The organism is Nocardia callitridis (assembly GCF_039543305.1).
Taxonomy (GTDB): Bacteria; Actinomycetota; Actinomycetes; order Mycobacteriales; family Mycobacteriaceae; genus Nocardia; species Nocardia callitridis.
On sequence record NZ_BAABJM010000002.1, the window covers coordinates 1,415,289 to 1,530,631 of the forward strand.

Annotated in this window: 109 protein-coding genes, 4 tRNA genes and 3 pseudogenes; 67 read left to right on the forward strand and 49 right to left on the reverse strand. The window is 66.4% G+C overall.

From position 1 onward, the window contains the following. Positions 1-321 precede the first annotated feature (321 nt). Together ABEA50_RS15220 and ABEA50_RS15225 are read right to left on the reverse strand one after the other, a co-directional pair. Positions 322-642: a hypothetical protein gene (locus tag ABEA50_RS15220; protein ID WP_345496014.1), complete on the reverse strand. Its 321-nt coding sequence runs from the start codon at positions 640-642 to the stop codon at positions 322-324. Between the two features lie 92 nt (positions 643-734). Beyond that, complete coding sequence (locus ABEA50_RS15225; protein ID WP_345496630.1) at positions 735-1,061, reverse strand: hypothetical protein; 327 nt, start codon at positions 1,059-1,061, stop codon at positions 735-737. 15 nt (positions 1,062-1,076) lie between these two features. Here ABEA50_RS15225 and ABEA50_RS15230 point away from each other — a divergent pair, with 15 nt between their 5' ends. The 5 genes and pseudogenes from ABEA50_RS15230 (at position 1,077) to ABEA50_RS15250 (ending at position 5,792) form a co-directional block, all read left to right on the forward strand. Then, complete coding sequence (locus tag ABEA50_RS15230; RefSeq protein ID WP_345496579.1) at positions 1,077-1,931, forward strand: catalase family peroxidase; 855 nt, start codon at positions 1,077-1,079, stop codon at positions 1,929-1,931. A 17-nt stretch (positions 1,932-1,948) separates the two neighbouring features. After that, positions 1,949-2,482, forward strand: a pseudogene (locus ABEA50_RS15235) (cytochrome b); the annotation flags it as partial. A 439-nt stretch (positions 2,483-2,921) separates the two neighbouring features. Continuing rightward, positions 2,922-4,082 carry an iron-containing alcohol dehydrogenase gene (locus ABEA50_RS15240; RefSeq protein ID WP_345496015.1) on the forward strand — a complete coding sequence of 387 codons (1,161 nt, stop codon included), beginning with the start codon at positions 2,922-2,924 and terminating at the stop codon, positions 4,080-4,082. A gap of 133 nt (positions 4,083-4,215) precedes the next feature. Further along, the gene (locus ABEA50_RS15245) at positions 4,216-5,109 is read left to right on the forward strand and encodes a D-alanyl-D-alanine carboxypeptidase family protein (RefSeq protein ID WP_345496016.1); all 894 of its coding nucleotides are present in this window, start codon (positions 4,216-4,218) and stop codon (positions 5,107-5,109) included. Positions 5,110-5,231: 122 nt separating this feature from the next. Continuing rightward, positions 5,232-5,792: a TetR/AcrR family transcriptional regulator gene (locus ABEA50_RS15250; protein WP_345496017.1), complete on the forward strand. Its 561-nt coding sequence runs from the start codon at positions 5,232-5,234 to the stop codon at positions 5,790-5,792. Between the two features lie 34 nt (positions 5,793-5,826). Here the strand turns inward: ABEA50_RS15250 and ABEA50_RS15255 are convergent, their stop codons facing one another. Continuing rightward, positions 5,827-6,942: an alpha/beta hydrolase gene (locus ABEA50_RS15255; protein ID WP_345496019.1), complete on the reverse strand. Its 1,116-nt coding sequence runs from the start codon at positions 6,940-6,942 to the stop codon at positions 5,827-5,829. A gap of 223 nt (positions 6,943-7,165) precedes the next feature. Between ABEA50_RS15255 and ABEA50_RS15260 the strand changes: the two genes are divergently transcribed. Both ABEA50_RS15260 and ABEA50_RS15265 read left to right on the forward strand, forming a co-directional pair. Next, positions 7,166-7,333 carry a hypothetical protein gene (locus tag ABEA50_RS15260; RefSeq protein ID WP_345496020.1) on the forward strand — a complete coding sequence of 56 codons (168 nt, stop codon included), beginning with the start codon at positions 7,166-7,168 and terminating at the stop codon, positions 7,331-7,333. A gap of 319 nt (positions 7,334-7,652) precedes the next feature. Continuing rightward, a complete protein-coding gene (locus ABEA50_RS15265) occupies positions 7,653-8,819 on the forward strand; it encodes a CynX/NimT family MFS transporter (RefSeq protein ID WP_345496580.1) in 1,167 nt (388 codons plus the stop codon). Positions 8,820-8,872: 53 nt separating this feature from the next. Here the strand turns inward: ABEA50_RS15265 and ABEA50_RS15270 are convergent. Together ABEA50_RS15270 and ABEA50_RS15275 are read right to left on the reverse strand one after the other, a co-directional pair. Next, positions 8,873-9,065 (reverse strand): annotated as a pseudogene (locus ABEA50_RS15270) (IS3 family transposase); the annotation flags it as partial. Positions 9,066-9,362: 297 nt separating this feature from the next. Next, a complete protein-coding gene (locus ABEA50_RS15275) occupies positions 9,363-10,775 on the reverse strand; it encodes an MFS transporter (RefSeq protein WP_345496021.1) in 1,413 nt (470 codons plus the stop codon). An 82-nt stretch (positions 10,776-10,857) separates the two neighbouring features. Between ABEA50_RS15275 and ABEA50_RS15280 the strand changes: the two genes are divergently transcribed. Continuing rightward, positions 10,858-11,535, forward strand: a complete 678-nt coding sequence (locus ABEA50_RS15280) for a TetR/AcrR family transcriptional regulator (protein ID WP_345496022.1) — start codon at positions 10,858-10,860, stop codon at positions 11,533-11,535. Positions 11,536-11,676: 141 nt separating this feature from the next. Here the strand turns inward: ABEA50_RS15280 and ABEA50_RS15285 are convergent, their stop codons facing one another. The 3 genes from ABEA50_RS15285 to ABEA50_RS15295 all read right to left on the reverse strand — a co-directional run bounded on the left by ABEA50_RS15285 (position 11,677) and on the right by ABEA50_RS15295 (position 14,073). Continuing rightward, positions 11,677-12,489 (reverse strand): PIG-L family deacetylase, encoded by an 813-nt coding sequence (locus ABEA50_RS15285; RefSeq protein ID WP_345496023.1) that lies wholly within the window; start codon positions 12,487-12,489, stop codon positions 11,677-11,679. A gap of 337 nt (positions 12,490-12,826) precedes the next feature. Next, positions 12,827-13,297, reverse strand: coding sequence for a nitroreductase/quinone reductase family protein (locus ABEA50_RS15290; protein ID WP_345496024.1), 471 nt, complete (start codon positions 13,295-13,297; stop codon positions 12,827-12,829). Further along, positions 13,294-14,073 (reverse strand): SDR family oxidoreductase, encoded by a 780-nt coding sequence (locus tag ABEA50_RS15295; protein ID WP_345496025.1) that lies wholly within the window; start codon positions 14,071-14,073, stop codon positions 13,294-13,296. The genes ABEA50_RS15290 and ABEA50_RS15295 overlap by 4 nt, the downstream gene beginning before the upstream one ends. Before the next feature lie 150 nt (positions 14,074-14,223). Between ABEA50_RS15295 and ABEA50_RS15300 the strand changes: the two genes are divergently transcribed. After that, positions 14,224-14,868 carry a TetR/AcrR family transcriptional regulator gene (locus ABEA50_RS15300; RefSeq protein ID WP_345496026.1) on the forward strand — a complete coding sequence of 215 codons (645 nt, stop codon included), beginning with the start codon at positions 14,224-14,226 and terminating at the stop codon, positions 14,866-14,868. A 790-nt stretch (positions 14,869-15,658) separates the two neighbouring features. Here the strand turns inward: ABEA50_RS15300 and ABEA50_RS15305 are convergent. Both ABEA50_RS15305 and ABEA50_RS15310 read right to left on the reverse strand, forming a co-directional pair. Further along, positions 15,659-16,036, reverse strand: a complete 378-nt coding sequence (locus ABEA50_RS15305) for a hypothetical protein (RefSeq protein ID WP_345496027.1) — start codon at positions 16,034-16,036, stop codon at positions 15,659-15,661. Next, positions 16,033-16,416, reverse strand: coding sequence for a nuclear transport factor 2 family protein (locus ABEA50_RS15310; RefSeq protein ID WP_345496028.1), 384 nt, complete (start codon positions 16,414-16,416; stop codon positions 16,033-16,035). The genes ABEA50_RS15305 and ABEA50_RS15310 overlap by 4 nt, the downstream gene beginning before the upstream one ends. A 92-nt stretch (positions 16,417-16,508) precedes the next feature. On the opposite strand from ABEA50_RS15310, the gene ABEA50_RS15315 reads away from it, so the two are divergent. The 14 genes from ABEA50_RS15315 (at position 16,509) to ABEA50_RS15380 (ending at position 29,829) form a co-directional block, all read left to right on the forward strand. Further along, positions 16,509-17,648 carry an acyl-CoA dehydrogenase family protein gene (locus ABEA50_RS15315; protein ID WP_345496029.1) on the forward strand — a complete coding sequence of 380 codons (1,140 nt, stop codon included), beginning with the start codon at positions 16,509-16,511 and terminating at the stop codon, positions 17,646-17,648. A gap of 123 nt (positions 17,649-17,771) precedes the next feature. Continuing rightward, positions 17,772-18,560: an enoyl-CoA hydratase/isomerase family protein gene (locus ABEA50_RS15320; RefSeq protein ID WP_345496030.1), complete on the forward strand. Its 789-nt coding sequence runs from the start codon at positions 17,772-17,774 to the stop codon at positions 18,558-18,560. 61 nt (positions 18,561-18,621) lie between these two features. After that, complete coding sequence (locus ABEA50_RS15325; RefSeq protein WP_345496031.1) at positions 18,622-18,999, forward strand: Zn-ribbon domain-containing OB-fold protein; 378 nt, start codon at positions 18,622-18,624, stop codon at positions 18,997-18,999. Next, the gene (locus ABEA50_RS15330; protein ID WP_345496033.1) at positions 18,996-20,150 is read left to right on the forward strand and encodes a thiolase family protein; all 1,155 of its coding nucleotides are present in this window, start codon (positions 18,996-18,998) and stop codon (positions 20,148-20,150) included. The genes ABEA50_RS15325 and ABEA50_RS15330 overlap by 4 nt, the downstream gene beginning before the upstream one ends. Positions 20,151-20,170: 20 nt before the next feature. Then, positions 20,171-21,379: an acyl-CoA dehydrogenase family protein gene (locus ABEA50_RS15335; RefSeq protein ID WP_345496035.1), complete on the forward strand. Its 1,209-nt coding sequence runs from the start codon at positions 20,171-20,173 to the stop codon at positions 21,377-21,379. Further along, positions 21,376-22,332: a phosphotransferase family protein gene (locus tag ABEA50_RS15340; protein WP_345496037.1), complete on the forward strand. Its 957-nt coding sequence runs from the start codon at positions 21,376-21,378 to the stop codon at positions 22,330-22,332. Before ABEA50_RS15335 ends, ABEA50_RS15340 begins: the two co-directional genes overlap by 4 nt. A 28-nt stretch (positions 22,333-22,360) precedes the next feature. Next, positions 22,361-23,563: an acyl-CoA dehydrogenase family protein gene (locus ABEA50_RS15345; RefSeq protein WP_345496038.1), complete on the forward strand. Its 1,203-nt coding sequence runs from the start codon at positions 22,361-22,363 to the stop codon at positions 23,561-23,563. Then, positions 23,560-24,318, forward strand: a complete 759-nt coding sequence (locus ABEA50_RS15350; protein WP_345496039.1) for an SDR family NAD(P)-dependent oxidoreductase — start codon at positions 23,560-23,562, stop codon at positions 24,316-24,318. Before ABEA50_RS15345 ends, ABEA50_RS15350 begins: the two co-directional genes overlap by 4 nt. A gap of 12 nt (positions 24,319-24,330) precedes the next feature. Next, the gene (locus ABEA50_RS15355) at positions 24,331-25,116 is read left to right on the forward strand and encodes an SDR family NAD(P)-dependent oxidoreductase (protein WP_345496040.1); all 786 of its coding nucleotides are present in this window, start codon (positions 24,331-24,333) and stop codon (positions 25,114-25,116) included. Continuing rightward, positions 25,101-26,168 (forward strand): NAD(P)-dependent alcohol dehydrogenase, encoded by a 1,068-nt coding sequence (locus ABEA50_RS15360; protein WP_345496041.1) that lies wholly within the window; start codon positions 25,101-25,103, stop codon positions 26,166-26,168. The genes ABEA50_RS15355 and ABEA50_RS15360 overlap by 16 nt, the downstream gene beginning before the upstream one ends. 57 nt (positions 26,169-26,225) lie before the next feature. Then, positions 26,226-27,734, forward strand: coding sequence for a class I adenylate-forming enzyme family protein (locus tag ABEA50_RS15365; RefSeq protein WP_345496042.1), 1,509 nt, complete (start codon positions 26,226-26,228; stop codon positions 27,732-27,734). Positions 27,735-27,785: 51 nt separating this feature from the next. Beyond that, positions 27,786-28,409 (forward strand): TetR family transcriptional regulator, encoded by a 624-nt coding sequence (locus tag ABEA50_RS15370; protein ID WP_345496043.1) that lies wholly within the window; start codon positions 27,786-27,788, stop codon positions 28,407-28,409. 71 nt (positions 28,410-28,480) lie between these two features. Then, on the forward strand, positions 28,481-28,816 hold the full coding sequence (locus ABEA50_RS15375; RefSeq protein WP_345496044.1) for an EthD domain-containing protein: 336 nt from the start codon (positions 28,481-28,483) through the stop codon (positions 28,814-28,816). Then, complete coding sequence (locus tag ABEA50_RS15380; RefSeq protein WP_345496045.1) at positions 28,813-29,829, forward strand: MBL fold metallo-hydrolase; 1,017 nt, start codon at positions 28,813-28,815, stop codon at positions 29,827-29,829. The genes ABEA50_RS15375 and ABEA50_RS15380 overlap by 4 nt, the downstream gene beginning before the upstream one ends. A 31-nt stretch (positions 29,830-29,860) precedes the next feature. Here the strand turns inward: ABEA50_RS15380 and ABEA50_RS15385 are convergent, their stop codons facing one another. The 5 genes from ABEA50_RS15385 to ABEA50_RS15405 are packed head-to-tail and all read right to left on the reverse strand — an operon-like array spanning position 29,861 to position 35,387. Then, the gene (locus ABEA50_RS15385; protein ID WP_345496581.1) at positions 29,861-30,625 is read right to left on the reverse strand and encodes an SDR family NAD(P)-dependent oxidoreductase; all 765 of its coding nucleotides are present in this window, start codon (positions 30,623-30,625) and stop codon (positions 29,861-29,863) included. A 40-nt stretch (positions 30,626-30,665) separates the two neighbouring features. After that, the gene (locus tag ABEA50_RS15390) at positions 30,666-32,363 is read right to left on the reverse strand and encodes an ABC transporter permease (RefSeq protein WP_345496046.1); all 1,698 of its coding nucleotides are present in this window, start codon (positions 32,361-32,363) and stop codon (positions 30,666-30,668) included. Further along, positions 32,363-33,526 (reverse strand): ABC transporter ATP-binding protein, encoded by a 1,164-nt coding sequence (locus ABEA50_RS15395; RefSeq protein WP_345496047.1) that lies wholly within the window; start codon positions 33,524-33,526, stop codon positions 32,363-32,365. The genes ABEA50_RS15390 and ABEA50_RS15395 overlap by 1 nt, the downstream gene beginning before the upstream one ends. Before the next feature lies 1 nt (position 33,527). Further along, complete coding sequence (locus tag ABEA50_RS15400; RefSeq protein WP_345496049.1) at positions 33,528-34,310, reverse strand: SDR family NAD(P)-dependent oxidoreductase; 783 nt, start codon at positions 34,308-34,310, stop codon at positions 33,528-33,530. Positions 34,311-34,349: 39 nt separating this feature from the next. Then, positions 34,350-35,387, reverse strand: a complete 1,038-nt coding sequence (locus ABEA50_RS15405; protein ID WP_345496050.1) for an ABC transporter substrate-binding protein — start codon at positions 35,385-35,387, stop codon at positions 34,350-34,352. Positions 35,388-35,525: 138 nt separating this feature from the next. On the opposite strand from ABEA50_RS15405, the gene ABEA50_RS15410 reads away from it, so the two are divergent. From ABEA50_RS15410 to ABEA50_RS30960, 5 genes are all read left to right on the forward strand, one after another. Then, positions 35,526-37,475 carry an oxidoreductase gene (locus ABEA50_RS15410; protein WP_425577615.1) on the forward strand — a complete coding sequence of 650 codons (1,950 nt, stop codon included), beginning with the start codon at positions 35,526-35,528 and terminating at the stop codon, positions 37,473-37,475. A gap of 169 nt (positions 37,476-37,644) precedes the next feature. Next, positions 37,645-38,973, forward strand: a complete 1,329-nt coding sequence (locus tag ABEA50_RS15415; protein WP_345496051.1) for an FAD-binding protein — start codon at positions 37,645-37,647, stop codon at positions 38,971-38,973. A 43-nt stretch (positions 38,974-39,016) separates the two neighbouring features. Continuing rightward, positions 39,017-39,718, forward strand: coding sequence for a hypothetical protein (locus ABEA50_RS15420; protein WP_345496052.1), 702 nt, complete (start codon positions 39,017-39,019; stop codon positions 39,716-39,718). 56 nt (positions 39,719-39,774) lie between these two features. Further along, positions 39,775-40,809 carry an NADP-dependent oxidoreductase gene (locus ABEA50_RS15425; protein WP_345496053.1) on the forward strand — a complete coding sequence of 345 codons (1,035 nt, stop codon included), beginning with the start codon at positions 39,775-39,777 and terminating at the stop codon, positions 40,807-40,809. A 160-nt stretch (positions 40,810-40,969) separates the two neighbouring features. Beyond that, entirely contained in the window at positions 40,970-41,122 is a 153-nt protein-coding gene (locus ABEA50_RS30960; RefSeq protein WP_425577616.1) for an Abi family protein, read from the forward strand. 526 nt (positions 41,123-41,648) lie between these two features. Here ABEA50_RS30960 and ABEA50_RS15430 read toward each other — a convergent pair. Together ABEA50_RS15430 and ABEA50_RS15435 are read right to left on the reverse strand one after the other, a co-directional pair. Continuing rightward, positions 41,649-42,440, reverse strand: coding sequence for a GIY-YIG nuclease family protein (locus ABEA50_RS15430; RefSeq protein WP_345496054.1), 792 nt, complete (start codon positions 42,438-42,440; stop codon positions 41,649-41,651). 1,583 nt (positions 42,441-44,023) lie between these two features. Further along, complete coding sequence (locus ABEA50_RS15435) at positions 44,024-44,539, reverse strand: hypothetical protein (protein ID WP_345496055.1); 516 nt, start codon at positions 44,537-44,539, stop codon at positions 44,024-44,026. 161 nt (positions 44,540-44,700) lie between these two features. Here ABEA50_RS15435 and ABEA50_RS15440 point away from each other — a divergent pair, with 161 nt between their 5' ends. After that, positions 44,701-45,006 (forward strand): integrase core domain-containing protein, encoded by a 306-nt coding sequence (locus tag ABEA50_RS15440; RefSeq protein WP_345496056.1) that lies wholly within the window; start codon positions 44,701-44,703, stop codon positions 45,004-45,006. Positions 45,007-45,613: 607 nt separating this feature from the next. Here ABEA50_RS15440 and ABEA50_RS15445 read toward each other — a convergent pair. The 4 genes from ABEA50_RS15445 to ABEA50_RS15460 form a co-directional block, all read right to left on the reverse strand. After that, positions 45,614-46,189 (reverse strand): hypothetical protein, encoded by a 576-nt coding sequence (locus tag ABEA50_RS15445; protein WP_345496057.1) that lies wholly within the window; start codon positions 46,187-46,189, stop codon positions 45,614-45,616. Between the two features lie 294 nt (positions 46,190-46,483). After that, positions 46,484-47,692: an FAD-dependent oxidoreductase gene (locus ABEA50_RS15450; RefSeq protein WP_345496058.1), complete on the reverse strand. Its 1,209-nt coding sequence runs from the start codon at positions 47,690-47,692 to the stop codon at positions 46,484-46,486. Between the two features lie 664 nt (positions 47,693-48,356). Further along, entirely contained in the window at positions 48,357-48,857 is a 501-nt protein-coding gene (locus ABEA50_RS15455) for a DUF4365 domain-containing protein (RefSeq protein ID WP_345496059.1), read from the reverse strand. Between the two features lie 384 nt (positions 48,858-49,241). Next, positions 49,242-49,313, reverse strand: a tRNA-Val gene (locus ABEA50_RS15460). Between the two features lie 290 nt (positions 49,314-49,603). On the opposite strand from ABEA50_RS15460, the gene ABEA50_RS15465 reads away from it, so the two are divergent. The 4 genes from ABEA50_RS15465 to ABEA50_RS15480 all read left to right on the forward strand — a co-directional run bounded on the left by ABEA50_RS15465 (position 49,604) and on the right by ABEA50_RS15480 (position 51,378). Then, positions 49,604-49,675 (forward strand) — tRNA-Gly (locus tag ABEA50_RS15465). Positions 49,676-49,722: 47 nt separating this feature from the next. Then, positions 49,723-49,793 (forward strand) — tRNA-Cys (locus ABEA50_RS15470). Between the two features lies 1 nt (position 49,794). After that, positions 49,795-49,869: transfer RNA gene (locus ABEA50_RS15475), tRNA-Val, on the forward strand. Positions 49,870-50,157: 288 nt separating this feature from the next. Beyond that, complete coding sequence (locus ABEA50_RS15480) at positions 50,158-51,378, forward strand: sigma factor-like helix-turn-helix DNA-binding protein (protein WP_345496060.1); 1,221 nt, start codon at positions 50,158-50,160, stop codon at positions 51,376-51,378. On the opposite strand, the gene ABEA50_RS15485 is transcribed toward ABEA50_RS15480, so the two are convergent. Further along, entirely contained in the window at positions 51,350-52,312 is a 963-nt protein-coding gene (locus ABEA50_RS15485; protein ID WP_345496061.1) for a hypothetical protein, read from the reverse strand. The genes ABEA50_RS15480 and ABEA50_RS15485 overlap by 29 nt on opposite strands. 801 nt (positions 52,313-53,113) lie before the next feature. On the opposite strand from ABEA50_RS15485, the gene ABEA50_RS15490 reads away from it, so the two are divergent. Beyond that, the gene (locus tag ABEA50_RS15490; protein WP_345496062.1) at positions 53,114-54,475 is read left to right on the forward strand and encodes a PspA/IM30 family protein; all 1,362 of its coding nucleotides are present in this window, start codon (positions 53,114-53,116) and stop codon (positions 54,473-54,475) included. On the opposite strand, the gene ABEA50_RS15495 is transcribed toward ABEA50_RS15490, so the two are convergent. From ABEA50_RS15495 to ABEA50_RS15505, 3 genes are all read right to left on the reverse strand, one after another. Next, entirely contained in the window at positions 54,442-55,413 is a 972-nt protein-coding gene (locus ABEA50_RS15495; RefSeq protein WP_345496063.1) for a LysR family transcriptional regulator, read from the reverse strand. The two genes, ABEA50_RS15490 and ABEA50_RS15495, sit on opposite strands and share 34 nt — an antisense overlap. Positions 55,414-55,601: 188 nt before the next feature. Next, positions 55,602-57,539 (reverse strand): flavin-containing monooxygenase, encoded by a 1,938-nt coding sequence (locus ABEA50_RS15500; RefSeq protein WP_345496065.1) that lies wholly within the window; start codon positions 57,537-57,539, stop codon positions 55,602-55,604. A 58-nt stretch (positions 57,540-57,597) separates the two neighbouring features. Beyond that, entirely contained in the window at positions 57,598-58,824 is a 1,227-nt protein-coding gene (locus tag ABEA50_RS15505) for a cytochrome P450 family protein (RefSeq protein ID WP_345496067.1), read from the reverse strand. Between the two features lie 175 nt (positions 58,825-58,999). Here ABEA50_RS15505 and ABEA50_RS15510 point away from each other — a divergent pair, with 175 nt between their 5' ends. Then, a complete protein-coding gene (locus tag ABEA50_RS15510; RefSeq protein WP_345496069.1) occupies positions 59,000-60,256 on the forward strand; it encodes an MFS transporter in 1,257 nt (418 codons plus the stop codon). After that, entirely contained in the window at positions 60,253-60,807 is a 555-nt protein-coding gene (locus ABEA50_RS15515) for a GNAT family N-acetyltransferase (RefSeq protein WP_345496071.1), read from the forward strand. The genes ABEA50_RS15510 and ABEA50_RS15515 overlap by 4 nt, the downstream gene beginning before the upstream one ends. A gap of 52 nt (positions 60,808-60,859) precedes the next feature. On the opposite strand, the gene zapE is transcribed toward ABEA50_RS15515, so the two are convergent. After that, positions 60,860-61,924, reverse strand: a complete 1,065-nt coding sequence (zapE, locus tag ABEA50_RS15520; RefSeq protein ID WP_345496073.1) for a cell division protein ZapE — start codon at positions 61,922-61,924, stop codon at positions 60,860-60,862. Between the two features lie 53 nt (positions 61,925-61,977). Here zapE and ABEA50_RS15525 point away from each other — a divergent pair, with 53 nt between their 5' ends. The 4 genes from ABEA50_RS15525 to msrB all read left to right on the forward strand — a co-directional run bounded on the left by ABEA50_RS15525 (position 61,978) and on the right by msrB (position 66,250). After that, the gene (locus tag ABEA50_RS15525) at positions 61,978-62,739 is read left to right on the forward strand and encodes a pyrimidine reductase family protein (RefSeq protein WP_345496075.1); all 762 of its coding nucleotides are present in this window, start codon (positions 61,978-61,980) and stop codon (positions 62,737-62,739) included. A 32-nt stretch (positions 62,740-62,771) separates the two neighbouring features. Then, a complete protein-coding gene (locus tag ABEA50_RS15530) occupies positions 62,772-64,325 on the forward strand; it encodes an alpha/beta hydrolase (RefSeq protein WP_345496076.1) in 1,554 nt (517 codons plus the stop codon). A gap of 81 nt (positions 64,326-64,406) precedes the next feature. Beyond that, positions 64,407-65,807: a glycosyltransferase family 87 protein gene (locus ABEA50_RS15535; RefSeq protein ID WP_345496078.1), complete on the forward strand. Its 1,401-nt coding sequence runs from the start codon at positions 64,407-64,409 to the stop codon at positions 65,805-65,807. Next, positions 65,807-66,250 (forward strand): peptide-methionine (R)-S-oxide reductase MsrB, encoded by a 444-nt coding sequence (gene msrB, locus ABEA50_RS15540; RefSeq protein WP_345496079.1) that lies wholly within the window; start codon positions 65,807-65,809, stop codon positions 66,248-66,250. The genes ABEA50_RS15535 and msrB overlap by 1 nt, the downstream gene beginning before the upstream one ends. Before the next feature lie 174 nt (positions 66,251-66,424). On the opposite strand, the gene hemQ is transcribed toward msrB, so the two are convergent. The 3 genes from hemQ to hemE form a co-directional block, all read right to left on the reverse strand. Next, positions 66,425-67,120 (reverse strand): hydrogen peroxide-dependent heme synthase, encoded by a 696-nt coding sequence (gene hemQ, locus ABEA50_RS15545; protein WP_345496080.1) that lies wholly within the window; start codon positions 67,118-67,120, stop codon positions 66,425-66,427. A 513-nt stretch (positions 67,121-67,633) separates the two neighbouring features. Further along, positions 67,634-68,980 (reverse strand): protoporphyrinogen oxidase, encoded by a 1,347-nt coding sequence (locus ABEA50_RS15550; RefSeq protein ID WP_345496081.1) that lies wholly within the window; start codon positions 68,978-68,980, stop codon positions 67,634-67,636. Positions 68,981-69,691: 711 nt separating this feature from the next. Then, positions 69,692-70,756: a uroporphyrinogen decarboxylase gene (gene hemE, locus ABEA50_RS15555; protein WP_345496082.1), complete on the reverse strand. Its 1,065-nt coding sequence runs from the start codon at positions 70,754-70,756 to the stop codon at positions 69,692-69,694. Positions 70,757-70,834: 78 nt separating this feature from the next. On the opposite strand from hemE, the gene ABEA50_RS15560 reads away from it, so the two are divergent. The 3 genes from ABEA50_RS15560 to ABEA50_RS15570 all read left to right on the forward strand — a co-directional run bounded on the left by ABEA50_RS15560 (position 70,835) and on the right by ABEA50_RS15570 (position 73,510). Further along, positions 70,835-71,470, forward strand: coding sequence for a DUF3000 domain-containing protein (locus ABEA50_RS15560; RefSeq protein ID WP_345496083.1), 636 nt, complete (start codon positions 70,835-70,837; stop codon positions 71,468-71,470). A gap of 152 nt (positions 71,471-71,622) precedes the next feature. Further along, positions 71,623-72,903, forward strand: a complete 1,281-nt coding sequence (locus ABEA50_RS15565) for a ribonuclease D (RefSeq protein ID WP_345496084.1) — start codon at positions 71,623-71,625, stop codon at positions 72,901-72,903. A 154-nt stretch (positions 72,904-73,057) separates the two neighbouring features. Beyond that, positions 73,058-73,510, forward strand: coding sequence for a hypothetical protein (locus ABEA50_RS15570; RefSeq protein ID WP_345496085.1), 453 nt, complete (start codon positions 73,058-73,060; stop codon positions 73,508-73,510). On the opposite strand, the gene mraY is transcribed toward ABEA50_RS15570, so the two are convergent. Together mraY and dxs are read right to left on the reverse strand one after the other, a co-directional pair. Continuing rightward, entirely contained in the window at positions 73,439-74,515 is a 1,077-nt protein-coding gene (gene mraY, locus ABEA50_RS15575; RefSeq protein ID WP_345496086.1) for a phospho-N-acetylmuramoyl-pentapeptide-transferase, read from the reverse strand. The two genes, ABEA50_RS15570 and mraY, sit on opposite strands and share 72 nt — an antisense overlap. Positions 74,516-74,796: 281 nt before the next feature. Continuing rightward, positions 74,797-76,695 carry a 1-deoxy-D-xylulose-5-phosphate synthase gene (dxs, locus tag ABEA50_RS15580; RefSeq protein WP_345496087.1) on the reverse strand — a complete coding sequence of 633 codons (1,899 nt, stop codon included), beginning with the start codon at positions 76,693-76,695 and terminating at the stop codon, positions 74,797-74,799. Positions 76,696-76,867: 172 nt separating this feature from the next. On the opposite strand from dxs, the gene ABEA50_RS15585 reads away from it, so the two are divergent. Further along, positions 76,868-77,536, forward strand: a complete 669-nt coding sequence (locus ABEA50_RS15585) for an SIMPL domain-containing protein (RefSeq protein ID WP_345496088.1) — start codon at positions 76,868-76,870, stop codon at positions 77,534-77,536. 26 nt (positions 77,537-77,562) lie between these two features. On the opposite strand, the gene ABEA50_RS15590 is transcribed toward ABEA50_RS15585, so the two are convergent. Together ABEA50_RS15590 and ABEA50_RS15595 are read right to left on the reverse strand one after the other, a co-directional pair. Further along, entirely contained in the window at positions 77,563-78,858 is a 1,296-nt protein-coding gene (locus ABEA50_RS15590; protein ID WP_345496583.1) for a class I SAM-dependent RNA methyltransferase, read from the reverse strand. Between the two features lie 19 nt (positions 78,859-78,877). After that, a complete protein-coding gene (locus ABEA50_RS15595; protein WP_345496089.1) occupies positions 78,878-80,866 on the reverse strand; it encodes an APC family permease in 1,989 nt (662 codons plus the stop codon). Between the two features lie 165 nt (positions 80,867-81,031). Here ABEA50_RS15595 and ABEA50_RS15600 point away from each other — a divergent pair, with 165 nt between their 5' ends. Both ABEA50_RS15600 and ABEA50_RS15605 read left to right on the forward strand, forming a co-directional pair. Continuing rightward, entirely contained in the window at positions 81,032-81,697 is a 666-nt protein-coding gene (locus tag ABEA50_RS15600) for a potassium channel family protein (RefSeq protein WP_345496090.1), read from the forward strand. 2 nt (positions 81,698-81,699) lie between these two features. After that, positions 81,700-82,371 (forward strand): potassium channel family protein, encoded by a 672-nt coding sequence (locus ABEA50_RS15605; RefSeq protein WP_345496091.1) that lies wholly within the window; start codon positions 81,700-81,702, stop codon positions 82,369-82,371. A gap of 27 nt (positions 82,372-82,398) precedes the next feature. Here the strand turns inward: ABEA50_RS15605 and ABEA50_RS15610 are convergent, their stop codons facing one another. From ABEA50_RS15610 to ABEA50_RS15620, 3 genes are all read right to left on the reverse strand, one after another. Next, entirely contained in the window at positions 82,399-83,031 is a 633-nt protein-coding gene (locus tag ABEA50_RS15610; protein WP_345496092.1) for a sigma-70 family RNA polymerase sigma factor, read from the reverse strand. A gap of 203 nt (positions 83,032-83,234) precedes the next feature. Next, positions 83,235-83,993 (reverse strand): DUF3159 domain-containing protein, encoded by a 759-nt coding sequence (locus tag ABEA50_RS15615; RefSeq protein ID WP_345496093.1) that lies wholly within the window; start codon positions 83,991-83,993, stop codon positions 83,235-83,237. A 3-nt stretch (positions 83,994-83,996) separates the two neighbouring features. Further along, complete coding sequence (locus ABEA50_RS15620; protein ID WP_345496094.1) at positions 83,997-84,374, reverse strand: OB-fold nucleic acid binding domain-containing protein; 378 nt, start codon at positions 84,372-84,374, stop codon at positions 83,997-83,999. 139 nt (positions 84,375-84,513) lie between these two features. Here ABEA50_RS15620 and ABEA50_RS15625 point away from each other — a divergent pair, with 139 nt between their 5' ends. Then, the gene (locus ABEA50_RS15625; RefSeq protein WP_345496095.1) at positions 84,514-85,293 is read left to right on the forward strand and encodes an alpha/beta hydrolase; all 780 of its coding nucleotides are present in this window, start codon (positions 84,514-84,516) and stop codon (positions 85,291-85,293) included. Between the two features lie 7 nt (positions 85,294-85,300). On the opposite strand, the gene ABEA50_RS15630 is transcribed toward ABEA50_RS15625, so the two are convergent. Both ABEA50_RS15630 and dut read right to left on the reverse strand, forming a co-directional pair. Continuing rightward, a complete protein-coding gene (locus ABEA50_RS15630; protein ID WP_345496584.1) occupies positions 85,301-86,086 on the reverse strand; it encodes a DUF3710 domain-containing protein in 786 nt (261 codons plus the stop codon). Positions 86,087-86,529: 443 nt separating this feature from the next. Then, complete coding sequence (dut, locus tag ABEA50_RS15635; protein ID WP_345496097.1) at positions 86,530-87,012, reverse strand: dUTP diphosphatase; 483 nt, start codon at positions 87,010-87,012, stop codon at positions 86,530-86,532. 90 nt (positions 87,013-87,102) lie between these two features. Between dut and ABEA50_RS15640 the strand changes: the two genes are divergently transcribed. After that, entirely contained in the window at positions 87,103-87,675 is a 573-nt protein-coding gene (locus tag ABEA50_RS15640; protein WP_345496098.1) for a DUF3093 domain-containing protein, read from the forward strand. Between the two features lie 66 nt (positions 87,676-87,741). Here ABEA50_RS15640 and ABEA50_RS15645 read toward each other — a convergent pair whose 3' ends face one another. Next, positions 87,742-88,044 (reverse strand): DUF4193 domain-containing protein, encoded by a 303-nt coding sequence (locus ABEA50_RS15645; protein ID WP_345496099.1) that lies wholly within the window; start codon positions 88,042-88,044, stop codon positions 87,742-87,744. A 376-nt stretch (positions 88,045-88,420) separates the two neighbouring features. Between ABEA50_RS15645 and cei the strand changes: the two genes are divergently transcribed. Beyond that, positions 88,421-89,098 (forward strand): envelope integrity protein Cei, encoded by a 678-nt coding sequence (gene cei / locus ABEA50_RS15650; protein ID WP_345496100.1) that lies wholly within the window; start codon positions 88,421-88,423, stop codon positions 89,096-89,098. A 52-nt stretch (positions 89,099-89,150) separates the two neighbouring features. On the opposite strand, the gene ABEA50_RS15655 is transcribed toward cei, so the two are convergent. Beyond that, entirely contained in the window at positions 89,151-90,068 is a 918-nt protein-coding gene (locus ABEA50_RS15655) for an inositol monophosphatase family protein (RefSeq protein WP_425577617.1), read from the reverse strand. A gap of 226 nt (positions 90,069-90,294) precedes the next feature. Here ABEA50_RS15655 and ppgK point away from each other — a divergent pair, with 226 nt between their 5' ends. The 3 genes from ppgK to ABEA50_RS15670 all read left to right on the forward strand — a co-directional run bounded on the left by ppgK (position 90,295) and on the right by ABEA50_RS15670 (position 93,028). Continuing rightward, entirely contained in the window at positions 90,295-91,053 is a 759-nt protein-coding gene (gene ppgK / locus ABEA50_RS15660; RefSeq protein ID WP_345496102.1) for a polyphosphate--glucose phosphotransferase, read from the forward strand. Between the two features lie 185 nt (positions 91,054-91,238). Further along, a complete protein-coding gene (locus ABEA50_RS15665) occupies positions 91,239-92,600 on the forward strand; it encodes an RNA polymerase sigma factor (protein WP_345496103.1) in 1,362 nt (453 codons plus the stop codon). A 65-nt stretch (positions 92,601-92,665) separates the two neighbouring features. Continuing rightward, the gene (locus ABEA50_RS15670) at positions 92,666-93,028 is read left to right on the forward strand and encodes a hypothetical protein (RefSeq protein ID WP_345496104.1); all 363 of its coding nucleotides are present in this window, start codon (positions 92,666-92,668) and stop codon (positions 93,026-93,028) included. 33 nt (positions 93,029-93,061) lie between these two features. Here ABEA50_RS15670 and ABEA50_RS15675 read toward each other — a convergent pair whose 3' ends face one another. Then, positions 93,062-93,448, reverse strand: a complete 387-nt coding sequence (locus ABEA50_RS15675; protein WP_345496105.1) for a VOC family protein — start codon at positions 93,446-93,448, stop codon at positions 93,062-93,064. A 143-nt stretch (positions 93,449-93,591) separates the two neighbouring features. Between ABEA50_RS15675 and ABEA50_RS15680 the strand changes: the two genes are divergently transcribed. Then, positions 93,592-94,350 (forward strand): rhomboid-like protein, encoded by a 759-nt coding sequence (locus ABEA50_RS15680; protein WP_345496106.1) that lies wholly within the window; start codon positions 93,592-93,594, stop codon positions 94,348-94,350. 170 nt (positions 94,351-94,520) lie between these two features. On the opposite strand, the gene ABEA50_RS15685 is transcribed toward ABEA50_RS15680, so the two are convergent. Both ABEA50_RS15685 and ABEA50_RS15690 read right to left on the reverse strand, forming a co-directional pair. Next, entirely contained in the window at positions 94,521-95,702 is a 1,182-nt protein-coding gene (locus ABEA50_RS15685) for a cation:proton antiporter (protein WP_345496107.1), read from the reverse strand. Positions 95,703-95,705: 3 nt separating this feature from the next. Continuing rightward, entirely contained in the window at positions 95,706-96,188 is a 483-nt protein-coding gene (locus ABEA50_RS15690) for a cation:proton antiporter regulatory subunit (RefSeq protein WP_345496108.1), read from the reverse strand. 191 nt (positions 96,189-96,379) lie between these two features. On the opposite strand from ABEA50_RS15690, the gene ABEA50_RS15695 reads away from it, so the two are divergent. Together ABEA50_RS15695 and ABEA50_RS15700 are read left to right on the forward strand one after the other, a co-directional pair. Continuing rightward, on the forward strand, positions 96,380-97,549 hold the full coding sequence (locus ABEA50_RS15695) for a sensor histidine kinase (protein WP_345496109.1): 1,170 nt from the start codon (positions 96,380-96,382) through the stop codon (positions 97,547-97,549). Next, the gene (locus ABEA50_RS15700; protein WP_345496110.1) at positions 97,546-98,193 is read left to right on the forward strand and encodes a response regulator transcription factor; all 648 of its coding nucleotides are present in this window, start codon (positions 97,546-97,548) and stop codon (positions 98,191-98,193) included. Before ABEA50_RS15695 ends, ABEA50_RS15700 begins: the two co-directional genes overlap by 4 nt. A gap of 13 nt (positions 98,194-98,206) precedes the next feature. Here ABEA50_RS15700 and ABEA50_RS15705 read toward each other — a convergent pair whose 3' ends face one another. Next, positions 98,207-98,566, reverse strand: coding sequence for a DUF952 domain-containing protein (locus ABEA50_RS15705; protein ID WP_345496111.1), 360 nt, complete (start codon positions 98,564-98,566; stop codon positions 98,207-98,209). 276 nt (positions 98,567-98,842) lie between these two features. On the opposite strand from ABEA50_RS15705, the gene ABEA50_RS15710 reads away from it, so the two are divergent. Both ABEA50_RS15710 and ABEA50_RS15715 read left to right on the forward strand, forming a co-directional pair. Then, positions 98,843-99,037, forward strand: a complete 195-nt coding sequence (locus ABEA50_RS15710) for a DUF7455 domain-containing protein (RefSeq protein WP_345496112.1) — start codon at positions 98,843-98,845, stop codon at positions 99,035-99,037. Between the two features lie 89 nt (positions 99,038-99,126). Then, positions 99,127-99,327 (forward strand): SNF2-related protein, encoded by a 201-nt coding sequence (locus ABEA50_RS15715; protein WP_345496113.1) that lies wholly within the window; start codon positions 99,127-99,129, stop codon positions 99,325-99,327. 74 nt (positions 99,328-99,401) lie between these two features. Here ABEA50_RS15715 and ABEA50_RS15720 read toward each other — a convergent pair whose 3' ends face one another. Continuing rightward, positions 99,402-100,160 (reverse strand): TetR/AcrR family transcriptional regulator, encoded by a 759-nt coding sequence (locus ABEA50_RS15720; RefSeq protein ID WP_345496114.1) that lies wholly within the window; start codon positions 100,158-100,160, stop codon positions 99,402-99,404. 252 nt (positions 100,161-100,412) lie between these two features. Between ABEA50_RS15720 and ABEA50_RS15725 the strand changes: the two genes are divergently transcribed. Both ABEA50_RS15725 and ABEA50_RS15730 read left to right on the forward strand, forming a co-directional pair. Then, entirely contained in the window at positions 100,413-102,173 is a 1,761-nt protein-coding gene (locus ABEA50_RS15725; protein WP_345496585.1) for a DEAD/DEAH box helicase, read from the forward strand. Then, positions 102,173-102,730 carry a hypothetical protein gene (locus ABEA50_RS15730; protein WP_345496115.1) on the forward strand — a complete coding sequence of 186 codons (558 nt, stop codon included), beginning with the start codon at positions 102,173-102,175 and terminating at the stop codon, positions 102,728-102,730. Before ABEA50_RS15725 ends, ABEA50_RS15730 begins: the two co-directional genes overlap by 1 nt. A 145-nt stretch (positions 102,731-102,875) precedes the next feature. Here the strand turns inward: ABEA50_RS15730 and ABEA50_RS15735 are convergent, their stop codons facing one another. Beyond that, positions 102,876-103,445, reverse strand: coding sequence for a class I SAM-dependent methyltransferase (locus ABEA50_RS15735; RefSeq protein WP_345496116.1), 570 nt, complete (start codon positions 103,443-103,445; stop codon positions 102,876-102,878). 108 nt (positions 103,446-103,553) lie between these two features. Here ABEA50_RS15735 and ABEA50_RS15740 point away from each other — a divergent pair, with 108 nt between their 5' ends. Beyond that, complete coding sequence (locus tag ABEA50_RS15740) at positions 103,554-104,342, forward strand: AraC family transcriptional regulator (protein WP_345496118.1); 789 nt, start codon at positions 103,554-103,556, stop codon at positions 104,340-104,342. Positions 104,343-104,560: 218 nt separating this feature from the next. Next, complete coding sequence (locus tag ABEA50_RS15745) at positions 104,561-104,809, forward strand: hypothetical protein (protein ID WP_345496120.1); 249 nt, start codon at positions 104,561-104,563, stop codon at positions 104,807-104,809. A 16-nt stretch (positions 104,810-104,825) separates the two neighbouring features. Here the strand turns inward: ABEA50_RS15745 and ABEA50_RS15750 are convergent, their stop codons facing one another. Next, entirely contained in the window at positions 104,826-106,595 is a 1,770-nt protein-coding gene (locus ABEA50_RS15750; RefSeq protein WP_425577618.1) for a DEAD/DEAH box helicase, read from the reverse strand. 194 nt (positions 106,596-106,789) lie between these two features. On the opposite strand from ABEA50_RS15750, the gene ABEA50_RS15755 reads away from it, so the two are divergent. After that, positions 106,790-108,100 carry a YihY/virulence factor BrkB family protein gene (locus ABEA50_RS15755; RefSeq protein WP_345496122.1) on the forward strand — a complete coding sequence of 437 codons (1,311 nt, stop codon included), beginning with the start codon at positions 106,790-106,792 and terminating at the stop codon, positions 108,098-108,100. On the opposite strand, the gene ABEA50_RS15760 is transcribed toward ABEA50_RS15755, so the two are convergent. Further along, on the reverse strand, positions 108,073-108,321 hold the full coding sequence (locus ABEA50_RS15760; RefSeq protein ID WP_345496587.1) for a DUF3039 domain-containing protein: 249 nt from the start codon (positions 108,319-108,321) through the stop codon (positions 108,073-108,075). The two genes, ABEA50_RS15755 and ABEA50_RS15760, sit on opposite strands and share 28 nt — an antisense overlap. Positions 108,322-108,395: 74 nt before the next feature. Between ABEA50_RS15760 and ABEA50_RS15765 the strand changes: the two genes are divergently transcribed. Further along, positions 108,396-108,833, forward strand: coding sequence for a DUF3099 domain-containing protein (locus ABEA50_RS15765; protein ID WP_345496124.1), 438 nt, complete (start codon positions 108,396-108,398; stop codon positions 108,831-108,833). Positions 108,834-108,905: 72 nt separating this feature from the next. On the opposite strand, the pseudogene ABEA50_RS15770 reads toward ABEA50_RS15765, so the two are convergent. Further along, a pseudogene (locus tag ABEA50_RS15770) lies at positions 108,906-110,157 on the reverse strand (MFS transporter). 202 nt (positions 110,158-110,359) lie between these two features. Between ABEA50_RS15770 and ABEA50_RS15775 the strand changes: the two are divergent. From ABEA50_RS15775 to ABEA50_RS15790, 4 genes are all read left to right on the forward strand, one after another. Further along, positions 110,360-110,701: a VOC family protein gene (locus ABEA50_RS15775; protein ID WP_345496125.1), complete on the forward strand. Its 342-nt coding sequence runs from the start codon at positions 110,360-110,362 to the stop codon at positions 110,699-110,701. Positions 110,702-110,769: 68 nt separating this feature from the next. Then, positions 110,770-111,111 (forward strand): VOC family protein, encoded by a 342-nt coding sequence (locus tag ABEA50_RS15780; protein WP_345496588.1) that lies wholly within the window; start codon positions 110,770-110,772, stop codon positions 111,109-111,111. Positions 111,112-111,805: 694 nt separating this feature from the next. Next, positions 111,806-113,317, forward strand: a complete 1,512-nt coding sequence (locus ABEA50_RS15785) for a DUF7782 domain-containing protein (protein WP_345496589.1) — start codon at positions 111,806-111,808, stop codon at positions 113,315-113,317. A 195-nt stretch (positions 113,318-113,512) separates the two neighbouring features. Continuing rightward, the gene (locus ABEA50_RS15790) at positions 113,513-114,478 is read left to right on the forward strand and encodes a sigma-70 family RNA polymerase sigma factor (RefSeq protein WP_345496126.1); all 966 of its coding nucleotides are present in this window, start codon (positions 113,513-113,515) and stop codon (positions 114,476-114,478) included. The last annotated feature ends 865 nt before the right edge of the window (positions 114,479-115,343 follow it).

Below are 115,343 nucleotides of genomic sequence, written 5' to 3' on the forward strand. Positions count from 1 at the left end.
CCGACAGCACGTGCGGCGATCCAGAGCCCCCGACCCGCCCCCTGCCTGGCGTGCGACCTGTGCGGTTCCGCAGGTCGCGGCAGGCCGCCGTGCCACTCGTCGACGAGCCGGACACATCCGTGACACGACCGACCATCATCCAACGGCACGCCGTCGCAGGTCCGCTATCGCGAAGATCAGCGAGAGCACCACCATGACGAGGCGGACCGGAAGTGCCGCGGCGAGCGCGTGGTCGGTTCGTCCGGTTCCCGAATCGGAGGCCGCGAGATACGACCCGGAGACACCCGTCAACGCGACCGTCGCCGAAAGTCGCTGCGCCAGTTACGGAAACCCGGCCGCCACGCCATTCGCCCCGTTCAGCACGTATTCCAATGTCATCGCCCGGTTCGGCGCGTCCACGAACCCGCTCGCGGTCCCCGAGACCACCGACAGCGCTGCTACCACGCCGAAAACCACAGGCCAAGGGACAATTTCGAACGCGAGAAGGTACCCGGCCACCACACCGCACCGCACCATCAACGCGCAGACCACGGTCGCGCGCCCGAACCGTGTGACGACGGGCCGACCGGACCCCGAGGCCACCGCCATAGCCGCCGAACCACCGATCATCACCAGCGCGGCCTGGATCGCGCCGCGTCCCATCACAGCGAGGTCCTCGAACCGCAGAGCGTTGCTGGATATTCGTCTATTCGCGTGCGACGCGTAGTCGGGTACCTCCGAGCGTCACTGATCCGTCACAATTCGGGCGTCACTCGAGCCGACATCTCGACATAAGGTTGTGGACGAAAGAGATTCGGCCACCATTCTACTGATTTCACCGGGTACGAGACGCCGTTGTCGTTCCCGTAGACAGAGGACTCCGCATGCCCGATGACGGGAAAGTGACGCTGAACAGGCGCACGATATTCAGTGCACTGGCGATCGGCGGTGTGGGAGCGCTCGGCGTCGGTGGTTTTCTCGCCACCGAGAACAGGATCGGGCCGCACCGGCTCACCGCTCGGGCGATTATCGACCGGTTCCAGAACACGGCTGGGGTTTTTCCAGGTTTTCGCCGCAATCACGCCAAAGGCCTTGCGATCGAAGGATATTTCGAGAGCAATGGGACGGGTACCGAATTATCCCGAGCATCCGTATTCGAGCCGGGGCGATATCCGGTGCGCGGGCGATTCTCGCTGTCGGGTGGAAACCCGCACGTGGCAGACGATTCGAGCGTAGTCCGTGGCCTCGCCCTCCGCATCGATCTGCCAAACAGCGAACAGTGGCGACTGGCGACTATCAATCTGCCGGTTTTCCTCGACCCCACCCCGCAGGATTTCTACGACAGAATGCTGGCCTTCGCCGCGGATCCTGCCACAGGTAAACCGGATGCCGACCGAAAATCGCACTACCTCGCAACTCACCCACGTACCGCCGCCGCGATGGCGATCACGAAAACGGAGCCTGTAGCACCAACTTTCGCGTCGTCGACCTTCCGCGGTTTGAACGCGTTCGAGTTCACCGATACCACGGGTCGCACCATTCCGGTCCGGTGGACCTTGATCCCGGAAACCACCGCGACACCGGCACCTGGTCGCGGACCCGACTATTTATTCGACCAACTGAAAATGGATATCCGAGCAGCACCCTGCCGCTGGGCACTGACCATCGTCGTGGGCGTGCCGGGAACCGACCGCACCGACGACGCCACCGTGGCCTGGCCGGACTCCCGGCGAACGGTCACGGTCGGTACTCTCGTGTTGACCGGAATCGCTACGGCAACAGCGGATTCCGTTCGTGAGACCAATTTCGATCCACTGGTACTTCCCGACGGCATCGCGCCATCGGACGACCCTTTGCTCGCGGCGCGCTCGGCCGCGTACGCCGAATCGTTCCGTCGCCGTTCGGGTGAGGGTGACGGGCGCGGCGCGATCGAAGCGGGCGGCGCGGCATGACCGCCACAACGACTTCCGTGACCGAGCCCGCAACCTCGCCCGTCCCCCGTTTCGGGGTGGTGGCCCGCCTGCTGCACTGGACGATGGCCGTACTGGTCGTATTCATGCTGTTCCTCGGCGCGACCCTGGTCGGTGCGCTCGGCAATTACCCGCGTGCGTTGCTACTGCACGAGTCCGTCGGCATCGCGATCCTGGTGCTCGCCCTCATTCGCATCGGCAACCGATTGCGCCGCTCGCCACCCCCACCGCCCGCGTCGATCGCGAAACCGGAACGCATCGTGGCCACCGCCTCCGAATTCCTGATGTACGTGCTCTTCGTCACCCAACCGATCGTCGGCTGGGCACTGGTCTCCGCCTCCGGCATACCGATTCACGTGTTCGGCGGCCTACGCCTGCCCGCCATCACCCCGACGAACGCGTACCTTTACCACGTCCTGCGCGAGCTACACGCGGTGCTCGCCTTCGCTCTGCTCGCGGTCTTCGTCGCCCACATGTGCGCTGTCCTGGCCCACACCCTGATCCTGCACGACCGGCTACTGAGCCGCATGCTGTTCCCGCTGCGCCCCCGCGATCCTCGATCAGAGCGAACGAAGCTGGCCGCACAACAGCGACACGGCGCTGCCGCAGCCGACGAACCCACCGAGACGCCGCCCGCACCGTCCGCCGATATTGACGGATCTACCTGAGCAATCACGGTAGGCCGCAGTGTATTTCACATCGGGACGAGGCCGGATCGGTTGACCGAGGAATCACCCGTCCGCTGGGGTCCTGTCTCGTTCAGCGCGACGAGCGACCGAAGACCTGCCGCGCATGTTCGGTGTCTGCCCCGAAGACGCACACGGGATCTGCCGCCACCCGTTACCCTCGCTCGACGCGCTGCCACGGGTCGATTCCGCCGCCCGACCGAGCACAGCTCACCGAAAAGGGCCGACTCGACCCGCCACGGCGGCGCCGAACCCGGCTACGCGCGGCACAATGAAGGATTCCACGATGAGTACTCAGGTAGCACTCCCCCGCTTCACCCGCATCGGTGCGGGGGCCATCGAAGACATCGGCGGCGTCATCGACCAGTTGGGCGTGCGACGCCCACTACTGGTCACCGACAAATACCTGACCTCGACCGGTGTGGTGGATCGGGTACTCGAAATCCTGCGCGCGGCAGGCAAGGACCCCGCGGTGTTCGATGACACCGTCCCCGACCCCACCACCGATTCACTGACGCCCGGTCTACGTGCCGTGTCCGAGCACCGCGCCGACTCGGTGATCGGCTTCGGTGGCGGCAGCCCCATCGACACCGCCAAAGCGCTCGCCGTGTTGTCCATCCAGGGTGGCCACATGCGCGACTACAAGGCGCCGCGCGTGTACACCGGACCGGCACTGCCGATTATCGCCATTCCCACGACCGCCGGAAGTGGTTCCGAGGCAACGCAGTTCACGATTATCAGCGACAGCGCATCGGACGAGAAGATGCTGTGTATCGGGCTCTCATTTCTGCCGATCGCTACCGTCATCGACTACGAACTGACCGTGACGATGCCGCCGAGGCTCACCGCCGACACCGGGATCGACGCGCTCACGCATGCGATCGAAGCCTACGTGAGCAAGAAGGCCAATCCCCTTTCCGACGGCCTCGCCCTCGCCGCGATTCGCACCATCGGTCAGCAACTGCGCACCGCGTACGCCGACGGCACCGATACCGTCGCCCGCAATGCGATGATGACCGCCGCCACCCAGGCCGGGATGGCGTTCTCCAACTCCAGCGTCGCGCTCGTGCACGGCATGAGCAGACCGATCGGCGCGCACTTCCACGTCGCGCACGGCTTGTCGAACGCGATGCTGCTGCCAGCCATCACCACTTTCTCGGTGCCGGGCAACGAAATTCGGTACGCCGACTGCGCCCGCGCGTTCGGTGCGGCCACCGTGTCGACCGCCGACTCCGACGCAGCACAATCGTTGGTCGACGCATTGTCCGAGCTGTGCCGCGACCTGAAAGTGCCGACTCCGAGCGTATTCGGCATCGACCGTGCACGGTGGGACGCACTGACCCCGCTCATGGCCCGTCAGGCACTCGATTCGGGATCGCCCGCCAACAACCCGGTCGTGCCGACGGCCGCGCAAATCGAGGCCCTCTACGCCGAGGTCTTCGACTGACCAGCAAGTCACCACCGGCTCTTCGGCTCGAACAAGCGGGCAGCTCGGCCCGATGATCATTCGCCGCGCCGCAGAAACCCTCTGACCACCGCAAATCCCACCAAACGACGAATTCGGCCGACAGAATATGCCGATGCGAACCTATGCCCGCAGCGTGCTGGCAACCCTCACCGGAATACTCGTCGTCTGCACCCCTGTCGCCGCAGCCGCACCCCAGGCACCGTTTCCGCTGAGTCTGCAACCGGACGACGTGCGGGCGCCCGCAGCCGCACTGGCCGAAGCCAATACCGGGCTGATCGTGTGGTCGCGACAGCAGGATGCCCGCGTCCCGATCGCCAGTATCACCAAGGTCATGACCGCGGTGGTCGTCCTCGAATCGGGTGACCTCGATCGACCGATCACGGTGTCGCACAGCGCCGTCGACTACGCGGCCACCCACGGCGGAAGTACCGCGGGTCTCGCTCCCGGCGAAGTGCTCACCGCCCGCCAACTGCTCTACGCATTGATGCTGCCCTCGGCCTGCGACGCCGCCTACGCACTCGCCGAGGCCTACGGACCCGGCCAAGACGGCTTCCTCGCCAAGATGAACGCCACCGCGCAACGCCTCGGCATGTCGAACACGTATTTCAGCGACCCCAGCGGCCTCCCCGTCCCCGACGACTATTCCACCTACTCCACCCCCGCCGACCTGTTGAAACTCGGCCGACACGCGATGACCAACCCGATCTTCCGTGACATCGCGCAATCCCCGATCCACCACCAGCCCGCTGGGCCCGCCAATCGGCACCACGTCTGGGAGAGCACCAACGGCCTCCTCGGCGAATACCCCGGCGCCACCGGCATCAAGACCGGATCCACCGACGCCGCCGGGACCTGCCTACTGTTCGAAGCCACCCGTGGCGGACAACGATTGATCGGCGTGGTCCTCAACAGCTCCCCCAACGACCTGGGAGCCGCGACCGCCGACGCCTCGCGCATCATGGACTGGGGGTTCCTCCCGATCCTCAGCTCGCTGCCGATCGGCTGACCGAGACAACACCGCCGAACCGGCAATACGGGGCGTCTTGATTCGGCACCACCGTGCGACGAACCTTCTTGGGGATCACCCAAGATAGGCTGGTCAGCACAGACGATGAATCAGGATTGGTGATGCCTCGAAACAGACGCCCTCGAGATCGGGAGGAGAAACGAGCCGAGATCGTTGCCGCCGCCCGACGTTTGTTCACCGAGCAGGGATACGACGCGGCATCGATGACCAGGATCGCCGGGGATGCCGGGGTGGTCTCGAACACGCTGTACTGGTATTTCCGAGACAAGGACGCGGTATTGATCGCGGTGCTGGAAGAGGTACTCGCCGATTCGATGGCCCGCTACGGTGAGGTGATCGACACCGGGATGGTCGACCGGCTGGTGTGGGTCGTCACCGAATTGGAGCATCTGAGCCGACTGGTGACCACCGTGCACGCCCGAGCGAAGGAATCCGACGCCGTGCGGGACTGGCACGAACAATTCCACGCGTCGACCGAAGGGCTGTTCCGTGCCGAACTGGCCGAAATCGGGGTTCCCAACGACGAATTGGACGCGATGACCTCGATCGGCGTGTTCGTGATCGAGGGCATGCTGATGCACCCGGTCGACGACGCGCGCAAGCGGGCGGTGATGGAAACACTGTTCCACAGCGCGCGCGGGCTCGCGGTAGCCGCCCACTGATCGGCTACCGCGGGCGGCTACGCGCAGCGCGGCGCTAGCCCGCGCCGACGGCGAATTGTTTTGTCAGGAAATCGATCTGGTCACGAACAGTGTTCTCGAAGTGAGTGCCGAGATAAATGTCGAAGTGGTCACAGGGATAGCTTCGCACCTGGACGTGAGCGAGCCCCTCGGCGCGTCGCTTGGTGGTTTTCGCGGGAGCGGCAACGTCGTTGTCGCACACGCACAGCAGCGTCGGAATGCCGGAGCCCGCCATGGTACGACCGGGGCGATACAGCGGCAGCCGCAATGCCAAGCGCGCGGCCAAGGCGTTGGCGGCGGCGAATTCGTTGTGCGGGCCGCGCAACACTCCCCACACCGAGTCACGGCCCACCGTGGTGACCGGTTCGGGCGCACCCTCGCAGTCGGTCAACTCGATGTTCTTCGATACCTGCGCGCTGAGCGAACGCAACCGTCGCAGGTATGAACTGGTGCGTCGCGAGATGCGGGTACCCGGTGGCAGCAATGCCGACGAGCCCGCGACCGCGTCCGCCGAAGCCACGAACGCGGGCATCCACGACGCCCCGGCCATCGGGACGAGGATCGGTTTCGCGCCGAACCAGGAAGCGACGGTGTCCAGCAGACCCGCCACCGTCAGCACCGCGGCGCTCAGCGGTCCGACCCGAAATCGCGAGATCATGGACGCCGGGCCGTCGGTGAAAGGACACTGCGCCACGACCGCGGCGACCCGTTGATCGTCGGCCCCGGCCCGCAAGACATGCCCACCACCGAACGAACTGCCCCACAACGCGATCCGCTCGACATCGACTTCGGGCAAGGTGCGCGCGAATGTCAGCGCGGCACGCCAGTCCTCGAGTTGCTTACCGATATCGAGAAGCTGGCGCGGTTGTCCGCCGCTCGCCCCGAGATGACGGTAGTCGAACACCAACACCGACCAACCGAGAGCCGCGAACCGTTCGGCGAACGCGTCCAGCCGCATCTCACGCACCGCCCCCAACCCGTGCCCCATGATCACCACCGGACGAGGCCCGTTCTCCCCCTGCACGGTATACAACCACGCCGCGCACTCGTCACCACCCGAGGTGAACCGCACATCACGCCGCTGCACCGCGGCAACTTCCGCACCCAGATCGGCCGACTCACTGATCTCCACGACTCGTTCCCTTCCAGCTCCGCGATCCCCACACTTCTTGACTGCCGTCCAAGAAGTGGTCACGGCTACAGTAGGAGACTTCTTGGACGTCAGTCAAGAAATGAACGGTCCCGCACCCCGCGACGCTTGCTCCTCGCCATGGCCCACCACCGCCGGCGTGTCCACAGGTATCCACGGCGGGCACACGCGAAAGCCATCGGTACAAGTCAGCCCTCGAACAGCCATGCCGGACACCCTCACCGACCGAGACGACGCCGACGAGGTAGTCGAGGAACTGATGGCTCGCTACGACGGCGTGCTGCTTTCGGCGGCGCCGCGTCCGGGAGCGGGGTCGTTCGGCGCCACACGTCGGGCAGGACACGCGGTGCTGGCGGCAAGGACGGGATCGTGAATCGTCCACTACCCAACACCATTTATCAGACATTTTCACGGCTGACGTAGTATTCCTGGGTGTTAGCCAGTACCGTTTCGCCAACCGCTCGTCACGGGGAAGCCTCCACCCCTATCGAACTCGAAAAACACTGTGGCACAGATATTTTACTCCCAGCGAATGGCCGCGAGAACGTAGCACGGCTCCCCCGGGTAGACACCGAATCGAGCAATCGTTGACCGGCGGTGTGCGCGACAACATCGATTGCGTGCCGAGCACCGGTGATACCGATCGTTCGGACAACGGTCGCCTCTGGACCATCCTCACCGCCATCGGGATCATGTTGGTCGCCGCGAATCTCCGTCCCGCAGTGGTGTCGGTCGCACCGCTCATCGGCGACATCACGCGCGATACCGGATTCAGCAACGCGGGTGCCGGGTTGCTCACGACGCTGCCCGTTCTCCTGTTCGGCCTCGCGGCTCCGCTGGGACCTCGGTTGGCGACGCGGTACGGGATGGAGAAAACGATCTTCGCCTGTTCGGCGGTGCTCGTGGTGGCGACCATCCTGCGTTGTCTGCCGGGCGTCGGCACCCTGTTCCTCGGTTCGGCGCTCATCGGGGCTGCCATCGGCGTGCACAACGTTGTGCTTCCCTCTCTGATCAAACGCGACTTCGCGCACCGATCCGGGCTGATGACCGGCCTGTACTCCATGACACTTTCCGGTGGCGCCGCCGTCGCCGCCGGCCTGGTCGCACCGATCAATGACCATTTCGACGGGAACTGGCGCCTCACGCTCGGAACCTGCGCGGTGCCCGCCGTACTCGCGCTGCTGGTCTGGATCCCCCAGCTGCGACGCGTCCATCTGGAGACCACGGTCGCAGCGGTTTCGTCGGTGTGGCGCAACCGAATCGCCTGGGCGATCACCGTATTCATGGGCACCCAATCGATGATCTTCTTCACCTTCAGCGCGTGGTTGCCCCAGTACCTGATCGCACACGGCAGTTCCGCCGCCGAAGCGGGAACGGTCTTGGCGACGGGGCAGGTCGTCGCATTGACCGCCTCGCTCGTGATTCCGGTTGTCGCGGGACGATACCGTGGCCAACGCGCCATCACGCTGCTCTCGATCGCGGTGTGCGCGGTGGGTTTCCTCGGACTGGTCTGCACGGACCGGTTTCCCGCGCTCTGGGCGATCCTCATCATGTACTGGCCGGGCGCGGCCATCGGCTTGTCCCTGCTGTTCATGGTGCTGCGCAGCCCGACAGCAACGGTCACCACACAGGTTTCGGGCATGTCGCAATCCATCGGATACACCGTCGCCGCGATGGGTCCGATCGCCATCGGTGGCCTTCACGACGTGACCGGATCATGGAAGATCGCGATGGCTGCCTTGGCGGTGCTGCTCATACCGCAAGCGTTGTCCACCTTGGTGGCCGCTCGCGACGGCAAGATAGCCGCTGAGCAACACCGATCAGAAACATCGCACTGCTCGGACGACGTCGCACGATAGTCGTGTCGAACGCGGTGACCGGCTCTTCGGTCGCGATGGCTTCGAATTCGATGGGTCAACCGGCTGAGTCGGGATTGACGGCGTCGGACGGTGATAGGTGCGTTCGATCCAGGACACGATCGCGATCCGTAGTTCGTCGCGGGTGTCCCAACGCTGTCGGTCGAGCACGTTGTTCTGCAGCAGACCAACGCACGGCCGGAGCCCCAAATCGGCCGCGCCGCCATCGCCGACGGAGCCGGCGGTGCCGCCGAAAAACTGCTCACCGACAACATCTTGCGACGACACTGCTTGACCACTCTCGATATTCGGCTGGGATCCGACGGTGTCATCCTCGCCAGTAGTTACGCGATCATCGTGCGTACGCCGCCAGGCGGGCCCACTGCCGTCGAGTTTCTGTGCACCTGCGACGACGAGATCGTCCACCGCGACGGCCGTTTGTTGATTCGTCATCGCCGCGTTCAACGTGACGACTTGGCTTCCGCGCGCCGGTAACCCCCTGTCCAGCACACGATCGGGGATGTGGTCCAGGAATAGGTCTCACCCTCAATCCCGTCGAGCGGGCAATGCCAGTGCAACGATCGCAACGGCCACCATGATCACGGCGATCACGTAGAAGGCTCGATCGTAGGCGCCGATCAGCGCGACCGGACCCGTGTCGTTCGTCGCGGCGACAGTCACCAACGCAGCCAATCCCAACGCACCGCCAATCTGTTTCGTGGTGTTCATCAGTCCCGAAGCCGCGCCTGCGTCAGCGGTCGCCACACCGGACGTGACCGCCGTGGTGATCGGTGTGTTCAGCAGTCCGCTGCCGATGCTGAACACCACCGCGGGGCCGAAAATCCCTGCGAGGTAGCCACTGTCGACCGACAGCTGAGCCTGCCACCAGAAACCTACCGCCGCCAGTAGCGAACCGGCCGCGATGATTACCCGCCCGTCGGCGTAGCGCATCAGCCATGGCGTCACACGGGTGCCGATCACGATCGCCACCACCGTGTGCGGGATAAATGCCAAACCGGTCTCGACAGGGCTGTAACCGAGCACGTTCTGCATCGAGAGCGTGAGGAAGAACCACATCGGATTCAGACACGCCCCGGCCAGCAACATCGTCACGTTGCCCACCGAGACCGAACGAATCGTGAACAGTCCCAAGGGAATCAGTGGCATCGCCGCCCACCTGGCCTCGACCACCACGAATGCGGCCAGCAGAACAGTGCCGACAACGACGCCGGCAATGGTCGAACTCGAGGACCATCCCGAGTTGGCCGCTTCGGCAATCCCGAATGCCAGCACGCCCAACCCAGCAGTCGCCAGCACCGCCCCGGTCACGTCCAGGCGCGGGCGCTGCGGCCCCGGACGGTCACCATGCACGTATCGCATGGTCAGCAGGATCGCGGCCGCGCCGATCGGCACATTGATCAATAGCGTCGCCCGCCACGACAAGTACTCGGTCAATACACCACCGACAAGATTGCCCGCCGTGCCCCCGGCAATGCCGACCGCAGTCCACGTCGCCAACGCCCTCGTCCGAGCAGGCCCCTCAGCAAAAGTCGCCGTCAGAATCGTCAACGTCGCCGGTGCGAGTACAGCTGCACCCAGCCCTTGGACCGCACGAGCCACGACCAGCAACGTCGCCGAATTCGCCAGCCCACCAGCAAGGCTCGCGCCGGCGAACAGCGCGAGCCCAGTCACGAAGATTTTACGACGACCATACCAGTCGGCCAGCCGCCCACCCAGCAACAGGAGCCCGGCGAACGTCAGCGCATAAGCGTTGACCACCCACTGCTGACCGGCTTCGTCGAAACCCAATGCGTCGCGAATCGATGGCAGAGCAACGTTTACCACCGAGATGTCGAGCACCACCATGAACTGCGAGGCACACGCCACCGCCAGCACAATTGCCGACGCAGCTCCACCATGACCGGCGTCTACCTGTTCGGAAACCGCACGCTGCGTCACGCCCACCTCCATTTGATACACATGTACCTTATACCTTTGTATCACAGGTAGAGTTCAAGCAAAGGATCGAAAGGAGCCCCGGTTGCCAAGGACTGCCGACCATGCCGCGCGGCGCGCACAGATCGCCGACGCCCTGGTCCGGGTAGCCGCTCGCGACGGCCTGCACGCGGTGACCATGCGATCGGTCGCCGCGGCGGCCGACGTATCACTTCGTTTGGTGCAGTACTACTTCGAAAGCAAAGAACAGCTGCTGATCGGTGCGTTACAGCACCTGGAACAACAAAGCCACCAGCGCTGGGCGCAGCGCCTGGCGGGGCTGCCAGAACCGCCGCCTGCACGGGCGGTCATAGAAGCATTCCTCTTCGAAGCGCTGCCCACCGACGACGCCAGCCGCGTCTTCCACCTCGTGGGCACCTCCTATGCGGTCCTCGCAATGACCGACCCGCAACTCGCCGAACAACCGTTCATCAGCGGCGTCGACCGACTCGAGCAACGATTGAACGACGCCCTCACCCGCACTGACACCCAAAAGAGCCTGGCGGCCGGCGTAGACCCCGCTCTCGAGGCAACCCGACTTGTCGCGCTCACCAACGGTCTCGGCACCAGTCTGTTGGCAGGGCAACGCACACCGGACGAAGCCCACGCGGTACTGCGTTACCACCTCGACCAACTGTTCCCCGAGACAGCCAAATTCACCGCAGATACCAGGCCGCCACAAACATTAGCCACCACGGCAGCCACCAATATTCCTCCCCCGTAAAACGCCGCCCGTGGCGCCGGAGCTTCAGCTTCGAATCATTCCGTTCGATGCAGGCGGGTCGCTCACGAGCTTGAACTCCGCGACATTCCATCTACCGCGCATTACGGCAGTCGGCACCGCCGTTATGGGGTGTGGTGAGGGTCAGCGAAGTCCGGCGAAGAGGTCGGTTTCCTGTGCCGGTGCGGCCGTGACACGGTTGAAATGACGGATGAAGGTTTCCGTGCCGAAGATCGTTTGCCGCAGATCGGAGGGCATCCGCAGGAACGGCACACTGTCGCCCTGGCTGCCGTGAGCCTCCAGCGCCTTGACCTTGAGTTGGGCATGGGCGGCCACGTCCACGACCGCGGTGATCTGATCCATCGGCGTACCGAAGTCCTCCGGCGGCTCGAAATCGACAGCACCCTGCGCCCGGAGAGCCGCGAATACCTCGAGGGTGCTCTCGCGCGGAATCGCGGTGTAATAGAGCTTGTCCGGGATATCGCTTGCCGCAGCCGCGGCAAGCGCGATGCGGTTGGCCTGGATATGATCGGGATGGCCGTAGTTGCCATTTTCGTCATAGGTGACGACCACCTGGGGACGGTAGTACCGCATGAGGTCGGCCAGCCGTGCGGCCGCATCACCGACCGGAACGTTCCGGAAGGCTTCGGGGTCCTGGTTGCCGTCCCAGCCGTCCATCCCGGAATCGCGATAGCCGAGCAGTTCTACGTGCTCGATGCCGAGCAGTGCCGTCGACTCACGAAGTTCGGAAAGTCGTTGTTCCCGTACGGCATTCGCGTCATGACCCGGTTGTCCGGGTTTGATCCCGCCGGGCGCGTCACCCTGCTCACCGTTGGTACAGGTCACCAGGACCGTCCGGATCCCTTCGGCCGCGTACCGCGCGAAGACCCCACCCGTGCTGATAACTTCGTCGTCCGGATGGGCGTGTACAGCCATGATCGTCAGTCGGTCGGCCATGATTCCCTGTCTGTCTCTGCTCGGCGATTGCGTGCGTTCATCGTAGAAATGAACACCGACAACCGCGCCGTTGTTTCCGGTGCTGCGGAATCAACGGTCGACAGCGTGAAGCAGCGTCGGAGGCCTCGAAGGTGACGGCACGGAACCCGGTCTCGACCATACCGCCGATCACGCTACCGACTCGTTTTCAGATCCGGTCGGTGATCCAGAAGACGATAGTGGACGGCCGACCACTGGAACAGTCCGACGGAATCGCGCAGCGCCGCGCCGACCGCAGATCTGATGGTGGGGTCGCACAATTCCGCACCGAATCCAACGATGAACCCTGATCTCGACCTCACCTCGATCGCGTCATGATCCGCATCAGCCGACTGTCGGCCAGTCTTCGAGTCGGGTCGGCCGGATGGTGCCGGGGTCGGGGCTGATTGAGATCCGCGACGATCTCCGCCAGAACAGTATGACGTTCGGTCGGGTCGGTGACGGGGGTGGCCAGTGCGGGCAGATCTGCGCGGATCCCGTTGCCGAGGTGAAACGTGAAGTGGGGGTTGGCGAGCAGGTTCGCATGCCAGTCGGTCGCGGCACCGCCGGCTCCGCCGCACAGGTAGGTGGCGCCTGCAGCTCGATAGAAGAAGATCTCGATACGGCGTGGGCGACCGGTGCGGCGCGCCACCGTAGTGATGTTGATGATTCGTTCGTCGGTGCACGCCGTGGGAGTGATCTCGATGGAGCGTCGGATCCTGTCGGGTAGGTGTGACAGGGGCGCGTCCGGTTCGGAGTCGTTCCGGCCGGTCGTATCCGGAGTGTTCATGCGGCTTCGGATTGGAGGGCGCGACCGAGGAGGAGTCCGCCGTCGATGACGTACTCCGACCCCGTGATGAACGACGCGTCCGATGAGGTGAGGAACAGCAGGAGTGGGGTGACGTCGGTCGGCTCACCGAGGCGGGGGATGGCGAACGGCTCGGGGGAGTAGAAGTCGGCGATGGGCACGGTGGCGCCGGCTGCCGGTTCTTGGATGAAGGGGGTCGCGATCACGCCGGGGTGGATGGTGTTCACGCGGATGTGGTCGCGGCCGAGTTCGAGTGCCGCCGTTTGAGTGAGGCCGCGCAAGGCCCACTTGCTGGCGACGTACGGCGCGTAGTGGGCCGTGCCGCCCATACCCATGGTCGAGGCGATGTTGACGATCGTTCCCCCTGTCGCGCGGCGCAGCGCGGGAGCCGCGATCTTGATGCCGAGGAAAGTTCCGGTGAGGTTGACGTCGAGGATGCGTGACCACGTCGCAAGGTCTGTGTTCTCGATCGTCGCGGGCGGATTCTGCACGCCCGCGTTGTTGACGAGCACGTTCAGTGCGCCGAAGGCACTCTCGGCGGCCAGCACGGCGGCGGACCACGAGCGCTCGTCGGTGACGTCGAGTCGGGTGAAGCGAGCGCGAGGTCCGAGCTCATCAGCTAGGGCGGCACCGCGTTCCGCGTCGCGGCCGCCGATCACTACGTTGGCTCCCTCCGCGTGAAAGGCGCGCACGTGGCTCGAGCCCTGCCCGCCGGTTCCGCCGGTCACGAGCACAGTCTGGTTGTCGAAGCGGGGCATCGGATGTTCCTTCGGGTGTCCGGGTGAATGACCGGGATCGTCAGACGATGAACGGCGGCCACAGTGGTGAGCCGGTCGGCTCACCATCCCCGTCGACGCTAAGCCGGTAGACGAGGTGAGTCAAGCCACTCACCTCGTACACTCGGGCTCATGAGTCAGGCCGTGCCGACGTATCACCAGCGCGTCGCCCAGGAGAAACGCGCGCTGATCGTGACGGCCGCGACCGCACTGTTTCTCGAGTCGGGCTACGACCGGACGTCACTGGCGCGGATCGCAGAGCGCTCAGGCGTTTCGCGGGCCACCTTGTTCAAGCAGTTTCCGAGCAAAGCCGCCCTGTTCGACGCCATCGTGACCGAATCATGGTCGAGGGCCGACGAGAAAGATCCGCCGCCGGCGGGCAATGTCATCGGCGGGCTCGGCATCATCGGTCGCCGCTACGCCGAGCTGCTGAGCCGCCCGCAGATGACCGACCTGTTCCGGATCGTCATCGCCGAGCTGCCACGATTCCCCGAGCTGGCCCATGCGCAGTTCGCGCACGGGAAGATGCCCTACTTCGAGTCCGTGCGCGGCTACCTCATGGCCGAACACGAGGCGGGAACAGTGCGGATCGAGGACCCGGAACTCGCGGCCACCCAATTCCTTGGCATGATCTCCAACTACGTTTTCTGGCCGACCCTCCTGCTACCGGACTGGAAGGTGAGCACCGAACGCGTCACCCAGGTGGTCGACGAGGCCGCCCGCACCATGGCCGCCCGGTACGCCTCGACCGGACCGAGGTCATCCACCAACGACTGAGTCCCATCGACCGCGAAAACATCCCCGCCGCCACCATGTCCACCTACGAACACGGCCAGAAGTCGCCGACGCTGGTCACTGCCGCCCGGATCGTGGGCGAGGCAGGTTTCGAGCTCGCGCTTGTGCCCAAAATCGAGTTCACCGATACAGGTACACACGTGGCAAGCCGATCATGACCCCGCGCTGCCCTTCCTCGCGTTCCGCTGGACAAGGCATTGGCAACGATCGAACGTTCCCTGCATCTGAACTGGTCCGACCGAGGTCGCCGCTAAAATCTCCGAGATCGACGCCAGCGTGCGCGGGTGTACGAGATCGTGCACCGTGAAGGCTCTCCATCCGACATTCTCACGTATATCGATGGTGTTCTGCTGGTGGACATTTGGCGCGAACTCGTACTTCCTCACCCAGTACGAGCTGCCTGGGAACGAACTGTCCATGACCTCGGTGATCCCGGCCGGAGCGTGGCGTGACAAACGACACGCAGACAAGGCATATGACCACAGAGACCTGCGAGACCGGGTCCGAGATCGAGGTATCGCGGTGCGAATCGCCCGCACGGGCGTCGAATCCAGCCAGAACTCGGCAAACGCCGGTAGGCGATCGAACGATCGATCGCCTGGCTGTTCGGCTATCACCGGCTCAGCACCCGGTACGACCACAAGGCCACGCACTTCCGCATCTTCCTCACCCTCGGTGCCAGCTGACGTGCCGCAAGACACTAGCGAATCATCCATATGAGACACGCTCTAAGGCAACGCGATACCGATCGTTGATGAGGTGAGGTCGCGGATTATTGAGTGAACGCGACTTCTGGCGTGCGGGCGATGAGGAGACGGCGTACCTTGCTATCGACATTCAGTTGGGCGGAGGCGTTGAACGACGCTTCGAACTCTCCCGCGCGGGTGGTTCGTCCGAGTACCAGTTCATGCTCGGCCGCTACCGCGCCGACGTCGATGTGGTGCACCAGGGTGCTCTTCTCGCGCTGCGCCAGGTACCCGATCAGCCCGTCGCGGTCCCCGACGAATTCTGCGCAGCGGCCAGCACCCTGGGAGAACTGCACCGACATCACGAAGTCGTCAGAGATCATGCCGAGCACCCGATCCGGATCGTCGGAGTCCATGTAGTCGAACCAGCGCGCGAGTGTCGGCGGCACGGTTGTGGCGGTCATGCTTGCACCCTTTGGTCGGTGGATTCATTCGGAAGCAACGCGAACTCGGTGGAGAACGACACCTGGTAGCGATCGATGCGGCCCTCGGCGTCGATGTGCATGGCCGCGACGAAGTAACCGGTGGTGCCCTTACCACTTTCGGTGACCGCACCGTGGGCGAACTGCACGTCTCCGGCGGCGGCGATGCGCTGCAACACATGTTTGCGCCCGACCGGAGGGCGTCCGCTCAGGTACTCGTACATCGCCGCACGGCCACTGCCCGTGCGCACGCCGGTGGGCAGCAGCATGGCGAACTCGACCTGCTCGGCGAGCAGGTCCATGGCCGCGTGCAGCTCACCGGTGTCGACCACGGCGTAGTAATCCTCGATCGCGTAACTCATGAAATGAATTTAGTTCAACAAACCTCTTCTTGTCGATACCGCACGCGGTTAGGCTCACAATATCGAACTGAACTCAACTCGATTGGAGCGTCATGCCCACCCCCTCCACCGTGGTCGAACCGCCGTGGCCGCGCTCGGAACCCGCCGGTCTGGCCCCGAGTCCCGAACAAGCGGCCCTGCGTGAATCCCTGCGCGCGATCCTGGACAAACACGGCGGCATAGCTCAGGTGCGCGCCGATTCGGCGACCGAACAAGGATTCTCGATGCCGCTGTGGCGGACACTCGTCGACGACATGTCGGTGGCCACGCTCGCGGTGCCCGAGGAGCGCGGCGGCCTGGGATACAGCGTCGCCGAGTTGGCGACAGTGCTCGAGGAATGCGGGCGCGCGCTGGTCTGCGAACCGGTGTACAGCTCGGCGGTGCTCGGTACGCAAGCGCTGCTGCTGACCAGTCCCGACGATCAGGACCTGCTGACGGGCGTGCTGACCGGAGACCTCTTGGCCACCGTCAGTGCACTCGATGCCACCACCGACGACCTGCACGCGGAGCGCACGGCCAGCGGATGGACGGTCAGCGGTACGGTCACCCACCTGCCCTGCGGGGGCAGTGCCGAGGTGATCGTCGCGTCGGCGCACAGTGTGGACGGACGTCGATTATTCGCGCTGCGCCCAGGTCCGGACTGCGTCCGAACCGGACGTACCGTGCTGGACCCGACCCGTCGCCTGTCGGATGTGACACTGCGCGAGTGCCCGGCTGTCGCCCTCGTCGGGCCGGACGCGACCGACAGCGCCGCGACGCGCCTACGCGATCTGGCGACGCTGGCTCTGGCCTGCGAGAACACCGGAATCGTCGAGATAATGCTCGAACTCACCGTCGCCTACGTGTCGACCCGCCGCCAGTTCGACCGCGCGATCGGCTCCTTTCAAGCGGTCAAACATCGCTTGGCCGATCTCCTTGTGCTGCTCGAGCGTTCCCGATCCGCCTCGCGATACGCGGCCGCGTTGTACGCCGAAGACCCTGATTCGGCGAGACTCGCCGTCGCGGTAGCAGGCGCCGTGTGCACCGACTCGGCCGTCCGTGCGGCCGCGGAAGCCATCCAGTTGCACGGCGGCATCGGCTTCACCTGGGAGCACCCCGTCCATTCGTATTTCCGGAGGGCGCTGGGAAATGAAGCGGCCCAGGGCGATTCCCGGACACACCGGCAGCGGATCGGAACTCTCGTCGGCTTGTGAGCGCGTTCATGGCACGCCGAAATCGGCATGTCTTCGCGTATTGACGCCGGGCACCTCGTCCCGGTACAACTGAATTGAATCCAGTTCAGGAAACTGGTGAACGCATCGACGAAAGAGGCCAAGATGGTTGACACCGACCACATCGTGCTCGAGAAGGACGGCGACGTCGCACGTGTGTGGCTCAACCGCCCGCACAAGAAGAACGCCGTCACGGTCGAGCTGCTGCACCGGCTCGACGAGATCATCGTCGAGGTGGACAACGATCCCGAGCTCAAAGTGCTCGTCCTGCGTGGCCGGGGCAACACCTTCTGCTCAGGTTTCGACCTCGACGAGCTGCGCGCGAACTACGTCGGCAAAACCAACGCGATGGACGTGGCGGTGCTTTCGGCGAAGGTCTGCGATCGCCTCTACTCGATGAACACGCCGTCGGTGGCGGTGCTGGAGGGCTACGTCACCGCGGGTGGCTTCGAGTTGATGATCTCCTGCGACTTCGCCGTCGCGTCCGAAGACGCCAGGATCGGCGACTTCCACATCCGCCGTGCGCTGTTCGGTGGCGCGGGCCCGATCTACCGCCTGCCGCGCATGATCGGCATCCGCAAGACCAAAGAGCTCATGCTCACCGGAAAGCTCTTGAGCGGCAAGGAAGCCGAAGACTTCGATCTGATCAACGCCTCGGCTCCGGCCGAGAAGCTGGACGCGTTGGTCGCCGATTTCATCGCCCCCATCGTCGACAAGAGCCCGTTCGCGATGAAGCTCACCAAGATGACCATCGACCGCGGGCTGGATGCCGATATCCAGTCGCTCATGGTGATGGAGCACCTGGCCGTGGGCAACGCGCTCCAGTCCGAAGACGCGCGCGAAGGCGTGAACGCGTTCCTGGAGAAGCGCGAACCGAAATGGGTCGGTCGCTGAGTCGTCGACCGTAGGACCAGAAAGACCGGCGAGGCCGGACGGATTCGGAAAGGACGTCGACATGGGTGTGCCAGATCCCCCTGTGCTCGAAGGCAGTAGGTGCTCGGTCTGCGCGACCGTCGCCTATCCGGCGAGCACGACGTGCTCGCGGTGCGCCACACCCACCGCGAGCCCGATCGCACTGAGCGACACCGGTGTGGTCTGGGCGTACACCGTGCAACGGTTCGCACCCAAGTCGCCGCCGTATGTGGCTCCCCCAGCGGGCTTTTCGCCCTTCGCGGTGGGGTATGTCGAACTTCCCGAAGGCATCAGGATCGAGGCGATCCTCGACTGTGCCGATTTCGATGAACTCCACGCGGCGACGGTTCGTCTCGTGGCCGTCGCACCGGTACCCCGATTCGCGACCACGACGTCGCGCCCGGAAGGAGCAGGGCAGTGACACAGGGTGTTTCGATCATCGGCACCGGGCTGTCCGCGTTCGGCAGGCAGCCCGGCGTCACCGGTCGCCAGATGGCGGTCACCGCGATCGCCGCCGCACTCGCGGACGCCGGACTGACCTGGCCGGACGTCCAGGTGGCCTTCGGCGGCAGCGACAGCTCCGGCTTGGCCGACACCCTCGTGGCCGAATTGGGTTTCACCGGAATCCCGTTCACCAACGTCAAGAACGGCTGCGCCACCGGCGGTAGCGCACTGTTCGCGGCGGTCAACGCGGTCCGCTCGGGCGCGGCCGATGTCGCGCTCGCCGTCGGTTTCGACAAGCACCCGCGCGGGGCGTTCGACCCGACGCCGGGCGAATGGGGGCTGTCCGACGGCTACGGTGAGGCCGGGCTGATGGTCACCACCCAGTTCTTCGGCGCCAAGATCAATCGCTACATGCGCTTGCACGGCATCTCCGCAACGACCTTGGCGAAGATCGCCGAAAAGGCTTATCACAACGGCAGTCTCAACCCCAACGCCTGGCGGCGCGAGCCCATGACCATCGAGCAGATCGCCACGGCCCCGATGGTCAACGACCCGTTGACCAGATTCATGTTCTGTTCGCCCGGCGAGGGTGGTGCCGCGATCATCGTCGCGAACGAGTCCACCGTGCGCCGCCTCGGCGCCCGTGCCGTTCGATTGCGTGCGATCACCCACCGCACCCGTCGATTCGGTTCCTTCGAAGTGTTCAGTCCCTCGGTTCAAGGCACCGGCGAGCCCACGAGTGTGAGCGCCGACGCCGCCGCGGCGGCCTTCGAACAGGCGGGCATCGGCCCCGACGACATCGATGTCGCGCAGCTGCAAGACACCGAGAGCGGCGCGGAGATCATGCACATGGCCGAGTGCGGGTTCTGCGCACATGGTGACCAAGAGGCGATGATCGCCGCGGGCGTCACCGAGATCGGCGGCCGACTACCGGTCAACACCGACGGCGGTTGCCTCGCCAACGGTGAACCCATCGGCGCCTCCGGGCTGCGTCAGGTCCACGAGATCGTGACCCAGCTGCGCGGTTCGGCGGGTGCGCGGCAGGTGCCCGGCACGCCGAGGAACGGGTTCACCCACGTCTACGGCGCACCGGGAATCAGCGCCTGCACCGTGCTGTCGGTCGGATGAGTAGGGATCGAGGAAAACAGATGACCGCGCCCAGCCCCCAGGACCTCACCCAGTTCAGCGAAGCGGCCGTCGCCTGGCTCGCCACCGTGGCGGCACGGCGCACCGAAACCCCCTGGGGCAGTGGATCGGACTCGGTCGCGGTGTTCGAGAACTGGACCGCGGCGGAAGAACGCGCGAACACCGACCGGGTGCGCGCGTACGAGCGCGCCAAGTTCGACGCCGGGTGGGGTCCGTTGACCTGGCCGCGCGCCTACGGTGGTCGGGAACTGTCGCTGTCCTATCTGCTCGCCTTCCAGCGTGCGGAGGAAAGCTTCGACGTACCTAAACGTACCGAAATGTTCTCGGTGACACAGCAATTGGTGGCTCCGACGATCGAGCAATGGGGTACCGACGCCCAGCGGGAACGGTATGTGCGCGCCATGCTGCGCACCGATGTGATGGCCTGCCAGCTGTTCTCCGAGACCGAGGCGGGTTCGGATCTGGCCGCGGTACGCACCAAGGCGGTCCGCGACGCGGCCGGGACCTGGATTCTCAACGGCCATAAAGTGTGGACCTCGGGAGCACCGGTCTCCGAGATCGGTGTCGCGGTCTGCCGCACCGATCCCGCGGTGGCCAAACACGCGGGGTTGACGGTGTTCCTGGTTCCGATGGACGCCCCTGGCGTCACCATCCGGCCGATCCGACAGATGACCGGAGGAACGTCGTTCAACGAGGTCTATCTCGATGACGTTCGGCTCGATGACGAATACCGGCTCGGCCCCGTCGGCAAGGGCTGGTCGGTGGCGCTGACCGTGCTCGCGGCCGAACGCCTCGACGGCGGCAATCTAGGGCTGGCGAACGCCGACAGCGCGGTCGCGCGCGCCCAGCATCTCGAGCGTGACCTCACCGACCTCGAACGCGACAGGGTCGCCGATCTGATCACCCGCAGCTACGTCCAGCGCATCGCCAGCATGCGCGTGGCCCAAGCCGTGGTCGCGGGTCGTGATCCCGGACCGGAAGCTTCCATCGGCAAACTGTTGGCCACCGACACGATGGCCACGACCTCCGAGGTAGTCCGCCTGCTGCTCGGTCGCGATCTGGTATCCGATTCCGGCGAGTGGGGCACCTACGCGTGGTCGCAACACCTGCTCGGCGCGCCGGGGTACCGGATCGCGGGTGGCACCGACGAGATCCAGCACAACATCATCGCCGAGCGAGTGCTCGGCCTGCCGAAGGAGCCGCGCCCATGAGCCCGACGTTGCGCCAGCGCGTCGACACGCGATTGCGCGCCGATCTCGGCGTCGTGCCGACGTCGTTCGAGCGGCTGCCCGGCGGCCATTCCGGCCTCACCTACCGCGCCAGGACCGACGCCGGATCGTATGTCGTGAAGGCGGTTCCTGAAGGCAGTAAGCCGATCGGTCGCCACGACATGCTGCGCCAAGCCCACATCATCAGCACATTGGCGAAAACGTCGGTTCCGGTACCGCGCATCGTCGCGGTCGACCGCGACGAACCCGCCTGGTTCGCCATGGAATTCGTGGCGGGCGAGTCCTTGGAGCCGGTACTCGACGACCCCGAGGTGCAGCCACACACTGCTGCGGCGCGCATGCGCAGGGCCGCACAGGTGCTGCCCGAGTTGCACGCGCTGGACCCGGTCGACATTCCGGAGAGCGGGTCGCCGCTCACCCCTGCCGACGAACTCGCCCGCTGGGCACGCACTCTCGGCGCTGTACCACCGGCTCTCGTCGAGGGCGGGCAACGCCTGCTGACATTGCTGGAGCGCCGCATCCCCGAACCGATGACACCGACGCTCGTGCACGGGGATTACCGCCTCGGCAACATCATCTCCGTAGGAAACGAGCCGGTGGCACTGATCGACTGGGAGATCTGGAGCGCGGGAGACCCGCGCGTGGAACTCGGCTGGTTCCTGGTCTTCGCCGACGGAGACAACTTCCCTGGTGTCGGCAGGCAGGTACCCGGCCTGCCCAGTGCGCAGGAGTTGGTGGATCTCTACCGCGCGGGTGGTCCCGCGCTGACCGATCTGACCTGGTTCGACGCGCTCGGCAGGCTCAAGATGGCCGCGATCATGGGTCACAACCTGCGCAGACACCGGGAGGGCAGGCACGAGGACCCGGATCAGGAAAAACTGCCCGCCACCATCCATCGCCTCATCGAAACCGGGACCGCGCTACTCGCCGGTTGAGGTTCGCATCCGCCTCAGGAGCCACATCGTGGATTTTTCCTACTCCGCCCGCACGGAGGACCTGCTCGACAAGCTCGAATACTTCATGGACCACTACGTCTATCCCGCCGAACGGGTCTACGACGAGCAGATCGCCGCCAACGCCGATCCCCATGAGCAACCGCAGATCATGCGTGAGCTCCAGGCACAGGCTCGGCAGATGGGTCTGTGGAACCTGTTCATGACCCATGACGACCTTGGCGCGGGCCTCACCAACCTCGAGTACGCACCGCTGGCCGAGGTGGTCGGCCGCTCGGTGATCGGCAACGAGGCCATCAACTGTTCGGCGCCCGACACCGGCAACATGGAGATCCTGGCCATGTACGGCACCGATGAGCAGCAGCGGCAGTGGTTGAAACCATTGCTGGACTGTGAGATCCGCTCCGCCTTCGCGATGACCGAACCGGCAGTGGCCAGCTCCGACGCCACCAACATCACCTCGACCATCCACCGTGACGGTGACGAGTACGTGCTCAACGGCCGCAAGTGGTACATATCCGGAGTTCTCGACCCGGACTGCAAGCTCATTATTTTCATGGGCAAGTCCGATATGGCGGCCAAGACCTACCGCCAGCAGAGCATGATCCTCGTACCCGCCGACACCCCGGGCATCGAGGTGCTGCGCGATCTGCCGATGTTCGGTTTCCACGATCGTCTCGGCCACGGCGAGGTGCAGTTCACCGACGTCCGGGTGCCCGCGACGAACATGCTCGGGGCCGAAGGCGACGGGTTCGCCATCGCCCAGGGCAGGCTGGGTCCAGGCCGCATGCATTACGCGATGCGCGCCATCGGAATGGCCGAGCGGGCGATGGAATTGATGTGTCGGCGGGCGCTGGAACGCACCGCCTTCGGCGGCCCGCTCGCCGAACGCGGGGTGGTGCGCGAGTGGATCGCTCGCAGCCGCATCGAGATCGATCAGATCCGACTGCTGGTGTTGCAGTCATCCTGGCTGATGGACACCAAAGGCAACGCCGCGGTCCGTTCCCAGGTCGCCGCGATCAAGGTCGCGGCGATGGAGGTGGCGCACACCGTGGTCGATCGCGCGGTGCAGACCTTCGGCGCCGCCGGGGTCAGCGACGACACCGTCTTGGCCCGGATGCACGCCATCACCAGGGCATTGCAGATCGCCGATGGCCCCAACGAAGTGCATCTGCGCACGATCGCCCGACTCGAGGTGGGAAAGTACCGATGAGCACAACGGATCTGACCGGAAAGGTCGCGCTGGTCACCGGCGCGAGCCGCGGCCTCGGCCTGGCCATCGCCCGAGGCCTGCGCGACGCGGGCGCCACGGTGATCGTGTCGAGTCGCAAGTTTGCCGCCTGTGAACAGGCGGTGGCGGCCCTCGGTGCGGCGCCGGTGGGCAGCGTGCACCCGATGGAACTGCACGTCGGTCGGTGGGACAGCATCGAACCCGCCGTCGACCGGATCATCGCCCAGTTCGGCGGGCTGCACATCGTCGTCAACAACGCGGGCATCGCGCCGTCGGCACCGGACCTCGCGTCCGTGACCGAGGGCTTGTGGGACAAGACGATCGAGGTCAACCTCAAGGGGCCGTTCCGTCTGATGGCCGTCGCGGGTGCGCGCATGGCCGCCCGTGGTGGCGGTTCGATCATCAATATCTCGAGCATCGGCGCCGTGCGACCGAGTCCGCCCGAGGCGATGTACGCGGCGGCCAAGAACGGGCTCAACGCCTTGACCATGGCCTTCGCGCAGGAGTACGCGCCGACCGTGCGGGTGAACTGTGTGCTGCCCGGCGGCTTCGCGACGGATATGTCCGAGCATTGGGACGAGGAGTTCGTCGGCAAGATCATCGACCGATTGCCCGCGGGACGACTGGGCAGGCCGGAGGAGATCGCCGGACTCGTCACACATCTGGCCAGCGACGCGGCGGGTTACACGACCGGTGCGATCATCCCGGTCGACGGTGGCCGCACCGCGGTGTACTGAGCGGAGAGCACTGTGAACGAAAACAGCACTGCCCCTGACATATTGACCCGATTGTTCGGCCTGACCGACCGGGTCGCCGTCGTCACCGGGGCCTCGTCCGGACTCGGACTCGGGTTCGCCGAGGTCCTCGCGGAGGCAGGGGCCACCGTGTACGCGGCGGCACGCAGGCTCGACCGGCTCACCGCGCTCGCCGAGCGCCACCCCCGGATCGTCCCGGTCCGGTGCGATGTGACCGACGACGCCGACCGCAAAGCACTGGTGGACCGCTGCTACGGGCAATCCGGGCGGTTGGATGTCCTGGTCAACAACGCGGGGCGACCGGGCCCGCCGCACGCCGAGGAAGAGACGGCCGACGGTTTCGCCGATCTGCTCGCGGTGAATCTGACGGCCGGGTTCCACCTCGCGGTGCGCGCTGCCGAACGGCTGCCCGAGGGGCGCCACGCCTCGATCATCAATATTTCCTCGGTGATCGGTCTGGTCTCGACCGCACCGATCGGCGGGGCGAGCTACGCGGCGTCCAAGGCGGGTGTCCTCGGCCTGACCCGAGAATTGGCCGGTCAGTGGGGTCGCCGCGGCATTCGCGTGAACGCCGTCGTCCCAGGATGGTTCGATACGGAGATGACCGACGGTTTGTTCAGCAACGATAAATCGGCGGCCTGGGTGCGTCGTAACACCATGCTCGCCCGTGGCGGCGAGCCGGGCGAAATCGACGGCGCCGTACTGTTTTTGGCCTCGGACGCGTCGTCGTTTATGACCGGTCACACGATGGTGGTCGACGGCGGATGGACGGCACGCTGATGTTGGCCGTCCAGTTGACCGAGTGGGGCCGTCCCCCGGCGCTGCGCGAGGTGCCGGTCCCCCGCCCACGCGGCGCGGAACTGCTGCTGCAGATGACCGCTGCGGGACTGTGCCGATCCGATCTGCATGTCATGGATGGCAGCGCCGCGGCGTTCGACTACCCGTTGCCGCTCACCCTCGGACACGAGGTGGCCGGAACGGTGATCGAGGCTGGACCCGACGCCGAGGGCGGATGGCTGGGCGAAAACGTTGTGGTACACGGCATCTGGAGTTGTGGGCAGTGCCGAAACTGTGCGCGCGGGCGAGAGAACTATTGTCTGCGGCTGCGTCCTCGGCCCGACGGCCGACTGGCGCCGATCGGCAACGGCCTGGGCTATCACGGCGGACTGGCCCAGGCGATGATCGTGCCCTCGGCGCGTGTGCTGGTTCGCACCGGTGACTCGGACCCGGCGATGACCGCGCCGTTGGCAGACGCCGGTTCGACCGCCTATCACGCGGTACGCGCGCACCTGGATCTGCTCGATGAGCGCACGATCTGCCTGGTGATCGGCATCGGCGGTCTCGGTCACCTCGGTGTGCAGATGCTGCGCGAGCTGGGCGCGGGACGGATTCTCGCCGTCGACAACCGGGCGGACGCGCGCGAACTGGCCCTCCGACTCGGCGCGGACGCCGCCTTCCCCGATGTCGCCTCGGCGTACACGGATCTCGCCGACGGCGCCGATCTGATCTTCGACTTCGTCGGCGCGCCGGAGACCACCGAGTCGGCGGTACGGGCGCTTGCGCCGGGCGGGCGATTGACGCTGGTCGGCAGCGCCGGAGCCCGACTGGAGGTCGGCAAGAGCATCGGGCTCGCAGCGGGTTGGCGGGTGCAAGCCCCGTTCTGGGGTACGCGCGCCGACCTGTCCACGGTGGTCGAGCTCGCGCGACGCGGAACGGTACAGGTGACGGCGACGACCCACCCGCTCGACGAGGCCGTCGAGGTCTACCACCGCTTACGCGAGGGTGAGCTGACCGGGCGGGCGGTGCTGATTCCACCGACTCTGGTGCGGTGAGCCACCCGCACGTACGGCAAGGGTAAACACACAAGTGGCCTCACGAGAGAACGGGCGATGAAGGTACTGGCGAAGGAAATGCTCGACCGGGCACAACGTGCCCCGGAACAGATCGCGGTGGTCGACGAGCTCGGCGAACACACGCTCGGCGAGGTCGTCACGGCGGCACAGGGGGCGGCCGATCGCCTCGAGGCGATCGATGCGCATGCGCCCACGGTGCTGGTGCAGGCCGACAACACCTGGCACACGGTGGCGGCGGCGGTCGCGGTCGGGCTGCGTGGCGGCGTCGTCGCGGTGTTGAGTCCGCACGCCTCGGCCGCGGAGTTCGAGCTCGCCGTCGCGGACATCGACCCCGATCTCGTGCTGGCCGCACCCGATTCACTGGACCACTGGGCGGTCTCCGCGGACCAGTTCCCGATCCGGGAACCCGCGTTCGGCGATCATCTGGTGTGCGCACGATCGCGCCCGTTCGGTCCGGTGGAACGCTGGCGCGGCGGTACGGCGATCGCCATGACGTCCGGATCGACCGGTCGGGCGAAATGCGTTGTGCAGTCCGAGGAGGCCATTCGGTACGCCTGCGATCGCACCATCGAGACCGTCGGCCTGCGCTCCGGCGAGTCGGTGGGTGCCTTTGTCCCGCTGTCGTCGGTGGCCGCGTTCTGTTTCGGTATGTATCTGCCCGCTTATCTCGGCGCGAGCATGGTATCGATCGGCAGATGGGCACCGGCGGAGGCGTTGTCGGCCATGGCGACTCACCGAGTCGCCTGGACCATGTTGGTGCCGACGATGGCGTTGCAGTTGTCGGTGGTCGACGGCGCGGAGGGCACGCTGTCGGCGCTGCGCGCGATGACCGTGGGCGGTGGGCCGATGAACGAGCGCGCGTTGGCCGACGCCGAGAAGCTGCTCGATACGACGTTCCTGCGGGTGTTCGGGATGTCGGAGTGCTTGGGGCACACCACGCCTCGGCTCGACGATCCTTCCTCGATCAGGCTGGGTCGCGACGGGCGCCCTTTCGACGGCACGGTGGTGCGGGCGGTCGACACCGCAGGAGAACCCCTGGGACCGGGCGAGGTCGGCGATGCCCAGGTGCGCGGGCCTTCGTTGTTCGTCGGTTACGCGCGCGAAGGGGTCCCGGTGGCGCCCGACCTCACCTCCGATGGTTTCCTGCCCACCGGGGACCTGGTGGAGGTCGCCGTCGACGGGTCCATCCGCGTGATGGGTCGACAGAAACAGATCGTCATCCGTGGCGGGCGCAATATCGATATCAACGAGATGGAGACGGCGATCGCGAGCCTGCCTGGCATCGTGCAGGTCTGCGTGGTCCCGGTGCCCGACGACCTGTTGGGCGAGCGGGCGGCCGCACTGGTGGTCACCGGTGGTGCCGAGTTGGCATTGGAGCAAGTGACCGTGCAGCTCGCGGCGGCGGGGGTGCCCAAGTTCAAGTGGCCCGAGTATGTGTTCACCGTGGCGGACCTTCCGCAGAATCGGGTGGGTAAATTGGCGCGGCCCGAGGCGATACGGTTGGCGACGCACCTGGCATCAACTGACCCGAATTCACCTCAGTGAGTTAGGCTCTCTCTATCCGTACACGCGAGATGTCTGGGGGCACGTTCACTCATGACCGTTGATACCGCAGTGGGGCGCGAAAGTCCCCGCTCGAAGCGAAGCGGCATTCTCACCGCAGCCATCGAGAAATTCGGGCGAATCGGTTACGAACACACCAAGTGGGCCTCGATCGCCGACGAGGTCGGCATCGGCCAGACCGCGCTCTACCATTATTTCGAGTCGAAAGCCCACTGTCTGCTCACTATCATGCGGCTCGAATTGGCCGACTCGGTCGAACGATTCGTGGCGGCCACCGAGAAGGAGGACGACGCAGAGCGTGCCCTGCGCGCCGCGGTCGCCGCCGCCTTGGACGCGACCCCGACCGACGCTCTGCAACGTCGAATTCTGCAAAACCACATGGACCTCCTTGCCGCCCCGCGCCAATCCGAGAAGGAGGAGGCCGAGCGGCTCCGATCACGGGAACTCGTGCAGGAGATCGAGCAGCACTGGACCGGGCTCGTAGCCAGGAATATCGACTCCGACTTCGACTCCGACCGCGATCCGCGCATGCTCGGACGGCTGGTACTCGGCATGATCATCAGCGTGTGGCGGTGGTACCGCCCCGACGGCGATCTGAGCCTCTCGGCGATCACCGAAACGGTCAGTGACGCGGCGATTCGAGTCGTGCGCGAGTAGATCTCCACGAGACCCCGACACAGGGTTTCGCATACTTTCCAAAACCGAACAGAATTCAGTTAGGAGATGCGGTGTACAACCTCATCGTTCTGGCGGCCCGCCCCAGCGATTGGTCGCACGATCAGTTCATCGAGTGGTGGCGCGGCGAGCACGCCGAAGTGACCTATCCCCTGCCGGGGCTCCTGCGCTGGCAGCACACCGAGCTGCTCGAGACGCCCGACGAGAGATCCGAGGGCTGGGACGGGATGTCGATCCTGAGCTTCGCGTCGCGAGAAGCACTCGACACCGCACTGGCCAGCCCGGAGTGGAAAGCCGCCGTGCGACACGTCGGGGCGATGCGCGGACGACGGATGATCTGGTACGGCGACGAACGCACCATGGTACCGCTCGCCGACGCGACGGCATGAGCGCCAGCTGGGCCGAGCCCGGCTGCTATCCGGTGGCCGACAACATATTTCGCATCCCGCTCCAGCTACCACAGGACGGGCTTCGCGCGGTCAATGTCTACGCCCTGGAAACCGACGACGGCCTCGCGCTCATCGACGGCGGCTGGCACCAACCGGGAACCTATGCCGAGCTCACTGCGGGTCTAGCCCGAATAGGCCGCTCCCCCAGCGATATTCACGACATATTCGTCACCCACATTCATCGCGATCACTACACCTTCGCGGTCGAGCTGCGGCGTAGACACGGCTGCCGTGTGCACCTGGGCGTCGACGAATCACCGGGTATCGACGCGATCCGCGCACTCGGCAGCAACGTGCCCGAAAGCTCCCTGCGGGAATTGCGCCGCGCGGGCGCCGACGACCTCGCCGCCCGCGCCCGCACCGAGGCGGGGACCGAACCCTTCCATGCGCAGGATTGGGACCGGCCCGACAACTGGATGCGTCCCGGCCCCGTCCCGCTCGCGGGCTGTCAGCTGGATGCGCTGGCCACACCGGGACACACCAAGGGCCACCTGGTTTTTCGTGATCGCGACCGAAAAATGATCTTCACCGGCGACCACCTGCTGCCGACGATCACCCCCTCGATCGGGTTCGAACTCGGCGAGTGGGAGCTGCCGTTGGGGAACTTCCTGCATTCACTGACCCTGCTCGCCGACAACGACGATCAGACCATGCTGCCCGCCCACGGCGCGCCGGGCGGAAGTGTCGGCGATCGCGCACGCGCGCTGCTGACCCACCACGACCAACGGTTCGACCAGATCATGGCGGCGGTATGCGAAGCGGCACCCTGCACCGGTCTGACGATCGCGCGGGCACTTGGCTGGACCCGACGCGAGCGCAGGTTCGACACGCTCGACACTTTCAACCAAATGGTCGCGACCTGCGAGACAATGGCGCATCTCGATGTCCTAGTCGCTCGAAATAGCTTGGTGGCCAACGACAATGATGGTGTGGCAGTGTTCACTGTGTGCTGAACACTGCCACACCGTCCGCTGCGAAACCCGCTCAAGCGCAGGTCCACCCACCGTCCACGTACAGTTCGGATCCGGTGATGAAAGTCGAATCGTCACCGGCCAGGAAGGCGACCGCCGCGGCCACCTCCTCGGCGCGGCCGAGCCGCCCCATCGGGGTATTCGCGAGCATCGCCCGGTGCCGCTCGCTGCCCTCGTACCGGGCGAGCAGTTGGCTGGTCTCGATGAAACCCGGATGGATCGAGTTGACCCGGACTCCCGCCCTCGCCCAGTGCAAGGCAGCGTTCTTGGTCATGGTCCGCACCGCGCCCTTCGCCGCGGCGTAGGCGAGACTGTTGCCGAGTCCGCCGACCGTGCCCAGGATCGAACAGATATTGACCACAGACCCGCCGCCGCTGCGCTCGATGAGCGCACCGGCGTGTTTCATGCCCAGCCAGGTCCCGGTCTGACTCACCTTGATCACCCGGTTGTACCGGTCGAGATCCTCGTCGACGACCGTGGCGGCACTGCCGATCGCGCCGTTGTTCACCAGTGCGTCCAGACCCGAGAAGCGTTCGGCGACACCATCGATCACGTCCCGCCACTGCTGCTCGACACTGATGTCCAAGGCCAAGGGCTGGTGGCGTTCGAGATGCGGAAGCTCGGCGGCCAGCCGCGCACAGGCGTCACGATCCACATCCGTCAGCACGAGCGAGGCATCCTCCTCGGCCAGACGACGCGCGATCTCCACGCCGATGCCACCGGTCGAGCCGGTCAGCAACACCACCTTCCCGCGCAGTCTCCCCGCACCGCCTGTCATCGTCGCCACCTGCGCCGTCCTCTCTGAACATCGATCCGAATCACAGATTGCTCAACACATTTCGACCGCCAACGAGCATCGCCGCCGAGACGCCCACCGTCGTCACCGCCGTCATCAGCAGGGCCATCGCGGCGACCAGCGGATAGGACCCGTTCTGCCACAGATCAAACAGCAACGTGCCCATCACCTGCGTGGTCGAGGCGCGCACCAGCAGCGACGCGGCGAACTCGTGGGTCAGCAGAATGAACATCAGCGCGACAGCACTGAGAATGGTCGGACGCATCAGCGGAAGCATGATGCGCAGGTTCGTCACCAGTGGCCCCGCGCCGCTGGTGGCCGACGCCTCGGTGTAGGTGTTGCCCAACGAGAGCAGCGCGGTCATCTGCATCCTGGTCGCGAACGGCAGCATCAGCACGATGTAGACGAGGACGATCACGGTTCGGGTGCCATACAGGATCAACGGCGGCTCGGTGTAAGTGAGCAGGAACCCGACACCGAAGATCACCGCGGGGATGCCGAGAGGCAGTGCGGTGATGAAGTCCGCGATCAGGGCGAGTACTCGGAAGCGCCTGCCGCGCACCAGCAATGTCGCCATCACATATCCGATGGGCACGCAGATCGCCACCGCGATGAGCGAGGTGGACACGCTGGTCAGCACCGATTCCACAATCGAGGCGGTCGAGGCGAGAGTGCGGAAGTTGTCCAACGTCAGCAGATCCAGCGACAACGACCCCGACCAGTACGGCGTCAACGACACGATGACCAGCCCGACCAGCGGAATGACCAGCGCGAACAACGCGTAGATCACGAGCGTGGCCGCGGCCCAGGTCGAGCGGCGCGTAGTCGCCGCGAACGCCTTCCCGCCATGCGTGACGAACCGAGTCTGGTTGCCCAGCAAGACTTTCTGTACCAGCACGAGGGCGAGGCCGAACAGCACAAGGGGTGAACCCGCTGCGGCGGCCGCGGCGAAATCCGACGGCGACTCCGACACCCGGCGATAGATCTCGGTGGTGAGCACCTTCACGCCGTTGTTCTGCCCGAGCAACAACGGTCCGGTGAACTGCCCCAACCCCAGCAACAGCGCGATACCACCGCCGTAGATCAACGAAGGACGCAGCAGCGGAAGCACGACCCGAAAGAACACACCGACCGTCGAGGACCCGCTGATCTGGGCCGCCTCGAGATGTTCGGCATTGATGTTCTGCATGCCCGCGCTGACGAACAGATAGACGAACGACGTCAAACCGAAGCCGGTGAGGATGATGATCCACGGCACCGTGTACACGTCGATCGGACCGGTGTCTGAGCTACTCCACCAAGGCAATTCCCGCAACAGCACATTGAGGTAGCCGGGGCCTGGCGACAGCAGAAACGCCCACCCGACGATATTGGCGACCGCGGGCATCACGATCGGCAGGATCGGGACGATGCGCAGGAACGACAGCCGAGGCGGAAGTCGACTCGCGGCGAAGGCCAACAGTGTGCCGAGCACCATCGCGATCACCAGCGACCCGAGGGCGAGCGCGATCGTGGTCCGGATGGTCTCGGCGATGTCGTAGCGGGTGTACTGGCTGCGATAACCGCGTGCGCCGTCCGCGAATGCCAGCGACTGCAACTGGATCATCGGCAACACGACAAGATAGGCCAGCACCGCGAGCAGCGCGAGATATCCGATCCTGCTTCGCCACTGCGTCGGGATCGCGAAGGAGCGGGCGGAGGTGCTGCTCATCGTCGCCATCAGGCGTGTCCTCCTACCGTGGCAGGCGGTGCCGTCGGCTCCTGCGCGTGCGCAGCGCCGTCCGCGGCGAATACCCGAAGGCTCGCGGGCGAGAAACTAACGACCACTTCGGCGCCGGACGCGCTGGCGCGCAGGGCCGAACCGTGTTCGGCCGCGTCAGCGCGCAGGGCCAATTGTTCGGTGCCGGTCTTGACCGTCACATCGAAATGGCGGCCACCGTACTCGTAGGTGATCAGTTCGGCGTGCAGTGCGACATTGCCGGACGGCACCTCCTCGATCGAGCGGTGCAACGACACGTCGTCGGGTCGGAGCCGAGCAACCGCCGACGTCGTGCGGTCGGCCGCATCTCGCACCACCGCGTGCGTCAGATCGAGAGCGTCACCCGCCGACGTGCTCCAGCCGTCGTGGCCACGGTGCAATTCGAGTCGGTTACCCATGCCGATGAACGCGGCGACGTACTCCGAGATTGGGTTCTCGAAAACCTGCTCGGGCACGTCGTACTGCTCGATCTTGCCGGACTTCATGATCGCCAGGCGATCACCGAGCGCGAGCGCTTCGGCTTGATCGTGGGTCACGAACACGGCGGTGAAGCCCAGTCGCTGATGCAGCTGATGGATTTGCAGGCGGACCTGGTCGCGCAGTCGCGCGTCGAGATTGCTCAACGGTTCGTCGAACAGCACCAGATCCGGCTGTGCGACCAGGCCGCGGGCCACCGCGACGCGCTGCTGCTGACCGCCGCTGAGTTGCGCGGGATAGCGATCGAGCAGCGCACCACAGTCGACCGTCTCGGCCGCGGCTTCGACCGCCCCCTCGGCGATCGCCTGCTTGCGCTTGCGCACCTTCAGCGGATACCGGATGTTGTCGCGAACGGTCATGTGCGGCCAGAGCGCGTAGGACTGGAAGACCATGCCGATATTTCGCTTGTGCGGGGGCACGTTTCGCCGGGTTCGACCGTCGAAGACGAGGTGGTCCTTGAACGCGATCGACCCGCCCTGCGGTGTTTCCAGGCCGGCGAGGCAGCGCAGCGTCGTCGTCTTCCCGCATCCGCTGGGACCGAGCAGGACGAGGAATTCGCCCTCCTCGATCTCGAGATCGAGTTGATCGACGACGACGTTCGATCCGTAGGTCTTGGTGAGACCGGCGACTGTGAATGGCGACGTCATTTCATGCCTTCTGTGTCTGTTTTTTCGGGGTGTGTACGCCTGCGGAGATACCGCCGTCGACGAGCAGGTCGGCGCCGGTCATGTATGCGCTGTCCGCGCAGGCCAGGAACGCGATCACTCCGGCCACCTCGGCGGGTGTGCCGCGTCGTCGCATCGGAATACTGCGTACATAGGCGTCGATGTCGTCGTTCGCGAAACCCGCACTCGCGGTGATCTCGGTGGCGACGCTGCCTGGGCATACCGAATTGACTCGGATTCCGCGTTGGGCCAGTTCCAGCGCCGCCACCTTGGTCAGCGCGCGGACGCCGAACTTGGCGGCGCCGTAGGCACCCAACTCGGCCGTGGCCAGCACGCCGCGCAGTGAGGACACGGTCACGACAGCCCCACCCTCGCGCATGGCCGTCGCGGCAGTGCGCAATGCCAGGAAGGTGCCGACCAGATGCTGGTCGATCATCGTGCGGAACTGTTCCAGCGTGGTGTTCTCCAGTGCTGCCTTCATGGCCGTGCCCGCACTGTTGACCAGAACATTCGGCGGATGTCCCGCCCATCGCATCTCGGAAACGACTGCTGCCCAATCGGACTCGGCGGTGACATCGAGCCGCCGGTAGTGCGCGCCAGGACCGAGGCGCGCCGCACGCGCACGCCCGGCGTCGTCGTCCACATCGGTGAGGTAGACGGTCGCGCCCCGGTCGACGAGCAGTTCCGCCGTCGCGCCGCCGATCCCGCCCGACGCCCCTGTCACCAGCGCGTTGACACCGCGTAGCGGCTCAGCTATCTCATCCATTGCTGCCCTTCGTCGGTGAGGTGGTCGGATGGTCCGCGCTCAGTTCTGGAAACGCTTGGACCACTCTTGGGAGTACTGCGACACCTTTTCCGGCGACAGGTCCTTGGTGTCCGGGGAAGCAATCTGCTGGGCCCGCACGACCGCGCCGGGAATATTCGGCAGCGCTGCGGCATAGCCGGAGTTGAGCGCAGTCTGCCCCTCACGGGTGGCCATGAAATCGACCAGCACCTGCGCGGCGTTCGGATGCGGCGCCACGCTCAGTACGTGGCTGTACCAGGGTGTGCCCCATGGCGACTCCGGCAACGCCCAGTTCACCGGTGCGCCCGCGGCGACTTCGGTGACCAAGGGTTGCACCGAAGGGGTAACCGCGATCTCGCCGGAGGTCAGCGCCTGGGCAATACCGAGCGCGCTCGGATACACCCTGGGCTTCAACTCGGCGATTCGCTCCCAGTAGTCCTGGCCGTAAGTTTCGGCGTAGTACCGGTACATGTCGACGTAGGAGGCGATCCCCGTCGGGTTGACGATGCCGATCTTGCCCCGATATTTCGAATCGAGCAGGTCGCGTGGCGTACGCAGCCCCTGCGGAACGGCGGAGGTGTTCCAACCGAGCGCGAAGACGGCGGCGCTGCCGAGCGCGAACCGATTCGCGATCACGCTGGTGTCGGGCTGATACTCGGGGGCGCGCAGGTTCGGGCCGATCAGGTCGGTGGAGTAGACACCAGACTGTGCGGCGTTGTCCACCCATGTCGCGTCGGTCAGCATGTGCACGTCCGCCGTGCCTCTGCCGGTCTTGTGCTCGGTCTCCACGCGGGGGTTGATGTCGGAGTCGGTTCCCCGGATGAACTCGAGGTCGATGCGTGGGTACTTCGCCTCGAACGCCCGTTCCAGTACTTCGAGATTGGCTGGTTTCTGGCTGGAGTAGAGCAGGACCCTGCCCTCGTTCTCCGCGGCGGAGACCACCTCCGACCAGACGCCGGACACTGGTTTCGTCGTCCCCGGCGCCCCGCCACACGCGGTCAGCCCAGACACGACGGCCGCGACCGCACCTGCGGCCACAACCTTGAACAGCGATTTCATGATGCGACTTCCTTCTCGAGGATCACCGAAGTCCGCGTAACTGAACTGATGTCAGTTTGAAACGTAGGCGAGAAACCATTGTGGTGTCAATCACTCTGTGGCAATAATATGAAGTGAATCCAGTTCAAGGGAGAGTTCGTGACCGCTTCGCCGATGTCGGCACCGATGCAGATCGGACCGTTGCACCTGCGCAATCGCCTCGTCGCGACCGCACACGGGTCCGGGGCGGTCGCGGGCGGCCTACCCCAGCCGGGTGACGATGCCTACTGGAGACGATGCGCGAGCGGCGGCGCCGCGATGGTGATCGCGGGCGGGACCGTGGTGAGCCCGGAGTCGGCGAATCGAATCGGCAACACCACAGAGGCGTGGCGGCCCGACGCCGTCCCGGGTCTGCGCCGTCGCGCCGCGGCCGTCGCTGGCGAGGGCGCGGTGCCGGTATGTCAGCTGGTACACCTTGGGCGCGAAACACTGGGAGCGCAGATCTGGGGGCACCCGATCGCCCCGTCCGCCCTACGCTCACCACGAGAGCCGGTCGCGGCGAGAACCATGACCGAAGACGATATCGACCGAGTCGTGCGGGATTTCGTCGTCAGTGCCGAACACGCGCGTGCGGCAGGCTTTCCCGCGGTCGAACTACATGCCGCGCACGGCTACCTGCTGGCGCAGTTCCTGTCCCCCGCCTCGAACATCCGCGCCGACGCGAACACCCTCGACGGCCGTGGCCGTATCCTGCACCGGCTGCACAGCGCGATCACCTCGGCCTGCGCGGATCTGGTTGTCGGCGTGCGCGTCTCGCTCGACGGCGCCGAAGAAGCCGGGCTGGACATCGACGGGCTGTGCGCGGTGCTGTCGACGCTGGAAATGTTCGATTACGTCAGCGTGACGGCGGGCGTGCGCACCACCTACGTCCGCGATATGGCCACTACGGCGCCACCGCTGGCGCCACACATCCCACGCCTGCGCGCCGCGACGACCAAGCCTCTCCTGGTCGCACAGGCGATCCGCACCCGACGCCAGATCGAGGCCGCGTTGCGCGCGGGCGCCGACCTCGTCGGCATGGCCCGTCCGTTCATCGCCGACCCGATGTTCGCCGACAAGATGATCCGTGGCGACGACCACGCGATTCGGCCCTGCGTCTCGTGCAATGAAGACTGTCGCACCTTCACCCCGACGTTGCTGTGCTCGGTCGATCCGACCTTGGGGCCGCCGGGCACCGACGCACGCCCGGCGGCCCCGCTGCGGTTCGGCCCAAAAACGGTGCGCACCCGCCGCGTCGCCATCGTCGGCGCGGGACCGGCAGGGCTGGAATCCGCACTACGCCTCGCGCACAGCCACGACACCACCCTCTTCGAGGCGAGCCCGCACATCGGCGGGCAGCTGCGACTGGCCGCGCAAGCCCCACACCGGGCGGGATGGTCCCGACTGCTCCGCTTCTACGAAGACAACCTCGATGGCGTGACACTCCGACTCGGCCAACGGGTGACACCCGAACAGCTCGACGACTTCGACGAGGCGATCATCGCGACCGGGGCGAAGGAAACCGTCACGGCCGGGTCCTCGTCCTCGTCCTCGGCTATTCTCGACCGCCACCGGGTCTGGCCGGGAAATCGGGTAATCGTTGTCGACGACGGGTTCGGCTACTGGACCACGGTCGGCGCGATCGAGTCGGCGTTGGCGGTCGGCGCCGACGTCACCGTTCTGATCCCCGGGCCGTCGTTCGCGCCAACGATTCCCGACGAGAGTCGGGCGCAGTTGCTACGTCGCTTGGCGGGCGCACCGGTGGAGTTCATCGTCGAAGCTGCCCTCACCGACGTGCGTCGCGACGGCGCGAAAACGGTCGTCAGCTATCGACATCTGTTGTCCGGCCGCGAATCTCGCTTACACGGCGATCATGCGATCGTGGTGGGCCAGCGCGTGGCCAGTGAGTGGCGTCCGTTCGAGCGACGCGCTCGGCACGCCCGAATCCAAGTGATCGGCGACGCGCTCGTCCCACGCCGCGTCGCGCACGCCATCGCCGAGGGGCACGCCGCGGCACGAGCGATCATCACCGGATCCGCCGCCGAACAGCCCACGGCGCACACAACGTGATGCGGCGACCTCGCCGAATGATCACCGCTGAGGCCCGAGATCGACAGCCCCGAATTTCCCGGTAAGAGCACGAGCCGGTGACGGGCAGGCGGCACGCTCGCAATATGAATTGACTTCAGTTTATGCACGGTGCGACGCCCAGCCCGGCAATAGCGCAGAGGGAGTACGAATGCAGGAGATCCACACCGACGTGCTGATAATCGGCGCGGGCATGGCCGGGGCGACCGCGGCGGCACGATCGCTGGAACACGGCAACACCGTCGTAGTGGTCGAGCGAGCGCCGACCATCGGCGGTTCGGCGTTGTACGCGGGTTACGCGTGGACAGCGCCGAACCACGCGGTGATGGACGAAGTGAACCCGAACGGCGACCTCGCGCTGCGCCGAGAACTCGTCGACGGCTTCCCGGCGGCGATCGCCTGGGTTCGTTCGCTCGGCGTCGAATGCGGCGCGGCCATGACCGTTCTGCGCTACGGCATCGGGCATCAGTTCGACACCAACCAGTACGTCGATGAATGCCGACGCCGGATCAGCGCGCAGGGGCGACTGTTCACCGAAACCAACACCCTCGCACTGCGTACCCTCGACTCTGCCGTCGTCGGGGCCATGCTGCGGCTCGCCGATGGCTCCGAATGCGAGATACGCGCCACCGCAACGATTCTCGCGACCGGTGGCTTCCAAGCCGACCCCGAACTGGTCGCCGCGAAAATTCACCCCGCCGCGGGCGAGATGCCACTGCGCTCGAACCCGACCAGCTCCGGGGACGGTCTACGGCTGGCCGAATCCGTCGGGGCCGCGACGAGTCGGCCCCACTCCGGGTTCTACGGGCATCTCGTGCCCACCGAGATCACGTTCCGCGACCCCGGCGATTTCGTGGCGCTTTCGCTGTACTACAGCGAGCACGCCCTGCTGTTCGACGTGAACAATCGCCGATTCACCGACGAAACCCTCGGCGACCACCTGACGGCGATGCAGCTGCTCCAACAGCCAGGAGCGCGCGGGCTGTTGGTCGCGGACGACCGTGTCTATCGCGAATGGATCCGCGCCAGCTACGTCGAGGGCGCGGTCGCCATCGACAAGTTCGATCTCACCCAGCGGCGGGCCGGGCGCTGCGGCGTCGCCGAGACGCTCGACGACTTCACCTACCTCCCACAGGAATGGGGTTACGACGGTCCGGCGATCGCCGAACAGATCCGCCGCGTCAACAACGCGGGCGCGGCAGTGCAGCCGCCACGCACCCACGACTCGACGCCCCTCGACCAGGGGCCGTACTACGTCATCGAGGCGCGCCCCGCCCTGACCTTTCCCTTCCACGGCATCCGCATCGATGCGCACGGCCGAGTACTCGCCACCAACGGGCGCGCGATCGAGGGACTGTTCGCGGCCGGATCCGACATCGGCGGGCTCTACGACCACGCCTACGCGGGCGGCATCGCCCCGGCACTTGTCTTCGGCCTGGCCGCGGCCGACACCGCGAGCCTGCCCCGAACGTCTGTCTGACCCACCCGAATCCCCCGACTCCATGATGAGGAAGAGAGAAACAATGAAGTTCACCAAGTCCGTCATCGCGCTCGCGCTGGCCACCACCGCCACGATCCTCGGCGCCACCACTGCGGCGGCCGCGCCACCCACGCTCGACGTCGACCTGATGCCCGGAGTGAACTATCGGGCGTATCAGGACGGCGACACCGCGGTGATCAGCGTCGACTCGGGCAAACTCATCGTCGACCACGGCCGATTCCAGATCCGCTCGGACTCCGGCGACATCCTGGCCGGAGTGCCGCTGGAGTTCAACATCGATGACATCGCCTTCCCGATCGACGCCGAAATCGACGGCAACACAGCACGACTCACGCCGAGTGCCGATATGAGCCGCGCCAACTACAACCCGGTGGCCCTGCCCTTCGAGGACTCCGCACCGTGGAAGAGCCCGTACGACAGAGAGGTCGCGGCCTGGACCAGGATGACCTCCACCATCTCCACCAGCTCGATCATCGGCGCGGTCGTCGGTGCCGTCGGCGCGGGCACGATCGGTTGTCTACTCGGCGGCGCGGCGGGCACGGTCCTCACCGGACCCCTTGCCACCCTTTTCGGTGCCGGTCCGCTCGCCGGATGCCTGATCGGCGCCGCGGCGCTGGCCCCCATCGGGGTGCTCTCGGGTGCGGTCTTCGTCGGTGCGCCGGTGGCGATCGCCGCGTTCATCCAGTACCAGACCACGATCAACGCACCGTTCCCCGGAAACTGACCCGTAAATCGCCCTACCGCCGCCCAGCGCACGCTGGGCGGCTTCGGAGGTTAGCCATGCCCCGTACGAATCGACAGTGGTCGCTGGCGCGCACCCCGCGCGGCCGACTCACCACCGACGATCTGGCCCTGGTCGAATCGCCGATTCCCCAAATCGGCCCGAACGAGATCCTGGTACGCAACACCTGGCTGTCGATCGATCCCTCGATTCGAATCAGGCTCTCCTCGACAACTCCGCTCGGCTACCTCCCCCCGATCCGCCCCGGCGAACCACTGGTGGGTCTGGCGCTGGGCACGGTGATCGACACCCGCAACCCCGACTTCGCGGTCGGCGATCTCGTCTCGCACATCTTCGGTTTCCGCGACTACGCGGTGATCGGCACCAGAGCGGACACCATCGGCGGCTACGGCCTGCCGACCAGGATCGATACGCGGGGCATGCCACCACAGTGGTACCTCGGCCCACTCGGGAGCTCCGGTTTGACCGCATACGCCGCGCTGACCGAAGTCCTCCAACTACGTCAGGAGGACACGGTCTGGGTTTCCGCTGCCGCGGGCGGAGTCGGCGCCATCGCCGCCCAGATCGCCAAGTTGCGCGGGGCAACGGTCCTCGGCTCGGCGGGTCGTGCCGACAAGGTCGAGTTCCTCCGGCAGGAACTCGGCATCGCAGCCTTCGACTACCACGATCCGACACTGCACGAGTCGTTGGCCGAGCTCGCACCCGACGGAATCGACGCGTACTTCGACAATGTGGGCGGCGACCATCTCGCTGCGGCGATGGACAACCTACGACCACGCGGACGCATCGCCGTCTGTGGTGCGGTATCCGGATACGACGGCGCGCCCCACTCCGGCAATCCCGACCTCTTCCAGATCGTGTCGAAAGAACTACGCATACAGGGGTTTCGCGCAGGATCATACAACCACCTCGAAGGCTCGATGCGGCAAGAAGTGGGCGGCTACCTCACTGCGGGCGACATGGTCTATCACGAAACGATCTTCGACGATCTGACACAGGCGCCAACCGCACTGCTGGCCATGTTGGCCGGGAAAACCATCGGAAAGACGCTGTGTCGCCTAACTTCCGAATAGGGTCGGTGGATCTGGGCCTGGCCGATAGCCACTCTCGTCGAACTTCCCCACCTGTCCTCGCCGAAATTCCCCACCCGTGAGCGGTGTCGTTTATAGGGGCTCGCGGTTGCCGGTGGTCGCCCGGCGGCGGGTGTCGGCGGTGGCTTGTGGTCACGGAGCAGTGACCCGATCGTGCACCAGCCCCGCTGGCCTCGGCGGTGCCCTGGTGAGTTGGATGAGGAACCTCAACTACATCCGCAACTGCTGCGCTCACCACTCACGACTGTGGAATCGAGGTATCGACGTCCAGCTCTCCCCCGTCACCTATTGCTGATACCTGATCTGAGCCACGCCGCCTCGCCAGCCCTGACGAAGCGGGTGTACGCATCGCTGGCCGTCCTCGCCTACCTCCTTGAGCAGATCTGCCCGGGTTCGAGCTGGCGCCCAGACCTCGTAGCTCATATCCAAACCGGGCTCGCTGCGTTGAGCCGCAATGACTCCGAGATGGGTTTCCCTCTCGGGTGGACAACCGAACCTCTTTGGCAGTGACAGCTGGAGCACTCCCTGTCGATGTAAGGAATCAAGACATCCCTGACTCCCTGTTATCAAGTGACGCTTGACGGATCCGATGGCTTGACGCCAGCCCCGGTGACGTATAAGCGAGTGATGGGCTCGAGGTTGTATCCAGGCAGAAGTACTGTGGCACAACCGGTGTCGAAATCGATATTGACCAGCTGTGCCGCAAGGAGATTAGTAGACGCGCCGCTCGGTTGCCCGGCGACGGATCTCCGCGCGCCAGCCCGGTCGGCTAGATCCCCGTCGGTACACGATCATCCGAGGATGCGGCCTTGGGCAGCGTGCTATTCGGCGATTGTGAGCCGACGGGCGTGCTTGATCTCCTGGAACGTTTCGTAGTCCTTCTCCCGACCCAAGGACTTCAGCAGTGCCTTCAGCTTGTCGGAACTCAGCGACGGCACGACACACTGGGCGAACAGTTCCGGCTCGTTCGCTTCGACCATCGCAGCGCTGATTCGGCGGCTCTTGACCACTCGATCCCAGGTCGCGACTCCCTTGATACCGACACTGGTGCCGATAGCGAGTTTGAGTTCGGTCTCCACCCTCTCCCGAGCCGCGACCGCCTCCCCGTATTCCTGCTGGATCCGCACTTCCTCGTCGCGCAGCTTGAGTTCGGCCTCGATCTTCTGCCGAGCTTCGACCGCTTGCCCGTACTCCTGATGGATCCGCACTTCCTCGTCGCGCAGCTTGATCCACTGGGTCCGCAACTGTTTGGCGGCGTCGTCGCAAGTCCTCAAATCCATGTCTGGTTCGATGGTTTCAAGCTGTTCGATTCGGCGCTGCTTAGGCAGTTCCTCGGTGACCCAGATCCGGCAGTGTGCGAACAGTTCGGCGGCCTCATCCTCGGTCAGGCTGTAGATCTCCGAGCCGCCGTCCACACTGCGGCGGTCTGCCCAGGTGATCTTGATGTACTTCTCGAGCGCGCTGTGCTCGTCGGTCTCGATCGCGTCAAACAACGACAACGGGTGGGCACAGTTGGTTTGCAGTGTGGACCGCCGCTTGGCCGGTGTGGCTGTGGTTTGGCCGATCTTGAACAAATCCTCCGTGCCGTGACGAAACCCGTAGATGTAGCCCATCGTGAACTCCCCTGTGCTGGTTGCCTTTCGGGCCAACCCCTGCGCCCGATCCGATGTTGGGGATGCTCCCACGACCCACCGACAACAATCTCCGTTACTGCTGAACTCAAGTACTCCGCGCGGACCCGCGCCGGATCGCAAAACGCCTGCGCGCCGACGCTGCCGACTGCGGCGAGTACGCAAACCGACCGAGGCAACGCCGATCCCTCGCGCACGATCGCCAGCCACCGCCAGGTGGACGCAAACGCTGTCATACGCGAGTTGCCCCCACACCCAGCCCAGTCGCCGGTCGTTGCCACTCCACAGAAGCTGCTCACCGCCCGCGCCGCGACCCGACACGGGTCCCTGGCAAGAGCATAGAGTTTTCTTGCAACGGCATCGGCGTGGAACGCTCTCCAACGGTATCGTCCAAGCGCGGTCGGTGGTCCGGGAGCTAGCTTGGGCGGGCGGCGGTCGACCTACTGACGGCGGTAGCCGCGGTCACGGAACCCTGCTGGCAGAAAGCCGAATTTCCCAGCTACACCGCACGGTCAGGCAAGAGCGCTCACTCGTTGCAGGTATAACCAGCGCGTGAGCGCGAGCATGTCCGGCCGGACTCCCCCGACGGCGCGGTTTCACCAGCCCCTCTACGGCGTTGCGCCGACACCGACACGATATCAAGTTGACCTGCCAGCATCTGGACTTGCAACGAGAGCGGTTGTCCAGGGCCTATCGCGGAGCGCGTTGTCACAGTCGCTCCCGAAGCAACAGCAACGGCCTCCGCCGCAGAAACATCGACCCGAGCATCGCGACGAAGGCGGGGAAGACTTTGGCTGTCCAGTGTTTCGCCTTGTTACCGATATAGTCGGCGGTCCGGGCTATGAACTCTCCCAGCCTGCGGTTCGAGTCCTGTTCCAGGCGAACCAGAGCCCGTACAATGTGACGAACGTTCCGACCAGCTCGAGCCAGTCTCCGACTGTCTCCATCGCGATACCGTAGTGCCACCCGCGCAGTTGTGTTCCGCAGGGTCGGGTACGCGCCACACGTGAGGCATCGAAACTTGCCCGCGGTCCTGGCCGACGGTATGGCGAACCTTCGGAGCACTCGGATCGAGCGACTGGGTTGCCGGCTGTCGTGGGCGCCGGGGCCAAGCTTGATGGGATTACGCCACCAGTGGACAGCCCGGGAACCGGATCACGATGTGCGACAGGACGAATCGCGATCCGGTCGGATTCGACGGGCGGATCGACGAGGCTGCGCAGCGGCACCGGGAACGGGTCGAGCAGGGCCGTACGTGGGCGGGGCGCGAGCCCGCGCTGTCGGTGCTGCTGTTCGGACCGGGTGGTCATCGCATCGCTGAATTCCACTGGCAGCGGTCCGCCGATCGAATGGGCGATCCACGACGCGAACACCTGCGAACAGTTCCGCGGCGCCTGCACCTGGGTGTCACGCGAGAGTTCCTCGAGGCTCACTCCGGCGGGCAGCAGCGTCCTGCCATACAGGGGTAGGCGGTTTCGGGAAGCAAGCGTCGAACGGAATGATTCGAAGATCGAGCGTATGCGGATGTGCCGGACACGTTCCTGGAGATGCCGAAGCCGTGCGCATCAGTCTTCGTCGAAAACGAGGATCGTGACAACAATCCCGCTGCCTACGCCGACCACCACCGCGTCGAACACATACCGTGTCACCGGATTCCAGCTGCTATCGCTGTAGGTGTTACTCCACCAATGACTTCCATGACCGAGAAGGCGGACCAGCGAACCGAACACCTCAGCTGCCTTGACCCGGTCATAGCGTCCGCGTGAGCCGTAGGCGAGCGTGGTCGAGGCGATGCGGATCAGCCGGTGTACAGCCCCGGCTACGTCAACCTCGAGGAGGCGGTCGGCCAATTCCGCAGAGGAGTCCGGAACATCTACGGGCACCTTGGGATACCACCGCTCGAGAACACCGAGGCCTTCGATCAGTGCGAACACTTCACGTGGCATCCGCGCCGCATCGCCGAGATTTGCCCACGCATGCATCTCCCCATTGCCGTGCGGTCCGCTCGAGCCGGACAGCAGAGCGCGGATGCGGTCAAGGCGATCGCCGACCGGCAGAACGTCGGAAGTCACGCCGCCCACCTTCGCACGGCTGGTCTTTCGACGCCCAGCCGCACAGGACGCGCAACGCCGCTCGCCGACTCAACTGCCAACCGCCGGATTTCCGAAGGTGGTGTGGGCGCTGGGCTTCAAGTTCGGCTCCACCGTCGACGGCAAGGCGGTGATGATCGCGTCGATGGTCGATGAACACCACCCGCGAGTCGCTACTGCGCCTGGTGGAACGCTCGATCACCGCCGAGCGGCTCGTCGCCGAGCTCGCGAAGGTGTTCACCGCACGCGGCGCGCCACCGCGAGTGCTGCGCACGGACAACGGTCCGGAGATGATTTCGCACGTGCCGCAACAGCTGTTCGGTAATCGGGTGGGGATTGTCCACATCCCGCCGGGGACGCCGTGGAACAACGGGTACGTCGAATCGTTCAACCGGCGGCTACGAGCCGAGTGCCTCAACCGCAACCACTGGGCGAGCTGCTCGAGGCCCGGGGAGTGATCGGCGATTTCAAGGACTAACACAACCGGCGGCATCGGCATTCGGCGCTGGGCTATCTGACCCCGGCCGAGTACGCAGCGGCCTGCAACCACGCCCACCACCCGGTGGCGTGCAGCATCACCTGAAACTGGATCGAAAACAACCCGGATTCAAACACCGAGTGGTCGCACCATCGGGGACCGGCCAATAGGACGTGCCGTGCCTCGTTGTGGATCACCGCCCCACCACGTGAGACGCTGACACACAGCAGATGTGGCATGAATCACATGACTGAGGGCAGCATGCCCAACCTGCGCACATACATCCCTGACAGAGGTGCCGCTATTACGCGTATATTGCGCGCCAGGATCACACACTTCAAAAAAACCATCTGACCTGCGAACTACTGGTGGGCCTAACGCTGATCAATCCGAACCATCCCACGGCCGAAGGGCCCCGGTTGCGCATCAAGCCGGTAGGCGCTCGGTAGGTCATATCCAAGACATGACCTGCCGGTTCAGCGAATCGTTGATGATCGGCACGCGTCACGCGCCGATTGTTCGGCGGCTGGCCCCCCGCGTTGTCCTGCTGCCGCCGCAACCATTCGGAACCCGCTCGATATGTGGCACTACACAATGTCGGTTGGGCCGGGTTGGGCTCGTCGGAATGCTTTGCGTTCGGATCTTGCGATGACCAGGTCAGGGTTTCGTCTGTGTAGTTCAGCGACGATGTCGTCCAGCGAGATCGGGCGCAGCCAACGCTCCGAGATGGTGAGCGGGAAGCCGACCGTGATCTTGCCCACCGGGCTGTAGATCCATCTGGACCAACGGCTTTCGGCAAGCCTTGGGTTGGAGTCGACCAGTTCGACGGCCAGGTACCTCATGCCGTGGGCTGTGATCAGATGGATGCGCGATATAACAGCCCATGGGATTCGACCGAATGGGCTGAACGTCACCCCATTATCGTCGACTGTCAGGTCGGGTACGGGACGGATGATGTGTCGTAGTCCGAGGAGGAGGGCAGCGATTCCCACAGCGATCGGCGCCACCACAGGGAATGTCAGCGGCGAGTCTGTGGTGGTGGTTACGAGCAGCAACAAGCCGACTGCGATCCCGATCAGACCCAACGCCGTTATCTCTACCCAACGGACCCACGAAGATTGAAAGATACTCGGTGGTGTTCGTATGTCCTGAGGCTGGTCCACACCCTGGACTGTAGCGGTCGTTCGGACAGGCCGACACAGCATTGACGTCGAATGGTCGCCCGGGAGCGTATGGATGCGCTCAATTCGGCATGAGCGCTCGAAACCATGGGTGCCGCCACCAGTGCCGCTGCGCACCAACACTTTCCGCCCGACCGGTAACGACATAGACTTACGCACCGAGAAGGTGCTCCAACACCCTCGAAATTTGTTCCTAGACAGTCGAATTATCGCAGGCAGGAGCACTTTTTTACTAATTCCGGCACGCAATATCCGAATTGGCATGAACGCGCGAGGCTAATTATTGGCGCGTTGGATAGAGCGCCGGACCAGGCCACGGATGCCGGGGAGCTGGATGGCGCGGAGCATTAGTTCACCGGCCCACACATGTGTGCGTGACGGCGGGGCGAATCGGCTGATTCCTTTGCGGGCCAGTGCCTGTCGTTTGTGTACTTCCGGACGCAACGTGTTCTCCCAGGTGCCGAGAGCGATGGGAATGTCGTCGCCGTGTGCCGCTAGCGCGGCGCCGAGCTGGTCGGCGCCGTCGAGAGCAAGGGCGGCGCCGTAGCCGGCGAATACCGTTACGCACCATGCTGCGTCCCCGAGCAGGACGACCCGGTCGTGACTCCAGCGGTCCATCACGATTTGGCCGACCGAGTCGAAGTAGGCGGTGGCTGGGTCGGCCTCGAGTTGGTGGAGGGCGTCGGCGACACCGCCTCCGAGGTCCCCGAACGCTCGTGTGAGCGCGGGTGCGGTGCCGAGAGCCAGTTCGGCACCCGGGTCGGGGCTGCGGTAGGTGAAGAACGCCGAGGACCGTTGCGGTCCCAGGTTCATCACCGCAGCTGTGCGTCCGGGGCCGATAAAGGTGGTGCCGACGCCTTCCGGTACGTGCTCGGGAACTGTTTTCAGCGGAAACGCGCCGACCATGTGGCCCAGGTCCACGAAATATTCGGACTCGGCGCCGAATACGAGCTCGCGGACTCCGGAGTGCGCGCCGTCGGCGCCGACGAGGAGTTCGGTATGCAGGTGGGTGTCGTCACTGAGGGTGACCACGACTTCCCCGGCGGTCTGGGCGACGGCCTGCACGGTGGTACCGAAACGGATGTCGACGAGGTGGGCCACGGCGTCGTACAGCGCCGACTCCAAGTCGCCGCGGAACAAGCTCAGCGCCTGGTTCCCGACAGCAGCCTCGGTGACAGCGGCCGGAATTTTGAACTTCTCCCGGCCGTCCGCGTGGACGAGGACCGAGGTGAAGAACCCGATATCGCGCGGAGTCAGCGCCGGTATCAGCCCGAGCCGCTCGGCGGCGGCATATCCGGGCCCGTGCAGGTTCACCAGGTAACCGCTACTGCGACGACTCGGCGCGCGTTCGACCACGACAACGTCCCAACCTTGCTGATGCAGCCGCAACGCGGCGGCCAAACCAGCGATACCGGCGCCGACGACCAATGCTCGCCTACCCGATGTCTTGGCGCGATGGCGTGCGGCATTCTCGTGAGCTTCCATGTGAGACTCCTGTATCGATCCGTTGTCGGCGAAAGCCGTCCGAGCTGTCGCCATGCCGTCAACTAATAGTTGACGGCAACTGGATCGTCAACCTATGGTTGACGAATGGATCGACAGGTGCCGGCCCACGACGTGATCGTCGCGATCGAGCGGGCCCGCCCCGCTGGATCAGTTGGCAGCAGCAGTGATTCACGCTGCGCACCGGTTGCGGCTGGCCGATCAACTACTGGACCATTTCGCGGACCAAGCCCGGCACGCACTCCTCGCCGACGAGCTTTCCGAGCGTGAGGCAAAAGCGCTCGTGGAAGCCACAGGGCCACAGCGTCGAACAAGCTCGACAAGATGCACCCGGCTGGCCGGAGTGATCACGCAGAATTTTCTCAGTGGTGCTCCACCATCCGGCCTTGGCGCCTTTGTTCAGTGGATCTGCAATGAGGTAGACGACGCGCCCAACCGCATGGTTAGCCGCATACCGCAGGAGATACTGACCCGCATGCAATTTGAAGAGATCACCCCCGAGACCTACCGATGGGCACTTCGGGAGCTTGCCGATCGTACGACCGCCTCCAGGCATTCGTTGGTAAACACCGTCACCAGCACGCCCTCTGGGCGCGGGCTGCTACGAACTGCGGTACCGGGACCGGGCCGGTGCCTACCGCATGTTCTATGTAGTGAAGTTCGGGGACGCCGTGTACGTGCTGCACACGTTCACCACACGGTGGGCATGGGCCTGAAGTCCAGTGGGGTTTGCCCGGTCTGCACGCGGTGCAGCCTTCTCAACCGTCGACTCCGCCACTAGTTGCCAATGACACTGCCCGCTGTCCAGGTCGACCAGCACGACAACCACAGGAATCGAAAAGTCCAACCAGTATTCGAAGTGTGCTGCCATGTCGCGGAACCACCAGCCACCCTCGGCGGCAGGTGAATCGAAGTAGCTCCCGCCGGTCTTGATCTGAAGCGCGATCAACCTACCGAGAACCGCTTCGTCGTCGACCACCTCTATGTGTGCGTCGATCCCATAGTCCTCGAACGGCTGCTCCCGGAACACCCAGCGCATACCGCTCTCGATCGCGTGCCTGGCTTGCGTTACCCCGGCACTAGCGGTCCACGCGGAAGCGGTACGACGCATCATCCGGCCATCTTCGCGCATGAGCAGCTCACCCACCCACCCGAATCGGAGCCGACCGGCCCGTGGCTGCTGTCGAACGGCGCCCCCGGCTCCGGGCGGCATCAACCACCGCGACACCCACGGCCGACCACAAGCTGGCGTCAAGCAACGCATCGTTTCCCTCCGCGCAGCCCTCAGGGCCGAGGAGGAGGGCCGTAGCGTACTCACAGAAGCACTGGTCACGGGCGTTGTCGGAGTGTACGGGAGGTAGTCAGCGGGTTCCTTCAGTGCCCGTTTACCGCATCCCGCCAACCCGCCGCCGACCACAACACCACCGGCGCGAACGCCAGTAAGTCCCACACAAACGCCATCGGGGCCCCAACCGGCGGTCATCTGCCGGTTGGGGCCCCGACGGACCCGGTTCGGGTTACTACTAGTTTGTGGTCCCAGCTGGTTTCGAACCAGCGACCTTCCGCGTGTGAGGCGGACGCTCTCCCGCTGAGCTATGGGACCTCGGGGTGTCCGGTGGGCTGAGGTAGCCGGTGGGACGAGACGGAACATTAGCATGTGGGGTCGGGGGTTCACCAAATCGCTGCACGGGCAAGGGGTGCCGTAGGTCGAGAAGGGTGGGGGTGATCGCGAAGGGAGGGGCGGGAGGGGTTATTGGGGTTGACGGGGACCGATTGTTCACCTGTGTGAACTTCGGGCTTTCTACCAGCGGATTTGTACCTTTCGCCGAGCGTGGGCTAATGTTCTGTCTCGCACCACGGAGGGCCAAACGGGGTCACAACGGAGTGCGAAATGCGGATGTGGCGCAGTGGTAGCGCATCACCTTGCCAAGGTGAGGGTCGCGGGTTCGAATCCCGTCATCCGCTCGAGAGGTAGGGCCAGGCAAAAGAGATTTAGCCGTCCCCCTTTGCGCGGTGGAGTGGCCGAGTGGTGAGGCAACGGCCTGCAAAGCCGTGCACACGGGTTCGATTCCCGTCTCCACCTCGCGCGATTAGCTCAGCGGGAGAGCGCTTCCCTGACACGGAAGAGGTCACTGGTTCAATCCCAGTATCGCGCACCACCAGGTTAAAGGCACTTTCCGAGGATGCTCGGAGGGTGCCTTTTTCTTGTCGTCATAGGCCTGACCACCTATCCGGACACGCACGGTCGCGGCACCTGGAAGGCACCGGCGGAAGTCAGAGCACCGGCGACGCCCGTGCGCGGCCAGATCCTCGGCGGATCATTTCCGGACCGACACGGGGGCGAGTCGAGCTGGGCGGGGATGTCGGTGGGCGGGGATACGCTGGGGCGCACAGGAAATCGCAGATCGAGTCAGGGGGTTGCCCGCGTGCAGGTGGAAGTGGGGTACGTGCCTGAGTCGGCGGACGTCGAGGACGACACCGCACCACTCGATGTGCGTGCGGACATCTCGTTCGAGCTAGAGGAGGTCAACGAGGTACTCGCCGAGCTCGTCGCGTTGCTGGCCGAGCGCAGGCCAAAGACTCGCGATCTGCTCACGGTACGGCTCGGCGTGAGTGGAGAGCGGCCGGAGACGCTCGCGAGACTCGGTGCGCGCTATGACATTTCCCGCGATCGGGTGCGGCAACTGCACACCAAGGCTGTCGGCCAGCTGATTCGGCTCGCCCAGCAGAACGAGCTCACCTGGCAGGGCGGGCGCGGCGCCGAGGAGATCTTCGCCGCACGGTATCCGCTCGACGCGCGCGATCGACAGCTGGTGCGCGCCCTACTCGTGGAGACCTACGCGACCGACAGCGATATCGTCGCCACCGAGTTGTCGCATCTGAAACTGCGCCTGGCGGGGCACGACGCCGAGGACGCCAAACGGGTGGCGGGATTCGTCGCGCAACGGATCGCGGCGTGGCAGAAGAAGACCAACCGGCGACTGGCCAAGTTGCTCGACGCCGAGCCACGCGCGAGCAGTCAGCTCGACCCCTGGCTCAGTCAGGTGGAATGGTCGCCCACCGCGCACCCCGCACCGCTACCGACCTCCTCGGCGCGCACGGTGGACAGTGACGACGATGCCCGAGGGCGGTTCTACCTCGACAAGGTCGGCCGCGACGTGCCGTTCGATTCGGGGATGGAGGCGCGGCTGCTGTGGATTCTCAACGCCAGCTCCCTCGTCGACACCTTCCAGGAACACCCGTGCGCCCTCGAGTACACCCTCGACGACGGCGCGCACCTGGGCTATCCGAGTATCGTCGCGCGGCTCGCCGACGGACGCGTCGTGCTCATCGACGTCCAACCGCTCGGCCACGTCGCCTTCCACGTCAACCGTGTCCGCGCGGACGCGGCACGCGCGTTCGCGCACGACAGGGGGTGGGGCTGGCTGATCTGGACTGGGAGCGCTCTCGGTGTCACCGACCTCGGCAACCGTGCGGTCGACCCGAATCTCGAACGGGCGCTGAGCGAACTCGTCGCGCGCGGGCCGGTGTCGTGGCAGACGTTGCGGGGCCTACGCGCGGACACCGAGCTGACCCTGCTCGACTTCCTAGCGCTGGTATTGCGCCACGAATGGCGTTGGGATCGCGGGCCGTTTCGGCTCAGCGCACCACCATCGCCGCAGCGATGAAGGTGACGATCAGCAGCATCGCGCACACCGCGACCAACTGGAGCTGACCGACATTGCGGCGCAGGCTGCCGATATTGTCCCGCAGCATCGCCTGCACGCGATGCTCGTCATCGATCTTGCGGTGCGCCTGGGCGAGCGAATCGGCGCGGTCCTGCGCGATCTGCTCGGAGCGTTCCAATCGGGTGGCGAGCTTGAGGGCGTGTCGGTGCTTGTCGCGCATCGCTTTTCGCGACACCGCGAGGGCGGTGCGTTGGTCGACCAGTTCCTGCCGTTGTCTGGCGAGCAGGGTGGCCTGCGTCTTGGTGTGTTGCTCCCAGTCCGGCACGGTCGCCCACCCTCCTGTGTGCTCGTCGCGATATCCCCACACGATCTCGCCGGTGACCCAGCCGCGAATGAATTCCCGTAGCTCGAGGGGTTCGCTACGCGGCGCGACCAACCCGTTGTCGATGCCGAAGACACCGGCGCTCGCGCGGTAATCGCAGCCGGGGGCGGCGAATTCGGTCATGCCCATCGCGTGTAATCGACCGACCCAGTATCCGGGCTGGCACAGCCAGAGCACCTCCGCGCATCCCGCGGCCCGCAGCCGGTCCGTATGTTCCTGCGCCAGCGCGCATTCCAAGGGGCCGCTGCGCACCTCGATGGCGTATTCGCGGTCGCCTTTGCGCCAGTAGACATCGACGGGTACGCCGCCGACCAACCGGTCCACCTCGGCCTCGTCGGCACCGTAGGCGAGCAATCTGCCGCACAGCCAGTACTTCAGCCGCTGCATATTCCATTGGGCGGCGGCACAGTCGGGGCACCCACAGCCGTAGCCGACGGCGGGACGCGCGGAACGGATCGGCGCCTCCACGGCACCGCCGGTCGCGCCGATACCCAATTCGGCGAGCATCGCTCGTCGCCCGCAGGCCACTTCCGCCCGCTGCTTCGTTCTCACGACCACTCCCCTGCCACACACCCACTACGAGCTCAGCACCGTCGCATAGGCGAAATCCAACTCGGTGAAACTGAACTCGCAGGCTTGAATCTACGCCATAGGTCCAGGGTGCGTCAGATCGGATGACCGCGCCAGCCACCTACCCCGCGCTCGGGCGCGCCGCGTTGGCGAGGCTGTGGTTCATGCACGCGCGAATGCCGTGGCAGAACCAATTTCGGCCGACTGAGCAGTCGCTTTAATACACACGATGGCGCACTGTTGACATTTGACGCCATCATGTCCAGATAACGACATCGCGCCACGCCGTGACAATTTCGGCACCGAATCGCAGCCCCGTTCGCCTCCGCTCGCGCAGTCGACGGGAACCTCGAACCGACCACCGGGCACCCCTGGTGTCACGACGAACGGCCATGACGGACCACGGCACCTGAAATCCGGTACGCGTCCCCGAAATTCGAGAGTAGGGCGAGAGCCCGTCCAGGGCGTGCCTACGCCAGGAGCATCCGCGCCGCACTGGTTCGACCGCACGTCGCACCTCGAATCACCCGCGCCGACAACCACGTCGAGTTGCCCGGTGTGACGGGGTTCTCGCATCGGAAAACCGTGCGCTGTGCCCGTCCGCTTGTGCGTCGACGACGCAGGGCACCTACGCTCAGCAGGAACACGGGAGCGGGAGATGAACGAAGACACGGAATCGCCCACCGTGCGCGCGGTTACACGCGAAACGCGCGATCGCCCGCGGGCGGATAGAATCGTCCGGCCGAGTGCCAACTGTGGCCGACATGGGGAAGTGAGTACTTGATGGAGCACGGTCAAGAGCCCGGCGAGTCGATCGCGGAGATGCTTTCGAGCATCGCGACGGCCCTGCGGGAGGCAGGCGACAAGCTCGATACCGTGGCGGCCAGGGTCGACGGCGCGCGCGCCGCACAGGCGGACACCGAATTCCACGCCAGCAAGCGTGCGGACCGACGCGACGTCGACGCGACCGCGACGACGGATGTCGAGGAGCGTCTGGCGAAGCTGGAAGCATGGGCATTCGGCGTGGCCAATGACATCTCCGGCATCCAATCCCGTTTGGGACGGGTGGAATCCGGGACGAACGACAGTCACCGGGTCGAGGACCTGCGTGCGGCCCCCGACCGTCCGACCCTGTCCTCGGGGCGGACGTCACATCGCAGCGCGAGCGCCGAAACCAGCACCGACAGCGGCCTTCCCCGCCGTAACGGTGTCGGTTCGCATCGCACCAGCGCCCTCGACGACAACGTCACCGATCTGAGCGACCACAGCGCCCAGCGCGACACCGCGGCGACGAACGGCAGCACCATACTCAACGGCAGCAGCCGATCGGGACTCGAGACCGGCCTCCCGCGCAGGAACGGGTCCGCACGCGTCACCGGCGGGACCGAGTTCGACCCCGCCGACGAGTTCACCGGCACCGCCTCCGATCTCGGCACCACCGCAGCGAGCTCGGATTACGGTTCCGACCCCGGGCAGGACGTGGTGTCGGAGCCCAACGGATTCGACTTCCACGGCACCACCTCCAATCACGAGGCGCCGCCGCACGAACCGATCCCTACCCCGGTCGATGGCATCCCCCTGGAGCGGACACCGACCAGCGAGCCGTCGCTGGAACAGTCTTCCGCGCCGACCACGGCCTTCACCGCCGCCCGCGAGGCGATCACCGGCGGCACCTTCACCGCGTCGCGGGAACCGAATTCGCTCTCGGCGCAGAACTTCCCCGCACGCGATCCGGGCGCCACACCGAGAATTCCGCAAACGTCGTTCCCCGCCGGCGAACAACAGACCGCCCCGTATCAGGGCTTCAGCGCCCCCGAAAGCGCCCCCTACGAGGGCATGATCGCGCACGCCGACGGCAGAGCCGGCGCCAACACCGGCGAGAACAATGTGGGCCTCACGGGGGCAAACCATCAGGACGAGTCCTACCGGACCGCCGAACCCGATCACGCACCCGCCGACAATTCCCACGTCGACAAGTTGCAGGCGATGCTCGACGAACTCAAGAAGAACACCTCGGGCGGGCTGAGCAGCAACCGCTCCGACATCTTCGGGCCGCCCGCCGGTGACGGCTACCAGGGTGAGCACACCGACGGACAACGCCTGTCCAACGACTACCGGCTCTCCACCCCGCCGACCATTTCCTGATTCGGCTTGGCCCGCCGCGATTTCGGCGGGCGCGCCGCGGCACCCAGCCTGGTCAGGGTGTCGTGGATCAGGTCACGCAACCAGCGATGCCCGCTGTCGGCGGTATTGCGCGGATGCCAAGCCAGCCCGATCGCGATCTCCGGCAACGGGAGCGGAATCTCGAAGGCGCACAAGCCAAGTGCGGGCAGGGTCGACGCGCTCAGCAAGGCGGGAGCAGGGCAGATCAGATCACTGGCCCGCACGGCGAACAACGCGCTCGTGAGGTTTGGCACGGTGGCAAGCACCCGGCGGGTGCGGCCGTGCAGGGCCAGTCGGTCGTCGATCGGGCCGTGCGCGCGACCGGTGCGCGAAATACTCAGGTGCGCCGCGGCGGCGTAGGCGGCAACGGTGACGCGCTCGGTGATCAGCGGATGATCCGGTGCGGCGACACCGATCGAGCGGTCGCCGAGCACGCGGCGTACCGCGGTCTCGGGATCGGTGTGGTCGATGACGCCGACCTCGATGTCCACTCGCCCATCCCGCAATGCGGCCGTGCCCTCGAAGGATTCGGGCAGGAAGCGCACCGCCACCCCCGGTGCTTGCGCACGCACCTCGGCAAGCAGGGGTGCGGCCAACTCGGTGAGCACCATGTCGCTGGCCTGCACCGCGAAGTTGCGTTTCAGCGCCGAGGGATCGACCGCGGCGCGCGGCGTGAGCAGCGTGCGCCCCTGTTCGACGAGAACACCGACCTCGTGGCGCAATTCCAGCGCACGCGGCGTCGGCACCAGATTGCGACCCTCCCGCACCAGCAGCGGGTCACCGAGCACACGACGCAGGCGGGCCAGTGTTCTGCTCATCGCGGGAGCGGAGGTGTCGAGCCGCTCGGCCGCACGGGTGACGCTGTTGGTTTCCAGTAGAGCGTCCAGGGCCACGAGCAAGTTCATGTCCAGCGCTTCCATGCCTGGATTATCACCACCGCAAACCTGTGGCACCAACAGTGCCCCGGTGATAATCCGCAGCGCGGCGCCCTGCGAAGGTCATGCGGTCGCGGTAGCCACGCTCACCGGCAACCATTTCGGTGAGCCACACCCTTCCTGCGTCTCGGTCACCTCGCCAGGTTCTGGCCGCCCATGGCACGAACCCCGACCTACCTACCGCCTGCCGGCTGGTCGGCCTGGGCGGGGTCGTGTTCTTCGTCAGGTGTGACCGATTGCGGTCCAACAGGTTGCGCTGGCGCCGACGGAGGCGCTTGCTGGGTCGGAGCCGTCTGCTCGGAAGCTTGCTGCGGCGTAGCGGCGGGCTGCGACGGCGCCGACCGCGGCGGGGCCGACTGCTGAGTCGACTCCGACGGCGCAGACGGTGTTGGAAGCGATGGCGGTGGCACCGACTCTGCTTCTCGCGCGGCCGGTCCGGACGACACCGGCTCCGGCGAAACCGGCCGCGCTGCGCCAGCCGCGCCAGGCACTTTCGGCACCTGACCCTGAGGCTGAGCAGGATCGGCGCCGAACTGCTGCGACGGGGCCGACTGCGGTGCGCCCGGCGCTTCCTGCGCCTGGCCCACAGGCTGCGCAGGATCGGCGAGGAACTGCTGCGACGTTGACGCCTCGGCTGCCGCGCTCGACTTGCGTCGTTCGGTGAAGCCCCGGTAGGACCCCGGGTTCACCGTCCGCACCCACTGCGCGATCCGAGCGTGCAGGGGCAGCCGGTATTTCAGGTCGGCCAACATCTCATCGATGGTGCGCAGGGCGAACGGCGTCACCGCGGTACCGTGCGCGTGGTGGCCGGGGGAACGTTCCTCCATCCACCGCAATCGCTCCTCGATCTGCTCACGAGCCAGCACCGTCGGCGGCGCGGCCAGCCGACCGGCGAGCAGCGCGGCGGTCCAGTGCGCGGAAACCTCGGCGTTGAGCGTGCTGACGGCCGAGGCGTTGTAACCGACGAACGTCAGGTTCGGGACATCCAGGGGCAAGATCTGGCGGTGCAGCAGGAAATTGCCGTCGTCGTCGGTGAGCCTGCGCTGCACATACGGCGTCAGGAACGGCACACGCTGCTGAAAACCGGTGGCGCAGATGACGATATCGGCACGCACCATCTCACCGTTGGCCAGCCGCAACGCGGATTTAGCTCCTCGACCACCGCCCAGTTCCGCGATGGTGGTGTCGCGGTGCACGACGATCCGATTCTCGGCGACCTTCTCGTAGAAGCCCTCGGAGGCGACGCTCGCCGTGGCGTCGGCGAACTCCTCGAAATGTCCCTCCGGCACCAGGTCCAGTTCGCGCAACCGCAGTCGCTTGATGGCAAGTTCCTGGGCGAGGTCGAGATCGCTCGCCCGGAACGAGCCGCGATCCAGGAATCGACTGATCCGGCCGCGCGGCTCACGGGCGAAGTGCGCTTCACCGAAACGGGTCAGCAGCAGTCGCTCGAAATCGAGCGCCTTGGTCATGGTGCGCGGCACCTTCCAGTGCAGCTTGCGTGCCACCACCGTGGTGGCGGCGGCGACTTCGCTCACCGCCTCGGCGATCTCACAGGCGGCACCGCCGTATCCGACGACGGCCACCGACTTGCCGCGCACGGACTCCAGATCCAGGAATTCCGACGAATGGCACACCCGCCCGCCCGCGGCCTCGAACAAATCCAGCCCCCGGTACTCCGGCACCACAGGATCGCTGAACACGCCGTTGGCGATCACCAGGTGATCACACGAGGTTCGGCGGGCACCATCCTCGTCGCGAATTTCCAGCAACCATCCGCTGTCGACGGGATCCGCCGCGACCACCTCGGTGTTGAGCCGCAGATAATCGCCGAGGCCGAAACGCGCGGCGTAAGCGGCCAGATAGGCCTGCATCTGCGCGCCGTCGAGCTCCTGCGGAGCATCCGACGGCAGTGGAAAATCCGAGAACTGATAGGTGCGCTTTGAACTCTGCGGCCGAAGACCCGGGTATCGGCGGGTCACGCTCCACACGCCACCGACATCGGGTGTGCGGTCGAATATCTCGACCGGAAAACCCTCCTGAATCAGCACTTTCGCGCAGGCGAGACCTGCGATACCCGCACCAACTATCGCGACGCGGTTTCCGCTCGTCATGCGCAGGAGATTACGTCGATCACGGCGCGCAGCAAAGTCGGTTGGCCGAATACGTGACTCAACGCATCGCGACGGCGCCCGCCGGATCGACGGGCAAATCCAGCAGTCCACGGATCAGGATGCTCTCCCGCCAGCCCAGATCCGCGTTGTCGACCGCCAAACTCAGCTCCGGGTAACGCGACACCAACTTCGTGATCGCGATCTTGGCTTCCCATCTCGCGAGCGCGGCACCGAGGCAGAAATGGATGCCGTAACCGAAGGCGAGGTGGCTGCCGGCTCCGCGCGCGGGATCGAAGGAGTCGGGATCATCGAAGTGACGAGGATCGCGGTTGGCCGCCGCGACCGAGACCAAGACCAATTCGCTCGCCGGAATACGGACACCACCGAGGGTGACCTCCTTCGCGGTGTGACGCAGGGTAGCGGTGTTCACCGGACCGTTGAAGCGCAGCATCTCCTCGATCAGCGGGGCGACGGCGTCCGGGTCCTCGCGCAGCGCCCGGTAGCGCTGCGGATCGGTCAGCAAGGCCAGCACGGTGTTGCCGATCAGGTTCACGGTGGTCTCGTGCCCGGCGATCAGGATCAGTTGCGCCATCGAGATGAGTTCGTCGACGCTGAGCTGGTCACCGTCGTCGGACACCGACAGCAGGTACGAGAGCAGGTCCTCGCCGGGCTCTTCCCTACGCTTGCGCTCGATCAGCTCATCGAAGTACTCGACCACCGCATCGCCGGCGGCCTTCTGTTGCTCCGGCGTCGACATCGAGGCGTCGACCACGGTCGAGGACCACTCGCGGAACTGCTCACGATCCGCGATCGGCACACCGAGCAGCTCACAGATCACCGTGAGCGGCAGCGGGAAGGCGTACGCCGCCAGCAGATCCACCGGCCCTCCGGCCCGATCGACGTCGTCCAGCAACTCATCGGCGATCTGCTCGATCCGCGGGATCAGTGCCGTCATCCGCGCCGGCGAGAACGCGGGGGTGACCAATTTGCGCAGCCGTGTGTGCATCGGCTGATCAGAGGTGAGCAGGTGATGGCGTAGCCGTTCGTTCGAAGAGGTGAGTCCGCTGCCGCCCGCGTCGTTCACCCGCGCCTGCCTGCCTTCGACCGAATTGGGGTCCTTGCGAATATCCGGGTGCCGCAGGACCTCTCTGGCGATGTCGTAATCGACCACCAGCCATGCGCGCAATCCGTTGCGCAACTGGATGCGATGAATCGGGCCCTCAGCGCGCACCTGCTCGTAGAACACGTGGGGGTCGCGGAAGAAATCCTCGGGCAGCACGTTCATCGGATCAGCTCCTGCGTTCGCGAGATTCGTTGCGGCTCTTCGATGGTGACACGCGCGGACGGAATCCGACAGGTAACCGCGGCGATGTGCGCGCACTCGATCGCGAATCTCGATCGCCGAACCCCGCTGCCCTCCCCGACGCGCGCGTCCGGTCGCCCACCGCTACCCTGCGCTGATGGGGACGAGACCGACGGGGTCGATCACGCCCGTTCTGCGGGGTGCGAGGATCGCGAACTCGTTCGCGTTCGCCCTGCAAGGCTTCTTCTTCGCCGTCGTGCTGACCGAATTGCCGCAGCAGAAGGAGAGATTCGGGCTCTCCGACGGGCTGATCGTCGGCTCGGTGGTATTGGTTTCGCTGCTGGCAGGTGTCGGCAGCGTTGCCGCGGAATGGCTTGCCACCCGCTGGTCGAGCCGGCTGACCGTACGACTCGGGCTCGGCCTGATCGCGGTCACCGGTTGCGCGATCGCGTTCGCGCCGAACACCGCGACCGTGCTGACCGCCCTGGGTGCCTACGGTGTCGCGGTCGGCATGGTCGACGCGAGCACAACCATGCAGGCCGTCTTCATCCAACGCGGGTACGGGATGTTCATCCTCAACTCCTTCTACGCGGCGTGGAGCGCGGGATCCATCGCGGGTGCGTTGTTCGTGTCCGGGTTCGAGAAGCTGGCGGTAGGGGTGCTGGCGTCAGTGCTGACCGCCGCGGCGGTCGTACTCGTCCTCGGGCTCGCACTCGGGCCGTATTTGTTGCGTACACGCGACGCGGAAGCCGAACCAGAGCTCGCCGAGGGGTCACCGAACGAGCACACCGCGGCGGTCGACGGCGTGCCGGTGGCGCTGCGCGCCTACCTCGCGATCGGCGTCGCCATGGCGCTCGTGTTCGCCATCGACCTCGCGGTAGGCAACTGGTCGGCGCTCTACCTCACCGACGACCTGCTCGCGGATTCGGCGACCGCCGCACTGGGTTTGGCCGCCTACCAAGGCACTTCACTGATCGCCCGGCTCACCGGCGACCGGATGGTGCGCCGCTTCGGCCCACGCGCGGTGGTGCGCGTCGCCGCGATGACCGGTGTGGTCGGACTGGTGCTCGTGGTGAGCGCGCCGGGACCGCTCGTGGCGATCATCGGATTCCTCGTCGCGGGCATCGGGATGCCGGTGATCGCGCCGTTGTGCTTCAGCGCGGCGAGTCGCCTGGCCAGCGGTCGCGCCCTCGACGCGCTCATCGCCCGGCTGAACTTGTTCAACTACGCGGGCACGTTGCTGGGTGGCGGCCTGGTCGGCGCGGTCGCCGCACTGTTCGGGCACCGACCGGGTTTCCTGATTCCGCTGCTGTTCGCCATCGTGCTGATCGGGTTCGCGCGCGTGTTCGCGGTCCGACCCGACGCCGAACAGCGTGCGGCACCGCCGACGGGTCGTGCTGTACTCGAGGGGTGACTACCCCGCGCAGCAACGCACCGGTGATCGTCGATCGCGCCGGACTGTGGGATGCCGAAACGCTCAGCGACGTAGCGGCCGCCACCTTTCCCCTGGCCTGCCCGCCGGAGACGGCACGCGACGACATCGATCTGTTCCTCGCCCAGACGCTGTCGGGCGAGCGGTTCGGCGAATACCTCAACGATGCGACCAAAACCGTGCTCAAGGCCGTCGCCGACGCGGAGATCGTCGGCTACGCCATGCTGATAGCCGGGGAACCGACCGACCCAGCCGTCACGGCAGTCGTCACACCGCGACCGGTGCTCGAGATCAATAAAATGTATGTGCTGCCCGGCCACCACAGCACCGGGGTGTCGACCGCGCTCATGCACGCCACACTCGCGCACGCACGCGAGGAGGGTTTCGCCGGAGTATGGCTCGGGGTGAACCAACAGAACCACCGCGCACAGCGCTTCTATGCCAAGCACGGATTTGTCGTCGTGGGGCGCAAGACGTTTTCGATGGGCCGCGAGGTGCACGACGATTTCGTGATGCAGTTGCCGTTCTCGTGATGCGGTTGCCGTTCCGAGGCTGTTGTCGCGCGGCTGGTGGACCGGCGAAAAGCTAAGCGGCGGCGTCGAACCGCGACAACGCCAGCAGACGCGAGATGGCCCGCAGGTACTTCTTGCGGTAGCCGCCCTCCAGCATCTCCTCGGTGAAGATCTGGTCCAGTTTCGCGCCGGACACGGTGACCGGGATACTGGCGTCGTAGAGCCGGTCGGCCAGTGCCACCACGCGCAGCGCGATCGCCTGATCGTCGACCGGGTGCACGTTCGAGATGAACACCGACGCCACGCCCGACACCAGCGCGCGGTATTTCGACGGGTGCAGGGTGCTCAGGTGCTTCAGCAGCGCATCGAAGTCGTCGAGGGTGGAACCCGGCACGGCGGCAGCACGCTCGGTCAACAGTTCGGTGCTGATCGGCTCCGGCGCGGGCGGCAGATCACGATGCCGGTAGTCGGGACCGTCGACGCGCACCGCCTCGAAGATCGAGCCGAGCTTCTTGATCTCCCGCAAGAAATCCTGTGCGGCGAAACGCCCTTCGCCCAATTGTCCCGGCAGCGTGTTCGAGGTCGCCGCGATCGAGACACCACGCGCGGACAGTTCGGTGAGCAGGCGCGACACCAGCATGGTGTCACCGGGATCGTCCAGCTCGAATTCGTCGATGCACAACACGCTGTTGTCGGCGAGTCGCTCGACCGTATTGGCGAAGCCAAGGGCGCCAACGAGGTTGGTGACCTCACCGAACGTGCCGAACGACGCCGAGGCCGGGTCGGCGGCACGCGCGATGTGGTAGATCGAGGCGAGCAGGTGGGTCTTGCCGACACCGAACCCGCCGTCCAGGTACAGCCCCGCACCCGAGACCTGCTTCTTCTTCCCGAAGAGGCTCTTCTTGTTCGCGGCCTTGTGAATCGCCGACACCTGGTGGGCGAACTCCTCGGCCTTGCGCACCGCCGCGGCCTGACTCGGCTCGTTCGGGTCGGGAATGTAGGAGGCGAAGCTCACCTCGTCGAACATCGGCGGCGGCACCATCTGCGCGACCAGCTGATCGGCGGGCACCTCGGGATGCCGGTCCACCAGGTGCGCTTGCGGCACGGCGTCCGCGGAAGGGGACGTGGAAGGTTCCATAGCAGCAGCCTGTCGCATACATGGAGCGTAGAGACGTGGTGTGATCTGATCCCATGCAGAGTATCCACAATGCGATCCACCTCACAGAGCTGAACCCGGAGGACCTGGCGGCACTGTATGGCTACCCGGTCGAGCTCGAGGCGCCGTATGTGCGCGCCAACTTTGTTTCCAGCATCGACGGTGCCGCCACCAGCGGAAATGTCACCGAGGGGCTCGGAACGCCAGCCGACAAGGCGGTGTTCATGATGCTGCGCGAACTGGCCGAGGTGATCCTCGTCGGCGCGGGCACCGTGCGCCAGGAAAACTATGCGGGGGCGCGCACCGACCCACGCAGGCGCAAGAACTTTCACGAGCTCGGCTACGGCGGCCATGCCGAGGGCACGCCGCCACGGATCGCCGTCGTCAGCGCGGGCGCCTCGTTGACGCCGGGTTCGCGACTGTTCACCGACACCGAGGTCCCCCCGCTGATCCTGACGACGACCAGCGCACCCGAGGACCGCAAGCAACAGCTGGCCGACGCCGGTGCCGACGTCGTCGAGGCTGGCGATGCGGCGGTGACTCCGCGCAGCATGCTGCGCGAACTGGGTGCACGGGGGTTGCTGCGGGTGTTGTGCGAGGGCGGGCCGCACCTGTTCGGCGAGCTGCTGCACGCCGACCTCGTCGATGAACTCTGTCTCACCACCGCGCCGCTGCTGGTCGGCGGCACGGCGCGGCGAATCTCGCTGTCCGCACAAGAATTTCGGAGCCCGATGAGCAGGCAGCATGTGTTGCTCGATGATGACGGCACCCTGCTCACCCGATGGACCCGTGGATGAAACACTCCCCTGTACCTGGCAGGCTGTCACGCATGCGCTGGACTCGGGCCGTCGTGTGTGCCGCGACATTGTCGATCATCGCCGGATGCGGCGCCGGACCCTCCGACCGCCCCGGCGTCGCCGTCGAACGGGCACCGGTCGGGGGAAATCCGAGCGCGTCGGCCGCGCCGGCGCCACCGCCGAACGCCGAATTACCGACCACCGACCTGGCGTGGCGTGACTGCACCGCCCCCACGGTGAACCTGTTGGGCCTCGGCCCCGCACCGGCCGGTGTGGTTCTGGAATGCGCCGAGTACTCCACCCCGATCGACGCGACCGGTGGTGTGATCGGCAATTTCCGCAACGGCGCGATGCGCGCAAGGCTGGCCCAGACTCCGAAGGACGCTGTCCCGCTGGTACTCACGTCGGGGTCGGACCGATCCTCGACCGCCACGCTGGCGGGTCTCGCCGTCGGCCAACCTGGCGGGATCCTCGCCGATCGGCCGATCGTCGCGGTAGACCGTCGCGGCATCGGCACCTCGCAGCCGATCGACTGCCTGCGACCCGAGGTACGCAAAGGATTGGCCGACAACGCCCAATTCGGCCGAGACGGCACCGATCCCGTCGATGCGATGAACAAGTTCAGCCAAGACGGCACGATCGACTGCCGCGACTTCCTCACCCCGTACGAGGGCACCTTCGACAACGCGCACACCGCCGACGACATCGAGCAGCTGCGCAAACAGTGGCAGGTCGACCACATCGATCTGCTCGGCACCGGCAACGGCGCGAGTGTCGCACTCGACTACGCCCGCAAGTACCACGATCATGTGGCCCGCCTCGTGCTCGATTCGCCGGAGGCCGTCGGGGCCGACGGCGTCACCAAGGGTGAGCAGCAAGTACAAGGCGCGGAGGCGGCACTGACCGCGTTCGCGCAACGCTGCACCGGGGTCGGTTGCTCGCTCGGGCTCGACCCGCGCGGCAAGGTCATCGATCTGGTGCGGCAAGCCGATTCCGGTGGCCTCGGCGACATTTCGGCGCAGGCCCTACTCACCGCGATCACCGGCTTTCTCGGCGGACCACGCGCCGATCAGGTCTCGCGCATCGGCGAACTCGCCGACACGTTGTCCTCGGCCGCACGGGGCGACCGCAAGGCACTCGGTGATCTGATCCTGCGCGAATCGGCCGCCGTCTCGGGCGACGGACAGTTCGTCAACCGCTGCACCGACAGCCAGCAACCACCGACCGCGACGAAATCGAAGGAACTCGTCGACACCTGGGGCCAGAAGTACCCGGCGTTCGGTAAGTCGGCGGCGATCGCGCTGATGGCGTGTTCGGCATGGCCGGCCGCCGCGCCGCCGCCCGCATTGCGGGAACTCCCCATCCCGGTGCTCGTGCTCAGCAGTATCGCCGACCCCGTTGTCGGCAACGGTGGATTGGCCTCGGTGAACGGTGCGCTCGGCAACGCGGGTGCCCGGCACGCGACGATCAACTGGCAGGGGTGGGGCCACCCGGTGTCGACGCATTCGGGGTGTGCGCAGAACGCGGTCCTCGCCTACCTGACCGACGCGAAGCTGCCGGAAGACGGAACCGCCTGCCCCGCTTGATCACCCCCGCACGAGCCCCCGAGCGGCGCGTCGAGCAGGACCGGGCAACCGTCGAGGCACGCTTCGGTGTACCGTGCCCCAGTGTTCCTTCGACAGCTCGAGCCGCGTAGCGCTCGCACCACCGCAGAGGTGATCAAGTTCGCGCTGTGGCCCATCGCGATCCTGACAGTGCTCAATCGCATACTCATCAAAGCTGTCAACGGGAACGTCACCGACGATTACCGGCCGGTCTATCAAGCGGCGCTGGACTTCCTCAACCGCAGGCCGGTCTACACCGCGAACTTCGACTCCGTCGACCCGCACTACCTTTATCCGCCGAGCGGCACACTGATCTTCGCGCCGGTGGGTGTGCTCGATTACGAGAAGTCGCGCTGGCTGTTCATCCTGCTCAACGCCGCGGCGATCCTGATCGCCTGGTACCTGTTGCTGCGGTTGTTCCGGTTCACCGTGAATTCGGTTGCCGCGCCCGCGTTGCTGCTGGCGATGTTCACCTCCGAGACGGTGGTCAACACGTTGGTCTTCACCAACGTCAACGGCTGCGTGTTGTTGGCCGAGATGATCTTCCTCCACCTGTTGCTCAAACGCCGTGACCTATGGGCGGGTGCCGCACTGGGATTGAGTATCGCGGTGAAACCGACGCTGGCGCCGTTGCTGCTGGTAGCCGCGGTCCGGAAGCAGTGGAAGGTTTTCTACACCGCGATCGGTGTCCCCATCGTTCTCAACGCGCTGGCATGGCCGTTGATGCGCGATCCGCTGGATTTCCTTCGGCGCACCGGCCCCTACCTGTTCGAGTCGAGGGACTACTTCAACAGCGCGATCGACGGCAACGCGGCCTACTATGGCCTGCCACCCTGGCTGAGCTGGGGTATCCGGATCGTCATGGGCGTGCTGGTCCTCATCTCGCTGTGGCTGCTCTACCGCTACTACCGCGAGGACGAACTGTTCTTCGTCACCACATCCTCGGGTGTGCTGCTCGTCGCGGAGTTCGCACTGTCCTCACTCGGCCAGATGTACTACTCGATGCTGCTGTTCCCGCTGCTGATGTCGGTGGTGCTACGCAATTCGGTGATGCGCAACTGGCCAGCGTGGGTGGCGGTGTTCGGCTTCATGAGCTACGACGACTGGTTGTCGCATCGGTGGGCGAACCTCGGACGCAACCTGGAGTATCTGCGCATCACGTTCGGCTGGACATTGCTGATCATCGTGGTGTTCTGCGTGCTCGGCGACCGGTATCTCGCCGCGCGCAGGGAAGGCAGGTTAGCCAACGGCATCGACCCGACCTGGGTGCGACCGGTGCCCGGCCCCGGCGTGACTTCGGCGCAGCCCGAACCCGCCGACGAGCCCACCGACACCGCTGCGTCGTCGGAGCCCGGTCGCGCCCCCGCGCACGAAGCGCGTCCGAAGCCATCCGGTGGCAGGCGCTCTACCAGCGCGGACAGCCGCTCGACGACGACAGAGGAAAAACGTATTAGCGTGGAGTGATGAGCTCCGAAACCGACACCTCGCTGCCAGCCCCGCGTATCCAGCTCACGCCGCAACAGTGGCGGTCGAAGCTGAGCCCCGAGGAGTACTCGGTCTTGCGGGAGGCCGCCACCGAACGGCCGTTCGTCGGCGAATACACCGATGTCACGACCGAGGGCGTGTACGAGTGTCGTGCCTGTGGGACCGAGTTGTTCCGCAGCACCGAGAAATTCGAGTCGCACTGCGGGTGGCCGTCGTTCTTCGACCCTGCCGAATCGGAGGCGGTGATCCTGCGTTCCGACGACACGCTCGGCATGCGCAGGGTCGAAGTGCTGTGCGCGAATTGCCACAGCCACCTCGGCCACGTGTTCGAGGGCGAGGGATACAACACGCCCACGGACAAGCGCTACTGCATCAACTCCATCGCCCTGCGGCTGCACCCCTCGGGCAGCGCAGCGGAGTAGACCAGGTCGGCGCCACCTGTCGAAAGTACGGATTCGCTGACCGAAGCGCATGCCCCGAAAACACGGGGCATGCGCTGGAATGTTCTCTGCCGCTGACGAATAGCTGATGCGTCACCCATCCGGGGGTGCGTGCGCAGACCAGGGTCAGGGCGGCAATCCAGGTTGGGCGGCGATTCAGGGCAGGGCGGCGATGAGCTTCTCGACCTCGACGCGCGGGCCGGTGAAGAACGGGACCTCTTCACGCACATGCCGCCGTGCCTCGGTGGCACGCAGGTCGCGCATCAGGTCGACGATGCGGTGCAGTTCGGGCGCCTCGAACGCGAGAATCCACTCGTAATCGCCGAGCGCGAACGAGCTGACGGTGTTGGCGCGCACGTCCGGGTAGCCGCGCGCTTCCTTGCCGTGGTCGGCGAGCATCTTGCGACGCTCGTCGTCGGGCAGCAGATACCAGTCGAGGGAACGGACGAAGGGGTAGACGCAGATGTAGTTCCCCGGCTCCTCCCCCGCCATGAACGCGGGAATGTGGCTCTTGTTGAACTCGGCGGGACGATGCAACGCGACGTTGCTCCACACGGAATTACTCGCTCGACCCAGTTCGGTGGTGCGGCGGAAATCGGCGTAGGCCGCCTGAAGGTCTTCGACCTTCTCCGCATGCGTCCAGATCATGAAATCCGCGTCGGCGCGCAGGCCCGCCACGTCGTAGATGCCACGTACCACCACGTCGCGATCGGCTAGCCCGTCGAAGAACTCACGCGCCTCCTTGATCGCGGCCTCTCGGTCGTCACCGAGCACGCCCGGCTCCACCTGGAACACCGAGAACATCAGGTAGCGGAGGGTGGAATTGAGAGCCTGGTAGTCGAGTCGCGCCATATTCCCATCGTGCCACTCGACTGGTCGGCCCGGTACGGAGCGTCCGCATGCGGGCCGAGAGATCGGCCACACGACCGCCGTCGACGGTCGATTTCGAATCGACCGGTGCCCACGCCGCCTCCGCCGATGTGGAACCTTCTTCTCGACCAGCGGGATTCACCCGGCTGCCCGAGGAAGACGAGCGGACGACTGGGACAGTGCCGCTGCCGCACCAAACGAAGAACTCGACAGCGCGAACACGTGCCGCACGTCGACAGCCGACCCAGGACAACGGAGCCACACGCACGCCGACACGAGCGCTCGTCATGGTCCTCTGTTGGACCTGCTTGCCCTCGCTGTACGCGCCGCACCTGTGCCCGACGGGTAATCCCACTGCCACCCCGACCAGGCCGATAACAGCGATCGCCGTGATCGACCAGACGCGCTTCTCGACGCGGCGCGACACCGATGGACAGCCGACTCGTCTCGACCGCATCCGAGACAGTGAGCTGAACCCGCGCCCCTGGACGTCCCTCAGCTCAGCGTGGTCAGAACCTTCTCGGCGGCGGCCGTGCCGGAGGCGACGCAGGCCGGGACGCCGACGCCGTGCAAGTAGGCGCCCGCGATCGCGAGTCCGTCCAGGGTCGCGACCTCGGATTCGGCGATAGCGACGCGTTCGGTGTGGCCGGGTGCGTATTGGGCGAGGCCACCACGCCATCGGGCGACCACCGAGGACAACGGGTCGATCGCGACCCCGGTGACGGTTGCCAGATCCTCGGCGGCGGCCGAGCTCAGCTCGTCATCCGACCAGGACAGGGTGGAATCGTCGCCGAACTTGCCGAACGACACACGGACCACCAGGTTTTCGCGCTCGGCGAGGTGGGTCCACTTGCGGCCGGACAGGGTGAATGCCTTGGCTCGTAAGGGTTCTCCGGTCGCGACCAGGATGCCCGAATTCTTCGGCAGCTCGGTGTCGCGCGAAAGAGCAAGTGCCACAAGCGCCGATGAGGACAAGGCGATCTCCGACAGCGCGGACGCCGCCGACGGCGCCACACCACCGAGCAGTCGCGCTGTGACCGGTGCGGGGGTCGCCAGGATGACCGCGTCCACGGTGCCGACCGGGTCGACCACCCAGCCGTGCTGTCCACGAGCCAACCGTGTTCCCGAGGTCGCGGTGACGATCGTGGCACCCGATCGCTGGACGAGCGTGTCCAGCAGCACGCCGTAGCCGTCCCGGACCGCCCCGAAGACCGGCGTGCTCGACGGTGGCGGCAGCACGGAGGCGACCGCCTCGGTGAGGCTGCGTGCGCCGTCGTCGAGGGCGCGCGCCAGCGTCGGCAGGGCAGCGCGCACACCGATCGAACGCGAGCTGCCCGCATACACCCCGCCGAGCAACGGATCAACACTGCGTTCGGTGACCTGTGCGCCGAACCGATCCGAGACCAGCGAATACACGTCAGTGTCGGAGCCCGAGTCCCAGCGCAACGGTCGGTCGGGTTCGCTCGCGATCCACGCGAGCGCGGCCTCGTCGACCAGTCCGCGTACGGACTCGGCATTCGACGGAATCCCCATCAGCGTTCGCTCCGGCACCGAGTGGGCTCGACCCTGCGACCACAGCAGCGGGCGCAACCCGGCGGGCGTCACCAGCTGCGACTCGAGTCCCAGTTCCCTCATCAGCCGAGGGACCTCCGGCCGCCGACCGACGAATGCCTCGGCCCCCAAATCCAAAGGCCCGCCACCTACTTCACCCGTGAACAGCACCCCACCGACCCGGTCGGCGCGATCGAGCACCAAGATCTCGGCAGCGTCACCCACCGCGCCGCGTAGCCGGTACGCGGCCACGAGCCCGCTGATTCCTCCACCCACGATGGCGATGCGCATGGCTCGACCGTAGCCCGGACGAGATGTGTCGCGTTGCTTGACGCCGGTGTCGGGAGAGGTGGTTGTCAAGCTGATGACGACGCGCCGGGGCAGAGTCGAGGCGCGCGGCAGAGTCGAGGCGCGCGGCAGACTGGTGGGACGGGGTGATACGCGGGGGCGAGGAACTCCTCGCTGTGTTTTTGGCGGCTGGCGCCGCGTGGTTCGCGGCCCTGAGTCTCGCTGTTGAGTACCCGTTTCTTGCTCCTTCGTCGCCTACGAAACGGGCACTCAACAGCGAGACGGCCGCGAACTTACCGTACCGGTCTCGCTGACGCTCGGAACACGTGTTAGGGCGGCTCGTAGGGAGGGTTGAGTTCGGTACGGGCGGTGGCGGTTTCACCGAGTGGCCGGGTGCGCGCCTACGAAACCGGGCACTCGGGTAACGAGAGGCTATGAACTTGCTGAGCCGGTGCCGCTTCGCTCGAAACAAGTGTCAAGGCGGCTCGTGGGAAAGTTGAGTCCGGCACAGGAGGTGGCGGTTTCACCGGGTAGCCGGGTGCGCGCCTACGAAACCGGGCACTCGAACGCGAGACGGCCGCGAACTTACCGTGCCGGTCTCGCTGACGCTCGGAGGGGGTGTTTTGGCGGCTCGTTGGGGTGATCGGGATTTGTTGGGGTGGTGACGGTTTCACTGGGCCGAGGCACAGTGGGACGGGACAGGGGTGGACGGGACTACAACTCGTGGATCAGCTCGACCAGGGCGGTGAGGGTGGTGGGGTCGGTGTCGGGAAGAACACCGTGGCCGAGGTTGAAGATGTGGCCCGTCGCGCCCAACGTCACGGCCTCGTCGGCTTCGGCGATGATGCGACGGGCATGGGTTTCCACCGCGTCGGGGCCCGCGAACAGCACGGCGGGATCGAGGTTGCCCTGCAACGCTTTTCCCGGTCCGACCCGGCGCACCGCGTCGGTGAGTGGCACGCGCCAGTCGACGCCGACCACATCGGCGCCCGCTTCGCCCATGGCGCCGAGAAGTTCGCCGGTACCGACGCCGAAATGGATGCGCGGCACGCCCGCGTCGGCGACCTCGGCGAACACCCGCTCGGAGTGCGGGAGCACGAACGCGCGGTAGTCGGCCAGCGACAACGCTCCTGCCCACGAGTCGAACAGTTGAATCGCGTCGACACCCGCCTCGAGTTGGGCGCGCAGGAATCCGATCGTGATGTCGGTGAGCGTCCCGAGCAGCGCATGCCAGGTCTGCGGGTCGGCGTACATCATCGCCTTGGTGCGCTCATGGTTCTTACTCGGACCGCCCTCGACCAGATACGACGCGAGGGTGAACGGCGCACCCGCGAAACCGATCAACGGCGTCTGTCCCAGCGCGTCCAGCAACAGCCGCACCCCGTCGGTCACCGCGCCCACTTCTTCGTCGCGCAGCCTCGGGAGCGCGCGCACATCCTCGACGGTGCGCACCGGTGCGGCGATCACCGGGCCGACCCCCGGCACGATATCGAGATCGATGCCCGCGGCCTTCAACGGAACCACGATGTCGGAGAACAGGATCGCGGCGTCCACGTCGTGCCTGCGCACCGGCTGCATGGTGATCTCGCACAACAAATCCGGGTCGAAGCAGGACTCGAGCATGCCGACACCCGCGCGCAGCTCGCGGTACTCGGGCAGCGACCTGCCTGCCTGACGCATGAACCAGACCGGACGTCGACTCGGCGTCGCGCCGGTGGCGGCGGCCAAGAAAGGGGCGTCGGTCAACCGGCGGCGGGAATGAGTGCTCATCGAGGCCATCGTATGCCGACACCGCGAGCACGTTCACGCGGCGCGCCTCCGACGGCGGCGGGTGCACAAGGTCTAGCGTCAGCACCCGTGACACCGCTCGACTTCCGCGACGGCGCCGCACCGACCGAGGGACCCAATGGCGAACCAGCTCAATTTCGCGCCGCGGTCGATGCGATGGGGACCGCAACAGTGCACCCACGAATCGAGCTTGCCCCGATCCGGCCGCCTCAGCGCTTGGCGCCCTATTCCTACGCCGTCGGCGCCGAGGTCAAACACCCCGAATCCGGTTCGGTGCCAGCCGATTCCGAAGGTGACGCGTTCGGCAGACTGATCCTGCTGCACGACCCGAACGGCGACGAGACCTGGCACGGCACGCTGCGATTGGTCGCCTACATCCAGGCCGACATCGACGCGGCACTGGCCACCGACCCACTCTTGCCCGATGTCGCGTGGAGTTGGTTGGTCGACGCGCTCGAGTCGGGAACCCAGCCCTTCACCGCGCTCGGTGGCACCGTCACCTCCACCAGTTCGGTGCGCTACGGCGATATCGCCGGTCCACCGCGCGCGCACCAACTGGAACTGCGCGCGTCGTGGACCGCCATCGACGCCGATGTACGACCGCACGTGGAGGCCTTCTGCGAGGTGCTCGCCTACGCGGCGGGCTTGCCACCGGCGGGCATCACCGAACTCCAGGTGCGCCCAGGAGCGAGCGAGCAGTTCTAGCGGGCCGCGAGGACGACCAGCCCGCATCGGCCCCCGTACCTCGCGAATCACCCGCCGACCGGCCGTCGAGCGACCCGCAGGGGACTTTCCTCGACACACGCGAGGACCATAGGGCGAGACCGGTCGACCCGCGACACGTAAAGTTCAACACCATGTCCGTACCAGAGGAACCCGAAGCCACCAGCGCGACGCCTTTGCTCGCGCCCGCGGACGGTGTTCCACCGGTACTCGACTCCGCCACCGAGATCATCGCCGCCGCCCGCCGCCTCGCCGAGGGTACGGGCCCGCTCGCGGTCGACGCCGAACGTGCCTCCGGTTTCCGCTACTCGGCACGCGCGTACCTGATTCAGCTGCGCCGCGCGGGTTCCGGCAGCTTCCTCATCGACCCGATTCCGGTGGCCGACGAGCTCGGGCCGCTGGCCGAGGTGATCAACGAACTGGAATGGGTGCTGCACTCCGCCGACCAGGACCTACCCGGCCTCGCCGAGCTGGACCTACGCCCGGCGCGACTGTTCGACACCGAATTGGGCGGTCGCCTGGCCGGTTTCGAACGAGTCGGTCTCGCGGCCATGGTCGAACGGCTGCTCGGTCGGGCCCTACGCAAAGGTCATGGTGCCGCCGACTGGTCGACACGTCCGCTGCCCGACGACTGGCTCAACTACGCGGCGTTGGATGTGGAATTGCTGTTGGAGCTGCGCGACGCCGTTGCCGAAGACTTGGAGCGACAGGGCAAGACCGCATGGGCCGCAGCGGAATTCGAGCACGTCCGTACCGCGTTGCCCGCGGGCCCGAAACCCGATCGCTGGCGACGTACCTCCGGTATCCACACGCTGCGCAAGCCGCGTCAGTTGGCGATCGTGCGCGAATTATGGACCACCCGTGACGAATTGGCACGTACCAGGGATGTGGCACCGGCCAGGATTCTGCCCGACAGCGCCATCGTCGCTGCCGCCGCAGGCGAACCGCGCAGCCTCGCGCAATTGCGTGCACTCCCGGTATTCGGCGGGCCACGCCAACGTCGCTATTCCCGCGAATGGCTCGGCGCCGTCGACCGCGGCCGCACCCTGCCCGACGCCGATCTGCCGCCGCTGGCCCAGCCCTTCGACGGGCCGCCGCCGGTGAACCGGTGGGAGCGTCGCGATCCGGTCGCCGCGGCTCGTCTCACCCGCGCACGCACCGCCATGGGCGAATTGTCCACCGAGCACGACATTCCGGTGGAGAACCTGCTCACTCCCGACCTGGTGCGTCGCCTGTGCTGGGACGGGCTGGACTACGCGAGCATCTCCGACGGCCAGCTCACCGCGGCGATCGACGACTACCTCACTGCGGGCGGCGCGCGCGACTGGCAACGCGAACTGGCCGTCGAACGCCTGGGCGCCGCCCTGCGTGCGCACAACTCCGAAACCGCCGAGGCAGACAGCGCGGGCAACTGACGTCCTCTCCATCCGGAAAGGTGGAGATTCCTACCAGCACCTCGCGGAGCTCGCGGTGGGCTGGTGCGTGTCAAGCGCCGCACAGACAACCAGCGGATACCGGTAGCGTCACCCGAATGGCGGTCGGTCCAGGTTCGAAACGAGTCCGCACAGCGTGAGCCGGAAGCGACGCCGAACACTCACCGTGGGCTCCCGGCGCTACCTCTGGTGGACCGATCACCGGCATCGCGACGGTGCTTGCGCAGAAGTCCTCCAGATACGGCGCCTCGGCGCGGCCGCCGGTGTGACCCTGGTGTTCGCCCCCGGCGAAGGACGCTACGTGGCCGACGGCGGAACGTGCCCGACCGCCACCGTATCCACGCCCGCACACCACCTGAACCTGAACCTCCCCGGCGTGGTCCGCGCGCTGCTCGACACCGCCGAAGACGCGGGATGGCTGCTCGACTCGACACCCATCGCGGAGCGTGACGGCTGGGAACTCTTCGATGCCGCGCACACCGCCTACAGCGCGACCAGGCGGCCGTGCATCACGTCGTTATCCCACGGCACCCAGATACTCGTTGTAGAAAAGCATCAATCCGGCCGCCGCCGCGACGGCCCCGAGTAGCCAGAAACGGATGATCACCGTGGTTTCGGCCCAACCGCTCAGCTCGAAATGGTGGTGGAACGGTGCCATCTTGAACAACCGCCCCCTGGTGGTGCGGAAAACCACAATCTGAAGCAGCACCGACAGGATCTCCGCGCAGAACAGCCCGCCGACCACCACCATCAACAACTCCGTGTGCGTGGTGATCGACAATCCGGCCAGCAGACCGCCGAGAGCCAGCGAACCCGTGTCGCCCATGAAGATCTTCGCGGGAGCGGCGTTCCACCACAGGAAGCCGATGCACGCGCCGGCGCCCGCGGCGCATACCAAGGCAAGATCCAGCGGATCGCGCACGTTGTAGCACCCGGCGACCGGATCGGTCACGCACGCGTTGGTGTACTGCCAGAACGTGATGATCACGTAGGCGCCGAGCGCGAGGCCCATCGACCCCGCGGCGAGCCCGTCGAGACCGTCCGTGATGTTGACCGCGTTCGACCAGGCCACCACCAGCAGACACACCAGAATCAGGAAGACGACCACACCGAACGAGACGGTCGGGATCTCCCGCACATACGACATGTGCCTCGTCGTGGGGGTCACCCCGGTGCTGTCGGGGAACCGCAGCGCCAACACCCCGAACACGACCGCGGCACCGAGCTGCCCGATGTATTTGCCCGTCGCGGTCAGGCCGAGATTGCGCCGGTTGCGGATCTTGATCGAGTCGTCGACGAATCCCACAACCCCCATGGCGGTCGCCAACCCCAGCACCAAAAGCCCGGACGCCGAGACCCCCTCGGTGTCGTCGTCCAGACCGATCAGGTGCGAACCGAGATACCCGGCCCAGATGCCGAACAGGATCGCGATACCGCCCATGGTGGGGGTGCCGCGCTTGGACTGGTGGCTCTGCGGGCCGTCGACCCGTATCTCCTGTCCGAAACGCCGCTGGGCGAACAGCTTGATCAACAACGGCGTCACCATGATCGAGACCGCCAACGCGATCAGTGCCGCGAACAGGATTTGTCTCATCTGCCCCCCTGAACTCGTCGAGTGTGTCTCGACTGCCGGATCGACACGACTGCGCCTGTGGGGTGATGTTAGTCAAGATCACTCCACAGCAGGTCGCCGGCACCGATGCCACGCCAGGAACCGAGCCGTCTCGGCGTGACCGTCAACGGCACTCGGCCACGCGTCATCCGCAGGAAGGCACAGCGGATGCGGCGACACCGCCGAACGCCGACACGGCGAGGGGCGTCGCGACACCGAGCTCCGGGTCCGGGCGCGTCGAAAACACACGCCACGCGATTCGGCTACTTGGCGGCCAACCATCCGCTGATCCGACGGACGATGTCCGGTGCGGTCAGACCGAGGTCGGTGTGCAACTGGCCGCGCGAGGCGTGGTCGAGGAATTGTTGCGGCACACCGAGATCGCGGGTCGGGATATCCAGCCCCGCGTCGCGCAGCCGAGCGGAGACCGTGGAACCGATACCACCGTGCAGTCCGCCGTCCTCGACGGTGACCACCAGGCGATAGTTCTCGGCCAACTTGACGATGGTGTCCGACACCGGAAGCACCCAGCGTGGGTCGAGCACCGTCACCGAGATCCCCTCCCCCTCCAGCAGTCGCGCCGCGTCGAGGGACAGTTCGGCCATCGCGCCGACCGCGATCAGCAATACGTCGCCGTGTACCGCCTGCGCGGACCCCGCGTCCTGATCCGCGAGCCGCAGCAGATCCACCCCGTCGAACCGCTCCACCGCCGAGATGTCCTCGACGACAGCACCCTTCGGGTAACGCACGGCGGTAGGACCATCGCCGATGGCCAGCGCCTCCGCGAATTCCTCGCGCAGGGTGGCGGCATCACGCGGTGCGGCGACCCGGATTCCCGGGATGATGCCGAGCACCGACAGATCCCACACACCGTTGTGACTCGCGCCGTCGGGGCCGGTGACACCGGCGCGATCGAGCACCACCGTCACCGGCTGCTTCAGCAGCGCCACATCCATCAACAACTGGTCGAAGGCGCGATTGAGGAAGGTCGAATACAACGCGATCACCGGGTGCAAGCCACCCAACGCCAGTCCCGCCGCCGAGGCCATGCCGTGCTGCTCGGCGATGCCCACGTCGAACATGCGCTCCGGGAATCGCTCACCGAACGCCGACAGCCCGGTGGGGCCGGGCATCGCGGCCGTGATCGCGACGATGTCGTCGCGGCGCTCGCCGTGCTTGATCAGTTCCTCGGAGAAGACCGACGTCCACCCGCGTGCCTTCGGGGCGCCCACCGGGACACCGGTCAGCGGGTCGATCGGATCGCAGGTGTGCATCTGGTCGGCGACATGGTTCTCGGCGGGGGCGTAACCACGCCCCTTCTGGGTCACCGCGTGCACCACCACCGGGCCGCCGAAATCCTTGGCACGCCGCAAGGCCGCTTCCAGCGCGACGATGTCGTGACCGTCGACCGGTCCGACATACTTCAAGCCGAGGTCGCTGAACAGTTCCTGCGGACTCACCGCGTCCTTGATGCCCGCCTTCACCGCGTGCACCATCGAATACGCCGACTCCCCCACCCGCGGAATGCTCTTGATGAAGCGCTTGCCAGTGTCGAGCGCGTACTCGTAGGCGGGTTGGGTGCGCAACGCCGTCAGCCGGTCGGCCAAGCCGCCGATGGTCGGCGCGTACGAGCGCCCGTTGTCGTTGACGACGATCACCACGGGACGGTCCGGCGCGCCGGCGATATTGTTCAGCGCCTCCCAGCACATGCCGCCGGTGAGCGCGCCGTCACCGACCACGGCGACCACGTGCTGCTGCTTGCCGCCCAGTGCGAACGCCTTCGCCAACCCGTCGGCATACGACAGTGACGCCGAGGCGTGCGAGGACTCCACCCAATCGTGCGGGCTCTCGGCGCGACTCGGGTATCCCGAGAGGCCACCTTCCTTGCGCAACGAATCGAACTGGTCCTTGCGGCCGGTCAGGATCTTGTGCACGTAGGCCTGGTGACCGGTGTCGAAGATCAGCGGATCGGCCGGGGAGTCGAAGATCCGGTGTAGGGCGATGGTCAGCTCGACCACACCGAGATTCGGGCCGAGATGACCGCCGGTCGCGGCGACCTTCCGCACCAAGAACTCGCGGACGTCCTCCGCGAGATCCTGCAACTGCGACACGGTCAACCCACGAAGATCTTCGGGCGTATCGACCCGGGAAAGCATTCCCACTGAACTCGCTCCCTCCGGATAGCGCGCATTGGATTCCGATAGTCTACGGAGCGACAGAGATGCCACCGCAAGACAGCAACCGCCACCAGCCGACTTCGGGCCGAAATGTGCGGTTCGACACACGTTACTCGGCCTGGAGCGGCAAGGGGAGCTGTCGATCGAGGAGAGATTCGTGAGCGAAGATTCCTGCCACGCAACGTCGGGCACTGTCACCGTCGTCGGCAACGGGAGTGCGAGCGCCACTCCCGATCTGATGCGGGTGACGGTCTCGGTCGAATCGCGGGCGCACAATGTCGCGGCGGCCTACCGCACGGCGGGCGAACGGGTAGCGGCCATCTCGGCCTCGTTGCGCGCCAACGGTGTCGGCGGCGCCGACATCGCCACAAGTGGGCTCGCGCTACGCACCGAAACCGAGTGGGTCGACAAGCGCCAACACATCATCGGCTACCTAGCGAGCACCGCGCTCACCGTCGCGCTGCGCGAGGTCGGCGAGGACGCCGACCCCGGCCCGGCCGCGATCATCGCCGACTGCGTCGAGGTCGGCGGTGACGAGGTGCGATTGGGTGATCTCACACTCACTTTCGCCGACCAGCGCGCCCTGTTGGCGCGTGCCCGCGACGCCGCATGGGACGACGCCGTCGCCAAGGCGCAGCAGTACGCGCGGCGCGCGGGACGCGAGCTCGGGCCGGTGCTCGAGATCACCGAGACCGGCACCGCCGCACCGTCTTCCGGACCACGGTTGCGGTCGATCTCCGCGCCGATGTCGACCTCATCGGTGCCGGTGGAACTAGGTGAGGGTGAGCTGACGGCGACGATCGGTGTGAGTTGGCGGCTGGCCTGATTCTGCTCGCCGGGTCGGCTGGTGGGTTACGCCGAGGGCTCCAGCAGGGCAACGCACTCGACGTGGTGGGTCGCGGGGAAGGCATCGAACGCGCGCAACTCGCTCAGCCGATACCCCGCCGCCTGATAGAGACCGAGATCACGAGCGAAAGCGGCTGGATCGCAGCCGATGTGGACAATTCGGGCCGGACCACGCGCGGTGACGGGGCCGACCACGTCCTTGCTAGCGCCCGCGCGCGGCGGGTCGAGCACCACGGTGTCCGGCGCGGCGGCGGCTTCGAGTAACCGCTCGACCCGTCCCGCACGCAGCCGCACCCACGGCAGATCACCCAACGCGGCCGCACCGTCGGCGACCGCCGAGCGCGCGGACTCCACGCCGAGCACCCCGCCGCTCGACCCGACCTGCTCGCCGAGCCTGGCGGCGAAAACGCCCGCGCCGCTGTAGAGATCCCAGGCGTGTTCGCCGGAGCGCAACCCAGACCACTGTGCGATCAGATCCGAATAGCATTGCGCCGCACCGCGGTGCGCCTGCCAGAACGCACCGGCCGATATCTCCCAGCGTCGACCCGACACGTACTCGGCGGCGCGACCGCTACCGGCGAGCACGGATTCCGCGCGCGGCGCGTGGGTGGCGGCGCGGCGAGCAGAGGCGCGCCTGCGCTCGGTGTTGCTGCGGTTGCCTCGATCGTTTCGCGCATGTACGTCCCGCGCCGCAGGGGCCAATTCGACAATATGGCGAACCCCGTCGCCGTCCACTGCGATCACCAGATCAGCGCCAGGAGTCCAACTCTGGTCGGCGATACCGTCCATGGCTCCCGACACCGGTTGCGGACAACGCAGATCCGCGATGACCTCGCTGCCACGGTAGCGATGGACGCCCGCCTTTCCCTGAGCGTCGACAGCCAACCGGACACGAGTACGCCATCCGCCCGCGGACTCGTCGGGATCGGCACCGACCAACGGCTCGACGTCGATCTCGCGCTCGATCCCCGCGAGCCTGCGCAACTGCTCGGCCACCACCGCTGCCTTCAGCGCCCGCTGCGCATTCGGCGTCGCGTAAGAGAAATCACAGCAGCCCGCGCCGCCCGGCCCCGCAACCGGACAGGTCGCGGGCACCCGATCCGGCGACGGCTCCACGATCTCCACCGCATCGGCGCGGCAGAACGAACCGCCACGATCCTCGGTGACCACGACCCGCACCAACTCACCGGGCAAGCCGTGCCGGACGAACACCACCCGTCCCTCGTGGCGTGCCACACAGAACCCGCCGTGTCCCGGCGGACCGAGCCGCACCTCGAAAGTGCTCGAACGCCAGTCGGTCATCGGTTCCTGCTTGCCGAGGTCATGATCTGTCTCCATATCCGCGGCGCACCGCACCCGGCGCGTTCACAACACCGGCATCCTTGGCCCTGCTCGAGGAACTCAACTGCCACGGCACGCTCGTCACCATCACACCCTGTTCGAACAGCAACCGGCCCTTGAGCCGCAACGCGCTCTGATTGTGCAGAATCTGCTCCCACCAATGCCCGACGACGTATTCCGGGATGAACACCGTCACCACGTCGCGCGGCGCATCCTTGCGCAGCCGATGCACGTAGTCCAGTACCGGCCTGGTCACCTCACGGTACGGCGACTCGATCACCTTGAGCGGCACCGTGATATCGCTACGCTCCCACTCCCGCACCAACCCGCGGGTATCGGCCTCGTCGACGTTCACCGTGATCGCCTCCAAGGTGTCGGGGCGACTCGCGCGTGCGTAGGCAAGGGCCCGCCTGGTCGGCAAATGCAACCGTGACACCAACACGATCGAGTGCGTGCGGCTGGGCAACGTGCCGTCCCAATCGTATTCCTCCAGCTCACGCGACACCGAATCGTAGTGACGGTGAATCATTTTCATCACGATGAAGATCACGACCATGGTGGCGATCGCGATGTAGGCACCGGCGAAGAACTTGGTGATCAACACAATCACCAAGACGAGACCGGTCGCGCTCAACCCGACCGCGTTGATCAACCGCGACCGCTTCATCCGCGCCCGCTGCGTCGCCTCGGTTTCGGTGCGCAGCAGTCGGGTCCAGTGCCGCAGCATCCCGGTCTGGCTGAGCACGAACGACACGAACACGCCGACGATGTAGAGCTGGATGAGCTTGGTCACCTCGGCGCCGAACAACACCACGAACGCGATCGCCGCGCCGGAGAGGAACAAGATGCCGTTGCTGAACGCCAAACGGTCACCCCGCGTGTGCAATTGACGCGGCAGGTACCGATCCTGCGCCAGGATCGAACCGAGCACGGGAAATCCGTTGAACGCGGTATTCGCGGCGAGCACGAGGATGAGCGCGGTGACCACGGTGATGAAATAGAATCCGATCGGGAAACCGTGGAAGATCGTCTCGGCCAGCTGCGCGATCAGCGTCTTCTGGTGGTATCCGGCGGGCGCGCCGACCAGGTCGGCGGTGTCCTGTGCGTAGACGATGCCGATCTTCTGCGCGAGCACGATGATGCCGAGCAACAACATCACCGAGATACCGCCGAGCATCAGCAAGGTCGTCGCGGCATTGCGCGACTTGGGTTTACGGAACGCGGGAACGCCGTTGCTGATCGCCTCGACACCGGTCAACGCGGCACACCCGGAGGAGAACGACCGCGCGATCAGGAAGGCGAACGCGATGCCGTAGAGGTGATCGTGCTCGGCGTTCAGACTCATCCCCGCCGACTCCGCGTGCAGATCGTCGCCGAAGACGAAGATGCGCACCAACCCCCAGCCGAGCATCACCAGCACGCCGAAGATGAACGCGTAGGTCGGCACCGCGAACGCGGTCCCCGATTCCCGGACACCGCGCAAATTGATCGCCGCGAGCAACGCGATCGCGACCACCGCGAACAACACCTTGTGGGTGGCGACGAACGGGATCGCCGAACCGATGTTGGACGCCGCCGAGGAAATCGACACCGCCACCGTCAGCACATAATCCACCAACAGCGCGCTACCGACGGTGAGACCGGCGTTGGGACCGAGGTTCGTGGTGGCAACCTCGTAGTCACCGCCGCCGGAGGGGTAGGCGTGCACATTCTGCCGGTAGCTGGCCACCACCACGGCCATCACGAACGCGACCGCGAGGCCGACCCACGGCGCGTAGACGTAGGCCGAGATCCCCGCCGCCGACAGCACCAGGAAGATCTCCTCCGGAGCGTAGGCCACCGAAGACATCGCGTCAGAGGCGAACACCGGGAGCGCGATGCGCTTCGGCAGCAGGGTGTGGCCCAGCGAATCGCTGCGGAACGGCCTACCCAGCAGCACCCTTTTGGCTGCCGTCGTCATCTTGGACACGGGGGGGAGCTTAGGCGCCCGCCCAGTTCATCGCGCACGAGGCTCGCAGGTTTGGACGCCGGTGAGAGGGGGAACGTGGCCGGAGGGATCGTTCGGCGAGTACGGTTCCCGACCGGGTCGAACAAGCAAACCGAACGTCATGGTTTTCAGGAACGAGGTCGCACGGTGTACGTAGTGGTCATGGGGTGCGGACGGGTCGGCTCCGCGCTGACCCGCGCCCTGGCCGGGATCGGTCACGAGGTCACCGTGATCGACCGGGATCCCCGCGCGTTCCTTCGCCTCGGCAACGATCTGGCATGCGAGCGCGTGACGGGTGTCGGCTTCGACCGCGACGTCCTCACCCGAGCCGGAATCGCCCGCGCCGACGCCTTCGCGGCGGTGTCCTCCGGCGACAACTCCAACATCATCGCCGCACGGGTGGCGCGTGAGATGTTCGGCGTCGAGCGCGTGGTCGCGCGGATCTACGACGCCAAACGCGCCGCCGTCTACGAACGCCTCGGCATTCCCACCATCGCGACCGTTCCGTGGACCACCGACCGATTTCTGCGCACCCTCATCGGCGACACCAGCACCACCACCTGGCGCGATCCGAGCGGCACGGTCGCCGTCACCCAGCTCACGCTGCACGAACAGTGGTACGGCCGTACCGTGCGCGACCTGGAATCCGCACTCGCCGCACGGGTCTCGTTCATCATCCGCTTCGGCCAGGCGCTGCTGCCCGACAACAAAACCGTCGTGCAGTCCGACGACGTCGTCTACGTCGCCACGGCCTCGGGCAATGTCGGCGCCACGGTCGCGATCGCAGGCAAGCCACCCGTGAGCGAGGACTGAACATGAAAGTGGCCATCGCAGGAGCCGGAGCCGTCGGCCGATCCATCGCCAAGGAACTCTTGCGCGGCGGACACCGGGTGATGCTGCTGGAACGTCAACTGGAGCACATCGAGCCGGCGGCCGTCCCCGACGCGGTGTGGGTGCACGCCGACGCGTGCGAACTCGCCCTGCTCGAACAGGCGGGGCTGGAAACCTACGAGGTGGTGATCGCGGCTACCGGAGACGACAAGGCCAACCTGGTGCACAGCCTGCTCGCCAAGACCGAATTCGGCATGCGCAGGGTGGTGGCGCGGGTCAACGACCCGCGCAACGAATGGCTCTTCGACGGCGCATGGGGCGTCGACGTCGCGGTCTCCACTCCCCGCCTGCTGGCCTCGCTCGTCGAGGAGGCGGTCTCGGTCGGCGATCTGGTCCGACTGATGACGCTGCGCCAGGGGCAGGCCAACCTCGTCGAACTCACGCTGCCCACCGACACCGCGCTGGCGGGCAAGCCGGTGCGCACACTCACCCTGCCGAGGGACGCCGCGCTGGTGACCATTCTGCGCGGCGGCCGGGTGATCGTGCCGCAACCCGACGACCCGTTCGAAGGCGACGACGAACTGCTCTTCGTCACCTCGGTCGAAGCCGAAGAGGATTTGCGGGTGGAACTGGCCACCCACGGCATCAGCCCGTAACTCCCCGGGACGGGATGCTGCCACCGCTCACGACGTCTGCTCGGCCAGTTGCGCACGTAACCGGTTCAACGCCCGATGCTGGATTACCCGCACCACCCCCGCACTGGTGCCGAGCGCCTCGGCGGTCTGCGCCGCCGACCACCCGAGCACGATGCGCATCACCAGCACCTCGCGATGCTTCGGCGTCAGCACCTGCATGAGTTCCCTTGCGACCGTGCGCTGTTCGGACACCAGCGCCCATTCCTCCGGCCCTCGCGCCGACGACGGCGTGTCCGGTAGATCGGCGGTCGGGTAGTCCCGGTGCTGGCGGGTCTTGCGGAAAGCATCGGACACCTTGTTGGCGGCGATGCCGTAGACGAACGCGAGGAAGGACTTGCCCTGATCGCGGTAGCGCGGCAACGCGGTCACTGTGGCCAACAGGATCTCCTGCACCACATCGTCGACGGTGACTTGCAGGTGCGCCGTATTGCCCAGTCGGGCGAGGCAATACCGGCGCACGAGCGGATTGACCAACCGCACCACCTCGGTGATCGCGTCACGGTCGCCCGCGGCGGCCGGGCCGATCAGCGTATCGAGCTGAGCCGAGACGCGGCGGCTCTCCGCAAGACCCTGACTCGGAGTGGCGCCGTGTGCGCTCTGCGTGCTGTGCTCGGTAACCACGTGGCCGAGTCCTTCCCGATACGTTGCGCGATTCCTACACAACGATCGTCCGACAGACCACGCCGACCTACCAGGCACCCCAGGGTGGAAACTCCCCCACCTCCACCCCACAATTCAGGGGGCTTACGCCAGTTCGAACACCGGCACCATCGGGCCGAACCCCGCTTCATCGACGCCGACGGACACCCGTCGACGCGGACTACTCAGGCGGACTCGGCGGCGTGGCGACCCGCACTCTTGGCCTTGGACTCGGGCAGATGCCCCGCCCTGCGCACCGCCCACACCGTGACCGCCAGGGCCACCGCGGTCAGCGGCCAGCCCATCGAGATCCGCGCTACCGCCAACCAGCCCGTGTGGTCGGAGTCGTAGAGCTGCGACTGCACCAGGTACCTGGCACCGAACACCACCACCCACGCGCTGGTCGCGAGATCGTAGAGCCGCACGACGGGTCGATCGGCCCGCCACGACGTGCCGTGTCCGTTCAGGGCACCCCAGATGACGCCGACCAATGGCCATCGCACCACCATCGAGACGACGAACACCCCGGCATACACCAGGCTCGTGTAGATCCCGAACAGGAAAAAGCCCTTCGCCTCACCCATCCGGTAGGCGATCAGCGCGCAGACACCGACTCCGATGAAACCGGAGATCGCGGGCTGCACCGGCGACCGTCGCACCAGCCGCCACACCAGAATCGCCGCGGCGACCCCCATGGCCGACCAGACCGCGGCTGTCAAACCGGCGAAGCTGTTCACCGGGACGAAGACGAGCACGGGCAACGTCGAGAAGATCAGCCCGCTCAGGCCGCCCAGTTGCTCGAGCAACGTCTGCTCGCCGGAACCGGCGCGCTTGCCCTCGGCGGCTTCGGCTCCCTCGGTGGCTTCGGCGCCGTCGGCGGCCTCGACCTCGGTCGTTGCGGCGGCGTCTTCGCCCGCGGCGGTGTTGTCATCGCTCGATGGCATACGTCAGCTGTTCTCGCGCAATTCGTAGTAGGGGTTGTAGATCACCTTGCGGCCGTCCCGGTCGCCGACCCGGCCACGCACCAGGATGCGTCGCCCTGGCTCGATGCCGGGGATCCGCCGACGTCCGATCCACACCAGGGTGATGGCATCGGTGCCGTCGAAGAATTCCGCTTGCACGTTGGCGCCCGCGGACTTGGGGCACGCCTCGACGCTGCGCAGTCTACCCAGCATCGTCGCCTCATCACCGCGGCGGCACTCAGAAGCCCGACAGGCTCCCGATTCTTCCGATTTCTCGGCCAGCTCCTCGGCATCCAACTGATCGAGGTCCTCGGTCAGTCTGCGGCCGAGACGCCGAAAATAACCCGAGGCTGCGGATGACATTTCGCACGCTCTCCTGCACACAGCAGATGGCGTGACCGGCACACCATCCTGATTTTCAGTTTCCCGACCTCGTACGAACCATTCAGCGCGTACACCGCCACTGTAGATGGGCTGGTCTGCCCCCGCTACGCTCGGTGCGATGTTCGACTCCGCACACCCGGTCACCGGCCCGACCACCGCTGCCGCGACGCACCGATTCGGGCCGCTGGCGGCGGAATCCGACCAGCTCAGCGCCACTGTCGTCGCGCTGCCCGGCACCGGATCCGATGCGGACTTCGCCCGGCGCGCCTTCGGTCCCGCCGGCGCGGCACACGGTGTGTCGGTCGTCGCGGTGGAACCGGATCCCCGCGCGGTCGTGGCGAGCTGCCTGGCCGCGCTCGATGCCGCCGCGGCGACCGAACCCGTTGTCGTCGCGGGGATTTCGCTCGGTGCGGCGATCGCGGTCGAATGGGCGCTGCGCCACCCCGACCGCGTCACCGGAGTCGTCGCGGCGCTACCGGGCTGGACGGGGCCCGACACCAGCGGCTGCCCCGCCGCCGCGAGCGCCGCGATGACCGCGGCGCAACTACGCGCCGACGGATTCGAGGCCGTCGCGGCGCGGATGCGCGCCAGCAGTCCACCGTGGCTGGCCGCCGCGCTCACCCAATCGTGGGGCGCGCAATGGCCGGATCTGCCGCAGGCGTTGGAGGAAGCCGCCGCATACGCCTGGCCGGACACGGCGACACTCGGCGCGGTGCGCGCGCCCGTCGCGGTGGTCGGCGCCGTCGACGACCCCGTCCACCCCTACGCGGTGGCCGAACAGTGGGCGGCCGCCATCCCGCACGCGGCACTGCACGGCATCACCCTCGATGAACTGGGCGCCGACCCCGCGATCCTCGGGCACACCGGATTGGCCTGGCTGCGCGAGCAGCGAGGCTAGTACCGCGCTAGTTCAACCCGAGCTGCTGCATCGCCGAGCCGTCGGCGCCACGCCTCGGCCCTTCCGGCATGCGCGGCGGCAACACCGCCTGCCCCGCCTGTGGCACATTCCTCGGCGCGGGTTGCGCCGCCGTTCGAGCCGCCAGCGTCTGTTGCTCTTGCGCCTGCACCTGCTGTTGATGTGCCGCGGTCAACTGATCGGCCAGTTCCTGCGGCAGCACCACCGGAAGCGGGTCGCGCACCGGAAGCGGGTCCTCACCACGGCGCACCACCGTCTCGCGCAGCACCGCGTGTGCCGCGGCGATCAGCGGGCTGTCGGCGGCGACCGCACCCGAGGGCCCCGCCGCGACCACCCGCACCATCCAGCGGTAACCGTCGACGCCGATGAACCGCAGATCCGCGGTATCGGTGATCGCCAAGAGCTCGCGACCCCACGGTCCGGTCTCGATCGCGACCCGTGCGCCGTCCTTGCGCAACGAATCCGCGAGATCGGCGGCGACCGTGCGCCACTGGCCCGGCGACTTCGGCGCGGCGTACGCGGCGACGGTGATCCTGCCCTGCTCGGTCGCCAGATGCACCGCTTGCGGCTGACCCTCCGGCGTCATCTCCACCTGTAACTGGCCACCCGGCGGTACCGGGACGATGACCGAACCGAGATCGAGGCGCTGCTCGGCGACTGTGTCGATCAGTTCGGCCACGTCGTCGTAGTCGTAAGGACCCGACTGCTGCGCCGCCTGCTCGTCGTCGTAGGCGTCGTATCCGCCACCCTGGTAGCCCGCCGCCGGTGCGTGCACCGGAGCCGGTTCGGCGTAGTCGTCGTAACCCGGTGCGTCGTACTCGGTTTCGTCGTAACCAGTCTCGTCGTACCCGTTTTCGGCGTACCCGTGCTCGTCGTAGACCGGCTGGTGGTACTCGGCCTCGCGGTGATCCGTGCGCTGCCCGCCGTCGCCGTGCCGTCCAGCACTCTGATGCCGCCCACCCGAGTACCCGGGCTCGCGGTAACCGGCGTCCCTGCGCCCGTTGTACGCCAACTCCGGACTCGCGTAGCCGGTCGGCTGCGCGACGCCGTAGCCCGCGTCGTCGTAGTGGGTATCGGCGTACTCGGCGTCGGCGTATTCGCCGTCGTAATCGGCGTACTCATCGTCGTAGACGACGTTCGCGTCGGCGTCGTCGCGGGTCTGGTATCTGTCGTCGCGGTAGCGATCCGCCGATCTCTTCTTCTTTCCGAACATTCCCGTCATGCCTCCCGGCCGGCGCCATCGGCCGTCAAACTCGCGTGACCACCACTCGAGCCGTAACCTCCCGCACCCCGTGCGGTTTCGTCGAGCTCGTCGACCTCGACGAAATCGACCAACTCCACGCGCTGAACCAGTAGTTGGGCGATGCGGTCGCCGCGACGCAGTTCGATCGGCGTGCGCGGATCGTGATTGATCAGGCACACCTTGATCTCCCCGCGATACCCGGCGTCGACCGTGCCCGGCGTGTTCACCACCGAAAGACCCGCCTTGGCCGCCAGGCCCGAACGGGGGTGAATCAGGCCGACGGTGCCGATCGGCAAGGCCACCGCGATACCGGTACCGACGAGCACCCGCTGCCCCGGCTCCAGGATGACGTCCTGGGTGGTGCACAGATCCACGCCCGCGTCGCCGTCATGGGCGCGCGTCGGAACGGGGATGCCGGGGTCGAGGCGTTGCAGGGGTATCGGTGAAGGTGCGTTCACGGTGGACGAGCCTACGCGTAGCGTCGCGAGGGTAGTGACTTAGTGTTGAGTCGTGTCGGACCAGCCCAAACCCGGTGCCATGGAGGCGTGATGAATGACAATGGCGGAACCGGAGAATCCGGTGCCGGTGCCGCGACCACCAAGGCTTCCGCGACCGTGACGCCGCAGGTGGCGCGCGGCGGCGCCGAGCGATCGACGATCGAGCCCTATCGCGAACGACTCTGGGTGCCGCTGTGGTGGTGGCCGGTGGGTCTTGCCGTCACAGGTCTGCTCGCGGCGGAAATCCACATGGGCGCGCCCGGCCTGCGCGCGTGGTTGCCGTATGTGCTGCTGTTCCCCGTCCCGGTCTGGGTGCTGTTATGGCTGAGCCGCCACCGTGTGGAGGTGGCACCCGATGCGGCGGGAACGCTGGAACTACGCGCCGATCGCGCGCATCTGCCGGTGAATTTCGTGGCCCGGTCGGCCGCCGTGGCGCCGACAGCCAAGAGCGCGGCGTTGGGGCGTCAACTCGACCCCGCCGCCTACGTGCAACATCGGCCGTGGATCAAGCCCATGCTGCTGCTGGTTCTCGATGACCCGGACGACCCGACGCCGTACTGGTTGATCAGTACGCGTCGACCCGAACGGGTCCTTGCCGCGCTCGGGCTGCCGAGCGCGGGCTGACACTGTGTTCGTGTCCTGACCTGTGGTTCGTGTTCCGAGCCTGTCGTGCCTGATCCGCGAGCGGGATCAAGCCGCGCAGTCCCTGCAGATGAGCTGTCCGCCGCTTTCGGTGGCCAGCCTGCTGCGGTGATGCACGAGAAAACAGCTGGAACAGGTGAACTCGTCGGCCTGTTTCGGCACCACCCGAACCGTCAGAACTTCTTCGGATAGATCCGCGCCGGGAAGCTCGAACGACTCCGCTGTATCGGATTCGTCGACGTCCACGACGGCGGACTGCGCCTCGTTACGACGAGCCTTCAGCTCCTCGAGCGAATCCTCCGACACTTCGTCGGATTCGGTGCGCCTCGGTGCGTCATAGTCGGTTGCCATGTCGTCTTCCCCTCGTCCTTACTACGTATATCCCGGACCGGCACGCGCACACCGATTCCTTGAAAATCGGCGTGACCCGCACCGCCCCGCCGGTGGTACACATCACACGTGCACCGCTCGTCTATCAGGGCAGATCGTGCAGATCTACTCCCTATAGCGCTCGGTAAACGCAGGACATGCCCTTCTTGTTCCCGCGACCGACCACCGATTTCGCGGCCGGTGATTCGATCTGGGCCGCCAGACAATAGCGGACGGCACAACAAAAGTCGCAATCAAAACACAGACGAGTCGAAACCGGCAGGGAATCGACACCGCGCCCGCGACGCACGCGTGACCTAACGTGCCGAGCCCGCAACATTATTCGTAGAGTGTGCTGGTGGTTTCACTGATCACTGAAGGAAGAACGACGGACAACCAGGGGCAACCCTTCCTCCGTCGTCGCCCCCGGCCCTGGTTCATCATGCTGGCCGTCGTCACGCTGATCTGCGCCATCGTGTGGATCAAGGCGTTGACGACGCATGCCGACGACAGCAGCGCGATGACATGCAACTCGCCTACCCCGGCGACCGACCCCGGTTCCGCGCAACCCGCGACGCTCGGCCAGCGGGTGGGTACGGGCCGACTCCAGGAGGTGGAACCCGCGGCACTCAGCGCGAGCAAGGTGCGCGTGTTGAACGCGAACAATCAGCGCGGTCAGGCCGCGCATATCGCCGCACAGCTCGGCGACCTCGGCTTCGCTCCGGCCTCGGGCGAGCCGTACGGCAACGATTCGGTCTACGTCAACGGCGACCTGGAGTGCAGTGGTCAGATCCGATTCGGCGTGAACGGTCGACCGGCCGCGGCGTCGGTGCAGTTGGCGGCACCGTGTGCGGAGCTGATCGAAGATCAGCGCACCGATGACAGCGTCGATCTGGTGCTCGGCTCGCTGTTCCGCGATATCCAGCCGGGCACCGATGCCGAGGAGGTGCTGCGCTCGCTGAAGAATCCCGCACCGGGCGGGGGGCCCGATATCGACACCAAACTGCTGGAGGCAGCGCGTCAGGCGAAATGCTGAGTCCCGCCTGAGTACGTGTCGCCGCGGCTGGACCGCCGCGGCGACACGCCCGTCACCGGTCCGGAATCGGCTCGGTCGCGCCGACCGCGGCGAGCAAGGCCGCCAGCTCGTCGGCGATACCGGGTGCGGAGGCGATCACCAGGTCACCCGCGGAGCCGGGTGCGGTCGCGGGCGGCAGTGTGAGCCGCGCACCCGCCTCCGCCGCGATGAGCGCGCCCGCGCCCCAATCCCACGCGTTCAGACCGTGCTCGAAGTAGGCGTCCACGCGTCCAGCGGCGACGTTGCACAGATCGAGGGCGGCCGACCCGAACCGGCGGATGTCGCGCACCTGTCCGAGCACCTGCGCGATGAGTTCGGCTTGGCGCACCCTGCGGTGCTTGCCGTAGGCGAAGCCGGTGGCCACCAATGCCAACTCGACGGTCTTCGCCGCTGAGCACCGCAGGTGCTCCACCGCGCCGTCGGCGTCGACCCGCAACGCGCCGAGGCCCAGGCCGGCGCTGTAGGTGGCCGTACGGGCCACGTCTACCACCGCGCCCGCCACCGGCCGGCCACCGCGCATCGCGGCCACGGACACCGCGTAACCGGGAATGCCGTACAGAAAATTGACGGTGCCGTCGATCGGGTCGAGAACCCAGTGCACGACGTCGGCGCTCGTGTCGTCGATGCTGCCGCCGCCCTCCTCACCGAGGATCGGATCCTGCGGGCGCTGTTCGGCGAGCAAGCCGCGGATCAGGTCCTCGGTTTCGGTGTCGACAATGGTCACCGGGTCGGTGGGGTGTTGTTTGACCTGCACCGCCCCCTCGTCGTGCGCGCCAGCCGGTCCGAATACCTCCGGGCGGCGCGCGCGGACGTGCGCGGCGGCGGTTTCGGCTAGATCGACGGCGATACGGCGCAGTTCGGCTTCGTCCCCGCGCGCGGCGAGGGATGCGGAGGAGTCGGAGTCCGATACGGGCGATGAGGTTTCGGGCACGCCTCCCATCGCATCACAGATTCCCCACGTCCGCGTGTATCAGGTCTCGTATCGAACGTTTCCGACCGGGCCGTTAGTCTGTTGCGGCACGCCGACGACCGGTAGGCCGGAGGACCCCTGGCACGCCGTCGACGGCACCGCGTAGCGCGTTTCCCCGCACTCCGGCGTTCGACTCGGCGCGGGTAGCGCAGCGACCACATCGCCAGCCACACAGGAACGAGGGAACATGTCCGTCCGCGGGCACGCATTCGGTATCGATATCGGTGGAAGCGGAGTCAAGGGTGCCGCGGTCGATCTGGCCACCGGAGAACTGGTTCACGAACGGATCAAGATCGCCACCCCGCACCCGTCCACCCCGCAGGCCGTTGCCGAGGCGGCCGCAGCGCTGGTCGCCGAGGCCGGATGGGACGGGCCGGTCGGTCTCACGCTGCCGTCGGTGATCCTCGGCGGCGTCGCGCGCACGGCGGCCAATATCGACAAGAGCTGGATCGGCACCGACACCCGCGCATTGTTCTCCGACGCGCTCGGCGGCCGCGAAGTCACGGTGCTCAACGACGCGGACGCGGCCGGGCTGGCGGAGGATCACTTCGGCGCGGCAAAGGATTTCGAGGGTTTAGTGCTGTTGCTGACCTTCGGGACCGGTATCGGTTCGGCATTGATGTACCGAGGAACCCTGGTGCCCAACACCGAACTCGGTCACCTCGAGATCGGGGGGATCGAGAACGAACACCGCGCGGCCGCGTCGGTCAAGGATCGCGACGAGCTCACCTACGAGCAGTGGGCGGCCGAGGTGAGCACGGTGCTGATCGGGTTGGAGAATTTGTTCTGGCCCACCGTCTTCGTCGCAGGTGGCGGCATCAGTCGCGACGCCGGTCAGTGGATTCCTTTGCTCACCAACAGGGTTCAGGTGATCCCCGCGGACTTGCGAAACTCGGCGGGTATCGTCGGTGCCGCGATGGCCATCGATGCGGGCATCAGGCCGTGACGTGCCTCCCGCGCCGATGACGCCATCGTGCCGAAGGTAACCTGGTTGGATCGTTACAATGGAACGTGCCCGGCGGTGAGCCGGAGAAACCCGACCGGCCGCTGCGCCGGTGAAACCCGACAGACCGCTCCGCCGGAAGATTACTCTGGCGTGACGCCGCACGAGACCGTCACGAAAGGGCGTACGTGGTAGCCACGAATACCCGTCACACCGCCGATTCGGCGATTGTCGACTCCGCAGATGTTACCGAGGCACGACCGGTTCGGAAGGCTGCCGCGAAGAAGGCGCCGGCCAAGAAGGTCGCTGCCAAGAAGGCGCCTGCGAAGAAGGCCGCTACCAAGAAGGTGCCCGCGAAGAAGGGCGCGGCCAAGAAGGCGGGCACCGACGGCGACCCCACTATCGATGAGTCGATGGAGGAGGGTTCGCCAGAGGCTGCCGACCTGAGCGACCTCGAGGTGTCCGAGGACGACATCACCGAGGATGCTGCCGTCGAACTGGTTGCCGGTGCCGACGAAGAGGAAGCCGACGCCGAGCCGACGGCCGCCGACAAGGCGTCCGGCGACTTCGTGTGGGACGAGGAGGAGTCCGAGGCGCTACGGCAGGCCCGCAAGGACGCCGAACTCACCGCTTCGGCCGACTCGGTCCGCGCCTACCTCAAGCAGATCGGCAAAGTCGCACTGCTCAACGCCGAGGAGGAGGTCGAGCTCGCCAAGCGCATCGAGGCCGGCCTCTACGCGGCGGAGAAGGTGCGTGAGTTCACCGAGCAGGGCGAGAAGTTGCCGGTCGCGCAGCGCAGGGACTTCAATTGGATCGTGCGCGACGGCAACCGCGCGAAGAACCACCTGTTGGAGGCCAACCTCCGACTGGTCGTCTCGCTGGCCAAGCGGTACACCGGTCGCGGTATGGCGTTCCTCGACCTGATCCAGGAGGGCAACCTGGGTCTGATCCGTGCGGTCGAGAAGTTCGACTACACCAAGGGTTACAAGTTCTCCACCTATGCCACCTGGTGGATTCGGCAGGCGATCACTCGCGCCATGGCCGACCAGGCCCGCACCATCCGTATTCCGGTGCACATGGTGGAGGTCATCAACAAGCTCGGCCGCATCCAGCGCGAGCTGCTCCAGGACCTCGGCCGTGAGCCGACGCCGGAGGAGTTGGCCAAGGAAATGGACATCACGCCGGAGAAGGTGCTGGAGATCCAGCAGTACGCGCGTGAGCCCATCTCGTTGGACCAGACCATCGGTGACGAGGGTGACAGCCAGCTCGGCGATTTCATCGAGGACTCCGAGGCCGTTGTCGCGGTGGACGCGGTGAGCTTCACGCTGTTGCAGGATCAGTTGCAGTCGGTGTTGGAGACGTTGTCCGAGCGTGAGGCAGGCGTGGTCCGACTGCGTTTCGGCCTCACCGACGGTCAGCCGCGCACCCTCGACGAGATCGGTCAGGTGTACGGCGTCACCCGTGAACGCATCCGCCAGATCGAGTCGAAGACCATGAGCAAGCTGCGCCACCCGAGCCGTTCCCAGGTATTGCGCGACTACCTGGACTGATCGGCGAGACGAGCGTTCTCGACGCCCGCATTCGTTGTGCCACCGCACTTTTCGGTGGACGATGAATGCGGGCTTCGTATTTCCCTGACAATTTTCTCCCTGCCGCACCACACGCGCGATTCGCGATCCACGGCCGCAGCGGCCGATCACCGCATCGACCGTTCCCACCGTGCGCATGGCGAGCGACCGCGCTGCGCGATGTCGATCTGTTGCCGTGGCGCGACGGGCCGGCGCGCACCATGCCCCCGGTGGCGCCGGAGGCGGTCGCGGCCGCGATCGTCCGGGCGCTCGACCGCGGCCGCGAGCGGGTCGTCTACCCGTCGTACTCGCTTCTCCCCCTGGAACTTCCGGTGATCGGACGAATCGTCGCCGCGATCGGCGCCCGTCGCATCGATACCGCGGGGGCGGTGAACCACGCTCCGCGTTGAGCACTCACGAGCCCGACCGCCGCTCGATAACGCTCAGCGGACGACGTCCTGGGGGTACCAGCGCAACTCGATCGTGTTGTCGTCGGGATCCTTGATGTAGATCGACTGTGCGTCGCCGCGTGCTCCGTAACGGCGCGCGGGACCCTCCACCACCGTGAAGGTCCCCTCGGCGATCACCTCAGCCCAGTCCAACGGCTCGACCACCAGGCAGAGGTGGTCGACATTCGACTCGCCTCGTGGCGCGTGAACGAGGTCGATAATGGTGGCCTCATCGACGCGTACCGACGGGAACGGCGCCTCGCCCCGACGCCACTGCTCGACCCGGACAGGCGCCAATCCGAGTGGGCCGCAATAGAACTCCAATGATCGCTCGACATCCGCGACGTTCAGCACGACGTGATCGAAAGCTATGACCCGCATGGATGGTTTCTCCCGTTCCTTGTCGTCGACACTCCCCACACCGATTGTCCGCTCCGGTGCGCCGATTCCGCCGTACCGGTCGGCGCGTCACCATTGCGCGGGTCGTAGCGACAGCATCACCTCGGGCACGGCACACTTGCCTGGTGGCAACCCCCACCCCGACGCCGTACCGGTCGCCGTGGACCCAGCCGGTCGAGTTCGGCGCGCAACTGCGCGCCGCGTGGACCGGGCTGCGCCGTCCCGGTCTCGCGCGACGGATCCTGCCGGGACTGCGCGCACATCTGGGTGCCGCGCCCGCCAGTACTGCCTACGCGTTCACCTTGTTCGTCACGTGGTGGACCTTGCGCGGAGTCGGTAACACGGTCGAGCATCGCTTGATCTTCTCGGCGTCGACCAATCTGCACAATATGCGCGAGCAGCCGGTCCAGGTACTGGTGGCCTCGGCATTCTGGACCGAGGGCGGGTTTCCGTGGGCGGTCATCGTGGGGTTTCTGGTGGTGATGGCCTACGCCGAGCGCTGGCTCGGCACGCTGCGCTGGATCATGGTGTTCGCCACGGGGCATATCGGCGCGTCACTGCTCACCGTCACCGCGATCGCGCACGCCATCGACCGAGGCGTCATTCCGGTGAAGGTGGCCGTGGCCACGGATGTGGGCAGCAGCTACGGATTCTCGGCGGTGCTCGCCGCGCTGAGCTTCCGTTTCGTGAGTCCGGCCCGGTGGATCCTCGCGGGGGCGTTTCTCGCGGTGTTGGTCGCCTCGTTGTGGATCGGGCCGACCTTCACCGACTACGGCCATCTGTGCGCGGCCGGAATCGGTGTGGTGATCGGCTCATGCGCGTCACTGCTGTGGCGCTGGCTGGAGAAGAACGGCCATGCCGAGGCGGCGAAGCATCAGAGGTGACTACGTCTACGGTCACTACGCCTACGGTGACTACCATTCGTTCGTGACGGGTACAGCCCGGCGTAGATCGTCTCCGGCGACGCACGCACCGTAGGCGATCCACGCCGAAGGCGTAATGGGAGCCGTCGGCGGATGAGTGCTTCCATACGGCTGGTGCGGCCACGAGTCGACTACGCCACCCCGGTGTCGCCCGCCCGTACCCGTTGCACCCATCCCGCGAGCGGTTCCACCACCCGCGCGAGCACGGGCCCGAGCACCGCCATCAGCAGCACGTACGCCGTCGCCAATGCCGCGAGGCGACTGTCGACCCCGGCCGCCACCGCCAAACCCGCGATGACGATGGAGAATTCACCGCGCGCCACCAGCGCCGCCCCCGCACGTGCCCGCCCCGCTCGGCCGATGCCGTGTGCGCGCGCCGCCCACCAACCGGTGGCGACCTTCGTCGCGGTGGTGAGCACGGCGAGCACCACCGCCCACCCCAGCACCGGCGGTATCGCCCCGGGGTCGGTGCTCAAACCGAAGGCGACGAAGAAAATCGCGGCGAACAGGTCCCGCAGCGGCTCCAGCATTTTCGCCGCCACCCGCGCCGTCGACCCGGAGATCGCGATACCGAGCAGAAACGCCCCGACCGCCGCGGACACATTCAGCGCCGAGGCGAACCCTGACACCAGCAGCGCGGCCCCCACGAGGGTCAACAGGAACACTTCGCGATCGGTGCTGTTCACGATCGCCGAGACAACGCTGCCGTAGCGCAACGCCACCACGAGCACCACCGTGATCGCCACCAGCGCGATGGCCAGCGAGGTCAGTCCGCTGAGGAAGCTCAGTCCGGCAAGCATGGTGGTGAGCAGGGGCAGGTAGATCGCCATCGTGAGGTCTTCGAACACGAGAATCGAAAGGATCACCGGGGTTTCACGGTTGCCGAGCCGACCGAGATCGTCGAGCAGCTTCGCCGCGATGCCCGACGACGAGATGTAGGTGACCCCGCCCAGGGTGATCGCGCCGACCGCACCCCAGCCCAGCAGCAGTGCGAGCACCGCGCCCGGTGTCGCGTTGGCGACGAGATCGAACACGCCCGCGGCCCACGAACGGCGCAATCCGGTAACCAGCTCCGCGGCCGTATATTCCAGACCGAGCAGCAGCAACAGCAACACGACACCGATGTCGCTGGCGATGTGGCCGAATTCGTTCGCGACCCCGAGTTCGAGGACCCCGCCTTGTCCGAAGGCGAGACCACCGAGCAGATACAGCGGAATCGGGGACATCCCGAAGCGTCCCGTGACGCGTCCGAAGATGCCGAGTACGAACAGCATCGCCCCGAGTTCGATCAGGGCGACCGCTGTTCCGGCCACGGCTCAGCCGTGGATGAGAATCTTCGCGGCACCATCCAGGCCGTCGGGCGTGCCGACCACCACGAGCAGGTCGCCCTTGGCGAAGCTGAAGTCCGGTCCTGGCGAGGGATGCAGCTGCCCCGCGCGCATGACCGCGACGATCGACACCTTGGTGCGGGTGCGCATCTCGGTTTCGCCGAGAGTGCGGCCGACGTAGGGGCTTTCCTCGGCGATCGGCAGTTGCCTGGTGGTGATTCCAGGCATATCGCGATGATCGTCGTTGAGGGTGGCGACCAGCTGTGGCGCACCGAGCAGGTTCGCCAGCACGGCGGCCTCGTCGGTGGTCAGTGGGATCTGCGCGGCGCAGGCGTCCGGGTCCTCCGATTTGGAGACGATCATATCGATGTCGCCATCACGGTGGGAGACCACGCCGATCCTGCGTCCGGATCGCACCTCGAAGTCTTTCCTGACCCCAATGCCAGGTAATGCGGTGACATCGACATTCACTGATCCAGGTTAGCTCGGTGTCGCAACCGTGGCTGTCCGGGTGCCCGATTCGTTGTGTCGCCAGGTCAGCACGCCCAGCTGACGGGCGGCGGCGCGGTCATCACTTCGTCGGATTGCCGCGCGCGCCGACTGTGCTGTGATGATCCGATGAGGCGAACGAACCGATGAGGAAGTGGTCTCGGCTTCCCCAGGTGGCACGCGACGCGATCGGCGCGCTCGCGGCGTTCCTCGCCGGTGTCGCGCTGTATGTGGCCGGGCTGTCGATCATGACCGAAGCCGGCGAGGACGTGCCGTTGACGGTGCGGCTCGCCATCCTCGCCGCGATCAGCGCCACTACCGTACTGCGGCGACGAATGCCATTGTGCGGCTTGTTTATCGGGCTGATCCCCTTGGCGGTGGACACCTGGATCGGCCCCTCGATCCCGGTGTGGGTGATCTATACCGACCTGATCTACGCCGCGGCGCTCTACTCGAGTCGGCGCGCCTCCCGTGCGATGCTGGTGAGCTGGTCGGTCTTCTCCGCCGTTGTCGTCCTGCTGACCCTGCTCACCGGCGACTTGCACGCGGTGTCGTTGGCGATCCTCGCGGTGTTCCTGTTCATCGCCACCCCACTGTGGTGGGCGACCTCGGTACGCACGCACAAGGAGATCGCGAACGCCGAGCGCGCGCGAGCACAGGCGCTGACCCTGGTGGCCGACCTGGATCGGCGCGCGGCGGTCGCGGACGAGCGCACCACGATGGCACGCGATCTGCACGATGTGATCGCCGGTCACCTCTCGGCCATCGCGATCCACTCCGAGGCCGCGCTCGGTGTGCTCGAGAAGCGGAGGGCCGACGCGGCCGATGTCGAGGTGGACGGCATCGTGCGTTCGATCCGATCCAACAGTGTCAGCGCGTTGCAGGAGATGCGCACGATGATCGGTCTGCTCCAGGACGATTCGAACGCCGAGCGGCAAGCGTCGGCGCCGAGGCGACTGGCACAGCTGCCGAATCTCGTCGACGCCGCGCGCTCCGCTGGCATCGAGGTGTCGGTGGACACGGCGCTCGCGGACGCCCCGTTACCGAGCGCGGTGGACCAGGCCGCCTACCGCATCGTGCAGGAGGCGCTCACCAATGCCATGAAACACGCACCGGGACAAGGGGTGGCGATCGAGGTCCGAATCGACGGCGCGCTGCTCGGGGTCTCGGTGCGCAACCCGCTGCCCGTCGGCTCCGCTCGTGCGGCGGCGACGGACCGTCCGCGCGGGCTGATCAATATGCGGGAGCGGACCGCCGCGCTCGGCGGAAGTTTCACCGCGGGGGCGAACGCGCACGGTTGGGAAGTACGGGCCGAACTACCGTTGAGAGCAGGGATGGCATGACAATTCGGCTGGTGATCGCCGATGATCACGGCGCGATCAGGTCGGGCTTGCGCATGATTCTCGATACCGAGGGCGACCTGGAGGTGGTCGGCGAGGCTGCCGACGGTGACGTCGCGATCACCCAGACGCGTGCCCTGCGCCCACAGGTGGTGTTGATGGATGTGCGGATGCCCGGAATGGACGGGATCACCGCGACCGAGCGGATCGTGGCCGAGAATCTCGCGAAGGTGTTGATCCTCACCACATTCGAGTTGGACGAATACGTTTTTCGCGCGCTGCGCGCTGGCGCGTCCGGATTCGTGTTGAAGTCCGCGTCCCGCCAGTCGTTGGTCGACGCGGTCCGCGCGGTCGCGGCCGGTGACGGCGTGTTGGCACCCGAGGTCACCAAGTCGGTGATCGCCGCGTTCGCCTCGTCGAATGCCGATGCGGCCCAACCCGCCCCCACCGGGTGGTCGGAGTTGACCGACCGGGAACGTGAGGTACTCGACTGCCTCGGCGAGGGTTTGTCCAACGCGCAGATCGCGACCCGCTTGTTCATCGGCGAGACGACGGTGAAGACCCACGTGTCGCGGGTGCTGATGAAGCTCGGGGTGCGTTCGCGGGTGCAGGCGGCGATCCTGGCTCGCGAACAACGTGCGGAATGAGCCGGGGCGCCGCCTATTTCGCGAGTTCGGCGAACGTCCCGTCGGCGCCGGGCAGGTACTCCTCCACCGCGACGACCGCGCCGATCGGTAATGGTCCGTAGAGATGGGGGAAGAGCATCGACTCGGGATCGGTCGGTACGCCGGGCTCCCATTCGACCGGTGCGCCGAGTCTCGAGGGGTCCAGGCGCAGCAACACCAGGTCGCGCCTTCCGGCGAAAAGCCGGTTCGCGGGAAGATGCGCCTGCCGCGGCGTCGACAGGTGCACGAAGCCGATGTCGGCAAAGGAGGGCGGTCGGTACTCGCCGGTTTGCCGAGCGGAGAGCCATTCGCTCAAAGTGCATATGTGAACAAGCGTGTGAGTGTCGTGGGTCACGGGTAATCTCCCGGTAGACAACTAAATCGGCCGATTCGAGGTGAGGGTTCGGCGCTGTTCTCCTACCACGACGCGTGGTGTTCGCCCATAGCGAAAACCGCAGGTCGTGTTATCGAAAACACACTGAACCGTTCGCGGGAACAAAGCCCCCGTCCCGAACGTCTGACAGAGTAGTCAATACCTCTGCTGGGAAGTAGCGGTAGCGAGCCCGCGGAGTGACCACGGGCCCCACACCAGGCGAACGGTCTGCGAACCGGAAGCCAGGACGGAGGAGTCATGCCAGGAACCCTGACTAGCACCCCGCTGACCGCGGTCGATCGTTGCGATCGCTGTGGAGCGGCTGCGCGCGTGCGCGCAGTGCTGCCCGCAGGCGGAGAATTGCTCTTCTGCCAGCACCACGCGAACGAACATATGGATCGGTTGCGCGAGTTGGACGCCGTGATCGATACGGAGTCCGCCCCCGCGTCCTGACCCGCTCCTCGCGTCCTGAGACAACAGCATCGAACAACAGAACATAGGTGTACCGAACAGCGGACGATCCAGGGATCGTCCGCTGTTCGATGTTTCGGTCATTGCTCGAGGCGTCTCGAGGACGGTTCCGGCAGCGATTCGTGGCGCCGATCGAACAGCGCCGCTCGGCCCCGGCCGCCGCGGCACTCAACGCACTGGTGCGCCCACACATGTTGCGCCGCACCAAGGCACTGGTCGCCGCCGAACTGCCACCCAAGCAGTTACACCTCGATGATCTGCGCCCTCACTGACGAGCAGGTGCGGCTGGACCGGGAGGTCACCGACCGAGCCCGCGCCGAACCGCGAGGAAGCGCCACCGCCACAGTTAACGGCCGGGCTCGGGTAGCTTGCCGAGGATGCCGTCGAGCAATCGAGCCAGACCGTATTCGAACTCGCCGTCGGGGTCGGCGGGCGCGTGGTACAGCTCCCCCACCGCGGCGCCGACTCGCGTGGACAGTGGGAACTCGCTCTCGGGCATGACGCTGGCCAGCAGCGGGCCGTGTTCCTCCCACCAGCTCGTATCGCTGGTGATCCGGCCCGCACGTTGTGCCGACACCGCGACTTGCGCGTTGCCGGTGGCGAATTCCGACAGCACGGCGATCACCCGGTCCATCGCCAGATCCGAGAGCCCGACCCCTTCCAGGGCAGCCAGCTGCTGTTCGTAGCGGCGGGTCCGACCGGGACCGAGCACCAATCGCCACGCCGACACCTCGAGTAACCACGGGTGGGCGATCAATTCAGCACGGATCCGACCGGCGATGGCGGCCATCCGGTCGCGCACCGACAGCTCGGCGGCGATGGGGGCGTCCTGTGCGGCGACGGCGTCGACCATGAGCGCGACGAGGACGTCCTTGCTCGGGACGTAGGTGTAGAGGCTCATCGGACGCAAGGAGAGCTCAGCGGCCACTGCGCGGATGGAGACCTTCGCGTAGCCGTCGCGGTCAGCGAGCGCGATCGCGGCATCGACCACAGCGTCCACGCTGACGGTTTGCTTAGGACCACGGCCATTCACGCGTGGGGGCACCCGATGACGCCACAGCAGCGCGATCAGCTGCCTTGCCGGTGCCACCGCGGACTCGTCCATGGGCTGCTCGGTACTCCTTCGGCTCCTCGGCGGGCACCCGCTGCCCACGGCCGAGGAGTCGCATGGCGGCTGCGTGCCTCGAATTCCACGAAACCCCGCCGAACTTCGACGTCGTTTCGCGGATTTCGTCGGTTTCGATCGGTGGGAACAAAACTCGGTCGGTGGTGCGTTGAGACTGTACTCCGTACACCATACGCTGATTTGAGGTGCGTTCTGCCAAGCACACAGGCCACTTACCTGATCGACCGGCACATGTTCGCGCTGTGGTCGTGGACCGGCGACACAGCGGGTCGACCACCCAAGGGGCTCGGCGAACACGCGACGATCCCGCTCGTCGTCCCCACCGGCACCGACGGTGCGCTCGAGGTCGCCGAAGTCGAGTGCGCGCTGCTCGACCCCGAGACCTTCGCGAAGTCGCGGCTGCCGCGCGCGGGCGAGTCGGTGCGCGCGTGGCGAAACGCGCTGCGGGCCGACCCGGCACACGCCGACGGCGACACCGTCGAGATGCCGCTGGCGGCACACGCGGTGCCGGACGCGGCGGGCACATCGATCGTCTCGGCCACACGCGCACGTCGCGTCCTGCGCGAATCTCGCGTCGTCGCCGCGGAATCGGCCGCGGCGCTGACCGCCGACCTGCGGCCTTACCAGGTGCGCGGGATCGGCTGGCTGCACGAGACGGTCGCCGAACGCGGCGGCGCCGTACTCGCCGACGAGATGGGCCTCGGCAAGACGGTGCAGACCATCGGGTGTCTGGCGCGGCGGGCGACCGACGGTCCGCAACTGGTGGTCTGCCCGACCTCGCTGGTGGGCAACTGGGCACACGAGATCACTCGGTTCGCCCCCGGCCTGCGCGCGGTCGCCTGGCGCGGCGGAGCGCTCGACGACAGCACGACCACGCAGGGGACGGTCGTGCTCGTCGGCTATCCGACGCTGCGAATCCATGGTGATCGACTGGCCGAAACCCCGTGGAACACCATCGTCTTCGACGAGGCACAGGCGCTGAAGAACCCGCGCACCCAGATCTCGAAGGCCGCGCGCGCCTTGTCGACCGATGCCACGGTCGCACTCACCGGCACCCCGGTGGAAAATCGGCTGGAAGAACTGTGGGCGCTGCTGAACCTGGTGTCGCCCACACTGTTCGGCCACCGCACCCAGTTTCGGCGCCGATTCGTCCGACCCGTCGAAGCGGGTTCGGCCAGCGCGGCGGCCCGACTGCGCGACACCGTCGAACCCGTCCTCATGGCCAGGACGAAGGCTCAGGTCGCCGCGTCGTTGCCCGCCAAGATGCACACCGACCTGCTCTGCGATCTCACCGCCGAACAGGAAAAACTTTATGACCAGCTGCTCGATCGTGCGATCGATGACGGGTTCGGTGTCGGCGCGCAACGACGCACGCGCATCCTGGCAGCGCTCACCGCGCTCAAACAGGTATGCAACCACCCCGGCCTGGTCACCGGCGACCTCGGCGAAGTGGGTGGGCGCTCCGGCAAACTCGACCTGTGTACCGATATCCTGGCTACTAACCTCGAAACACACTCACCGACACTGATTTTCACGCAGTACCGGCAGACAGGTGAACTACTGGTCCGCCATCTGGCGGAGCGCTTCGAGGTCGACGCGCCGTTCTTCCACGGCGGACTGAATCAACGCGAACGCGCCCGCATCGTCACCGAGTTCCAATCCGAGGACGGCCCACCGATCTTGGTGCTGAGCCTGCGCGCGGCCGGAACCGGGCTCACGCTCACGCGCGCCGCCGATGTCATCCATTTCGACCGTTGGTGGAATCCCGCGGTGGAGGCACAGGCTTCCGACCGCGTGCACCGGATCGGCCAGACCCGCACGGTCACCATCACCACCCTCACCTCGACGACCACGGTCGAGGAGCACATCGCGGGTATGCACGCACGCAAGTCCGCGCTCACCGACCTCGGCGACGCGGCGGGCATCGCCGCGCTGGCCGACCTGTCCGACGACCAGTTGGTCGAGGTACTGCGACGTAAGCGGGAAAACTGATGGCGAACAACGAATTCGGCTACACCGCGTGGGGCAAGGACTGGATCCGTCTGGCCGAACCCCTGCGCCAGACTCGTCCCGAACCGCTGCTGCCGCGAGCACGCAGGGTCGCCCGCAACGACGGCGTCGCCGTCACCATCGACGGCCACACGGTGCGGGCGAGCATCCACCGAGGCGGTCAAGCGTCGGTGACCTATCTCGAGGTCGAGCCGATGTCACGCGGCACGATCGAGACGATCGGGGCGGTGATCGGCGACCCGACGGTGCTCACCGACGACATGCATCGTGCGGCACTCGCGGCCGGGGCGCGCCTGGCCCCGATCGTCACGGCCACCGACTGCTCGTGCAAGGCACGCTCACCCCGCTGCCTGCACGTGCTCGCGACCTACTACGACGTGGCACGCAGGGTCGACGACCATCCCCGCCTCGCGTTGGAAATCCAGGGCTATTTCCAAGGCGGACAACCGGATTCGGAGGCTGCGCCGCAGGAGCATCGATGGATTCCGATCAGCACCCTCGACCCCGCCGACTATTTCGCAGTCGCCGCGCCCGGCTGATCGACTGCCCTTCGCCGATCACCGCGATGCGCCGCACGGGACCGGGTGCCGGTGCGCCGATTCGGACCGGCACCACGACGAGCTTCTTCGACAGTTCATGTCGAAACGGCCGAGCTGATCCGTCGTGGACGAAACGTATGGGCGCTCACGCGGGTCGACGAGCACGGAAGCGGAACTTGGTGGCATCGGTATCGATTCGAACATCGGTGAAACCGACATCGGTCAGGCGCTCGGCAGCGCCCTCGGGCGGCACGGGTACGCAGGTGTCACCGAGGTGGATCAGGCGAAACGCCGTGCTGTCCAGGCCATCACTGCCCGCGAACACCCCACCGGGGCGCAGCACCCGAAGCGCGTCGGCGAACAGGGCGTCCTGATACTCCGGTGTCGGCACGTGATGCAGCATGGTGAAGCACCCGACGGAGTCGAATCGCGCTGTCGGCAAGGGCATATCGGCGCCGTCACCGTCGAGTACCGTCATCACCTCACCGCGTCGCTCGCGTAACCGCGCGGCCAGCACCGGGTCGATCTCGACCCCGGTGAGCGCGTTCGTGCGTGCCAGCAGCGCGCGCACGTTCGCCCCGTAGCCCGGCCCGATCTCCACCGAGGCGGCACCGAGATCGACGTTCTCGAGCGCCCACGGTACGACCCGTGTCGAACTCGTGCGCTCCCAGCTCGATGACCTGCACAGCAGTCGGTGGAAAAGATTCATTGTCATGGCCCTACGGTAGGGAGCGCGCGCCATGGCCACCACAGGTTATGGTGACAACTTGTGTTGCAGAACGGCCAAACACACACCGCTCCCGCCCCGCGGGGATCGACCGCCATGATCGTCGGCGCTGGCACACTCCCCGCCGGACACTGGTTCCCCGAGCACCACCACCCACAGCACCAGATCGTCTGGGCCGCACAGGGTGTGCTCGCGGTGGAGATCGAGGACAGCCACTGGGTACTGCCACCGACGCGTGCGCTGTGGGTGCCCGGCGGCATGCCGCATCGGACCGGCAGCCTCGGCACGGCCGACATGCGCGGCATCTACCTCGAGCCCGACCGCTGCCCGGCGACGTTCCCCACGCCGACGATGCTGCACGTCCCCCGCCTGCTGCACGCGTTGTTCGACCTGATGACCGAACAGGACAGCGTGGCCTTCGGCGCGGCAAGGCAGGGCGTCGACCCCTCATCCGGTCCGTCCTTCGATGCGTCCTTCGACACCACGGCCTCGGCACGCCGAGCCCGGGCCGAGGCCGTGGTCTTCGACCTACTGATACCCGTCGAGGTGATTCCTATCGGCACGCATCCACCCACAGATCCGCGCGCCAGGCAGCTGGCCGACGTACTCACCCACGATCCCGCCGACCCACGAACGCTAGAGGAATTTGCCGCCGCCTGCGGCACCAGCCGCCGCACCTTGGCTCGGCTGTTCCGCACCGAGACCGGAATCCCGTTCGGCGAATGGCGAACTCAGATCCGCATGGCGGCCTCGCTGCCGCTGCTGGCCTCGGGTCTGCCGATCGCGCGCGTCGCGGGCCGGGTCGGCTACGCGACGCCCAGCGCCTACGTCGCGGCCTTCCGACGCACGGTCGGCGTCTCACCGGGACGGTACTTCGCGGAGTGATCGGGCGCTCGCCGCACTGTCGGCGGTACGGAACGTCTCGGCCATGGTGCGTCCCGAGTCGGCGGCGAGAAAGCCCCTCGGCGGCGATGTCCGACGCCGAGCCGTGACGCCCGCGCACGCTCAGGCCACACTGCCGGTGGGCATGCGCGCCGTCGGTGAGATCTCGACCGAACCGGGGCCCGAACCAGGCGCACCATGATCGTGCGCGGACCCCGTCCGTGGGCAGCCGCTTCGAATCCGTAGCGGCGGACTTGCTCGAGTTGTCGGGCGAGATCCCCGCGAGGATGCGTGCTCGGGGAGGTCGCACCGATGCCGATGACGGGCCCGCCGTCGCACAGGTGCGCCACGGCGGGCAGCGCGCCGACGACGCCGTGCGGGACTGCCACGTGCAGCCCGTTGTCGGTCTCGTCCACGGTGCGTTCCTCGCATGGCTTGCTCGGGAGGCGCCCGTGTTGTCGACCCCATGACGCGGTGGCTCGAAACTCACCGTCTGCGCAGCGCCGCGATCCGCTCGGTCAACTGATCGGCCGTCGCCAAAGCCGTTGGGGGGCCACCACATTCCCGACGCAACTCACCGTGGATCACGCCGTGTGGCTTGTTCGTCCGATGATGGTGCATCGCCACCAGGCTGTTCAGCTCGCGCCGCAACTCCCCCAGCCGGTTGGCGGTCTCCGCTCGCTCGGCGGAGTTCGCCACCTGCGGACCCGGTGCGCTCGCCGCCGCGGGAACCGACTGCGAACGCTCCGCCACCTGCTTGGACTGCCGCTCACGCAACAGCGCCCGCATCTGATCGGCATCCAACAGGCCGGGGATGCCCAGGTAATCGGCCTCCTCGTCGCTGCCGGCGAAAGTGGCCGTACCGAAGGACGATCCGTCGTAGATCACCTGGTCGAGTTCGGCGTCGGCGGCCAGCGCCACAAAGGACTTCTCCTCCTCGCCCGGCTCGTCCTTCTGCTTGTTCGCCTCGATCAGCAGCTCGTCGTCGAGCCCGTTCTTCTCCCGATGCGGCTTGCCGATGACGTGATCGCGCTGCAATTCCAACTGCGCCGCCAGGTCGAGCAGCACCGGCACCGAGGGCAAGAACACCGTTGCCGTCTCACCCTTCGCGCGCGCACGCACGAAACGGCCGATGGCCTGCGCGAAATACAGCGGTGTCGCCGCGCTGGTCGCGTAGACCCCCACCGCGAGGCGCGGCACGTCGACGCCCTCGGACACCATCCGCACCGCCACCATCCACGGCTGCGTGCTCTTCGCGAACTCCGCGATCCGACTCGACGACGAAGGGTCGTCCGACAACACCAACGCGGGACGCTCACCCGAAATGTGTTCCAACAGTTCGGCGTAATCGCGGGCACGCTCCTGATCGGTGGCGATCACCAGCCCGGCGGCGTCGGTCATGCCCGCGGCACGTTTCTGCCGAATACGCACATCCGCGGCATGCAACACCGCCGACATCCAGTCGCCGGCGGGATCGAGCGCGGTGCGCCACGCCCTGGCCGTCTGTTCGGCGTTCAGCGGCTCACCCAACCGCGCGGTGTATTCCTCGCCCGCGCTGTCGCGCCAGTGCGCCTCACCGGAATACGCCAGGAACATCACCGGACGGACAACACCGTCGGCGAGCGCCTCGGCATACCCGTAGGAATGGTCGGCCCGCGAACGCGGAAAACCGCTCTCGTCCGGCTCATAGGTGATGAACGGGATCTGGCTGTCGTCGCTGCGGAACGGCGTTCCCGTCAGCGCGAGACGGCGGGTGGCGTCGCCGTATGCCTCCTCGGCCGCCGAACCCCAGGTCTTCGCGTCACCCGCGTGGTGGATCTCGTCGAGAATCACCAGGGTCTTCCGGTTTTCGGTGCGCACCCTGTGCCGCGTCGGGTGCGCGGCCACCTGCGCGTAGGTCACCACGACGCCGTGATAGTCGCCGGAGGTACCACCGGTGGAATTGGAGAACCGAGAATCCAGCGCGATGCCCACCCTGGCCGCGGACTCGGCCCACTGGTGCTTGAGGTGCTCGGTCGGCGCCACCACCGTCACCTGATCGACGGTGCGGTCGGCCAACAGCTCGGCCGCGACGCGCAAGGCGAAGGTGGTTTTACCGGCCCCCGGCGTAGCGACCGCGAGGAAATCCTTCGGCTTGGCCGTCAGGTATTTCGTCAGCGCCCTGCGCTGCCATGTTCGCAGCGCCCCCGCCGCGCCCCTCGGCGAATCGCTCGGTGTCTCCGCTTGTTCCGCCGCAGCGCCACCCGACCCAGTCACGCAGTAGACCCTAGCGGCCCGCGCGGGCCTGTCGCCAAACCGACGCGGTGCCCGCGAGCGGCATCACACATTTTCGTCACACCGCGAGCAGGAATTCACCCTGTGCACGCCGACACGTCCACCCCGGTGTGAAGTGTCGTGACCACTCGTGCGCGATGCTATAGACACCATGCCCGACGAACAGGCCACGCACCATGCCCGACGATGACGCCGAAACCGACGACTCCACGCGGACCGACGACTCGTCGAGCCGCGGTTCTGTGCTGTCGGGCACCGAGGCTCCCCTCGGCGAGCGCGCCCGCGCGTGGGCCAAGCGCACCGCCCGCCAGAGCGCGCTGCTGATCTGGCGCGTGGCGGTGAAGGCGTGGGACGACTCGATCTTCGCCAAGTCCGCCGCCGCCGCGTTCTGGCAGACCCTGTCGCTGGCACCGCTGCTGCTCGGCGTGCTCGGCAGCCTCGGCTATGTCGGCGGCTGGTTCGGACCGGACACGGTGCAGATCGTCGAGTCCAAGATCATCACCTTCAGCCGAGACCTGTTCAGCGCCAACGTGGTGAGCGACCTGATCGAACCCACGGTCAAAGACGTGCTCGGACGAGGTCGAGGCGCCGTGGTGTCGGTCGGCTTCGTGCTCTCGCTGTGGGCGGGATCCTCGGCGATGGCGACCTTCGTCGACTCGATCGTCGAGGCACACGATCAACAGGACGCGCGAAACCCGGTGTGGCAACGCATCTTCGCACTGCTGCTGTATGTGTTGTTCCTGGTGGCGGCGGTCTTCATCCTGCCGCTGGTGGCGCTGGGGCCTGCGCTGATCGGGCGCGCGCTCCCCGAGGCATGGCGCGCGATCGGGCTGAGTCTGCTCGATGACTTCTACTACCCCGGTGTCGGCCTGTTGCTCATCGGCGGACTGACCACGCTCTACAAGCTTGCCCTGCACAAGTCGCTGCCGTGGCACCGATTGTTCGGCGGCGCGCTGCTCGCCGCGGTGTTCTTCATGGCGGCAAGCGAGATCCTGCGGCAATACCTGGCCTGGGTCACCAAGACCGGCGTCAGCTACGGCGCGTTGGCCACACCGATCGCGTTCCTGCTGTTCACCTATTTTCTCGGCTTCGCCGTGATCGTCGGCGCCGAGTTCAATGCGGCCGTACAGGAATTCTGGCCGGCCAAGGCCACCAGGGTCGAGCAGGTGCGGGAATGGATCGCCAACCAGGTGCGGGGGGAGCAATCTCCCGAAGACGGCGACAGCGACGACAACGACGACAACGGCGGCGACGACAACGGCGGCGGCGACAACGGCGGCGGCGACGACGAGTCCGACCTCGCGCAACGCCCATCGGACACGACGCAACGCCCATCGGACACGGCACCGCCCTCGGACGCCGACCCCTCGGTCGCACCGACAGACGCCAAGGGACGCACAGCCTCCGAGCCGGAGCTGCTAGCCGAGGGCGCGCACGCCGCCCAGCCGCCGCGGCAACCTCATTCGCCCTTGCGCAGCCCCTCGTAAACCTTCTTGCACTCCGGGCAGACCGGCGAACCGGGCTTGGCCGAACGCGTCACCGGGAAGACCTCGCCGCACAGGGCGACCACGTGCGTGCCCATGACGGCGCTCTCGGCGATCTTGTTCTTCTTGACGTAATGGAAGAACTTCGGGGTGTCGTCGCCCGTCGACTCGTCGGTAGTCGTCTCGGGGCGGACCAGGGTATCGGTGGTACTCACGCGTTCCATGATGCCGCATTCCCGCGCGAGGTCACTGACCACCGCGTGTGCGAGCCGTCGGCACGAGTGCAAGACTCGACAGTATGCAGCAACACGGCGACTCTCCGGACGCCGACGACATCGGCCGCGGTGATCGCCAGGAGCCCGGCACACAACCAACTCCCGACCCCGCGAAGTCCGTCGGCGATTCGAAGGGTTATTTCCCCGGCTCCGACGATCACGACCCGGTACTGATCACCGAGGCGGCGCCCTCGTTGGAGGATCAGCACCGTGCCAGGGTGCGCAGGTACACGTTCATCATGGCCTTCCGTGTCCCGTGCCTGATCCTGGCCGCCGTCGCCTACAGCGCCTTCGACAGTGCGCTGCTGGCCATTCTCATCCTCGGCGCCTCGGTCCCGCTCCCCTGGATCGCGGTACTCATCGCCAACGACCGCCCGCCGCGCCGCAAAGAGGAACCGAGCCGTTGGGATCGTCCGCGTACCGCACTCGAGTCCGGACAGCACAAATCGATCGACGGCTGAGCTCGGTCGACGGCTGAGCTCGAGCAACAGCTGAGCCTTGTCTACGGCTGAGCGCGACCAGCGAGGTTCGGATCACACCGTGCTGTCCACGGGCGCCGGCCTGCGCCGAATGACCAACGACATGAGCGCGGCGCTCGCGCAGAGCACACCCGCCAAATACCACGCCGGGTCATAGGTGCCCTGAAGGTCGCGGATGATGCCCGCGCCCGTCGCGGCGGCCGCCGCACCCACCTGATGCGACGCGAAGACCCACCCGAACGCCACGGCACTGTCCTCGCCGAACAGCTCCCGGCACAACGCGACCGTCGGTGGCACGGTCGCGATCCAATCCAAACCGTAGAAGACGATGAACATCCACATGCTCGCACTCGGTGTGCGGGCCGAGCAGCGACGGCAGGATCAGCAGCGACAGCCCGCGCAAGCTGTAGTAGCCGACGAGTAGGTAACGCGGATCGAAGCGGTCGGTGAGCCACCCGGAGGCGATGGTGCCCACCACATCGAAGACCCCGACGAGCGCCAACAGGCCCGCCGCGGTGTTCGGTGGCATGCCGTGGTCGTGCGCCGCGCTGACGAAGTGTGTGTTGACCAGTCCGTTGGTCGAGGCGCCGCAGATCGCGAATCCGCCGGCCAACAACCAGAATCCCGATGTCCGCGCGATGGTGAACAGCACGCGCACCGCACGGGCCGCGCCCGCGCCCGCCGCGACCCGCTGCCCCGCGCTACTGCCCTGCTCGGCGCCATAGGCGGGGACGCCCAGGTCGCTGGGATAGTCGCGAATGAACAACAGCACCAACGGGACGACAGCCAACGCGATCCCGGCGACGAGCAGCGCTGGCAGCCGCCAACCGTGCGCGTGCGCCAATGCCGACACCAGGGGCAAGAAGACCAACTGCCCGGTGGCGCCCGCCGCGGTGAGCACACCGGTGACCAACCCGCGGTGGCGGACGAACCAGCGTCCGGTGATCGTCGCGACGAACGGCATCGACATCGACCCGACACCGACCCCGACCAGCAGCCCCCAGGTCGCCACCAGCTGCCACGGCTGGGTCATGAACACGGTCAGCCCGCTGCCCGCGGCGACGAGCACCAGCGCGCACGACACCACCCTGCGGATACCGAACCGGTCCATCAATGCCGCCGCGAACGGCGAAATCAGGCCGTAGAGCAGCAGATTCAACGACACCGCAGTGCCGATGGTGCCGTGCGACCAGCCGAATTCGTCGTGCAACGGGTCCATCAGGACGCTGGGCACCGAACGGAACGCCGCCGCGCCGAGTAATGCGACGAACGCGACCGACGCCACGATCCAGGCCGGGTGCGGCATCGACCGCCTCGGCCGATCGGCGTGCGTCGACGTATCCGCAGCGGTAGGAAGTTCGGTCACCGACTGAGCATGCCCGAAATGCCGGTGGGCGCACGAGTGATACAAGCGCCAGAAATCGACAAGATCACGCCAGCCGACCCGGCGGGGCGACCCCGAGGCGCATGCTGGGGGTGACGTCGCTGGAAACTCGACAGGAGAGAACATGATTCGCTGGATCTGGGCGTTATTGGACCGGCAGGCAGCGCATTTCACCGCCTCAGCACAGTTCTGGGCGACGGTGACCGACACCGAGATCGTCAGACACCGCAGCGACACCGGCGAATTCGTCACCCTGCTACCCGATTCGGAGACCACGATGGACGCGCAGGCGACGCCGAGCGTGCGATTGCGGACCACCGCTCGAGGCGTGGGCGTGCGTCTCGACCTCGCCGTCCTCGAGGTCGGTGCCGCCGTCGATCGTGCCGTCGAACTCGGCGCGACGGTGCTCGCCGAGCGTCCAGACCACACGGTGTTGCACTCGCCCCGCGGGATGGTCCTGCGCTGACCCGCGACAGCGAACGCGAATACACACCGACACCGCCGGTACGCGCGCCGAACGGTTCGCTCTCACGTCTGGATCAGGTCTGTCTCGATATCGGCCCCGCCGACTACGACACCGAAACGCGCTTCTGGGCGGAATTCACCGGTTGGCGGCGCGAGCCCGGCAGTAGGCCGGAGTACCTCAACCTGCGCACCACCGGTGAGCTACCGCTGCGCCTCTTGCTGCAACGCCTCGACAGCGACCGCCCCGCCGGCGCCCACCTCGACATCTCCTGCGTGGATACCGAAGCCACCGCCGATTGGCACGTCGCCTTGGGCGCGAAGGTGATCGAACGCTTCGAGCACTGGATCGTCATGGCCGACCCCACGGGTGAGCGCTATTGCCTGTGCGCGTGCGAACCGTTCGACGGCTGAGGCGACCACGGCCGACCCGCACGTTGGCGATCCGAGTGCGGATGACACGACCGTGCCGCACCGGACGTTGCTGGCACGCGAGCACGACCAACGCCAGATCAACGGGGTCGGCGCTGCGCGGTGATGTTGTCTTCAGCGCCGATATCGAGAATTCGCCGTACCGTTCACGCGAAGGCCGTGGCCACGGCCTTCTGTGGCCCCTCCCCGCACACAGCGACCCCGTGCGGCCATGGGCCGCCCTGGTCGCGCCGTGGCGACGGCCTTCTGTGGCCTCTCCCCGCACATCCGTGCGGACATCCTGCGGCCGACGATGTCATGGCGCGGTCGTATTCGATGGAACCTGCTGGGCCGCCAGAAAATTCATCGCGTCGGATGATCGCCCGACGCGAGATCCCGGTAGGCATACGCACTGCCGATTGTCACCTTCGCGTTCGGTACGCGCGCAGCCCACCGGCTGCGGCCGACCGACGGCGGGTTCAGAGGTGTGGTGGCAACGGAAATCAGCACCCACGGACGCCCGGTGTGCGCCCCTACCCGCTCGGGCGTCGTGACTGCTCCTGAATGCGCGGCATACCCGCGACGGGAACACCGAACTCGTGACGGTCCACGAAACCGGTGATGGCAGAGTACCGATGTGCCCGAGACCCATGTCCCCCACGCCGACGCGTCCGCTCGTCCCACGAACCGCGGCGGTATGACGCGCGACGGTTCCGCGTCGCCGCTGGTCGCGCTGTGCCCCGATCTGCGCTCGGCGCTGACGCGGGTCGGCTACGACGCCGATACGTTGTTGGCCCTGCTCGGCGACGAGGTCCACGCCGCCCTCGGTCGCTCCGAACCGGTTCCGGTGCGCAGGGCCGCGCGGGCCGGGGGTGAACTGGGCACGCTGGTACGGCTGCTGTTGCTGGGTGACGCACTGCCCGAACGCGAGGTCGCCGCGGCGTTGGCCCCGGTGTCGGTCGATCGGGCCGTCGTCGCCGGGCTGCTCGAACGCGACGGCGACGAGGTGCGTGCGGCCCTCGACCTGCGGCCGGTGGACGCGGGATGCGGTACCCGCTGGATTCTGTCGGATCTCGACGATTCGATGCACCGTCGAGTCTTGAGCGAAGACCACGTGCTCGGCGTCGGCCATGCCTCGTTGTCGCTGCTGCGGGCGACACCGACACGCGCGGTGGGTTCGGTGCTCGATCTCGGCACCGGCTGCGGAATCCAGGCAGTCCATGCCGCGTCCTACGCCGAACAGGTCACCGGAACCGATGTGAGCGCCCGCGCGCTGTGGCTGGCCGAGGCGACCGCCGCACTCAACGGTATCGAGTTGGCACTGCACGAGGGTTCGTGGTTCGAGCCGGTCGCGGGCCGACGATTCGACCAGGTCGTCGCCAATCCGCCGTTCGTGGTCGGACCAGCGCGGATCGAACACACCTATCGGGATTCCGGGCTGGCCCTCGACGGTGCGAGCGAACTCGTGATTTCCGGGGCTCCCGATCTGCTCGCACCGGGCGGCACCGCGGCGATGCTCGCGGCCTGGGTGCACGTCGACGGCGAGGATTGGCGCCACCGGGTGTCGTCCTGGTTGCCCGCGCACGGCGTCGATGCCTGGGTGGTGCAACGCGATGTCGCCGATCCCGCGTTGTATGTGGGCACCTGGTTGCGCGACGCCGGGCTCGATCCGCGTGACCGCGACGCACAGGAGCGCGCCGAGCAATGGTTACGCGCGCTCAGCGACGCGGAGGTGGAAGGCATCGGCTTCGGCTTCGTGTACCTGCGCGCGATCGACGGACCCACCGAGGTGCTGGCCGAGGATCTCACCCACGGCTTCGACGATCCGCTCGGCGCCGAGGCGAGCGCCTATTTCGAGCGGTCGGCGTGGTTGCGCGAAGTGGCCGCCGACGAGAGCCGGCTGTGGTCTTCGCGGTTCGTCGTCGACCAGGCGACCGCGTTGGAGCGGGTGTCTCTGCCCGGTGCGGAAGGCTGGGAGCAGCGGGTCGCGCGGGTGCATCGCGGTGACGGACCGCGCTGGCAACACGAAGTGGACGAGACAACCATCGCACTTCTGGCGGGAATGCGAGCCGAGGGGCTCCCGTTGTACGAACTGATCGAGCTGTTGGCGATTGCGCATGGAAATGCCGGGGTGACCAGTGAATTCGCGGCCGAAGCACGGTCGGTGGTCGCCGGATTGGTCCGCCACGGACTGATTCGCCCCGTGTAATCCCATCGAGCACGCGCCCACAGGTCGGTACGGACATCGGACACTACGGCCGTTATCGGGTCTGCTTCTCAGGAACTTCTCAGACGAGAACCCTGAAAACCGCAGCTCAGAACGGTTTATCGGAGCCGCAGCGGGGAACTTTCTCCTTGTCGGGTCCGTTGTTCGGAGTGAGACACCACCGACAGGAGGCAAGTCATGACAAGCCCCGCCACCACTCGCGTGCGCACCAGCGAGGACCTCGACGCCCAGAGCCCAGCTGCCGACCTGGTACGCGTGTACCTGAACGGAATCGGCCGTACGGCGCTGCTCACGGCCGCCGACGAGGTCGAGCTCGCCAAGCGCATCGAGGCGGGCCTCTACGCCCAGAACCTGCTGGCCACCGGCAAACGACTCTCGGCCAACCGCAAGCGCGACCTGGCCGTCGTCGTCCGCGAGGGACAAGCCGCCCGCGCACACCTACTGGAGGCCAACCTCCGCCTCGTGGTCTCGCTCGCCAAGCGCTACACCGGCCGCGGCATGCCGCTGCTGGACCTCATCCAGGAGGGCAACCTCGGCCTGATTCGCGCGATGGAGAAGTTCGACTACGCCAAGGGCTTCAAGTTCTCCACCTACGCGACCTGGTGGATCCGGCAGGCGATCACCCGTGGCATGGCCGATCAGAGCCGCACCATTCGGCTGCCAGTGCACCTGGTCGAACAGGTCAACAAGCTGGCACGGATCAAGCGAGAACTGCATCAGCAGCTCGGCAGGGAAGCCACCGACGACGAACTGGCCAGGGAATCGGGTATCCCGGTCGAGAAGATCTCCGATCTGCTCGACCACAGCCGCGACCCGGTAAGCCTGGACATGCCGGTCGGCAACGACGAAGAGGCCCCGCTCGGTGATTTCATCGAGGATTCCGAGGCCACCTCCGCCGAGTCCGCCGTCATCGCCGGATTGCTGCACCACGACGTGCGCAGCGTGCTCGCCACCCTGGACGAGCGCGAACAGCAGGTCATCCGGTTGCGCTTCGGGCTGGACGACGGTCAGCCACGCACCCTCGACCAGATCGGCAAGCTGTTCGGCCTCTCACGCGAGCGGGTGCGCCAGATCGAGCGTGAGGTCATGTCGAAGCTGCGCAAGGGTGAGCGGGCCGACCGCCTTCGCGCCTACGCCAGCTGAGCAGACTCACAGAACCAACCAGGACCCGTGCCGTCGAACGATCGGCACGGGTGGGGGCGATAGACAAGACGCCGGGTCGCGATCCGCGTCGAGGGGGTTCGGATCGGATGAACGCCACTCACCGCGATCAAGGCCCGGCAAACCGCTCCGATGTGAGCGCAATGAGCACGGCCACAGCGATACTCACAATCCCGCGATAGGTGCCCACCGCGCATTTGCGCACTACACCGAGTGGATCTCAGGAACACCGGTTTCGCGCATGTCCGCCACCGATGCGGCCGCGCCAACTGGTTCAGTCATCACCGAACGCGCTGTCGACACCGTCTTCCCCAGGCGTATGCCCCGCGATGTGCGCGAGAACACTAGCCGGTCCAGCGGTGTATCAGAGCGTTCTATCAGCGCCGTGTATGGGTGATCCGTATGGGCGCAAGGGATTCCACGATCCGACAGGCGGCGATGGGACGACGATCATGCACGTGGTCACTGCGGCCCTGTTCATCGGCGGAAGGTCCGGCGTGGGGGAAGAGCAGTCTCGGCAACGAGATCCACGCCATGCTGTCGGCTGCCGCGGTGTGGCACTGCCTGATCGAGGGTGACTTTCGATATGGCTTACCCGACTCCCTGGGAGCACAGGCTTGCCGAACGAAATCTCGCTGCCATGGGGGCCAACTACCGCGCGCTCGGATACCAACGGCTGGTCTACACCGATACCGCCAGCGTATCGGCCGAGGTGATCGACCAGTCGACGGAGGCGATGGGTGATCACCCCAACGGCACGGGCGTGCTTTTGACCCGCACGGACGCGACCGCTCACCGGCGTATCGGTCAACGCGAGATCGGCTCGGAGCTAGACATCCCTCTGGAG

Coding starts and splice junctions, on each gene's coding strand:
- ABEA50_RS15220 (WP_345496014.1), bottom strand. CDS start 642: ATGGGACGCGGCGCGATCCAGGCCGCGCTGGTGATGATCGGTGGTTCG.
- ABEA50_RS15240 (WP_345496015.1), top strand. CDS start 2,922: ATGAGTACTCAGGTAGCACTCCCCCGCTTCACCCGCATCGGTGCGGGG.
- ABEA50_RS15245 (WP_345496016.1), top strand. CDS start 4,216: ATGCGAACCTATGCCCGCAGCGTGCTGGCAACCCTCACCGGAATACTC.
- ABEA50_RS15250 (WP_345496017.1), top strand. CDS start 5,232: ATGCCTCGAAACAGACGCCCTCGAGATCGGGAGGAGAAACGAGCCGAG.
- ABEA50_RS15260 (WP_345496020.1), top strand. CDS start 7,166: ATGCCGGACACCCTCACCGACCGAGACGACGCCGACGAGGTAGTCGAG.
- ABEA50_RS15265 (WP_345496580.1), top strand. CDS start 7,653: ATGTTGGTCGCCGCGAATCTCCGTCCCGCAGTGGTGTCGGTCGCACCG.
- ABEA50_RS15285 (WP_345496023.1), bottom strand. CDS start 12,489: ATGGCCGACCGACTGACGATCATGGCTGTACACGCCCATCCGGACGAC.
- ABEA50_RS15290 (WP_345496024.1), bottom strand. CDS start 13,297: ATGAACACTCCGGATACGACCGGCCGGAACGACTCCGAACCGGACGCG.
- ABEA50_RS15295 (WP_345496025.1), bottom strand. CDS start 14,073: ATGCCCCGCTTCGACAACCAGACTGTGCTCGTGACCGGCGGAACCGGC.
- ABEA50_RS15300 (WP_345496026.1), top strand. CDS start 14,224: ATGAGTCAGGCCGTGCCGACGTATCACCAGCGCGTCGCCCAGGAGAAA.
- ABEA50_RS15305 (WP_345496027.1), bottom strand. CDS start 16,036: ATGACCGCCACAACCGTGCCGCCGACACTCGCGCGCTGGTTCGACTAC.
- ABEA50_RS15310 (WP_345496028.1), bottom strand. CDS start 16,416: ATGAGTTACGCGATCGAGGATTACTACGCCGTGGTCGACACCGGTGAG.
- ABEA50_RS15315 (WP_345496029.1), top strand. CDS start 16,509: ATGCCCACCCCCTCCACCGTGGTCGAACCGCCGTGGCCGCGCTCGGAA.
- ABEA50_RS15320 (WP_345496030.1), top strand. CDS start 17,772: ATGGTTGACACCGACCACATCGTGCTCGAGAAGGACGGCGACGTCGCA.
- ABEA50_RS15325 (WP_345496031.1), top strand. CDS start 18,622: ATGGGTGTGCCAGATCCCCCTGTGCTCGAAGGCAGTAGGTGCTCGGTC.
- ABEA50_RS15335 (WP_345496035.1), top strand. CDS start 20,171: ATGACCGCGCCCAGCCCCCAGGACCTCACCCAGTTCAGCGAAGCGGCC.
- ABEA50_RS15340 (WP_345496037.1), top strand. CDS start 21,376: ATGAGCCCGACGTTGCGCCAGCGCGTCGACACGCGATTGCGCGCCGAT.
- ABEA50_RS15350 (WP_345496039.1), top strand. CDS start 23,560: ATGAGCACAACGGATCTGACCGGAAAGGTCGCGCTGGTCACCGGCGCG.
- ABEA50_RS15360 (WP_345496041.1), top strand. CDS start 25,101: ATGGACGGCACGCTGATGTTGGCCGTCCAGTTGACCGAGTGGGGCCGT.
- ABEA50_RS15365 (WP_345496042.1), top strand. CDS start 26,226: ATGAAGGTACTGGCGAAGGAAATGCTCGACCGGGCACAACGTGCCCCG.
- ABEA50_RS15370 (WP_345496043.1), top strand. CDS start 27,786: ATGACCGTTGATACCGCAGTGGGGCGCGAAAGTCCCCGCTCGAAGCGA.
- ABEA50_RS15380 (WP_345496045.1), top strand. CDS start 28,813: ATGAGCGCCAGCTGGGCCGAGCCCGGCTGCTATCCGGTGGCCGACAAC.
- ABEA50_RS15385 (WP_345496581.1), bottom strand. CDS start 30,625: ATGACAGGCGGTGCGGGGAGACTGCGCGGGAAGGTGGTGTTGCTGACC.
- ABEA50_RS15390 (WP_345496046.1), bottom strand. CDS start 32,363: ATGGCGACGATGAGCAGCACCTCCGCCCGCTCCTTCGCGATCCCGACG.
- ABEA50_RS15395 (WP_345496047.1), bottom strand. CDS start 33,526: ATGACGTCGCCATTCACAGTCGCCGGTCTCACCAAGACCTACGGATCG.
- ABEA50_RS15400 (WP_345496049.1), bottom strand. CDS start 34,310: ATGGATGAGATAGCTGAGCCGCTACGCGGTGTCAACGCGCTGGTGACA.
- ABEA50_RS15405 (WP_345496050.1), bottom strand. CDS start 35,387: ATGAAATCGCTGTTCAAGGTTGTGGCCGCAGGTGCGGTCGCGGCCGTC.
- ABEA50_RS15415 (WP_345496051.1), top strand. CDS start 37,645: ATGCAGGAGATCCACACCGACGTGCTGATAATCGGCGCGGGCATGGCC.
- ABEA50_RS15420 (WP_345496052.1), top strand. CDS start 39,017: ATGAAGTTCACCAAGTCCGTCATCGCGCTCGCGCTGGCCACCACCGCC.
- ABEA50_RS15425 (WP_345496053.1), top strand. CDS start 39,775: ATGCCCCGTACGAATCGACAGTGGTCGCTGGCGCGCACCCCGCGCGGC.
- ABEA50_RS15430 (WP_345496054.1), bottom strand. CDS start 42,440: ATGGGCTACATCTACGGGTTTCGTCACGGCACGGAGGATTTGTTCAAG.
- ABEA50_RS15440 (WP_345496056.1), top strand. CDS start 44,701: ATGAACACCACCCGCGAGTCGCTACTGCGCCTGGTGGAACGCTCGATC.
- ABEA50_RS15450 (WP_345496058.1), bottom strand. CDS start 47,692: ATGGAAGCTCACGAGAATGCCGCACGCCATCGCGCCAAGACATCGGGT.
- ABEA50_RS15490 (WP_345496062.1), top strand. CDS start 53,114: ATGGAGCACGGTCAAGAGCCCGGCGAGTCGATCGCGGAGATGCTTTCG.
- ABEA50_RS15495 (WP_345496063.1), bottom strand. CDS start 55,413: ATGGAAGCGCTGGACATGAACTTGCTCGTGGCCCTGGACGCTCTACTG.
- ABEA50_RS15500 (WP_345496065.1), bottom strand. CDS start 57,539: ATGACGAGCGGAAACCGCGTCGCGATAGTTGGTGCGGGTATCGCAGGT.
- ABEA50_RS15505 (WP_345496067.1), bottom strand. CDS start 58,824: ATGAACGTGCTGCCCGAGGATTTCTTCCGCGACCCCCACGTGTTCTAC.
- ABEA50_RS15510 (WP_345496069.1), top strand. CDS start 59,000: ATGGGGACGAGACCGACGGGGTCGATCACGCCCGTTCTGCGGGGTGCG.
- zapE (WP_345496073.1), bottom strand. CDS start 61,924: ATGGAACCTTCCACGTCCCCTTCCGCGGACGCCGTGCCGCAAGCGCAC.
- ABEA50_RS15525 (WP_345496075.1), top strand. CDS start 61,978: ATGCAGAGTATCCACAATGCGATCCACCTCACAGAGCTGAACCCGGAG.
- ABEA50_RS15530 (WP_345496076.1), top strand. CDS start 62,772: ATGCGCTGGACTCGGGCCGTCGTGTGTGCCGCGACATTGTCGATCATC.
- msrB (WP_345496079.1), top strand. CDS start 65,807: ATGAGCTCCGAAACCGACACCTCGCTGCCAGCCCCGCGTATCCAGCTC.
- hemQ (WP_345496080.1), bottom strand. CDS start 67,120: ATGGCGCGACTCGACTACCAGGCTCTCAATTCCACCCTCCGCTACCTG.
- ABEA50_RS15550 (WP_345496081.1), bottom strand. CDS start 68,980: ATGCGCATCGCCATCGTGGGTGGAGGAATCAGCGGGCTCGTGGCCGCG.
- hemE (WP_345496082.1), bottom strand. CDS start 70,756: ATGGCCTCGATGAGCACTCATTCCCGCCGCCGGTTGACCGACGCCCCT.
- ABEA50_RS15565 (WP_345496084.1), top strand. CDS start 71,623: ATGTCCGTACCAGAGGAACCCGAAGCCACCAGCGCGACGCCTTTGCTC.
- mraY (WP_345496086.1), bottom strand. CDS start 74,515: ATGAGACAAATCCTGTTCGCGGCACTGATCGCGTTGGCGGTCTCGATC.
- ABEA50_RS15590 (WP_345496583.1), bottom strand. CDS start 78,858: ATGACCGACTGGCGTTCGAGCACTTTCGAGGTGCGGCTCGGTCCGCCG.
- ABEA50_RS15605 (WP_345496091.1), top strand. CDS start 81,700: ATGAAAGTGGCCATCGCAGGAGCCGGAGCCGTCGGCCGATCCATCGCC.
- ABEA50_RS15615 (WP_345496093.1), bottom strand. CDS start 83,993: ATGCCATCGAGCGATGACAACACCGCCGCGGGCGAAGACGCCGCCGCA.
- ABEA50_RS15620 (WP_345496094.1), bottom strand. CDS start 84,374: ATGTCATCCGCAGCCTCGGGTTATTTTCGGCGTCTCGGCCGCAGACTG.
- ABEA50_RS15625 (WP_345496095.1), top strand. CDS start 84,514: ATGTTCGACTCCGCACACCCGGTCACCGGCCCGACCACCGCTGCCGCG.
- ABEA50_RS15640 (WP_345496098.1), top strand. CDS start 87,103: ATGAATGACAATGGCGGAACCGGAGAATCCGGTGCCGGTGCCGCGACC.
- ABEA50_RS15645 (WP_345496099.1), bottom strand. CDS start 88,044: ATGGCAACCGACTATGACGCACCGAGGCGCACCGAATCCGACGAAGTG.
- ppgK (WP_345496102.1), top strand. CDS start 90,295: ATGTCCGTCCGCGGGCACGCATTCGGTATCGATATCGGTGGAAGCGGA.
- ABEA50_RS15670 (WP_345496104.1), top strand. CDS start 92,666: ATGCGGGCTTCGTATTTCCCTGACAATTTTCTCCCTGCCGCACCACAC.
- ABEA50_RS15675 (WP_345496105.1), bottom strand. CDS start 93,448: ATGCGGGTCATAGCTTTCGATCACGTCGTGCTGAACGTCGCGGATGTC.
- ABEA50_RS15700 (WP_345496110.1), top strand. CDS start 97,546: ATGACAATTCGGCTGGTGATCGCCGATGATCACGGCGCGATCAGGTCG.
- ABEA50_RS15710 (WP_345496112.1), top strand. CDS start 98,843: ATGCCAGGAACCCTGACTAGCACCCCGCTGACCGCGGTCGATCGTTGC.
- ABEA50_RS15715 (WP_345496113.1), top strand. CDS start 99,127: ATGTTTCGGTCATTGCTCGAGGCGTCTCGAGGACGGTTCCGGCAGCGA.
- ABEA50_RS15720 (WP_345496114.1), bottom strand. CDS start 100,160: ATGGACGAGTCCGCGGTGGCACCGGCAAGGCAGCTGATCGCGCTGCTG.
- ABEA50_RS15725 (WP_345496585.1), top strand. CDS start 100,413: ATGTTCGCGCTGTGGTCGTGGACCGGCGACACAGCGGGTCGACCACCC.
- ABEA50_RS15730 (WP_345496115.1), top strand. CDS start 102,173: ATGGCGAACAACGAATTCGGCTACACCGCGTGGGGCAAGGACTGGATC.
- ABEA50_RS15735 (WP_345496116.1), bottom strand. CDS start 103,445: ATGACAATGAATCTTTTCCACCGACTGCTGTGCAGGTCATCGAGCTGG.
- ABEA50_RS15740 (WP_345496118.1), top strand. CDS start 103,554: ATGATCGTCGGCGCTGGCACACTCCCCGCCGGACACTGGTTCCCCGAG.
- ABEA50_RS15755 (WP_345496122.1), top strand. CDS start 106,790: ATGCCCGACGATGACGCCGAAACCGACGACTCCACGCGGACCGACGAC.
- ABEA50_RS15760 (WP_345496587.1), bottom strand. CDS start 108,321: ATGGAACGCGTGAGTACCACCGATACCCTGGTCCGCCCCGAGACGACT.
- ABEA50_RS15765 (WP_345496124.1), top strand. CDS start 108,396: ATGCAGCAACACGGCGACTCTCCGGACGCCGACGACATCGGCCGCGGT.
- ABEA50_RS15775 (WP_345496125.1), top strand. CDS start 110,360: ATGATTCGCTGGATCTGGGCGTTATTGGACCGGCAGGCAGCGCATTTC.
- ABEA50_RS15785 (WP_345496589.1), top strand. CDS start 111,806: ATGACGCGCGACGGTTCCGCGTCGCCGCTGGTCGCGCTGTGCCCCGAT.
- ABEA50_RS15790 (WP_345496126.1), top strand. CDS start 113,513: ATGACAAGCCCCGCCACCACTCGCGTGCGCACCAGCGAGGACCTCGAC.